This window comes from Achromobacter agilis, from assembly GCF_900496965.1.
Taxonomy (GTDB): Bacteria; Pseudomonadota; Gammaproteobacteria; order Burkholderiales; family Burkholderiaceae_B; genus Achromobacter; species Achromobacter agilis.
On sequence record NZ_UFQB01000017.1, the window covers coordinates 1 to 110,344 of the forward strand.

The following is a 110,344-nucleotide window of genomic DNA, read 5'->3' on the forward strand; positions in this document are numbered from 1 at the left end:
GGTTCGCTTGATCCTTGATTCCAATTGACTCTCCTTTTTTCTCTCAAAAAGGTGTCAACCAAATTCAGGACGGGTCAAGGTAAAGAAAAAAAGCCCCGGAACCGCTAGGTTTCGGGGCTTTTTGCCGGTCAGGAGGATCAGGCCGCGAGGAGCTGGCGCAGCACGAAGGGCAGGATGCCGCCGTGCTGGTAATAGTCGACCTCGATCGGGGTGTCGATGCGCAGCAGCACCGTCACGTCCTGCTTCGAACCGTCCTTGCGGGTGATCGTCAGCGTCACGTCCTGCATCGGCTTGATGCCGTTTTCCAGGCCGGAAATGTCGTAGGTTTCCTCGCCGGTGATGCCCAGCGACTGCACGCTGTCCGAGCCCTTGAACTGCAGGGGCAGCACGCCCATGCCGACCAGGTTGCTGCGGTGGATGCGTTCGAAGCTGCGGGTGATCACGGCCTTCACGCCCAGCAGCTGGGTGCCCTTGGCCGCCCAGTCGCGCGAGGAGCCGGTGCCGTACTCTTCGCCGCCGAACACCACGGTGGGGGTGCCCGCGCCGACGTACTTCATGGCCGCGTCATAGATGGACATCTGTTCGCCGGTGGGCTGGAACAGGGTGTCGCCGCCCTCGAAGCGGCTGCCGTCCGGCAGCGCCGGAATCATGAGGTTCTTGATGCGCACGTTGGCGAAGGTGCCGCGCATCATGATCTCGTGGTTGCCGCGGCGCGAGCCATAGCTGTTGAAGTCGGCCTTCATGACGCCGTTTTCCTTCAGCCACTTGCCCGCGGGCGAGGTTTCCTTGATGGAGCCGGCCGGCGAGATGTGGTCGGTCGTGACCGAGTCGCCGAACACGCCCAACGCACGGGCGTTCTTGACCGTCGGCATCGCGCCCGGCGTCATGCCGAAGCCGTCAAAGAAGGGCGGTTCGGCGATGTAGGTGGAATCAGGCCAGTTGTAGGTGTCGCCGGTAACGCCCTTGATGTTCTCCCAGAGCTTGCCCGGGTTGCTCTTGACCTGGCCGTAGTTGGCCTCGAACGCCTTGGGATCCAGGGCGTACTTCAGCAGCGATTCGATTTCCTCGGTGGTCGGCCAGATGTCGCCCAGCCACACGTCGCCGTTCTTGCCGCGGCCCACGGGCTCGGTCATCAGGTCGCGCGTGACCGTGCCGGCCAGGGCGTAGGCCACGACCAGCGGGGGCGAGGCCAGGAAGTTGGCCTTGATGTTCGGGTGGATGCGGGCCTCGAAGTTGCGGTTGCCCGAGAGCACGGCCGAGCAGATCAGGTCGTTGCCGATGATGGATTCGTTCAGGTCCGGAGTCAGGTCGCCGGCGTTGCCGATGCAGGTCGTGCAGCCGTAGGCGGCGACGTCGAAGCCGAGCTTTTCCAGGTACGGGAGCAGGCCCGTCTTGGTCAGGTACTCGGTAACGACGCGGGATCCGGGGGCCAGCGAGGTCTTGATGTGCTTGGGAACCGTCAGGCCTGCTTCCACGGCCTTCTTGGCCAGCAGGCCCGCCGCCAGCAGCACGCTGGGGTTGGACGTGTTGGTGCAGGACGTGATGGCCGCGATCAGGATGTCGCCGTTCTTGACCTTGGTGCCGGCGCTGGTGGTGAAAGTTTGCTCCAGCTTTTCGGCCGGCTGGTTGAAGCCGTTTTCGGCGACCGGCTTGGAATACAGGTCGATGAAGGTGTCCTTGACGTTGCCGATCTCGATACGGTCTTGCGGACGCTTCGGGCCGGCCAGCGACGGCGCGACGGTGGACAGGTCCAGCGTCAGCAGCTTGGTGAAGTTGATGTCGCGGGCCTTGGGCACGCCGAACATCTTCTGGGCCTTGAAGTAGGCTTCGAAGGCGGCGATTTCCTCTTCGGTGCGGCCGGTGCCGTGGAAGTAATCGATGGTGCGCTCGTCGACCGGGAAGAAGCCCATGGTGGCGCCGTATTCCGGCGCCATGTTGCCGATGGTGGCGCGTTCGGCCACGGACAGGCTGGCGGTGCCTTCGCCGCAGAATTCGACGAACTTGCCCACCACTTTTTCACGGCGCAGCATTTCGGTGATGGTCAGGACCAGGTCGGTGGCCGTGACGCCGCCGCGCAGCTTGCCCTTGAGTTCCACCCCGACCACGTCGGGCGTCAGGAAGTAGACCGGCTGGCCCAGCATGCCGGCTTCCGCCTCGATGCCGCCCACGCCCCAGCCCACCACGCCGATGCCATTGATCATGGTGGTGTGGCTGTCGGTGCCCACCAGCGAGTCGGGGTAGTAGACGTTGTTCTTCTTGTCCTGGTGCACGCCGCGCGCCAGGTATTCCAGGTTCACCTGGTGAACGATGCCGAAGCCCGGGGGCACCACGCCGAAGGTGTCGAACGCCTGCATGCCCCACTTCATGAACTGGTAGCGCTCTTGGTTGCGCTTGAATTCCAGCTTCATGTTCAGGTCCAGCGCGTTCTTGGTGCCGAAGTAGTCGATCATGACCGAGTGGTCCACCACCAGGTCCACCGGCACCAGCGGTTCGATGCTCTTGGGGCTCTTGCCCATCTTGTCGGCCACGGAGCGCATGGCGGCGATGTCGGCCAGCAGCGGCACGCCCGTGAAGTCCTGCAGCACCACCCGGGCCACGACGAAGGGGATCTCGTCTTCGCGCCTGGCGTTGGCTTGCCAGTTGGCGAGCTGCTTGACGTGTTCTTCGGTGACCTTCTTGCCGTCGCAGTTGCGCAGCACCGACTCCAGGACGATCCGGATCGAGACCGGGAGCCGCTGTACGTCGATGCCGAGGGACTTGCCCAGCGCCGGCAGCGAGTAGTACTGACAGGATTTATTGCCGATCTTGAAATTCTTGAGGGTGTCTAGGGTGTTGTGCGGCATGATGGACTCCGTGGTTTTGCCCGACTAAAGCCGGCATTTTCTGGCGTTTTTGCGCGTTTGTCATTGTATGTGAGACAAGACCGCGTGCGACTGTGTGTCTTATATCTTATATAAGACCTAAGTAGGCCGTCAAAGTTCCCGTGCTGCGGCTGTGGGCGGGCGCTCGTCGGCCCCAGCGGCCGTCGGTCCCAACCGCTACTCTGGCCGAGGCGCGCACGACCCGCAAGCCTCTTTTATCAAGAAAGTCCTACCCGAATGTTGCCGTCCAGGCAGAAGGGCTTCCGCCCGTTGTTTCAATGCAGGAACTCGCGCAGCAGCACAGTCAGTTCGGTGCGCAGGAAATCGACCACCGCGCGCTGCGCGGTAGAGGGGTAGGGATTGGGCGTGGTCAGGATGAATAGCTTGTCGCCCGGCCCCAAGGCCTGATAGGCCGGCAGCACCGGCGCCAGCCGTCCCGCCGCGATGTCCCGCTGCACGACGTAGGCCGGCAGCAGCGCCACCCCGGCGCCTTCGAGCGCCGCCTGCGCCAGGAAGGGGAAGTATTCGGACTGCAGCCGGGGCGCGAGCTTGGCTTCATAGAGCTGGTCCTTGCGCCGCAGGCGCAGCGTGACCAGGGGCCTGGGGTCGGGCGGGCCGAGGAAGTGCAGCCGGGCGAGATCGCGCGGGTGGGCGGGCGGACCGAGCTGTTCCAGGTAGGAGGGCGCCGCGCAGAGCACCCATTTGACGTCGCCGAGCGCGCGCGCGACGTAATCCTGCGGCGGCGATGTCACAACCCGCAGCGCGACGTCTATTTCCGAGGAAATCAGGTCGCTCACCCGGTTGGAGAACAGCACGCGCAGGGTCAGCGACGGATGCCGCAGGGCGAAGCGCACGAGCAACGGACGCAGTTGATCCAGCTCTCCCAGGCCGGTGGGGATGCTTAGCCGGACGTGTCCCGCCGGCTCCGAGCCGAGTTTCTGCAGGGCGTGGCGCGCGGATTCGACTTCGCGGGCCATGCGCGAGCCGTGTTCGTACAGGACCGTGCCCTGCTGCGTCAGTTCCAGCCGCCGGGTGCTGCGCCGGATGAGCTGGGCGCCAAAGGCGCGTTCCAGCTTCTGCAAATTGCGGCTGACATGCGAGCGCGTGACGCCGTGGCGCACCGCGGCCTCGCTGAGCGTGCCCGCGTCGACGATGGTGACGAACAGCTGTATCAGATTGAGGTCGAGCGCGGGCAGGGCGGGCATGCGCGAGCCTATTGTTGACTGCCAGGAAACATAGTTTACGCAAGAAGCGGGATTGTCGCGAAACGGTCGCGGTTGATACTCTTGTTCCGGACTGAAAGGAGACAACCCCATGCCGCAAGATCTGTCCGGCGGGCACGCCCCGCACACCATGTTCCGCGCCGACCTGTTCCGCGGCCAGCGCATCCTTGTCACCGGCGGAGGCACCGGCCTGGGTTACGCCATGGCGCAGCGGCTGGCGTCGCTGGGCGCTTCGCTGCATCTGTGGGGGCGGCGCGCGGCCGTACTGGAGGCGGCCGCCGCCAGCCTGCGCGAACGCTACGGCACGGACGTCCACGCCCAGGCGGTGGACATCCGCGACGCCGAGGCCGTGGACGCCGCAGTCGAAAGCCTCTGGACGGACCATGGCGCGCTGACCGGCCTGGTCAACAATGCCGCGGGCAACTTCATCAGCCCCACGGAGAAACTGTCGGCGCGCGGCTTCAATGCCATCGCCGACACCGTGTTTCGCGGCACCTTCTATACCACCCAGGCCGTGGGCAAGCGCTGGATCGCGCAAGGCACGGGCGGCGCGGTCCTGTCCATTGTCGTGACCTGGGTATGGACCGGCTCGCCGTTCGTGGTTCCCTCGGCCATGTCCAAGGCCGGCATAGACGCCATGACAAAGTCCCTGGCGATCGAATGGGGCCGCCACGGCATCCGCCTGAACGCCATCGCGCCGGGCGTGATCCCGACCGAAGGGGCCAGCGCGCGGCTGCGGCCCAAGGATGCTGGCGCCCAGGCGCAGGCGCAGCAGAACCCGATGCGGCGATTGGGCACCGGACACGACATCGGCGAACTGGCGGCGTTCCTGCTGAGCCCGGGCTATGACTGGATCAATGGCCAGACCATTGCCCTGGACGGCGGCGATTACCTGGCCAATGGCGCGTACTTCAAACAGTATGCCGAATGGAGTGACGCCGACTGGGCCGCCGCGCGCGAGGCGATCGAGGCGCGCACCGCGCAAGACAAGGCGCAGCGCAGCACGGGGGGCGCATGACGGACAGCACGATTTACGCCGGCGGCAAGCGCCTGCCGGGAGCCGCATTGGCGGCGCGCGGCCTGCAGGTCGCCGCCGGCCTGGCGGGGCTCGGCGTGAAGGAAGGCGATGTGATCGCCGTGCTGTTGCGCAACGGCCTGCCCTACCTGGAAATCATCCTGGCCTGCAAGCGGCTGGGCTGCTATTACTGCCCGATAAACTGGCATTTCACCGCGGCGGAAGTCGCCTTTCTTGTCGAAGACAGCGGCGCCCGGTTGCTGATCGCCGACGCCGACCTCTGGCCGCCATTGCGCGGCGCGCTGCCTGCCGGGCTGCCATTGCTGCTGACTGGCCCCGGCGCTGCGCTGGCCGGGCATGCGGATTACGACGCCTGGCGCGACAGCCAGCCTTGCTACGAAGGTCCGCAAGTCGCGCCGCGCGGCCACATGGCCTATACCTCCGGCACCACGGGCAGGCCCAAGGGGGTGGTGCGTGCGCCGTTTCCGCTGGCGCACCTGGCCTCGCATCTGGCGCGGGTCGAGGAGGTGGTGACGGCGGCGTATGGACTGCGCCCGGGGTGCCGGGCGCTGTTACCCGCGCCCATCTATCACAGCGCGCCGAGCGTGTTCGCGCAGGTGGCGTTGCGGGTTTGCGAAACCTTCGTCCTGACCGACAGGTTCGATCCGCTCGAGGTCTTGCGCCTGATCGAGGCGCATCGCATCGATACGGTCTACCTGGTGCCCATCATGTATGTGCGCCTGCTGAAGCTGGATGCGGCCGCCCGTGCCGCGTACGACCTGTCGTCGCTGCGTTTCGTGGCTTCGACAGGCGCGCCGTGCGCACCGGAAATCAAGCGCGCCATGATCGAATGGCTTGGCCCGATCATCCATGAAACCTACGCCTCCAGCGAGGCCGGCATGATCACGGTGATCGATTCGCGCGAGGCGCTTGAGCGGCCCGGCAGCGCGGGGCGGCCCATCGGCGGCGCGCAGGTCAGGATCTACGGCGAAGACGGATCGCCGTGCGCGGCGGGTGAGGTCGGGCGGATCCACGTGCGCCAACCGGCCTACGCGGATTTCACCTATCGCAACAATCCGCGGGCCCGCGCAGAGGTGGAGAAAGACGGGCTCATCGGCCTGGGCGACCTGGGCTACCTGGACGAAGACGGCTATCTCTACGTCTGCGACCGCGAATCGGACCTGGTGATTTCGGGGGGCGTAAATATCTATCCGGCCGAGATCGAACATCAGCTGATGCAGTATCCGGGCGTGGCCGATTGCGCGGTCTTCGGCATTCCCGACGCAGAGTTCGGGGAGCGGCTGATGGCGCTGATCCAGCCTGCACCGGGCGCATCGCTCCAGCCCGCAGACCTGATGCAATGGTTGGGGCAGCGGATCGCCCGCTACAAGGTGCCGCGTGAACTGCAACTGCGCGCGGCGCTGCCGCGCGACGACAACGGCAAGATTGCCAAGCGCATGCTGCGCGCCGAGTTCTGGGCGGGCCGGCAGCGCAAGGTATAGCGGGACGGCGCAGCGCCGGACCAACAAGAGCGACGAGACAGCTCGGGAGACAAGCATGGCATTCAGACTGAATTACAGGCTGCGTCGCATCGCGGCCGTGGCGATCTTCGCATTCGCGGGGCCCGCCTCCGCGTGGGCTGCATTTCCGGACAAGCCCCTCAAGCTTGCCGTGCCCTACATGCCCGGCGGTTCCGCCGACCAGCTATCGAGGGTGCTGGCCGAGGGCCTGTCGCGCGATCTCGGGCAACCCGTCGTGGTGGAGAACAAGCCGGGCGCCAATACCATGGTCGCCGCGACGCAGGTGGCAAGGTCGGCGCCCGACGGCTACACGATTTTCCTTGCCAGCAACGCCAGCATGGTGCTCAACCCCATGCTCTACCAGCGCATCGCCTACGACGCTGCGCGCGACTTCCGCGTGTTGAGCATTGCCGCCGAGCTGTTGAAATCGCGCACCGGCATGGACGTGGCGCACATTCCCTATAACGGCAGCGCACCCGCCCTGACGTCGCTGATGGCCAACGATACGCAGTTGATGGTGGACGTGATCAGCACGTCGCTGCCGCTGGTGCGGGAACGCAAGATCAAGGCGCTGGCCGTCACGACCGCCGAACGGCTCGCCGTGCTTCCAGACGTGCCGACTGTCGCGGATAGCGGGTTCCCCGGGTTCCGCGCCGCGACCTGGTTCGGCCTGGCCGTGCCGCGGGCCGTGCCGCAGGCCGAGGCGCAACGCTTGCAGGCGGATGTCGATGCCTACGTGCAGGAAGACCGCAAACGCTGGGGCGCGGTGATCGAGGCCAACCGCATCAGGCTGGATTGACGCGCGGAGGGCCGGACATGCGCGTGCGGCCCGGCTGTGTTCAAGCCGGCGCGGCCGAGCCCTTCTTGCGCCGGCCGCGGCGGGCGTTGCGGGTGGCGTTGCGCCGCGACATTTCGGAATCCAGGATCAGCCGGCCTTCGAGCTTGCCGTGCATGCGCTTGACCGAGCGCATCGCATCCTGCATGTGTTCGCTCATCAGCGCGCGCACCTGTTCGACGTCGCGCTCCCGGGCCGCCGCCAGGATCTGGCGGTGGAAGCCGGTATTGGCGCTGCCGAAACGCTGCTGTTCGGCCAGCGGCATTTCGTTGTCGAACACGGTGAGCTGCCGGATCATCTCGTTGGTCATTTCGCAGCTGAAGCGCAGGAACGGGTTGGGGCAGACCGCCGCGAAGATGTCGTGGAAGTTCATCTCCTCCTGGCGCTGGGCCAGGGGATCCTCCACGTGTTCCGCCATGGGGTCGCAGCAGGCGATGTTTTCTTCCAGCGCGGCGAAGTGCGCCTCCGTCAGGAACGGCACGGCGCTGGCCGCCAGTTCGGGCTCCAGGAGCTTGCGCACCTGGTAGATGTCCTCGATCCGCACTTCTTTGAAGAACAGGTAGTTCTGCATCAGTTGGAAGGTGCGGTCCAGCGGCACCTCGACCACTGTGGCGCCGCCGCCGGGGCCGGTGCTGACCTTCACCAGCCCCTGTACCTCCAGGGACTTGAGCGCTTCCCGCATGGTGCTCTTGCTGACTGAGAACATGCTTTGCAGCTCGCTTTCGCGCGGAAGCTTGTCGCCCGGCAACAGATTCTTGGCCGTGATCAGCCGCTTGATCTCTTCGGCGACCAGGTCACTGCGCTTGGGCGGGCTCGAGATGCCGCCGGCCGGTAGGTCCTGACTGTCGAACGCCATTGCGCTCCTCCGTTGCTGCTTGGTGTGCGGGGGGCGCGCCGCTTCGGCTCGCCGCGGCCCAGGGTTATACCTGATGCCGTGGCTATTGACAGAGCCGGACCCCCAATCTGATCATGATAATAATCCTATTTATCATGATAAATAGGATCGTAGTCGCGGTATGGGCTTGCAGTGCCGTCCCGGCAGGCAGCGCCCAGGAGCTTGGAGCAGACAGAGTCGGAAAGGGGACGCGCATGGGGCGCGCTCGACATCGTCAATATGCCGCGGCAGCGCCAGCGGCAGCCAGGGAGAATCATCTTGAATCGCCGCAACCTGCTGAAACTCGCCGCGCTGAGCGCGGTACCCGGATCGTTGTGGGCCGCCCGGTCTGCGCTGGCGCAAGCCGACGCCATCCAGTTCGGGTGTCCGGTGCCCATGTCGGGCCCCTTTGCCGCCAACGGTAAATTCGCCGACCTGGGCATGAAACTGGCGCTGGAGCAATATGGCCGCGCGCTGGGCCGCCCGCTGGGCTATACCGTGCTGGACACCGAGGGCAAGCCGGCGACGGCGGTGCGCAAGGTGCAGGAAATCTCGCAGCAGAAGGGCGTCAAGTTCTTCGCCGGCGGCATCCTGTCGTCGGAGGCGCTGGCCATGGGCAAGGAGGTCGAGCGCGCAGGCGGCGTGTTCATCACCACCGCGGGCGCCGACGAGATCACCGGCAAGGACTGCAACAAGGCAACGTTCCGCTGGTCGGTGCCGACCTTCGGCGCCATCGAGCAGACCGTGCGTCCCTTGCTGGAGAAGCTGCCCAACGCCAAGCGCTGGTACACCATCACGCCGCAATACGTGTTCGGCGACGGCCTGCTCAACGCGGCCAAGGCGATCTTCAAGGAAAAGGGCATCGAGCATGTGGGCAACAGCTACCACTCGCTGGCCGAGAAGGAGTTCAGCGGCTACCTCACCAACGCCATGGCGGCCAAGCCCGACGTGCTGCTGATCCTGAACTTCGGCTCGCAGTCGTCCGACACGCTGCGCCAGGCCGTCAGCTTCGGCATGAAGCAGAACTGCACCATCCTGGTGGCGTGGGCGTCCGGCCTGGAGCAATTCGAAAGCCTGGGCGCGGACCTGTGCGAGGGCGTGTACTTCGGCGCGCAGTACTGGCATGGCATCGATTCGCCGCTCAACAAGGAACTGGTGAAGCTGTCCCAGGAAAAGACTCGCGCCAACCCCAACTACAGCCTGGCGGGGTCCTACATCTGCACCCGCATCATGCTGGACGCCATCGTCAAGGCCGGCAGCGCCGATCCGGCCAAGGTGGTGGCCGTGATGGAAGGCCTGGCGTACCAGGGGCTGACGGGACAGGAGGAAATCCGCAAGGAAGACCACCAGGTCTTGAAGAACTACTACCTGCTCAAGGGGCGGGCCAAGAAGGATATGAAGGACAAGGACGACTATGCCGAGATCGTGCATAGCGGCCGGTCCTTCCTGCCGCCCGCGGAAACCGGCTGCAAGCTCTAGCGTGCCCTCGAGGCCGGTCCCGCGGGCGCGCCTGCCGCCCGCGCGGACCGGGCATCCCGCGGCCTTTCGTTTCCTCCACCGGGCATCCTCATGAACGTCTATCTGCTCCAGGTCATCAATGGGATCGGGGTGGGCATGCTGTACTTCCTGCTGGCAGTCGGCCTGTCCATCGTTTTCGGTCTGTTGCGCTTCGTGAACTTCGCCCATGGGGCGTTCTATCTGCTGGGCGCCTACTTCTGCTTCCAGGCCATCCAATGGGGCATGGACTTCTGGCTGGCCCTGGCCGTCGTGCCGCTGCTGGTGGGCGCGTGCGCCTGGGTGGTCGAAAAGGTCGTGCTGCGCCACGTCTATGCGCAGGCGCATGAGTTTCACATCCTGATCACCGTAGGCCTGGCGTTGGTGCTGCAGGAGCTGGTCATCGTGATCTGGGGGCCGATCGGCGACAACGTCGCTGCGCCCGCCTCGCTGCAGGGCGTGGTCATGTGGGGCAGCTTCATCTATCCCAAGTACCGCCTCTTCGTGATCGGATTCACCGCCGTTTTCTCGCTCCTGCTCTGGTACGTGCTCGAAGGCACGCGGCTGGGCAGCGCCGTGCGCGCCGGCAGCGAGTCCACCGAAATGGTGTCCATGCTGGGCATCAACGTGTTCCGCATGTTCAGTCTGGTGTTCGCGCTGGGGGCGGCCACCGCGGCGCTGGCCGGCGTGCTGGCCGCGCCGATCCGCGGCGTGGAGCCCTTCATGGGTGTCGAGGCGCTGGGCATCGCCTTCGTCATCGTGGTGGTGGGCGGCATGGGCAGCTTCTTCGGCGCGCTGGTCGGCGGCCTGCTGATCGGGGTGGTGCAGAGCGTGATGAGCACGCTGTGGCCGGAGGGCGCGCGGCTCATGATCTATGTGGCGATGGCTGCGGTGCTGCTGCTGCGTCCCCACGGCCTGATGGGGAGAGGATGATGACGCGCTTGAAATCGCACGCCCAACTGCTGCTGGCGCTGGCCGTGGTGCTGCTGTTGCCGCTATGCATGCAGTCGGGATCGCTCGCCTCGGAAGTATTGATCTACGCCCTGGCGGTGGTGGGCTGCAACCTGCTGCTGGGCTTTACCGGCCTGCTGTCGTTCGGCCAGGGCATCTTCTTCGGCCTGGGCAGCTATGCCGTCGGCCTCCTGCTGACGCGCACCGGCCTGCCGATGCCGCTGGCGCTGTTGGCCGCGATGGTGGTCGGGGCGCTGGCGGCCACGCTGGTGGGCTGGTTCGCGATCCGCCAGCGCGGCACCTATTTCGTGATGCTGACGTTGGCCTTCGCGCAGATGTTCTACTTCCTGGCCTATAGCCTGCCGGACCTGACGGGAGGCGACAACGGCCTGCTGGACGTGCCGCGGCCGCCGCTCTCGGTGGCAGGGATGGAGCTCCTGGCGCTGGACTCCCCATGGAGGTTCTATGCTTTCGTGGCCGCCTGCTTCCTCGGCGTGTTCTGGCTGCTGCTGCGCGTGACCAATTCCGTCTTCGGCCGCACGCTGCTCGCGATCCGCGACAACGAGGCGCGCGCCACGGCGGTCGGCTACAACGTGCGCCTGTTCAAGCTGGCGGCATTCGCCATTTCCGGAGCCGTCACGGCGCTGGCGGGGGCTTTCCTGGCCATGATGACGGGCATCGCGCCGCTGTCCAGCATCGAATACCACAGCAGCGAGATGATCCTGGTGATGACGGTGATCGGCGGCACGGGCAATCTGTTCGCCTCGGTGCTGGGCGCGGCGTTCTATGTGTTGTTCGCGGATTGGCTTTCCACGCTCTGGCCGCGCTGGCTGATGCTGCTGGGCTTCCTGCTGATCGCCGTCAGCCTGTTCATGCAGAAGGGACTGTGGGGCCTGGGCGAACGCATCTGGCTGGCGCTGCGGCGCCGGCCGGGCGGCACGGAATCCGCCGCCGAGGAGAAGAGCGCATGAATCAAGCCACTTCCACGCCGCTTCTGCAGGCGAGCGGCATCGTCAAGCGTTTCGGAAAATTCGTGGCCCTGCACGGGGTGGACCTGCAGGTGCGGCCGCGCACCGTGCACTCGGTCATCGGCCCGAACGGCGCCGGCAAGACCACGCTGTTCCACATTCTGACGGGCACGCTGCGCACCAGCGAAGGCAGCATCGTGTTCGACGGCCAGGACGTCACGCAGGAGGCCGATTACCAGCGCGTGCAGCGCGGCATCGCCCGTTCCTTCCAGGTGACCAGCCTGTTCGCCAACCTGTCGGTGCGCGAGAACCTGCGGCTGGCGGCGCAGGGCGCGCACCGCGCCGGCGCGTTCGATTGCTGGCATCCGCCGACGGGCGCGCGGGCGCAGCGCGAAGTCGTCGATAGCGCGCTGGAGCGCCTGGGCCTGCCGCGGCTGGCCCACGTGGCCGCGGGCGCGCTCTCGCATGGCCAGCAGCGGCGGCTGGAGGTGGGCATGGCGCTGGCCGCCCGGCCCCGCGCGATCTTCCTGGACGAGCCGACTTCCGGCATGGGGGTCGACGACCTGGAGGAAATGAAGCACCTGATCCGCAGCCTGCGCGACGATCACACCGTGGTGCTGATCGAGCACAACATGAATATCGTCATGGATATTTCCGACACCATTACGGTGATGCAGCAGGGCCGGGTGCTGGTCGAAGGCCCGCCCGACGCGATCCGCAGCGACGAACGGGTGCGTGCGGCGTACCTGGGCAACATGATTACGGGAGGCCGGGCATGAGCCTGCACGTCGACGCCATACACAGCTACTACGGCAAGAGCCATATCCTGCAAGGCGTGTCGCTGGAGCTGCAGCAGGGCTCGGTGGTGACGCTGCTCGGACGCAATGGCGCGGGCAAGTCCACCACGCTCAAGACCATTGCCGGCGTGATCGCGCCCAAGGCCGGCGCGGTGCGCTTCGGCGGCCGCGACATCGCCGGCCTGCCGGCCCACAAGATCGCCGCCATGGGGATCTGCCTGGTGCCCGAGCACCGCGGCATCTTCAAGCTGCTGACGGTCGAGGAAAACCTGAAGCTGGGCATGCGCCGCGATTCGCCATGGCAGCTGGACGACATCTACCGGATTTTCCCGCGGCTCAAGGAGCGGCGCCGCAACGGCGGAGGGCAGCTGTCGGGCGGCGAGCAGCAGATGCTTGCCATCGGGCGGGCGCTCATGAACCACCCGCGCGTGCTGATGCTGGACGAGCCCGTGGAAGGCCTGGCGCCCGTGATCGTCGAGGAGATCGTGGCGCAGATCCAGTCCATCAAGCGCGCCGGCGTCACCATCCTGCTGGTCGAGCAGAACCTCGAAGTCTGCACCCAGCTGGCCGACCACCATTTCATCATCGAGCAGGGCGCCATCGTTTACGAAGGCGCCAACGCCGCGTTCATGGCGGACGAAAACGTGAAAGACCGCTATCTGGGCGTGGGCGTCTGAGACCCAAGGAAGAACCATGGAAATGAATGCACTGGAGGCTGTCAGCGGCGTCCGTATCGACGGGAACCGCCTGTGGGCGTCCCTGATGGAACTGGCCCGCATCGGCGGCACCGACAAGGGCGGCGTGTGCAGGCTGGCGCTGACCGACCTGGACCGGCAGGGGCGCGATCTGGTCTGCGGCTGGGCCCGCGAGCTGGGCTGCAGCGTGCGCGTGGACGCCATCGGCAATATCTTCATGCGCCGGCCGGGCCTGCGCGACGATCTGCCCGCCGTCATGACCGGCAGCCATATCGATACCCAGCCCACCGGGGGCAAGTTCGACGGCAACTACGGCGTGCTCGCCGGCATCGAGGTCTTGCGCACGCTGGAGCAGCGCGGCATCGTTACCGAGGCGCCGCTGGAAGTGGTGGTGTGGACCAACGAGGAAGGCTCGCGCTTCGTGCCCGTGATGATGGGGTCGGGCGTGTACGCCGGCGCCTTCACGCTCGAGCACGCATTGGCCGCGCGCGACCGCGACGGCGTCAGTGTGGACGAAGCGCTGCGCGCCATCGGCTATGCCGGCCCCGAGCCGGCGACGCCGCGCGCCGTGGGCGCCTATTTCGAGGCGCACATCGAGCAGGGGCCCATCCTGGAGGCCCGGGGGATCACCATCGGCGCGGTGCAGGGCGCGCTCGGCCAGCGCTGGTACGACGTCGTTGTTACCGGCCAGGAGGCGCATGCCGGGCCGACCCCGATGGAGCTGCGCCGCGACGCCCTGGTGGTTGCGTCGCGCCTGGTGCTGGAGGTCAACCGCAACGCGCTGGACCATGCCCCGCACGGCCGCGCCACGGTAGGCTGCATCGACGGTTTCCCGAATTCGCGCAACGTGATTCCGGGCCGGGTGGCGCTGACCGTGGACCTGCGCGCGGCCGACGACGCCACGCTGGACAGCATGGCCGGCGCGCTGGCGAAGGCCTGCGCCGATCTGGCCGAGCCCGGCCGTATCGATATCGAGTGCAAGGAAGTGGTGTACTTCCCGCCGCAGCCGTTCGAGCCCCGGCTGGTGCAGGCGGTCCGGGACGGCGCCGGCACGCTGGGGCTGGCGTCGCTGGACGTGATCAGCGGCGCCGGCCACGACGCGGTCTACATGGCCCGGGTCGCGCCCACGGCCATGATCTTCGTGCCGTGCAAGGACGGCATCAGCCACAACGAAATCGAGGACGCGCAACCCGAACACCTCGAGGCCGGCTGCAATGTGCTGCTGCACGCCATGTTGCGTTGCTGCGGCCGGATCCAGTTCCCGGAAGGAGACCCGGCATGAAAGTGCTTATCGCCCGCATGAACCACGAGACCAACACCTTCTCGCCGGTGCCCACGCCGCTGTCCACCTTCGGGCTGGACGGTCCGGCCTACGATGCCGACGCCTATGCCGAGAACCACGGCAAGCGCACCGCGATGTCGGCGTTCATCGACCTGGCCGAGGCGCGCGGCGCGACACTGGTCACGCCGGTATCCGCCACCGCCTATCCCAGCGGCCGCGTGGCCGCCGACGCCTACGAAACCCTGTGCGAACGTATCGTCGCGGCCGCGCCGGGTTGCGGCGCGATCCTGCTGGACCTGCATGGCGCGATGGCGGTGGAAAGCACCGACGATGGGGAAGGGGACCTGCTGGAGCGCGTCCGCCGGGCCGCGCCGGGCGTTCCCATCGGGGTGGCGCTGGACCTGCACGGCAACGTCACGTCCAAGATGATCGCCAATGCCGACGTCATCATCAGTTTCAAGACCTATCCGCATATCGACATGTACGAAACCGGCGAGCACGCGGGCCGGCTGCTTTTCGACAGCATCGACGGCCGCATCGCGCCGTTCATCGCCTGGCGCCGCCTGCCGCTGGTATCGCATACGCTGCGCAGCAATACGGGCGAGGGCGCGATGCGCGAAGCCGTGGAGGCGGCGAAGCGGGCCGAGGCGGAAGGCGCCTTGGGCGTATCCGTGCTGGCGGGCTTCGGGCTGGCCGATATTCCTCATCCTTGCCTCAGCGTGGTGGCGGTGGCCGACGGCAGCCAGGAGGCGGCGGAGCGCATCGCCAGCGACATGGCCGCGGCGATCTGGGCACGCCGCGAGGGCTTTCTCTATGAGAGCGAGCCGCTCGCGCAATCGCTGGCGCGCGCCCGCCAACTGGCCGAAGGCGCCGACAAACCCGTGCTGCTGCTGGATCACGGCGACAACTGCATGAGCGGTGGCACCTGCGACACCATGGACGTGCTGATGGCGGCCGTGGAGGCAGGGCTGGAAGGCATCGTGGCCGGGCTGTACTGCGATCCCGAAGCCGTCGATAAGCTGACCCGTGCGGGCGTGGGCGCGGAAGTGGAGCTGCCCGTAGGCAACAAGCGGGCCATCGACAGCATCGGCCGCCCGGCCAGGCCGGTTACGCTGCGCGGCACAGTAAGCGCGCTCACCAACGGCGAATACATCATCACGGGGCCCACCTATACCGGCCAGCTCGCCTGCATGGGCCGCAGCGCCGTGCTCGATATCGGCGCGGCGCGGCTGGTCATCACCGAGCGCACCCACGAACCCTGGGACCTGGGCGTATTCCGCAGCCTGGGGGTGGAGCCGGCGCAGGCGCGGTACATCCTGGTCAAGTCGCGCATGTACTGCCGGCCGGTGTTCGTGCCGATTTCCTCGGCGCTGGTGGAATGCGACAGCCCCGGCGTCACCAGTTCCGACTGGTCGCTTTTCGATTTCCGCAAGCGCGCCGGCCCGCATTTCCCGCTGGAGCCGCTGGCCGCGGCCGACTACGACCCCAGCCAGCCGCCGGTGGAAAAGTAGGTAAGCGTCCGACACTAGGCGAGGCGATGCCATCTTCGATGGGTGTCTGACACCCGTGGCCACCTCTGCAAGCCGTAGCAACGTCTCGTACGGGTGTCAGGCACCTGACCTTGGTTTAGGTGTCAGGCACCTGCCTGGGGTTCAGTGTCTGACTCCCCTACGAGAAGGCCTTCAATCTGCGCTGCCGCCACCCGGGTGTCTGACACTAGCCCTTTTTTAGGGCCGTTGCCGCATGGCAACATTCACATGTTTAGTATCTGATAGAAATAATGAGAATGATTTCGTTTTTTTGTATCATGCATCGGGTGAGTTGAAGCCCGCATGGCGCCGGGAGCCGGCCGCGTCCCTTCGGGGCCGGCGGCGTCCAGCATGGCGCATCCGCCCCATCGGGATTCCACCGTTCTCCGAACTTCATCCGCGCAGACGGACATCCCGACATGAAAATCAAAACCCTAGCCTGCATGGTGGCCGCGCTCCCATGCTGCGTTCCCGCCCTCGCCCAGACCACCGTGCCGCCGGCCTCCGGCGCCGGTCAGGGCGGCGTCGTTTCCATGGATGCCATCACCGTCGAGGCCAGCGCGGATGCGTCGGCCGGCGGGCTGGCCGAGCCCTTCGCGGGCGGGCAGGTGGCGCGCGGCGGCCGCATCGGGCTGCTGGGCACGCAAGACATCATGGATACGCCGTTCAGCATCACCAGCTACACGAACGAGCTGATCCAGGACCGCCAGGCGCGCAGCGTCGGCGACGTGCTGCAGAACGATGCGGGCGTGCGCGTGGCGCGCGGCTTCGGCAACTTCCAGGAGTCGTACTTCATCCGCGGCTTCATCCTGGGCTCGGACGATGTGGCCTACAACGGCTTGTATAGCCTGCTGCCTCGCCAGTACATCGCCACCGAACTGTTCGAGCGCGTGGAAGTGCTGCGCGGAGCCTCGACCTTCCTGACCGGCGCCGCGCCGGGCGGCGGCGGCATCGGCGGCGTGATCAACCTCGTGCCCAAGCGCGCGCCGAACGAACCGCTCACCCGCGTCACCACGGGCGTGTCCAGCGGCGGCCAGTTCCAGCTATCCACCGACATCGCCCGCCGCTTCGGCCCGGGCGACAGCACGGGCATCCGGTTCAACGCCGCGCAGCGCAGCGGCGATACGGGGATCGATGACGAACATTCCCGCACCAGCCTGGTGTCGCTGGGCCTGGATTGGCGTTCGGCCGATACTCGCCTGTCTGCGGACATCGGCTGGCAGGAGAACAAGCTCAAGCGCGCGCGCCCCAACGTGACGCTGGGCCCGGGCGTCACCACCGTGCCCGACGCGCCGGACGCCAGCTCCAACTACGCGCAGCCGTGGTCGTATTCCAATGAGCGAGACCTGTTCGGCACCGTGCGCGCCGAGCACGACTTTAGCGACAAGCTGACGGCCTACGCGGCCTTCGGCATGCGCCGCAGCGACGAAGCCAATTCGCTGGGCAACGTCACGCTGACCAATGGCAGCACGGGCGCCGGCACGTTCTACCGTTTCGACAACACCCGCGAAGATAGCGTGAACACGGGCGAACTGGGCCTGCGCGGCAAGGTGCGGACCGGCCCCGTGGGCCATGAATTCGTGGTGTCGGCGTCCTTCTTCGACCTGAAGAAGAAAAATGCCTATGTGATGGACTGGCAGAACACGTTCGCCACCAACATCTACGACCCGGTTTCCTATGACAAGCCGGCGTTCAGCGCGGGCGCGCTGCGCGGCAACGATCTGGACGATCCGGCGCTGCAGGGCCGCACGCGCCTGAGCAGCTATGCCATCGGCGATACGCTGTCCTTTCTGGACGACAAGGTGCTGCTGACGGCCGGTATCCGCCACCAGCGCCTGTCTCAGCGGGACTACGCCTACAACACGGGCAAGGAAAACGGCGCCTACGACGCCAGCCATAATTCGCCCGCTGCCGGCATCGTCGTCAAGGTTGCGCCCAGCGTTTCGCTGTATGCGAACTACATCGAGGCGCTGGTCGCGGGGCCGACCGCGCCCGCGATGGCTGGCGGCAAGCCGGTGCCCAACGTCGGCCAGAGCCTGCCGCCCTTTGTCTCCAAGCAAAAGGAAGTCGGCGTCAAGTACGAGTCCGACGGGCTGGGCGCTGGCCTGGCGCTGTTCTCCACGGACAAGCCGCGGGCCATGTACAACGCCAGCAACGAGCTGACCACCTCCGGCAAGGACCGCCACCAGGGCGCCGAATTCACGCTGTATGGCGAGCCCGTGAAGAACGTGCGCCTGCTGGGCGGGCTGACCTGGCTGGACGCCGAGCAGCGCTCCACCGGCAACCCCTCCATCGACGGCAACCGCGTGATCGGCGTGCCGCGCTTCCAGGCCAACCTCGGCGTGGAATGGGACATCCCCGGCGTTCCCGGCCTGGCCGTGGACGGCCGCGTCGTCTACACCGGCTCTTCCTACGCGGACGACGCCAACACCCTCAAGGTGCCCGGCTGGACCCGTTTCGACGCGGGCTTGCGCTACATGATGGACGTGGACGGCCACGTCCTGACCCTGCGGGCGCGCGTGGACAACATCGCCAACCGCAATTACTGGTCCTCGGTGGGCGGGTATCCCGGCAACGGCTATCTGGTGCTGGGCGGGCCGCGTACGTTCTCGCTGAGCGCGAGTATGGACTTCTGAGGCCCCTCGCAGGCGTCACCAGAACCAGCCGCCCCGCGTCAGGTCCGCCTCGCATTGCTTGTACTGAGCGCTGAACTTCTCGGCGCGCGCCTGTACCTTCTGCGAGACGGTCTTCAGCCAGGCCTTGCGGTCGTAGCTGCGATTGCGGTAGCCGGTCCAGCCTTCGTGGTAATTCAGGTACTGGCCGTAGGCGTCCCATTTCGAGACGCCGTTCAGGCGCTGGGACTTGTTCATGTACCAGCCCATGAAGTCCAGCGCGTCGGCGAAGTCGTCGCGGCTGGAGCCCCAGCCGCCGGCGTCCTCCTTGTAGTCGGCCCAGGTTTCGTCCTTGGCCTGCGCATAGCCGTAGGCGGAACTGACGCGGCCCCAGGGGATGATGCCCAGGAAGTAGTAGCGGGGCGGCACAGCGTCCTGCTTGAACGAGGACTCCTGGTACATCATGGCCATGGGCACCGGCACGGGCGCGCCCCACTTTTTCTGCACTTTCAGCGCGGCGTCGTGCCAGTCCGGCTTTTCGCGGAAGATGGCGCAAATGTTCTCGGGATTGGACGGCGGCGCGGTGGCGCAGCCGGCAAGCGCCAGCAGCAGCGGCGGCAGCAAAAGCCGGGTCATTGGCGGATCTTCCTCCTGATCGCGCGGCAGGGGCTTCCCCGGCATCGCGGATGTGTGTCAATGGTTACCGTGATTGTATTGAAACGTATCGATCCTGGCAGCGGAATGCGCTGCGGGCGCGGGCGCCGGAAAAAAAACAGCCCCGGATCGCTCCGGGGCTGTCCTGCAGGCCTGTGCCTGGCGGGCGCGGGCGTGGCCCGCTGGCCGCTTAGACTTCGATGACGTCGGCCACGTCCTTGTAGTCGGCGATCTTGTCGAAGTTCAAGTACTGGTAGATCTGGTCGCCGCTCTTGTTGATGACGCCCATGTCGGCCATGTACTCGTCCTTGGTCGGGATGCGGCCCAGCTTCGAGCAGATGGCGGCCAGTTCGGCCGAGCCCAGGTACACGTTCGTGTTCTTGCCCAGGCGGTTCGGGAAGTTGCGGGTGCTGGTCGACATGACGGTCGCGCCTTCGCGGACTTGCGCCTGGTTGCCCATGCACAGCGAGCAGCCCGGCATTTCCGTGCGGGCGCCGGCCGTGCCGAACACGCCGTAATGGCCTTCCTCGGTCAGTTGCGTGGCGTCCATCTTGGTCGGCGGGGCAACCCACAGCTTGACCGGGATGTCGCGCTTGCCTTCCAGCAGCTTGGAGGCTGCGCGGAAGTGGCCGATGTTGGTCATGCAGCTGCCGATGAACACTTCGTCGATCTTGGCGCCAGCAACGTCGGTCAACGTCTTCACGTCGTCCGGGTCGTTCGGGCAGGCCACGATGGGCTCGTGCACGTCGGCCAGGTCGATCTCGATGACGGCGGCGTATTCGGCGTCGGCGTCCGGCTCCAGCAGCTTGGGATCGGCCAGCCAGGCTTCCATGGCCTTGATGCGGCGGCCCAGCGTGCGTTCGTCTTCATAGCCGTTGGCGATCATCCACTTCAACATCACGATGTTGCTGTTGATGTATTCGATGATCGGTTCCTTGTTCAGGTGCACCGAGCAGCCGGCGGCCGAACGTTCGGCGGAAGCGTCCGACAGTTCGAAGGCTTGTTCGACCTTCAGGTCGGGCAGGCCTTCGATTTCGAGGATGCGGCCGGAGAAGATGTTCTTCTTGCCTTGCTTGGCCACGGTCAGCAGGCCCTGCTTGATCGCGTACAGCGGGATGGCGTTGACCAGGTCGCGCAGGGTGACGCCGGGCTGCATCTTGCCCTTGAAGCGGACCAGCACCGATTCAGGCATGTCCAGCGGCATCACGCCGGTGGCGGCGGCGAAGGCCACCAGGCCCGAGCCGGCCGGGAACGAGATGCCGATGGGGAAGCGGGTGTGCGAGTCGCCGCCGGTGCCGACGGTGTCGGGCAGCAGCATGCGGTTCAGCCACGAGTGGATGACGCCGTCGCCGGGGCGCAGCGAGACGCCGCCGCGGGTGCTGATGAATTCCGGCAGCGTGTGGTGCGTCTTCACGTCCACGGGCTTGGGGTAGGCGGCGGTGTGGCAGAACGACTGCATCACCAGGTCGGCCGAGAAGCCCAGGCAGGCCAGGTCTTTCAGTTCGTCGCGGGTCATGGGGCCGGTGGTGTCCTGGCTGCCCACCGAGGTCATCTTCGGTTCGCAGTAGGTGCCCGGGCGCACACCCTGGCCTTCCGGCAGGCCGCAGGCGCGGCCGACCATCTTCTGGGCCAGGGTGTAGCCCTTGCCCGAATCGACCGGATCCTTGGGCAGGCGGAACAGCGTCGAGGGAGCCAGGCCCAGCGCTTCGCGCGCCTTGCCTGTCAGGCCGCGGCCGATGATCAGCGGAATGCGGCCGCCGGCGCGCACTTCGTCGAACAGCACGTCGGACTTCACTTCGAATTCGGCGATGACTTCGCCGTTCTTGAGGGCGCGGCCTTCATAGGGGCGCAGTTCGACGACGTCGCCCATTTCCATCTTGGAGACGTCCAGCTCGATGGGCAGGGCGCCCGCGTCTTCCATGGTGTTGTAGAAGATCGGCGCAATCTTGCTGCCGAGGCAGACGCCGCCGAAGCGCTTGTTCGGAACGAATGGGATGTCTTCGCCCGTGAACCACAGCACCGAGTTGGTGGCCGACTTGCGCGAGGAGCCCGTGCCGACCACGTCGCCGACGTAGGCGACCAGGTGGCCCTTTTCCTTCAGCGACTCGATGAACTTCACGGGGCCGCGCTTGCCGTCTTCCTCCGGCTGGAACGCGGCGCCTTCGCGCTTGTTCTTGAGCATCGCCAGGGCGTGCATGGGAATGTCGGGGCGGGTGGTGGCGTCCGGAGCCGGCGACAGGTCGTCGGTGTTGGTTTCGCCCGGCACCTTGAAGACGGTGATCGTCAGGCTTTCCGGCAGTTCCGGACGGCTGGTGAACCATTCGGCGTCGGCCCAGCTTTGCAGCACGGCCTTGGCGTTGGCGTTGCCCTTGTCCGCCTTTTCCTTCACGTCGTGGAAGGCGTCGAACATCAGCAGCGTCTTCTTCAGCGCATCGGCGGCGATGGTGCCGATTTCCGCATCGTCCAGCAGTTCGATCAGCGGGCCAATGTTGTAGCCGCCCAGCATCGTGCCGAGCAGTTCCGTCGCCTTGGCGCGGCTGATCAGCGCACAAGCTTCCTTGCCCAGCGCCACGGCGGCCAGGTACGAGGCCTTGACCTTGGCGGCATCGTCCACGCCGGCCGGCACGCGGTGGGTCAGCAGCTCGACCAGATTCTGCTCCTCGCCAGCGGGCGGGTTCTTCAGCAGTTCGATCAATTCAGCGGTTTGTTTGGCCGTAAGGGGCAGCGGGGGAATCCCCAGGGCCGCGCGTTCGGCAACGTGTTGGCGGTAGTTATCCAGCATGTGAGGCCTGCTCAAAGTCGGGTTGGAAGAAGGGTTGTTGGCCCGAATTGTAGAGGGAAGAGGGGGACGCAAGCAAATGTCTTATATCTTATATAAGACTTGAATGCATAGCTGTTGCTTAAGGGCGACGCCGCCGGGGCCGGCCCGCAAGGGGCCGGCGGCCCGTCCGGTGCGGTAGGCGGGCCTAGCGGCCGTCCACGTCGTAAACGATTTCCACCCGGGCGAAATTCCCGCCGTACTGTTTGACGTTCACCTGGAACGGGGCGCTCTCGCCGGGCTTGAGCTTCGGCAGCCGCAGTTCCTGGAAGGCGGCGCCGGACAGCTTGTCCTGGGCGTCGTACAGGCTGACCCACGCTTTGACGCCTTCGACTTCGGCGGCGCTGTCGTTACGCACGCGTCCATGGACGGTTACGTACTTGTAGCGGTAGCGGTAGGTGAAGTTCAGGGTGCCCGTGCCGACGTTGGCCTCGGTGTTTTCGACCGAGATAGCCAGTTTGGGGCGCGGGCCGGGCAGGGCGGCGCGCTTGGCGGGAAGCCAATCGGTCTTGACTTCGGTGTAGCGGTCGACGCGCCCGGTCAGCGCCACGGGCACCCGTTCGCCGGGGTAGAGGTGGGTGGGCAGGCGCCACTCCTGCCTCAGGTCCAGCGGGCGGGAACCGTCGAATACCGTGATCGCCGCCTTCGGCGAGACTGCGACGTACTTGTCGCTGGTGTTGACCAGTTCCGCGTACAGGACTGGGCGCTCGATCTCGTCGAGCAGCCGGCGCGGCGCCGACAGCTTGAACGCGGCCGGATCGAACAGGGCGAATTCCGGATCCAGCAGTTCTTCGGTGCTCAGGCGCACGTGGTCGATCACCCGCACATTGGCCGGGCTGACCCGCACGATGCGGCTGGGCGGGGCGTCTTCGCGCGCCGGGGCGGGCGCGGCCGCCGGCGCGGACGGGGCGGCGGAACGCGCGCTCCAGGGCAGGACGCTGGTGTACTTCCACAGAGCAAAACCGCCGGCGGCAAGCATGATCAGCGCCAGCCCGGCAGCGGCCGGCCTGGACAGGCGCCTGGAATCGTCGGAGCGGTTAGCGTTCACTTTGCACCATGTAATCGTAAGAAGCGACCGCGCCATCGGTCAGCATTTCGCATCGCACATCGAAGGCAGTCAGCGCGCCGGGCGCCAGCGGGCTGGCGGCGCCGTATCCATTGCCGATGCCGATCAGGCGGCCGTCGTCGCCGTACAGCATCACCGTGACCTGGCTGCTGTTCGCCGCCTCGGCGCCATGGTTCTTCAACAGGCCGACCAGGCGGTAAGTGCCGTCGTTGCGCACCAGCTGGACCTTGTTTGCGGCCACGTCGTTGTTCTTGCCGCGGGAGAGGGCCGGGGGAGACACCTGCAGCGCATAGCGGGTATAGGCCTTGTCCGGCGCCGAGATCGTCATGGGCGCGTACTCGCCCGGCTGCAGCGACCGTGCCGGCGCGGAGCCCGACGAAGATGACAGCGAGAGCTCTCCCTGGAAGTAGGAGGCCGTGACGCGCGGCATGTCGATCTTCTTGCCGGTCTCGTTGCGCACGATCAGGACGAGCTGGCGGCGGCCGCGCGTTTCGATTTCCTGCACGTCGGTCAGCTTGACCAGCGAGGCGTCGATGGGTGGGAGGGGCGGCGGCTGGCGCGGTACGCTGCGCGTGTTCGAACCCAGTAGCGAGATCACCAGCGGGACCGCGATGGCGGCCGCGACGGTGATGGCGATTGCCGCCAGGACGCCGGGGCCGGGGCGCGCCGGCGGCGCCGGCTGCTGGATGCCGCGCAGGATCTTTTCGAGACGCTGGGCGACGTTGTCTTCGACCAGCGTGACCGCATGGCAATGGCTGCAGCGGTATTCATTGGTATCCAGCTTGGTGAACTGGGCGCTGCCGCAGGTGGAGCAGGTCAGGGTCACCGTGTTGATCGTGGTCTGTCGGGGCGTCATTGGCGCGGGGCGGGGCGCAGCGGGTTGCAGGGCGGCAAGGATAGCGGTACCCCGCCGGGGGCGGGGTGCATGAGCGCATCCATTTGTGACAAAATATGTGCTGCCGTGCGGCACCGGCCCCCTAGGGCGGCCGGTGCTATGATCGCCGGCGAGAAAAATGTAGATCCCTAGTACGCCGTTCCCCGTCGATCCGCTCCCAAGCCGCGCCCATGCGCGGCTCCGGGCAGAGCCGAGGCTGGTCAGGCTCTTCCCTTAAGCAATGAGTATTTCCCAACACTTGCTGTTCCTCGCCTGCGTGGCGCTCGCCACCTATGCGCAGACGATGACGGGTTTTGCGTTCGGCCTGGTGCTGCTGGGGCTGTCGGGCGTTTTCCAATTGGCGTCCGTGTCCGAGGTGGCCAACGTGGTCAGCGTGCTGTCCCTGGTGAACGCCGCCGTGACGCTGGCGCGCGCCAGGCCCCAGGTCAACTGGTCGCTGATCCGGCCCGCCATGATCAGCAGCCTGGCGGGCGTGGGGGCGGGCGTTGCTGCGCTGGCCTGGATCAGCGGAGCGATGACCGTTTTGTTGCAGCTGCTGCTGGGCGTCACGATCCTGGCCTGCGCCGTCCTGCTGGTGGCGCGCGCGCAACCGCTGGCGCAGGTCTCGTCGCGCAAGTCCTTCCTGTTCTTCGGCGCCGTGTCGGGCGTGCTGGGCGGGCTCTTTTCCAGCGCCGGCCCGCCCATGGTCTATCACCTGTACCGCCAGCCCTTGCCGCTGGCGGCTATCCGCAACAGCCTGCTGATCCTTTTTTCGCTCAACGCCGTCGTGCGCCTGACCCTGGTGACCGGGCAAGGCGAATTCATGGCGTCGTCGTTCTGGTTGAGCGTGCTGGCGTTGCCGATCGTGATCGGCGTGACCTGGATGGCGCGCCGCTACTCGACGGCCGGCTCGATGAAGACCGTCAAGCGCATGGTGTTCGTGCTGCTGCTGGCCGCAGGGCTGGGGCTGATCGTGCCGGCGTTCAAGACGCTCACGGCGGGATAGCCGCGAGCCTGCCCGTTCGCCAGGCCCCGCGCGCGTCCGGCGTCAGCCGCGTTCGCCGGTGATGTAGCGTTCGAGTTCGTGGATGATGAACTTCTGTTCGCTCATGACGTCCTTGACCAGGTCGCCGATGGACAGCAGCCCGATCAGCTTGCCGTCTTCGATGACGGGCAGATGACGGAAGTGCCGTTCGGTCATCATCGCCATGCAGTGCTCGCGGGTGTCGGTGCGGCTGACGTAGTAGACCGAGTCGGTCATGATGTCGCGGACTTTCGTGGTCCGCGATGAGCGGTCCTGCAGGACGATCTTGCGGGCGTAGTCGCGCTCGGTCAGCATGCCCAGCACGGCGTCGCCCTGGACGACCACGACCGCGCCGATGCTGCGTTCCGCCATGATACTGATGGCATCGAAGACCGACGCGTCCGGTGAAACCGTCACGACGGAATGGTTGGCCTTTTCCCTGAGAAGCTCAGCAACTGTCTTCACGATGTGCTCCCGAATCGCTGGTGAAGTCGAACCTCGGTCCGGCGCCATAGCATGGGCCTTGGGGCACCGCTGCGGCGTGGCCATGCTCAATCCTAAGCCTGGCGGCCCGGTTGCTGCAAGCTGCCCGCGTTTATTTCGCGGCCTTGTCCCGGAACGCCTGGCTGGCCATTTCCCGCAGGTTGCGCGTGGCGCTGCGTTCCGTGGCGGGATTCCATGCCAATGAAATGCCGATGGAAGCGTCGGCGGGAAAGTCGGCCAGTGTCTTGTAGACAACGTTGGTGCCGGGATGGCGCCGGCCGCCGGCGGGAACCAGGGCGACGCCAAGGCCGCTTTCGACCAGGCTCAACAGCGTCTGCACCTGGACGGCCTCCTGCGTGATGCGGGGCGTGAAGCCGCGCAGTTGGCAGGCGTTGATCGCGGCCATGCGCAGGCCGGCGGCTTCGGTGGCCGTATACATGATGAAGGCTTCGTCGGCCAGGTCGGTCAGCCGGATGCGGCCGCGCCGCGCCAGCGGATGCGTCTTGGGGATGGCCAGCGCGAACTTCTCGGTCGTGAGCGGCGCCAGCCGCACGTTCGATCCCATCGCCACCGGCACGCGCACGATGCCGACTTCCAGCGTGTCTTCCTCGAGTTCCTGCATGATGCGTATCGACGTGGCTTCGCGCAGCACCACGGTGACGCCCGGATAGCGCTGGCGGAACGGCGGCAGGATGCGCGGCAGCACGCCGTGCGTCGCCGATCCCACGAAGCCGATGCGCACCGTGCCGCCTTCGCCGGCGGCGCCCGCGCGCGCCGCCTGCCGGAACTGATCGGCATGAAACAGGGCGCGCCGCGCTTCGTCCAGCGCCGCCAGGCCGGCTTCGGTCAGCCTGACGCCCTGGCGTCCGCGGATGAACAACTGCACGCCCACCATCTCTTCGAGCTTGCGTATCGAGACGGACAGGGGCGGCTGCGACATGTGCAGCTTTTCGGCCGCACGATGGAAATTCAGCGTTTCGGCCAGGACGAGAAACTGCTGCAGGTGACGGAAATCCATAGTGGCGGTCCGGATAGGGCTTGCCACAGATGATACGGGTTGCATATCGCTTCCTGCATTGGTGCTATCCCTTCGCTATCAGGCAATCGCGCCTTGCCCGCGCAGGGAAGCCAGCGCCGTTTCGTCCAGCGCCAGCGCGCGCGCCAGCACCGCGTCGGTATGCTCGCCCAGCCGCGGCGGGGCCGCGGGTTCGCGTGCCGGCGTGCCGCGCAGGTGCAAGGGGGAACGCAGCAGGCGCAGCGTGCCGTGGCGGGCATCGGCCGTGTCGGCGATCATTCCGCGCGCCGCGATTTCAGGCGCGTTCAGCGCTTCGTCCACGCGGCGCACCGCGCCCGCCGGGATGCCCGCGGCGCGCACGCGTTCCAGCCAGTGCGCGGTGTTTTCTGCGGCGAACAGGGCTTCCAGTTGTGGAATGAGGCGGGCGCGGTTCAGCACCCTGGCGCGGTTGGTTGCGTAGCCCGGGTCCGCGCTCCATTCCGGATGCCCGAGCAGGGCGCAGAGGCGGGCGAACTGCGCATCGTTGCCCACGGCCAGCGCGAACGAGCCGTCGCGCGTGCCGAATATCTGGTAGGGCACCACCGTGGGATGGCCGTTGCCCAGGCGGGCGGGCGCATGGCCCGCCGCCAGGTAGCCGGCGCCGACGTTTGCCAGCACGCTCACCGCGCCGTCCAGCAGCGCCAGGTCGATGTGCTGGCCGCGGCCGTTGCGCGCGCGGGCCAGCAGTGCGGCCAGGATCGCCTGCACGCCGTTCATGCCGGTTACCAGGTCGGTGATCGCCACGCCCAGCTTTATCGGCGCGCCTTCGGGTTCGCCGGTGATCGACATCAGGCCGCTCTCGGCCTGGATCACGAAGTCGTAGCCCGGTTCGGCGGCGCGCGGCCCGCTGCGGCCATAGCCGCTGATGGAGCAATAGATCAATCCGGGATTGATGGCGGCAAGATCCTCGTAGCCGAGTCCAAAGGCCTCCAGCGCGCCCAGCCGGTAGTTCTCGACCAGCACGTCGGCCTGCCGCGCCAGGTCGCGCACGATGCGCTGGCCCTCGGGATGCTTGAGGTTGACGGCGACCGATTCCTTGCTGCGGTTGGCACACAGGAAATAGGTGGATTCGCCGCCGATGTCGGGCGGCGACCAGCTGCGCGTATCGTCGCCCTGTCCGGGCGCTTCGATCTTCCAGACTTCGGCGCCCAGATCGGCCAGCGTCTGGGTGCACCAGGGGCCGGCCAGCACGCGGCTCAGATCTAGCACGCGGATGCCGGCCAACGGCAATTCCTTGGAAGGTTCCGCGCTCATGCCGCTTCCTTGCCGTGAAGCGCGCCGCGCACATACGACAGCGCGTCGTGCGTGCTGGACAGCGCGTGCGCGCCGATGCGTTCGTGCCAGTGGGACTCCGATCCGCCGGCCAGCCGCCATTCGCGCAGCCGCCGGGTGTAGCACTGCAGGTCGTACTCTTCGGTGATGCCGATCGCGCCATGCACGGCGTGTGCGATGTCGGCCACCAGCGGCGCGGCCTGGCTGGCGCGCGCCTTGCCGGCCGCGGCCAGCATCGGGGCGGGTTGGCCTTCGCCGCCCTGGAAGGCCAGCTGCGCCGCCATGCGGGCGGCCCACACCTGTTCGGCCATCACGCTGACCTGTTGCTGCACCGCCTGGAACCGGCCGATGGGCTTGCCGAATTGCGCACGTTGGTTCGCATAGTCCAGCGTCATGGCCAGCACCCGCTCCATGGCGCCCGCGATGAGGCCCGCGTAGGCCGTGGCGGCCAGCACGTCCAGGGGCGCTGCGCCCTCCACGCGCTCGGCGGCGTCCAGCGGCCAGGACGCTTCGGCGGCCAGGTTGCCGTGTACGCCATTGGGCCGGATGCAGGCGGCCTGCGTGGGAAGCAGCCAGGTTTGTCCGCCGGACTCGGCCAGGATGTAGTCCGCGGTCCGCACCCAGGGCACGTTCGCGCCGCGCAGGCGTCCGCCTTCGATGGCGAGGCCTTGCGGGGCCAGCGCGATGGAACCCGTCGCCTGCGGGCGCTGCGCGCGGCTCAGCCAGGCGCGCGCCAGCAGGGTGTGGGCGATGGGATAGGGGCACAGATGGCGGCCTGCCGCCAGCACGATGGGCAGCGCCTCGGCCAGGTCCAGCCCCGCGCCGCCGTCCGCCTGCGGCACCAGCGCGTCGCCGAAGCCGGCGTCTTCGCAGGCCTGCCAGGCCGCGGTGGGGCGTTGCCCCTGTTCGGCGCGGCGGATGACGTCTGGCGTGCAGGTTTCTGCGAACAGGCGTTCGGCGGCGTCGCCAAAAATGTTGTCCATGAGGTCGTCCTTATCGAAGGCCAAGGCCGCGGGCGATGATGCCGCGCAGGATTTCGCGGGTGCCGCCGCGCAGCGAGAACGTGGGCGCCACCTGCTCCAGGTAGGCAAGCGTGCGCAGTAGCGGCAGGGGAGGCGGCTGGTCCGGGCGGCGCGCGAGCGCGTCGCCGATCAGGCGTGGAATGGCCTGCTCCAGTTCGGTGCCCAGGTCTTTCACGAGCGCGGCCTCGGTGGCGGGGCTGAGCCCCGCCGCCAGTTTGCCCGCGATCGACAGGGACATGGCGCGCAGCACCGCCATCTGCGACAGGATGCTGCCGAGCACGGCGCGGGTGCCGGCGTCGTCGGCCTGGCCGCGGCAATGCGCGAGCCAGCATTCCAGCAGCGCGATGCTGGAATAAAGGCGCTCGGGGCCGCTGCGCTCGAACGCCAGTTCCGCGTTCACCTGCGCCCAGCCTGCGCCTTCCGCGCCGATCAGGGCGTCTTCGGTCAATGCCACGTTGTCGAAGAACACTTCGGAGAAATGCGCATCGCCTGCCAGGTCTTCGATGGGACGGATCGAGATGCCCGGCAGCGACAGGTCCACGATGAATTGCGACAGGCCCTGGTGGCGGTCTTCGGCGGTGCCGGACGTCCGGGCCAGCGCGATCATATAGTGCGAGCGGTGCGCGTTGGTGGTCCAGATCTTGCTGCCGTTCAGGCGCCAGCCGCCGGCCTCGGGCACGGCCCGGGTACGGATGCTGGCCAGGTCGGATCCCGATCCGGGCTCGCTCATGCCGATGCAGAAGAAGGCCTCCGCGCGGCAGATGCGGGGCAGGTAGAACGCCTGTTGCGCGGGCGTGCCGTATTTCAGGATCAGGGGCGCGCTCTGGCGGTCGGCGATCCAGTGCGCCGAAACCGGGGCGCCCGCGCCCAGCAGTTCTTCGGACAGGACGAAGCGCGCGAAGTGGCCGCGCGCCGATCCGCCATATTCGCGAGGCAGGGTCAGGCCCAGCCAGCCGCGTTCGGCCAGCTGGCGGCTGAAGCCGGCGTCAAAGCCCATCCAGGACCGGGCCCGTTCGTCGGGTTCCAGGCCGTCCAGCGTTTGCGCCAGGAAGTCCCGGACTTCGGCACGCAGGGCTTCGTCTTCGGGCGGGATGGCGGTGAGTTCTAGCGTATCTATCATTGGGCGCTCCGATGCGGACTGGGGCGCCGTGGCAAGGCGCCGAAGCTCACTATCCGTGAGCGCCCTGAAAGCTGTCCAATATTATTTTTTTGATTTTCGATACGTTATTCATATCGAAGCGGGCGAGCGGCCAATATCCGTTTCGTATCGGAAGCGCAAAAATTAATATTAGACGGCAACTGCCTGCATGCCTACGCTGAGGTTGGCTGCGCGCCCAGCGCGACAAGCGACAACAACAGGAGACAAGCATGAACAAGGCAATGCGCCTATTGGCGCTGGTTTGCGCCGCCTGGCTGGCGCAACCCGCTGCGGCGGTCCACGCCGCCTATCCCGACAAACCGATCCGGCTGATCGTGTCGTTTCCCCCGGGCAGCGGCACCGACAGCAATGCCCGCTACGTGGCCAGGAAAATGGAGGAAAGGCTGGGCGTGGCGGTCACGGTAGAGAACCGGCCGGGCGGCAACAGTTTCATCGCGGCGCAGGCGGTGGCCACGGCGGAGCCCGACGGCTATACCCTGCTGCTGGCCAGCAATTCCCCGGTGGCGACCAATGCCGCCATGTTCAAGCAACTGCCGTACGACCCAGTGAAGGACTTCGCGCCGGTGGCGCGCCTGGGCTATGGCGCGATGGCGCTGGCGGTGAAGGCCGATGCGCCGTACAAGACGGTGGCGGACCTGGTGGATGCCGCGCGCAAACGTCCGGGCGAGCTGAATTTCGGCAGCGGCAGCGCGTCTTATCAGATCGCCACCGAATTGTTCCTGTCCATGGGCGGCATCAAGGCCAATCATGTGCCGTACCGCGGCGCCGCGCCGGCGCTGACGGATCTGGCGGGCGGGCAGGTCGACTTCGTGTTCGCGGATTACGGCGCCGTGATTCCGTTCGTGCAAAGCGGCCGCATGCGCCTGCTGGCGGTCACGGGCGATACGCGCCTGAAGAGCGCGCCGGACACGCCGACCCTGCAGGAGTCTGGCTTTCCGGGCTACTACATGGTGAACTGGACGGCGGCGTTCGCGCCCGCGCGCACCCCGCCGGCCGTGATCGAAGCCCTGTCCGACACCTTGCTGTCGATCTACCGCACGCAGGATGCCGCCGACTTCCTGGCGCGCACGAACTGGGAGGTGTTTCCGGTGGGGCCGAAGGCGCTGGGCGAATTCCAGCGCGAAGAGATTCGCAAGTGGGACCAGGCCGCCCAGCGGGCTGGCATTCCCAAGCAATAAGCAAGCGGGCCGCAGGGCCCGAGTCTTCCATTGAACAGAGGAGGGATCCATGGCGGATCTGGTGCAGTACGAACAGCGTGCGGACGGGGTGGTCACCCTGACCCTGGACGATCCGAAAACCCGCAACGCCCTGACCGGCAGCACGATGGTCGACGAGCTGCTCGCGGCATTCGCCCGCATCGAACGCGACCCGACGGTGCGCGTGCTGGTCATCGCCGCGGCGGGCAAGGTGTTTTCGTCGGGCGGCAACGTGAACGACATGCAGCGGCAGATCGGCCCGGATGTGGGCGGCACCGCGCTGCGTCAAGAATACCGCCACGGCATACAGCGCCTGCCGCTGGCCCTGCATGCGCTGGAAGTGCCCACCATCGCGGCGGTCAACGGCCCGGCCATCGGCGCGGGCTGCGACCTGGCTTGCATGTGCGACGTCCGGATCGCCGCGGAAGAAGCGTCTTTCGCGGAGAGTTTCGTGAAGCTGGGCATTGTGCCGGGCGACGGCGGCGCCTGGTTCCTGCCGCGGCTGATCGGCATGGCGCGCGCGGCCGAAATGTCGTTCACCGGCGACCCCATCGACGCCCGCACGGCGGCCGAATGGGGCCTGGTCTCGCGCGTGGTGCCGGCCGCCGAATTGCTGCCTGCGGCCCATGCGCTGGCCGGCCGCATCGCCGTGAACTCCCCTGACGCGGTGCGCCTCACCAAGCGCCTGCTGCGCGAAAGCCAGCATTCGCGCCTGGATACGCTGCTGGAATTGTCGGCGGCCTATCAGTCTCTGGCGCACAAGACGCCGGCGCATGCGGAGGCGGTGCAGGATTTCGTCGCGCGGCGCGCCGCGCGCAAGGTTTGAGGGGGACGGCGGGTGCGCACCGGCGTTATGATGCAATGCACCACAAGGAGGAAACACCATGAATGAAGTCATCGTTGCGTCCGCCGTCCGCACCGCCATCGGCGATTTCGGCGGCGCGCTGAAAGACGTGCCGCCGTGCGACCTGGGCGCGACCGTCATCAAGGCCGCGCTGGAACGGGCCGCCGTCAAGGGCGACGAGGTCGGCCACGTCGCGGTCGGCCATGTGATCAATACCGAACCGCGCGACATGTACCTGTCGCGCGTGGCGGCCATGAACGCCGGCATCGCGAAGGAAACGCCGGCCTTCAACGTCAACCGTCTTTGCGGCTCGGGCCTGCAGGCCATCGTGTCGGCGGCGCAGACCATCATGCTGGGCGATACGGACATCGCGATCGGCGCCGGCGCCGAAAGCATGAGCCGCGCCCCCTACATCGCGCCGGCCCAGCGCTGGGGCGCGCGCATGGGCGACAGCGTCATGCTGGACATGATGACCGGCGCGCTGTCCGATCCTTTCGGCCGCATGCACATGGGCGTCACCGCCGAGAACGTAGCGGCCAAATTCGGCATCAGCCGCCTGGACCAGGACGCCGTGGCGGCTGAGTCGCACCGCCGCGCCGCGGCCGCCATCGATGCCGGCTACTTCCGCGACCAGATCGTGCCGGTGGTGATGAAGTCGCGCAAGGGCGAAGTCGTGTTCGACACCGACGAGCACGTGCGCCGCGATGTGTCGGCCGACAGCCTGGCGACGCTCAAGCCGGTCTTCAAGAAAGAAAACGGCACCGTCACGGCGGGCAATGCTTCGGGCTTGAACGACGGGGCGGGCGCGGTGGTGCTGATGAACGCCTCGGTGGCGGCCAAGCGCGGCGTCAAGCCGCTGGCGCGTCTGGTCGCGTACGCCCACGCGGGAGTGGACCCCGACATCATGGGCATCGGCCCGGTGCCGGCGACCCAGGCCGCGCTCAAGCGCGCGGGCCTGACCGTGGACCAGCTAGACGTGATCGAGGCCAACGAAGCCTTCGCGGCGCAGGCATGCGCCGTGACGCGCGAGCTGAAGCTGGACCCGGCCAAGGTGAACCCCAATGGCAGCGGCATCGGCCTGGGCCACCCGATCGGCGCCACCGGCGCGATCATCACCGTCAAGGCGCTGCACGAGCTGCAACGCGTGGGCGGCCGCTATGCGCTGGTGACCATGTGCATCGGCGGCGGCCAAGGCATCGCCGCGATCTTCGAGCGCATCTGACGCTCTTGGAGCCGCTCCCCCAAAGGGGGCGGTAAGCACGCCGCGCATTCCTGGCCCCGACGTCGCTCGCGGGCCAGGAATGAAACCTGGTGTCAGACACCCTGGAACACCCGCTGCAACTTGGGTGAGTGTCTCGTAGGGGTGTCAGACACTGCACGCTTGCACGCAGTTTCGTGATGCGGGCGAGCTGCGGAGCGCCGCCCGCAACCGCAGGACATGGCGTAAGCCCCAAAAGGCCGCCCGCGCGGCCGGCCTGGGGCGGGCCCTGCAAGATCTTCCGCGGCAGCACCGCTCGTCATCAGAACCCTAAGAACGCCAGTCTCCCCAGCGATCGAGGAATCTACGCCTACCGAGCCGGACGCGGCGGGGGCCTGGGGTGCGTGGGGAGTCGATAAGCCCGAGGGAATCTGAAGGAACCGCCGAAGGCGGTGACGAAGATGACAAGGGGGGGAGGCCGGAGCGAAGGCTCCGGGCCGCAATCGTTGACCCGCGCGCCCCAGGCACTCGACGTGGCTGGCGGCCCGGGAACGAAACCTGGTGTCAGACACCCAGGAGCATCGGCTTCAACTTGAGCGAGTATCTCGTAGCGGTGTCAGACACGGAGGCCTTCGCCTCTACTGACCCAAATAATCCTCCGCCCAAGCCTGGCATTCGGCGCGCAGCAGCGCGCCCATCTGCGCCCGCCGGGGCGCGTCCAGCCGGCTGCTGATCGCGCCGAAGCTGAATGCCACCCACGTCAGTTCCGACACCCGGAACGCCGCGCCCACCCCGGAGACGCCGGGCGTGATGGTGTCCACGATTTCGGAATGGCCCGCCGAGCGGGTCTGTTTTACCGCCTTCATCAGCGCGGCGCTGGACACGCCGATCTGGGCGTAGCTGGCGGCGTGCCGCGCATAGAGCGACGCGATCTCCTCGTCCGGCAGGGCGGCCATCAGCGCCAGCCCGCCCGCGCCCACGCCCAGCAGGCGCCGCTCCCCCTGGTCGATGGTGAACACCTTCACGGGGAACGAGCCGGCCTCGCGCAGCAGGCACAAGGCGTAGTCGCCCTGGCGTATCACCAGGAACACCGTATCGCCCGATAGCCGCGCCAGTTTCTGCGCGAAGGGCCGCAGCGCGTCCAGCAGCGGTGTGCGCCGCAGCGCCGCGAATCCCAATTGCATCGAATCCACGCCCAGGCGGTAGCGCCGGGTGCGTGCGTCGCGTTCCGCGAATTGCTCTTCCAGCAGGCTGCTGAGCAAGCGGTGCGCCGTGGAACGTTCCAGCCCGGTGGCGGCCATGACGCCTTGCAGATCGATGCCTTCTTCCTGGTGCTGCGCCAGCACGCGCAGCAGGGCCAGGGCGCGGCGCATGCTCTGGGTGCCGCCGGTTGAAGCTGTGTTGCTCATAATGTGGGAAATAGTTTGTGAATATTTTGTATTTTAGGATTTCGGGTGCGTTAATTCAATCCAACGGACCGCGCCGCCTTCCAGGGCGCGGCAGAACAAGGATGAGGAGACCATGGAATACGCCACCCTGGCCGTCGAGCGGCACGACTCCGTATGCCGCATCAGCCTGGCGCGGGAATCCGCGCGCAATGCCCAGAGCCAGCAGATGCTGGACGAACTGGACGACGCCCTGACCCGCGCGGAGCAGGACGACTCCGTGCGGGTCGTGGTGCTGGCGGGCCGCGGCGCCCATTTTTCCGCCGGGCACGATCTGAAGGAGGCCCAGGCCAAGCGCGCCGACTTCACGGTGGAGGAGCGCTGGGAGTACGAATCGCGCCGCTACTACGGCTACTGCCTGCGCATCTGGGACTTCCCCAAGCCCACCGTGGCCCAGGTCCAGGGCGCCTGCGTGGCGGGCGGGTTCATGATCGCCAATATGTGCGATCTGGTGGTGTGCGCCGATACCGCGTACTTCTCCGACCCGGTGGGCCATACCTTGGCGGCCGCGGCCACGGAGGTGCTGATCCACCCCTGGGTGATGGGGCTGCGCAAGGCGAAGGAAATGCTCTACACCGGCGAAAAGGTCGATGCCCAGGAGGCGCTGCGGATCGGCATGGTGAACCGCGTGGTGCCCGAGGCCGAACTGGACGCCGCGACGCTGGCGCTGGCGCAGCGCATCGCGCAGGCGCCGCCATTCGGCCTGCGCCTGATCAAGCGGTCCCTGAACCGCACGGCCGACGCGCAAGGTTTCCGCACGGCGCTGTCGGCGCATTTCGACACCCATCAGCTGTCGCACCTGAGCGAAGAATTCCAGGCCGTGCGCGGGCGCGGGCTGGCCCAGGCGATCCAGCGCAACAAGGATCTGCCATCGCGCGAAGCCGGGGCGCAGCCCGGCGGCAAGGCGAGCGAGTCCGTATGACCGCGGCATTGGAATCCCTGCTCAATCCGCGTTCCATCGCGATGATCGGCGCCAGCGCCGACGCGGGACGCATCGGCGGCATGCCCCTGGATCTGTTGACGCGCTTCGGCTACGCGGGCGGCATCTACCCCGTGAACCCGAAGTACCAGGAGGTGTTCGGCCGGCGCTGCTGGCCCGACATCGAATCCGTGCCCGAACCGGTGGACCTGGCGGTGCTGGCGATCGCCGCCGCGGACGTGACGCCCATGCTGCGCCGCTGCCACGCCCGGGGCGTGCGCGCGGCCATCGTGTATGCGGCGGGTTTCGCCGAGGCGGGCGGAGAGGGCGCGCGCCTGCAGGACGAACTGGAAGCGTTCGTGGCGGAAAGCGGCATGGCCGTGGCCGGCCCGAACTGCATGGGCTTCGCCAACCTGAACACCCAGGCCTACACCGCGTTCGCATCCGTGTTCAAGACCGCGCCGGCGCAGAGCGGGCCCGGCACCGTCAGCCTGCTGACGCAGAGCGGGAACGTATGCGCCGCCGTGTACGCCATCGCGCGCCGGCTCGGCCTGCCGTTTTCGCACTTCATCAATACCGGCAACGAAGCCTGCCTGGATTTTTCGCAGTACCTCGAATACCTGGCCGCCGATCCGCAGACGGAAATCGTGCTGGGCTATATCGAACAGCTGCGCGACGGCGAGCGCTTCATCCGCGCCTGCCGCGAGCTGGAGCGCCAGGGCAAGCTGCTGATCGCGCTGAAGGCGGGCACGACCGACAAGGGCGCGCAGGCGGTGCAGTCGCATACGTCGGCGCTGGCCGGGGACCGGCGCGTGTACGGGGCGGCCTTCCGCCAGCTGAACGTGATCGAGGCCACGGACTTCGCGCAGATGGCGTACCTGGCAAGCCTGGCGACGCTGCGCCACCGCAGCGCGGGCAAGCGCGTCGCGGTGCTGACGATGTCGGGCGCCCTGGGCGCCATCCTTGCGGACAAATTCATCGGCGCGGGACTGGAACTGCCCGACCTGCCGCCGGACCTGCAGGCCGTGCTGCGCGGGGGCATTCCCGATTACGGCATGGTGGGCAACCCGGTGGACGTGACGGGCAATGTCGTTAATGATCCGGACTTCGTGCGCACCGTGCTGCAGGCGCTGGCGACCAGCCCGGCCATCGACGCCGTGGTCGTGTATGCGCCCGGCTACATGCTCGACCGCATGGCCGGCGCGCTGGCGGACGTGTCGCGCGCGCATCCGCGCCTGTTCGTCGCCATCGATACCGGCCTGGCCCAGAGCCGCGCCGCGCTGCGCGAGGCCGGAGTGGCGGTGTTCGAGGACCTGGGCCTGGCGGTCTCGGCGCTGGCTCCCTATCTGCTGTGGTGCGAGGCGCGCGGCGCAAGGCGCATCGCCCCGGCGCCGGCGCTCGCCGCGGCGACGGCGCCGGCGCTGCCGTGCAACGAGGCGGATGCCCGCGCCTACGTGGCGGCCTTCGGCCTGCCGCAGGCGCAGGCGCGCGCCGCCCGCAGCGCGGACGAAGCGGCGGCGGACGCGCGGGCCGCCGGCTACCCTGTGGCGCTGAAGATCCTGAGCCCCGACATCGCCCACAAGACGGAGGCGGGCGGCGTGGCGCTGAACCTGGCGGACGACGAGGCCGTGCGCGGCGCGTACCGCGCAGTGACGCAGGCCGCGGCGGGGGCGCAGCCGGACGCCCGCATCGATGGCGTGATGGTGCAGAAGATGGAACGCGGCGTCGCCGAAATCATCGTCGGCGCCACTCGCGATCCGGTCTTCGGCCCCGTGCTGACCGTGGGCCTGGGCGGCGTGCTGACCGAGCTCTACCAGGACACCAGCCACCGCCTGCTGCCGGTCGACGAAGACATCGCCTTGCAGATGCTGCGCGAGCTCAAGGCGTTTGCGCTGCTGGACGGCTACCGGGGCAAGCCCCGGGCCGATGTGGCGGCGGCGTGCCGGAGCATCGTGGCCGTGGGCAACGCCTTGCTGGCGGCTCCCGCGGACGTGGCGGAAATCGAAGTCAATCCATTGCTGATCAAAGAGGCGGGACAGGGCGTCGCGGTATTGGACGCCTTGATCCTGCCCGCAACCCCGTAGCGCGCGAGCGCAATGCAATCCCAGGAGGAGACAAGCATGATGAAGAGACTATTGGCCGGCGTGGCGCTGGCGTGCATCGGCGCCGCCGGCCCGGCGCAGGCTCAGGATAACTATCCCAACCGCCCCGTGCGCATCGTGGTGCCGTTTTCGCCGGGCGGCGCGACCGACATCATGAGCCGCGTGCTGGCGGAGAAGCTCGGCGCCAGGCTGGGCCAGCCGGTGATCGTGGAGAACAAGCCGGGCGGCGGCACGATGATCGCTTCCGACTACGTGTCGCGCGCCGAGCCCGACGGCTATACCTTGCTGATGGCGGCATCGTCGCTGGGCATCGCGCCCAGCATTTATGCCAAAGTCAATTACGACCCGATCAAGGACTTCACCCCCGTCACTCAGGTGGCCTCGGTGGTGCACGTGCTGGAAGTGCATCCGTCGGTTCCCGCCAAGAACGTGGGCGAGCTGATCGCCTACCTGAAGGCGAATCCGGGCAAGGTCAGCTATGGGTCGGTGGGCACCGGCAGCTCCACCCACCTGGAGGCGGAACTGTTCAACAGCATGGCGGGCGTGCAGATGGCGCACATCCCGTACAAGGGCAGCGCGCCGGCCTTGAACGACCTGGTGGCGGGCCGCCTGCAGGTCATGTTCGACGCCTGGGCGTCGTCCGGGCCCTTCGTGAAGGACGGCAAGCTGCGCGTGCTGGCGGTGACCACGGCGCAGCCTTCGGCCTCGGTGCCGGACCTGCCGACGGTGTCGGCCTCGGGCCTGCCCGGCTACTCCGCCATGCCCTGGCTGGGCCTGGTGGCGCCCGCCGGTACGCCGAAGCCGGTGGTGGACAAGCTCTACCAGAACCTCGCGAAGATCCTGGAACAGCCCGACGTCAAGGCGCAGTTCGTGGGGTTGGGGCTGGACATCATCGGCAGCGACCCCAAGGCCTTCGGCGCGTTCATCCGCCAGGACGTCGCGACCTGGGCCAAGGTCGCGCGCGATTCGAACATCCGCCTGGAGTGACGGCATGACCCAGATGGAAACCGCCGCGGCGGACGACGAGACGTTCCGCCAGGCGCTGCGCGCCTGGCTGGAGTCGGCCTACGCACGATTCGTCCGCGGCTGGCCGGGCGGGGCCGACCCGCGCAACCTGGATTTCCGGCGCGCCTGGGAAGACACCCTGTGCGCCAACGGGTGGTCGGGGCTGGGCTGGCCCAGGGAGTACGGCGGGCGGGCCCTGCCGCTGTCGCGGCAGGCGGTTTTCCACGAAGAGCATGCGCGCTGCGGCGCACCGCTGGGCGTGAACCTGATCGGACACGGCATTCTCGCGCCGACGCTGCTGCATTTCGGCAGCGAGGCGCAGAAGCGCCGTTTCCTGCCGGGCATCCTGTCCAACCGCGAAGTGTGGTGCCAGGGCTATTCCGAACCGGGGGCGGGTTCCGACCTCGCTTCCGTGCGCACGCGGGCAGAGCCGGCGCAGGGCGGCTATCTGCTCAACGGGCACAAGATCTGGACTTCGTTCGCCGACCGGGCGCAGCGCTGCTTCGTGCTGGCGCGCACGGATCCGCAGGCTTCCCGGCACAAGGGCCTGAGCTTCCTGCTCGTCGATATGCGCAGTCCCGGCGTGCGCGTGGAACCCATCCGCCAGCTCACGGGCGAGGCCGAGTTCTGCGAAGTGTTTTTCGAAAACGTGCGCGTGCCGCGCGAAGACCTGCTGGGCGAGGAGAACCAGGGCTGGAAGATCGCCATGGCCGCGGCCAGTTTCGAGCGCGGCACCTACTTCATCCCGCGGTTGGTGCGGTTCGCGCAGGAGCTGCGGCAGGTGCGGGCGCTTGCGCTGCGCGCCGACGCCTACGGCCGCGTGCCGGCGTCCTCGGCCGCCGTGCGCCATCGCTGGGCGCGCCTGGCCGCCGACAGCCACGTGCTGGCGCTGAAATCGCAGCGCGCCCTGGCCGGCGCCATGCGCGGCGATCCGCCGGGCCCGGAGGGATCCTCTACCAAGATCCATTGGAGCGAAGCGCACCAGCGACTGCTCGAACTGTCGCTGCTGCTGCTGGGCGACGATGCCTGCCTGGCGGACGGTTCGGCGGATCCATGCGCGGCCGGCCTGGTGCACGCCTATCTGTGGTCGCGCGCGGAAACCATCCTGGCTGGCACATCGGAGATCCAGCGCAACATCATCGCCGAGCAAATGCTCGGCCTGCCCAAGGCTTGAATTCCCATGGACCTGCATCCGACCGAAGACCAGCGCATGCTGCAAGACGCGGCCCAGCGCTACCTGGCCGAACGCCATCCTCCCGCCGTGGCCCGCGCGGCGGCCGTCCGGCCCCAGGAGGCACGCCTCGCGCAATGGCGAGAAATCGCCGGGCAGGGCTGGCCGGCCCTGCTGGCGCCCGTTACGCATGACGGGCTGGGGCTGGGCATGCGCGAGGCCTGGATCGTGGCCGAGGCCGCCGGACGGCATCTCCTGAGCCTGCCGCTGGCGGCCAACATGGCGGTCCTGCCCACACTGTGCGCGGCGGGCGCGGGCGGACCCGTGGCGCAGTGGGCGGCCGCGATGATGGCGGGCGACACCTATTTCGCCGACGCCGCCTTGCGGCCCGACGGTTCGGCCTTGGTCGAAGGGGCCGGCGTGCGCGCGCTGGCGCTGCGCCGGACGGGCGCCACCGCCTTGCGGGTGGAGCTACACGCGCCCGTGGCGGGCGAGGCCGGGCTGGATCCGACCATGCCCGTGAAGCAGGTCCGTTCGCCCGAAGTGCTGGAGAGCGCCGACCTGGAGGTCGCGCCGCAGACGTGGGTGCAATTGCGCACCCGGCTGCTTCTGCTGCGGTCGGCCGAATTGCTGGGGGCGGCCTCGGCGGCCCTGGACGCGGCGGCGGCCTATGCGCGCGAACGCCGCCAGTTCGATCGCGCGATCGGCGCGAACCAGGCGGTCAAGCACCGCCTGGCCGATGACTGGATGGCCCTGGACGACGCGCGGCTGGCGGGTGTCGCGGCCGTCGGGGCGCTAGATGCCGGCGCCGGGTCCGCGGAGCGGGACAGTCTGTTCCCGCCGTTGCTGGCCGTCGAGGCCGGCCGGCGTGCCGCCCAGAACGCCGTCCAGGTCCACGGGGCGCTGGGCGTGACCTGGGAATGCGATGCGCATCTCTACCTGAAGCGCGTGTTGCGCCTGGCGGCCTGCCTGCAGGCGGAAGCGTCCTGCACGGATCTGCTGGAACGGATCTGGGAGAGCGGCGCGGACAGGCTGGCGGCCTAGTTGCGCAAAGCGCCGGTTCGTGTGCACAGGCCGCGGGGCGGGCAGGCGGACTCCGACCTACAATCCCGCCATGCATAAATCGACCTTTCCTTCCGAACTCGACCAGCCCACCCTTTCCGAGGTGGACGGCATCCGCTATCTGCACTTCAACACCGAATGGGTCCAGGGCGCGATGCGCATCAAGAACCCGTCGGAACTGGTGCTGGAATACACCAGCCAGATGATGGCCTGGCTGCTGTTCCTGGAGCCGCCCAAGGAGGAAGCCATCGGCATGCTGGGCCTGGGCGCCGGCTCGCTGGCGCGATTCTGCGTCAAGCATACCCGCGCGCCGCTGCTGGCGGTGGAATGGAACCCGCGCGTGACGGCGGCCTGCCATATGTTCTTCCGGCTGCCCGGATCCAACCGGCTCGAAGTCGAACACGCCGACGCCGGCGTCTGGGCGGCCGACCCGCTCAACGCGGGGCGTTGCCCGGTGCTGATGGTCGACCTCTACGACGCTTCGGCCGAGGGGCCGGTGCGCGACAGCGTGAAGTTTTACCGCGATTGCCGCCGGGTGCTGGGCGAGGTGGGTGTGCTGGCCGTGAACCTGTTCGGCCGCCACGAGAGCTTCGGCAGGAATATCGACAATTTGTCGAAGGCTTTCGACGACCGGGTAGTGCTGCTGCCCGAAATCGACGCGGGCAACCAGATCGTGCTGGCTTTTTCCGGCCCGCGCCTGGCCATTTCGCCGGCCCAGCTACTGGGCCGGGCCGAGATCGTCGAGGCCCGCTACGGCCTGCCGGCGCGCCGCTGGGCGCGCTCGCTGACCCGCCACGCCGTGGACGGCGTGCTGCACTTCTAGGCGAGGGCGCGCCCGTCCTGGGCGGTGCGGATCCATTAGGGTAGGTACGGAGGCGGAAGGGGCTTTACCTTTCCGCCCGTCCGGACCTATCATGGGCTTATTCATAATTATGAATTACGGCAGGCTTGTGGCAAGCTCGCCGGCCATCGCCCCATGACCCTGCCCATCGTCCGTCAAGCCCTCTACCTGGAAGTCGCCGACCGCCTGCGCGGCATGATCCACGCGCGTTCCCTGCGCAACGGCGACTGGATCGACGAACTACGCCTGGCGGGCGAGCTGGGCATTTCCCGCACGCCCCTGCGCGAGGCGCTGAAGGTGCTGGCCACCGAAGGGCTGGTGCGGCTGGAACCCCGGCGCGGCTGCTTCGTCAATGAACTGTCCTCGCAAGATCTCGAAGACATCTTCCCCCTGATGGCCATGCTGGAAGGGCGCTGCGCCTTCGAGGCCGCGCGCAAGGCCAGCGACGAACAGCTGGCCGCGCTGGAGCCGCTGCACGCCGAACTGGCCGGCCATGCCGAGGCCGGGCGCATCGATGCCTACTACAAGACCAACTATCTGATCCACGAGGCGGTGCAGGCCCTGGCCGGCAACCAGTGGCTGTCGGACATGGTCGGCAACCTGCGCAAGGTCCTGAGCCTCTCGCGCCACCGCAGCCTGTCGCAGCCCGGCCGGATCCAGGAATCCTGCGCCGAGCACCTGGCCATTTTCAAGGCGCTGAAGGCGCGCGACGGTGACGCCGCGCAAGCGCTCGCGCACAACCACCTGATGCGGCAGCTGGAAGCGCTGCGCGCATTGAGCCATGCGGACGCCGGCGATCCGGCGTCGTCAGAACCCATCGTCATCGAGGAGCCCGCCCATGTCCGGACCCGTCCATCTCGCACCCGCGCGCGGCGCGCGCACGCCTGAGCCCGAGGCCGATACCGTCGACGCTGCCGCCGAGGCGGAAAGCGCGGGCCTGATCACACGGCTTGGCCGGCTGTGGGAGCGCGGCCGCCTGCCAAGCGAATCCGAAGTCCGGCGCCTGTTCGAGGCGCGGCTGACCGACGTGGCCGCCAACAAGCTGGCGCGCCGCTGGTGCGAACAATATGCAGCGGCGGATGGCAAGGACCGGCGGCTGATGCTGGCCGCGCTGGCGCAGGCGCGCGGCTCCTTCCCCGAAGGCGGCGGCGAGGGCGTGCGCCTCTTCAAGCGCTTCAACGCCCAGCCCCAGGGGCTGCGCTTTCTGGTGGAACTGCGCGCGGACATGCTGCGCTGGCGCAAGCAGGTGGCGGGCATCCAGGTGCTGGACAAGGATCTGGAAGGCCTGCTGTCCGCGTGGTTCGACGTGGGCCTGCTGGAATTGCGCCCGCTGACCTGGGATTCGCCGGCCTCGCTGCTGGAAAAACTGATCCTCTACGAGGCCGTCCACGAGATCAAGTCCTGGGACGATCTGCGCCGCCGCGTGTCGCCGGACCGCCGCTGCTACGCCTATTTCCACCCGCAGATGCCCGGCGTGCCGCTCATCTTCGTGGAGGTGGCGTTCGCCAGCCAGATGGCCGACGACGTGCAGGTGCTGCTGGACAGCACGCTGCCGCCGCAGGACCTGGACAAGGCGCGCTGGGCCATCTTCTATTCCATCTCGAATACGCAGCCGGGCCTGAAGGGCATCAGTTTCGGCAACTTCCTGCTCAAGCGCGTGGTCGAGCAGCTGCTGGACGAACTGCCCAAGCTCAAGTCCTTCGCCACCCTGTCGCCGATCCCGGGCTTCGCGGATTGGCTGGGCAAGCTGGAGGCCGAGGCGGTCGAGGGCATCGTGCGCGAGGACAAAGTCCGCGCCAAGGCCCGCAAGCGCGAGGGCGTGCCCGACGGACGGCGCTGGGTCGAGCGCCTGGCCAAGGCGGCCCAGGGCGAAACATCGGACGTGGTCAAGCGGGCGGGTTTCCGCCTGGCGGCCACCTATCTGCAATCCATGAAGAACGGGCTGCCGGTGGATCCCGTGGCGCGGTTCCACCTGGGCAACGGCGCGCGCATCGAACGGCTCAACTGGGCGGCGGACACGTCGCCCAAGGGGCTCAAGCAGTCTTGCGCCATGATGGTCAACTATCTTTACGACCTGGATGAACTGGATGACAACCTTGCCCGCCTGGGCGAAGGCAAGCCCCAGGTCAGCCGGGGCGTGGGGCGCGTGGCCTAGAACGACAAAACAAAGAGGGCAGGGGTCATGACGGAAAATGTGGCCGGCCGCGTGCTGCTGGAGCGCGAGGGGCAACTGGCCCGGGTGACGCTATCGCACCCGGGGCGCCTGAACGCGATCACGGTGGGTATGTGGCATGAATTGCGCGAGGTGTTCGAGTGCATCGCGCAAGACGATGGCGTGCGTTGCGTGATCGTGCGCGGCGAAGGCGGCAATTTCGCCGCGGGCGCCGACATCCGCGAGTTTCCCGCCCAGCGCGCGGACCTGGCCGGGGTACAGCGCTACCACCGCGAGGTGCTGGCGCCCGCCCTGCGGGCGGTCGCTCATTGCCCGCAGCCCGTAGTGGCCCAGATCGAGGGCGTCTGCGTCGGCGGCGGGCTGGAAATCGCCAGTCAATGCGACCTGCGCATCGCCGGCCGTTCGGCGCGCTTCGGCGTACCGATCAACCGGCTGGGCTTTCCGATGGCGCCCGATGAAATGAGCGGCCTCCTGGCGCTGGCCGGGCGCGCCGCCACCCTGGCCATCCTGCTGGAGGGGCGTGTGTTCGGCGCGGAAGAAGCGCGCGAACTCGGCCTGCTGACCCGCATCGTGGCCGATGGCGAGGTGGCCGACGCCGCCGCGCAGAGCGCCCAGCGCATCGCGCGGGGGGCGCCGCTTGCCGCGCGCATCAACAAACGCCTGTCCCGCAGGCTCGCCGCAGGCGGAGCCTTGACCGAGGACGAATACCAGGATTATTTCTCTTACGCCGAAAGCCGGGACCACAAGGAGGGCGTGCGCGCTTTCCTGGCCGGTGTAGATCCTTCCTTTTCCGGAGACTAGACAAGGTGAGCAACGCTAATCTATATGCTGTCCTGCAAGGCGGCTTTCCCAAAGACCGCAGCAAAGTCGCGCTGGAAACGCCCGACCTGCAATACACCTGGGACGACATCGATCGCGCCACCGCGTGCATGGCCAACCTGCTGGCTTCGCTGGACCTGCCGGCCGGCTCGCGGGTGGCGGTGCAGGTAGAGAAGTCGCCGGAAGCGCTGCTGCTGTATCTCGCCACGCTGCGCGCGGGGCTGGTGTACCTGCCGTTGAACACGGCCTATCGCGAATCGGAAATCGAGTATTTCCTGGGCAACGCCGAGCCGGCCGTGGTCGTGTGCGCCAGCAAGAATCTGGAATGGGTGCGCCGCGCCGCCGACAAGGCGGGCTGCGCGCACGTATTTACGCTGGACGAAGACCGCAGCGGCAGCTTGCTGGACGCCGCGGGCGGCCTTTCGCAGACCTTCAAGACCGTGCCGCGCAAGCCCGACGACCTGGCGGCGATTCTGTACACGTCCGGCACCACCGGGCGCAGCAAGGGCGCCATGCTGTCGCACGGCAACCTGGCCGCCAACGCCCGCGTGCTGAACGATTACTGGGGCTGGCGCAAGGACGACGTGCTGTTGCACATGCTGCCCATCTTCCACGTGCACGGCCTGTTCGTGGCGTCCCACGGCGCGCTGCTGGCCGGCGCGAAGATGATCTGGCTGCCCAAGCTGGATGCCGACCTGGCCTTGCGCTATCTGCCGCAGAGCACGGTGATGATGGGCGTGCCGACGTACTACGTGCGCCTGCTGTCGGACCCCCGCTTCGACCGCGGCGTCTGCGCCAGGATGCGGCTGTTCATCTCGGGCTCGGCCCCCTTGCTGGCGGAAACCTTCTCCGATTTCCAGAAGCGCAGCGGCCACGCCATTCTGGAGCGCTACGGCATGAGCGAAACCGTCATGCTCACGTCCAACCCCTATGACCCGAAGCTGGGCGAGCGCCTGGCCGGCACCGTCGGCCGGGCCTTGCCGGGCGTGCAGGTGCGCGTGGTGGACGATGCCGGCATCGCGCTGGCGCCGGGCGAAATCGGCAACGTGCAGGTGCGCGGGCCCAACGTGTTTTCGGGTTACTGGCGCATGCCGGAGAAGACCCGCGAAGAATTCACCGACGACGGCTGGTTCAAGACGGGCGACGTGGGCCGCTGGGGCGGCGAATCCGCGGGGCGCGACGTGCCCGCCGATTACCTGTCCATCGTGGGCCGCAGCAAGGACCTGATCATCTCGGGCGGGTACAACGTCTATCCCAAGGAAATCGAGACGCTGATCGACGACATGCCCGGCGTGGCCGAATCCGCGGTCATCGGCGTGCCCCATGCCGACTTCGGCGAAGCCGTGGTGGCCGTGGTGGTGCCCAAGGAAGGCGCGGCGCTGGACGCGGCGGCCATGCAGGCCGAGCTGAAGGCGCGCATCGCCAACTTCAAGGTGCCCAAGCGCGTGCACATCATCGATCAGCTGCCGCGCAACACCATGGGCAAGGTCCAGAAGAACGTGCTGCGCGAAACCTACCAGGCGCTCTGAGCCTCGCCGGCGGCCGCCGCTGCCCTCGCGGGGGAGCGGCCTTCCCGCCGCGGGCCGGCAAGCGCGCAACGCCCGCGAGCAGCGGGGCAATCTTACATTTCAGGAGCCCATTCCCAGATAGAGCCACCAAACCCGAGCAGCTTCATTCAATAAAAAATTCGAGAGACGAGACGCACTAGAATCGCGCCGTCCCCATGCTGCAGCAAGAGGAGACAATATGAAATATCGCACTATCGCCGCGGCTGTGTTCGCCGTGTTTGCCGTGGGCGCAAGCGGCGCCGCCGCCGCGCAATGGCCCGAGCGCCCGATCACGCTGATCGTGCCTTTCCCCGCCGGAGGCGGCACGGACACTTTCGCCCGTCCGCTGGCCCAGCAACTGACCACGCAGCTGGGCCAGACGGTGGTCATCGACAACAAGGGCGGCGCGGGCGGGACCGTGGGCGCCGGTGTGGCGGCCAAGGCCAGGCCCGACGGCTACACCTTCTTCATGGGCGGCGCGCACCACGCGCTGGCCCCGTCGCTGTACAAGAACCTGAACTACGACATCCAGAAGGATTTCGTGCCGGTGGCGCTCGTCGCGCAGCCGCCGCAGGTGATCGTCATCAACCAGGGCAAGCTGCCGGTGAAGACCGTCCAGGAGCTCATCGCCTACGCCAAGAAGCGCCCCGGCGAAATCAACTTTGGCACGGCGGGCAAGGGCAGCACGCACCATCTGGCCGGCGAGCTGTTCGCGATGCAGACCGGCATCAAGCTGGTGGACGTCCCGTACCAGGGCGCCGGGCCGATGCTGTCGGCGCTGATCGGCGGCCAGGTAGACCTGGCGTTCGACGGACTGGGCTCGTCGGCCGGCCACATCCGCGCGGGCTCGATCAAGCCGCTGGCGGTGGCCGCTACCGAACGCTCGCCGTCGCTGCCCGACGTGCCCACCGCCGCCGAGGCGGGCGTGCCGAACTACGTGGTGTCGACCTGGTACGCGATCTGGGCGCCGGCAGGCACGCCCAAGGAGGCCGTCGACAAAATGAGCGCCGAAATCACCAAGGCCTTGAACGCGCCGAAAATCAAGGAAACCTGGGCCGGCAACGGTTCGGCGGTGCCGACGCTGACCGGCGCCGAGTTCGGCAAGTTCGTCGACAGCGAGGTCGACCGCTGGGCCAAGGTGGTGAAGGATTCCGGCGTCAAGCTGGATTGACGGGGAAAGGGCGGGCGCGCGCCAGCCGGCGCGCGCCGCGCTTCAGTGCCAGTCGCTGGCCTGGCTGAGCTTGGCCAGCTGGTCGTGCGTCAGCGTCAGGCTGGCGGCCTTGACCAGTTCGTCCAGCTGCGCCAGCGAGGTGGCGCTGACGATTGGGGAGGTGATGCCAGGCTGGGCGATCTGCCAGGCCAGCGCGGCCTGCGCGGGCGTGCAGCCGGCTTCCTCGGAGACGTCGTCCAGTGCCTTCAGGATGCGGTAGCCGCGGTCGTTCAGATAGGTTTCGACGATCTTGCGGCCGCGCGGGCTCTTGTCCGCGTCGGCGGGGCTGCGGTACTTGCCGCTGAGAAAGCCGCTGGCCAGCGCGTAATAGTTGATCGTGCCCATCTGCTGCGTCTTCACCAGGCTTTGCAGTCCGGATTCGAAGGGCTCGCGGCGGTACAGGTTGTATTCGGGCTGGATGCTCTCGTAGCGCGGCAGGCTGTGCCGTTCGCTGGTGATCAGGGCTTCGGACAGCCGCACGGCGGTGTAGTTGGAGGCGCCGATGGCGCGCACCTTGCCCGACTCCATGTGCTTGGCGTATTCGGCCAGGGTGTCGGTCAGCGGTGTGTCGGGATCGTCCTGGTGCGACTGGTACAGGTCCACGTAGTCCGTCTGCAGGCGGGCGAGCGATGCTTCCAGGGAGCGGCGGATGTAGGCCGGCGCCAGCCCCTTGGCGTCGGGCCCCATTTCCATGCCGACCTTGGTGGCGATGAGCACGCGGTCGCGCTTGCCCGAACGCTTGAGCCATTTGCCGATCAGCGTCTCGGATTCCCCGCCCTGGTTGCCTTTGACCCATCGGGAATACACATCGGCCGTGTCGATGAAATTCAGGCCCGCATCCACCATGGCGTCCAGCAGGGAGTACGTGCCGGCCTCGTCCACGGTCCAGCCGAAGACGTTGCCGCCGAAGGTGAGCGGAGGAATCTGCAGGCCGGAACGGCCCAATGCGCGTTTGATCATGGTGAGGCCTCTGGAAGCGGCGGGGGGCTGCAAGACGGGCGCCGGACGGTATGCACCATTACAGGGATTCCCCCCAAGTCATTTTGGGTGACGGCAAGTTAGACTATACGGCTTTATGGTCAGGCTGGCCGGCAAGGTGCCGGCGGCGGCCATAATCAAATGGACAAACACCAAGGGTTCAAGGAGCTTACCTATGCTGATCGGAAAAAAACATTTTCTGACGGTTGGCGCCATGGCATTGGCGATGGCTATCGCCGCGCCCGTGGCCGCGCAGCAGAAGTCGGTGGCGGTCACCGCCATCGTCGAGCATCCGGCGCTGGACGCCGTGCGTGACGGGGTGCAAGACGCCCTCAAGCAGGCCGGCTACGAGCCGGGCAAGAACCTGAAGTGGCAATACCAGAGCGCCCAGGGCAACAACGGCACCGCCGCGCAGATCGCGCGCAAGTTCGTGGGCGACAGGCCCGATGCCATCGTCGCGATCGCCACGCCGTCGGCGCAGGCCGTCGTCGCCGCCACCAAGGACGTGCCGGTGGTGTATTCCGCCGTTACCGATCCGGTCGCCGCCCAACTGGTTCCCAGCATGGACGCCTCGGGCACCAACGTGACCGGCGTGTCGGACCTGCTGGCGCTGGACAAGCAGGTCGAGCTGATCAAGAAGATCGTCCCCAACGCCAAGCGCGTGGGCATGGTCTACAACCCGGGCGAGGCCAACTCGGTCGTGGTCGTGAAGAAGCTCCAGGAAATCCTGCCCAAGGCGGGCATGAGCCTGGTCGAAGCCGCCGCGCCGCGTTCCGTGGACGTGGCCTCCGCCGCCCGCAGCCTGATCGGCAAGGTCGACGTCATCTACACCAACACGGACAACAACGTCGTGTCCGCCTATGAATCGCTGGTCAAGGTCGGCAACGACGCCAAGATCCCGCTGATCGCTTCCGACACCGACAGCGTCAAGCGCGGCGGCATCGCCGCCCTGGGCATCAACTACCGCGACCTGGGCGTGCAGACGGGCAAGATCGTGGTGCGCATCCTCAAGGGCGAGAAGCCGGGCGCCATCCCCTCGGAAACCAGCTCCAAGCTCGAGCTCTACGTGAACCCGGGCGCGGCCGCCAAGCAGGGCGTGACGCTGCCCGACGCGGTGATCAAGTCTGCCGCGGTGGTCGTGAAGTAATTCAATACCGTACCCGCCCCGCCATGCCTACCCGGCGTGCGCGGGGTTTTTCTTGAGTTTTTGCTTTACCCAAGGTCTTCAGGGCGGCAGCGTTCACGAGATGCTCGCGGCCCGGCGCGATGTGCTGGTCTTGAATGGCCCGGCGGCCCACCCACGTGGCGCGGCGCCCGGCGTTTTTGCTCCCTGAACGGTCCTGCGGACTCCCGCCGGCGGATTTTTGCCGCCCGGCGCGGGAATGCTTTGGCAGGAAACGAGAGAAAATCACGGGTTGGGAAACGTTTATTGCGAAAGCTGGGGTAAAACTGACCCCGAAACGCAAGAAATCCGACGTTTCAACTCTTTAATATGCTCGTTTCTTACCTTATCTGGATTTGACCCATGTCATTGTTTTCGTTGTTGGGCGCGCTGGAGATCGGCTTGATCTTCAGCCTGGTGGCCTTGGGCGTGTTCATCTCCTTCCGCCTGCTGCGCTTCCCGGACCTGACCGTTGATGGCAGCTTCCCGCTGGGCGGAGCCGTCTGTGCCACGCTGATCGCGTCGGGCACCGATCCGTTCCTGGCCACCGTCATCGCCACGATCGCCGGCGCCGCCGCAGGCCTGGTCACCGGCTGGCTGAACGTGAAACTGAAGATCATGGATCTGCTGGCGAGCATCCTGATGATGATCGCCCTGTATTCGGTCAACCTGCGCATCATGGGCAAGCCCAATGTGCCGCTGATCACCGAATCCACCGTCTTTACCGTCCTGCAGCCGGCCTGGCTGTCGGACTACGTCGCCCGCCCGCTGATCCTGGCCGTCATCGTGGTCCTGGCCAAGCTTGCGTTGGACTGGTTCTTCGCTACGCAGACCGGGCTGGCCGTGCGCGCCACCGGTTCCAACGGCCGCATGGCCCGCGCCCAGGGCGTGAACACCGGCCGCATGATCCTCGGCGGCATGGCGCTGTCCAACGCGCTGGTCGCGCTGGCAGGCGCGCTGTTCGCCCAGACCCAGGGCGGCTCGGATATTTCCATGGGCATCGGCACCATCGTGATCGGCCTGGCCGCGGTGATCGTGGGCGAGAGCATCCTGCCGTCGCGCAAGCTGGTGCTGGCGACGCTGGCCGTCATCATCGGCGCCATCGTCTACCGCTTCTTCATCGCCCTGGCCCTCAACAGCGATTTCATCGGCCTGAAGGCGCAGGACCTGAACCTCGTCACGGCGGTGCTGGTCACGATCGCGCTGGTGATCCCCATGCTGAAGCGCCGCCTGGTCGGCAAGCGATAACCCGTCCAAGACGCCCGCGGCGTTCCCTCTGGGGCGCCTCGGCGCGGCGGGTTGCACTGGATTCGTGCGGCGCACGTGTTGCGGCTGCACAAGGGAGTACTGAAATGTTGTCTGCAAAAGACTTGAAAATTACCTTCAACGCCGGGACGCCGATCGAGACGCGCGCCTTGCGCGGTCTGTCGCTGGAAATCCCGTCGGGCCAGTTCGTGACCGTCATCGGCTCCAACGGCGCCGGCAAGTCCACGTTCCTCAATGCGGTCTCGGGCGACCTGTCGGTCGATTCCGGGCGCATCGACATCAATGGCGTGGACGTCACGCGCCAGCCGGTCTGGGCACGCGCGGGCAGCGTGGCCCGGGTGTTCCAGGACCCGATGGCCGGCACCTGCGAAGACCTGACCATCGAAGAGAACATGGCGCTGGCGCAGATGCGCGGCGCCCGCCGCGGCTATAGTCGCGCCGTTAAGGCGTCCATGCGCGAGGGGTTCCGCGAACGCCTGGCCACGCTGGGCCTGGGCCTGGAAAACCGCCTGGCCGACCGCATCGGCCTGCTGTCGGGCGGGCAGCGGCAGGCGGTCAGCCTGCTGATGGCGGCCTTGCAGCCGTCGCGCATCCTGCTGCTGGACGAGCATACGGCGGCGCTGGATCCCCGCACGGCGGACTTCGTGCTGCAGCTGACGGCGCGCATCGTCTCGGAAAGCAAGCTCACCACGATGATGGTTACGCACAGCATGCGCCAGGCCCTGGACGTCGGCGACCGCACGGTCATGCTGCACCAGGGGCAGGTGGTGCTGGACGTCTCGGGCGACGAGCGCCGCGGCATGGACGTGCCGGACCTGCTCGCGATGTTCGAGCGCGTGCGCGGCGAGAAGATTTCCGACGACGCCTTGCTGCTGGGATAGGCGCCGATGCGTCAGTCTCTGACACCCGTACGAGACAATCTATGGGCTGCGGCGGTGCCGCCCGGGTGTCAGACACCAAGGCTTTCCGTTGGTGTCTGGCACCCGGCAACGCCTGCTTCAGCCGGACGGGTATTTCGTAGGGGTGTCAGACACTTGCGTAGTGTCTGACACCCGTACGAGACAATCTATGGCTTGTTGCGGCGCCGCCGGGGTGTCAGACACCCAGGCCTTCCGTTGGTGTCTGACACCCGGCAACGTCTGCTTCAGCCGGACGGGCATTTTGTAGATACAAGGGGTGTCAGACACTGGGGCGTCAGGCACTGGCGAGAAAACGTTCCGGCCGGAACGCGCGGTGCCGCGCCGTGGCGCCTTCCTCGCACATGAGCTCGCCCAGAATCCTGGCCGTGCCCGGCGCGGTGCTGAACCCGATGTGCTGATGCCCCAGCGCCAGCCACAGGCCCGGATGGCGCGGCGCCTGGCCGATCATCGGGCGGCTGTCGGGCAGCGTCGGACGCCGGCCCAGCCAGGCGTGCTCGTCCAGGCGCCGGTCCAGGGGAAAGGCCTCGCGGGCGCGGGCCTCCGCCAGATCGAGCTGTTCGGGGCGGGCGGGCGCCTCGCACGCGTCCAGTTCCACGCCGGTGGTCAACCGCAGGCCCCGGGCCATGGGCGACAGCACGTAGCCGCCGCCGGTGTCATGCACGGGACGCGACAGGCTCGCCCCTTCCAAGCCGCTGTAGTGCATGTGATAGCCCCGCTCGAACGCCAGGGGCAGGTCGATGCCGGCGGTCTTCAGCAAGCTTTTCGACCATGGCCCCAGGGCCACGACCAGCCGGTCCGCCGACAGCGATGCGGAATCGTGTCCGCCCTGGATCGTCCAGCGCTGGCCGTCGCGGCGGATGGCGCCGGCAGCCATTTGCGTGAAGGCGCCGCCACGGCGGCGGAACAGATCGGCATAGGCCGCGGTGACTTCGTGCGGATCATCGACCGAATACGAGCCCTGGATCCACAGCGCGCGGGGGAAGATCGGCGACAGGGCGGGTTCGACCTCGGCCACTTCGGCGGCGTTCAGTGCCTGGGCCGGCACGTCGTATTGCGCGAACGTCCGGCGCGCCAATTCGCTGCCGTTCCATGCCTGTTCCGAGCGGTACAGCAGCATCCAGCCGGTATCGCGCAGCCGGTGCAAGGCGCCGGCCTCGCCCAGCAGGCGCAGGTGCTCGGGCGCGGACACGCGGATCAGGCCGTCCAGCGCCGCCACGGTTTCCCTGAAGACCGAAGGCCGGGCGTTCAGGAGGAAGCGCGTTGCCCAGCCCAGGTTCTTCGCCAGGTAGTTCCACCGGTACCGGAACTGGACGGTGTCGTTCTTCAAGAGCCGGGGCAGCTGGGCCCACAGGCCGGGGTGGTTGAAGGGCATGAGCGAACTGCGGGCGATCACGCCGGCGTTGCCCAGCGAGGTTTCGCGCCCGGGCTCCTGCCGGTCGACCAGGGTGACCGACATGCCCCGGCGCAACAGCTCAAGCGCGCAGCACACACCCACGATGCCCGCACCGAGGACGACGACCTGCTTTCCCATACGCTTCCACCCGAGTTTCGCCAAAAGCCGCCGTGCCGCCGGCGGGGACGCCGAATTGTATTGCAGCGGGCCTTGCGGCACGCGCCGGTATCAGGCCTGCGCAGGCGCCTGCCCGAGGATCCTGCCCGCCGCCACGACGCCCCACCACGCGGCTTCTTCGAACACGGAATAGCCGGACAAATCCGCATGCGCGAACAGCACGGGGCCGTCCACGTCGCGCAGGGCGGCCAGGCCCGGGTTGGACAGATAGCCGCATAAGGGCGAGGCCATGGCGTGGCCGCGCACCGTGATCTCCAGCGCCCGCGCGCGCCGCCAGAATTCCTTGCCGTACGCGGCGACCAGGTCGGCGGCGGCTTCCGCGCGCAGCGCGTCGGGGCTGGCGGCGGCGAGCCAGTCGCGCGCGGCCCGCGGCGTCTGTCCGCTCAACGCGTGATAGGCCGTGAAGACGCTGCGCGGCGACGGGGCCACGCGCAGCAGTTGGTGCGTGGACACGACATAGCCCAGCGCCCGTCCGCCGTAGACCACGTTGTCCCAGGACAGCGGCTCGCCGGGGGCCTCGGCGGGATAGCCGTCCATGATGAAGTTCGACACCATCCAGGGCGCGTGCGAGGACGCGTGCACGGCCGGGTCGTAGCCGTAGGCGCGGATGTCGGGCAGGATGCGCTGGGCCACGAACAGCGGCATCGCGCATACCGTGCGGCGGGTCTGCACGGTGTAGGCGGCGGGCGCGGGGCCGGGCGCAAGGCAGGTGACCAGGGGGCCGGCGGCCGTGTCCTGGACCCGCAAGGCGGTGCCGGCGACCAGCCAGCCGGCATGGCCGAGCTTGCGTGTGATGGCGTCGCGCATGCGGTCGGCCAGCACGGACAGGCCGCCGGGCCAGGTCAGCACCGCGCCTTCGCCGGCGTTCGCGGCGTGCCCGTCGCGGCTGGCGAAATAGTGCAGGCCGGCCCAGGCCGACACCACGTCGTACCGCGCGCCGTAGTCGTCGCGGCAGCAATAGTCCAGGTACCAGTGCAGCGCCGCGGAAGAATAGCCTTCGCGCTCCAGCCACTGCTTGAACGTGAGGGCGTCCAGCGCGCGCCAGGCGGGATCGCGGGACGACAGCGCCAGCGGAATGCTGAAGACCTTGCGGCCGTCGCTGCCGGTCTCGGTGCGCAGGCGTTCCACCAGGGCAAGGAAACGGCGGTGCTGGGCCAGTTCCGCCTCGGGCAGGCCGGCCATGGGCAGCAGGCCGTCTTCCCAGCGGCCATCGCGCAGCAGCCGTTCCTGCGGCGAATGCGCCAGCACGGCCTCGTCGTAGTACGGACGGAGCTCGCCCGCGCCGCTTTCGATGATGCCGAAGTCGGCCAGCATCTCGCGCACGTGCGAAGACGCGAGCGACGGCAACGGCAGGTAATGGGCCCCCAGGGGATAGTCCAGGCCGTCGCGCCGGCCCGCGGCCGCGTTGCCGCCGAACTCGGGGCCCTGCACCACGATGAAGTCCGTGTAGCCTTCGCGCGCCAGCTTCCAAGCGCAGGACAGGCCGGCGACGCCGGAGCCCAGGATCGCCACGCCATGCTGGCGGCTTGCCGTGGGCGGCGGCCAGGGTGCGCCGTCGCGCAGGGCGTGGCCGGCCTGCATGCCGGGATAGCGGACGTCCGGCGTGGTTTCGACGATGCGCGATCGCCAGTAGCCGGCGGTGCCGGCGGCGGCGGCCGTGGCCGCGCCCAACAGGAAGCTGCGGCGGCGCATCAGCGGATGACCTGGCGCCAGTCCTCGTCGAAGTAACGCACGAGCGACTGCTCATTCAAGCGGTTGGGCGGCATCGCGAGCGCCGGCATGTCGGCCGGGAAATGGAACAGCTCGCGCGTCGTGACGGGATCCAGGTAGCGCGTGGCCACGGTGATGCTCTCCGGCGGCGCGTAGTCCTTGCGCTTGCCGGCCAGGATGAAGCCCCAGTCGCCGAAGGAGGGCACGTAGACGTGGTACGGCCAGGTGTTCAGGCCGGCCTCCTTCAGGGTGGCGTCCACGCTCCAGAACGAGCGCGGCGCGAAGTAGGGCGAGGTGGACTGGACCACCAGGTACCCGTTCTCGGCCAGGTGGCGCGCCATCAGGTGGTAGACGGGCACCGAGTACAGGCGGCCGAGGCCGAAATTGGACGGGTCTGGAAAGTCCACCACGATGAAGTCGTAGACTTCGGCGTGGGTTTCCAGCCAGCGGCCGGCATCGTCGTTGATGACCTTGACCCGCGGATCCTTCAGCGACCCTTCGTTCAGCCGGGTCAGCGGCTCGGAGCGCGAGAACAGCCCCGTCATGGCGGGGTCCAGGTCCACCAGCGTCACGTGCTCGACATGCTTGTACTTGAGGATCTCGCGCACGGCCAGGCCGTCGCCGCCACCCAGCACCAGCACGTTGCGCGCCCAGGGCAGGGCCTGCAGTCCGGGGTGCACCAGGGACTCGTGGTAACGGTGCTCGTCGCGCGACGAGAACTGCAGGTTGCCGTTGATGTACAGGCGCAGGTCGTCGTGCCAGCGCGTGACCACCAGGCGCTGGTAGGGCGTGGTTTCCGCATGCACGACCTCGTCGCCGTAGAGGCCTTTCTCGGCCCAGGCCGTCATGTTGCCGGAATACAGGAAGCCCAGGCCCAGGAACCCGATCACCACGCAGGCGCGGACGGCGCGTTCACCGGGCCGGCGGACCTCGGCGCGGAACAGCCAGGTGGTCCAGAGGGCCACGCTCGCGTTCAGCATGCCGAACAGAAAGCCGGTGCGCAGCAGCCCCAGCTTGGGCGCGAGCAGCAAGGGAAACACCAGCGATACGGCAAGCGCGCCCAGGTAGTCGAAGGTCAGCACGCGGCTGACGATTTCCCGGAACTCGGCCTTGCGCTGGTTGAATACGCGCATCACCAGCGGAATCTCCATGCCGACCATCAGGCCGATGATGAAGACGCCGACGTACAAGGCGGCGCGGAACGGCGCGGACAGCCACGCGAAGACGAGGAACAGCACGGCGGCCGATACGCCGCCCAGCAGCGCGACCAGCAGCTCCACGTCGATAAATCGATTCAAAACGTCTTCGTCTTTTACATATTTTGACAACCATGAGCCGATGCCCATGGCGAACAGATAGCAGCCGATGACGGAAGAGAACTGGAGGATGGAATCCCCAAGCAAATAGCTGGCGAGCGCGCTGCTGATGAGCTCATAGCCCAGGCCGCAGGAGGCGACGATCAATACCGAGAGGATGAGAACGCGGTCGCGCATGAGGTGTCCGACACGAAAAATGCGTTCGCAGTATATCGAAGCCCGCGTATATACTGCGCGCAATTGGGAGGCTGGCAATGGGAGAAGCAATGCATCCGGCGGTGACCTATCTGATTTATATGGCATCGGCGCTCGCCATGCTGGGCGTTTTCACCGGGGTCTATACGGCCGTTACGCGCTATCGGGAATTCGAACTCATCCGCGAAGGCAATATCGCCGCCGTGCTCTCTTATGGCGGCGCGCTCGTGGGCTTCAGCTTCACGCTGTGCGCCAGTATCGCCATCCATGCGAGCTTCGTCATGTTCCTGGTATGGGGCATTGCCGCCATGCTGGTCCAGATCGTCGTGTACGTGGTGGTGGCGCGGTGCATCCGCGGCATGAACGACGCCATCGAGGAAAACAATATCGCCATGGGCGGGCTGATCGGTTCGATTTCGATCGCCGCCGGCATCGTCAACGCCGCCTGCCTGACCTGATCCAGGCAGGCGCGCCGACTCCGACCCGACAGGAGGACTTTCCATGAGTCTCGGTTCATTCATCCGCAAGCAGTTCATCGACATCCTGCAATGGAACGAGGATCGCGACGGCGTGCTCGCCTGGCGCCATCCGATGCAGGATTTCGAAATCCAGTACGGCGCGAGCCTGACCGTGCGCGAATCGCAGATGGCGGTCTTCGTCAACGAAGGCAAGGTGGCCGACGTGTTTGGCCCCGGCATGTACAAGCTGACGACGCAGACCCTGCCGATCCTGACCTACCTGAAGAACTGGGACAAGCTGTTCGAATCCCCCTTCAAGTCGGACGTGATCTTCTTCAGCACCCGCCTGCAGCTGGGGCGGCGCTGGGGCACGGCGCAGCCGGTCACGCTGCGCGACAGCGAGTTCGGCATGGTGCGCCTGCGCGCGTTCGGCGTGTACTCGTACCAGATCTCCGATCCCGGCAAGTTCTACCGCGAGATCAGCGGCACGCGCGACGAATACACCGTCGACGACCTGGAAGCGCAGCTGCGCAACATGGTGGTCGCGGCCATGACCACCGCGCTGGGCAGCTCCAAGGTGCCGTTTCTGGACATCGCCGGCAACCAGGGGCTGATGTCGCAAAGCATCGGCGAGCAGCTGGCGCCGGTGTTCGACCGCTACGGCGTCAAGCTGGACAATTTCACGGTCGAGAACGTTTCGCTGCCGGAAGAGCTGCAGAAGGCGCTGGATACGCGGATTTCGATGGGCATGGCTGGCGACCTGGGCAAGTTCACCCAGTACCAGACCGCCACCTCGATCCCGCTGGCGGCGCAGAACGAAGGCGGCATCGCCGGCATCGGCGCGGGCCTGGCGGCCGGCGCGGCGCTGGGCCAGACCATGGCGCAAGGCCTGGGCGCGGCCCAGGGGCAGCCGCCGCAGCAGGCCTCGCAGCAAGCGCCGCAGCAGGCCCCGGCCGCCGCTGGCGCGGATCCGGTACAACGCCTGCAGCAGCTCAAGGACTTGCTGGACAAGGGGCTGATCACGGCCGCGGACTACGATTCGGCCAAGGCCGAAGTGCTGAAGCAGCTTACCCACTAGCGTGAACAGGTCCTAATGCAACAGGTTCTGTGCCCGCAGTGCGGCGCCCCAGTCAAGTTCACGTCCACCGCTTCGGTCATGGCGGTCTGCGGCGCCTGCCGCAGCACCTTGCTGAAGGATGCCGAGTCGGTCAAGCGCATCGGCGAAATGGCCGACGTCCTGGAGGATTACTCGCCCCTGTGCCTGGGCGCGGCCGGCAAGCATGAGGGCAAGCGCTTCGACGTGATCGGCCGCATCCAGCTGCGCTACGGGGAAGGCTTCTGGAACGAGTGGTACCTGTGGTTCGAGGACGGCTCCGACGGCTGGTTGTCGGACGCGTCGGGCCAGTATGCCGTGACCCGGCGGCGCAAGGTGAAGGCCGCGCAGGGCCTGCCGGCGTTCGAGGACATCGCGCCGGGCGACGAGCTGAAGCTGGACGGCCAGCGCTTCACGGCCGCCGACGTGCGGGCCTGCGACGCGGGCGGGGCGCAAGGCGAATTGCCGTTCGTGCCGGGCGAGGGCTGGCAGGCCAAGGTGGCGGACTTCCGCAGCCTGGACGCCTTCCTGACGCTGGACTTTTCCGACGGGCCCGAGCCCGAGCTCTATATCGGCAAGGCGTTCGAGCTGTCGGCCATGCAGGCCGGCTCGCTGCGCACCCACGAGCAAGTAGAGGAAACCGCCGGCCGTTTCCGCGGCCAGATCAAGGCGCTGGACTGCCCGAATTGCGGCGGCCCGATCAGTTTCGTGGCCGCCATGGCCACTCAGGTCGTCTGCCCGTCGTGCTCGGCGGCCGTCGATTGTTCGGGCCCCACCGCCGAAGTCATCGAAAAGGCCCGCAAGGTCAAGGCGATCAAGACCACGCTGCCGCTGGGCGCGCAGGCCACGATCGACGGCGCGTCCTATACCCTCATCGGCCTGATGAAATGCGCCGACCCGGATCCCGAAGAGCCCTCGGACTGGATCGAGTACCTGCTGTTCAATCCGGCCAAGGGCTTCATCTGGCTGGTGGAAACGGACGAGGGCTGGGAGCGCGTGCAGGTCTGCGATACCTGGCCCAGCCATAACAACGCGACCAGCGTGCGCTGGCGTTCCAAGCTGTACCACAAGCTGTACGACTACACCTCGCGGGTCGAGCTGGCGCTGGGCGCCTTCAACTGGCGGGTGAAGGTGGGCGACAGCACCAAGATCACGGACTACAAGGCCGGCAATCTGAAGCTGACCCGCGAATTGAGCGAGTCGGAACTGGGCTGGTCGGCCTCCGGCCCCGTGGCGCCGGCGCAACTGGCCGAATGGTTCGGCGATCCAGAACTGGCCAAGCAGAAGGCCATGCCCCTGGGCGGCAAGAGCGGCGGTTATCGCAAATGGGCCTGGACGGCGATGATCGCGCTGGGCTTCCTGAACCTGGGCAATATTTTCAGCGGACGCTTCTTGCCCATCCTGATCGGTCTGGCGTTTCTCTGGTTCCCCGCCACGCTGGCGGACAAACTTTCCGGCAAGGACGAATAGCGAGATGGGCAAGATCCTGTATGCCATCTATGCAGTGGTGGTCGTGCTGACCGCGACGAGCGCAAGTTCGACCGGCTACAGCAGCGGAAGCGGCGGCAGCTGGGGCGGCAGTTCCGGCAGTTCGGGCTGGTCCTCGGGCGGATCCCACAAGTGACGCTGCACGCAACACCCGGCCGCCACGTGCTGGCCGACTTCCGTGGCGTGCAGGCCAGCCGCCTGACGGATCCGCAGGCGCTGGAACGCCAGTTGATCGAGGCGGCGCAGGCTGCCGGCGCGCGCGTGCTGAGTGCCCATTTCCACCATTTCGGCGCTGGCGCCGGCGTCACCGGCGTCGTCATGCTGAGCGAATCCCACATCAGCATCCATTCCTGGCCCGAGCACCGCTTCGCGGCCCTGGATATCTTCATGTGCGGCACGGCCCGGCCGGAACTCGCGCTGGCGCATCTGCAGGCGCAATTGGCGCCGGAATCGGTGCACGTCACCACGGTGGCGCGCGGCTGAGGGCCGCCGACGCTTCTTCTTGATCTGGCGCAATCTCCCCGGCCAAACTGCATTGACGAGCGTTATATACCTGGATATATTTCGTTGCCAACACAGCGATTCCGCAGGGAGAAAAACATGTTCCGCAAACGCCAGATCGTGGCGCTTTCCATGGCTTTGGCCGCCGCCTGGGGCGCCAGCGCCCACGCCGGCGACCTGGTGGTGTCCGCCGCCGCCAGCCTGACCAACGCCTTCAAGGAAGTGGCGCAGGGCTACGAGAAAACGCACCCCGGCACCAAGGTGATCCTGAATTTCGGCGCCTCGGACGTGCTGCTGCAGCAGATCGTCAAGGGCGCGCCCGCAGACGTCTTTGCGTCGGCCGACCAGAAGGCCATGGACAAGGCCGTCGAGGAAAAGGCCGTCAAGCCCGCCTCCCGCGTGGACTTCGCCGCCAACCAGGTCGTGCTGATCGTGCCGGCGGACAGCAAGGCCGGCATCACGTCCCTGAAGGACCTGACCCGCGATGACGTCAAGCGCATCGCCTACGGCAATCCGGCCTCGGTGCCGGTGGGGCGCTACACGCAAGGCGCGCTGGAGGCCGCCGGCCTCTGGGACGCCGTGCAGGCCAAGAGCGTGCTGGCCCAGAACGTGCGCCAGAGCCTGGACTACGTGGCGCGCGGCGAGGTGGACGCGGGCTTTGTGTTCGCCACCGACGCGGCCATCATGGCCGGCAAGGTCAACGTGGCCGTGCGCGTGCCGTCGCAGACGCCGGTCACCTATCCCATCGCCGTGACCACGCGCGAGGCGGCCGCCAAGGAAGCCGAAAGTTTCGTCGCCTATGTGTTGTCGCCCGACGGTCAGGCGATACTGTCGCGGTACGGCTTCCAGAAGCCCTGAGTCCTGTTGAATCGTAGGCATTGATGAGTGATCCGGTCTGGGTCCCGCTGCTGCTTTCCCTGAAAGTGGCGGGTTGGGCGACGTTGTTGGCGACGGTGTCGGGTACGGGCGCGGCCTATGCGCTGTCGCGCTGGCGCTGGCCCGGCCGCGACCTGCTGGACGCCATCCTGACGCTGCCGCTGGTGCTGCCGCCGACCGTGCTCGGGTACTACCTGCTGGTGCTGCTGGGCCGCCGCGGCATCATCGGCGAGACGCTGGCCGGCTGGGGGATCGAACTGGTCTTCACCTGGCAGGGGGCGGTGATCGCGGCCTCCGTGGTGGCGTTTCCGCTCGTGTTCAAGTCCGCCCGCGCCGCCTTCGAGAACGTCGACGGCCAGCTGGAGAACGCGGCGCGCGTGCTGGGCGTGTGCGAGGCGGGGGTGTTCTTCCGCGTGACCCTGCCCCTGGCCGCGCGCGGCATCGCCGCCGGCGTGCTGCTCGCCTTCGCGCGGGCGCTGGGCGAATTCGGCGCCACGCTGATGATCGCCGGCAACCTGCCCGGGCGCACCCAGACCTTGTCGGTGGCCATCTACGAGGCCGTGCAGGCGGGCGACGACGCCACGGCCAACATGCTGGTGCTGGTGACGTCCGCGACCTGCGTCGTGGTCCTGCTGCTGGCCGGCAGGCTGGTGCCCATCGGCGGCCGGCGGGACGGAGGGCGGCGATGAGCGTCAGCATCCAGGTCCGCAAGCGGATGGTGTCGGGCGATCAGCGCTTCGCGCTGGATGTCGCCTTCGAATCGTCGGCCAAGCGCATCGCGCTGTTCGGGCCGTCCGGCGCGGGCAAGAGCCTGACCTTGCGCGCGGTGGCCGGGCTGCTGCGTCCGGATTCGGGCCGCATCGAGATCAATGGCCGCGTGCTGTACGACGCCGAGACGGGCGTCTGCCTGCCGGCGCAGTCGCGCCGCGTCGCCTACCTGTTCCAGGACTATGCCTTGTTCCCCCACCTGACCGTGGCGCAGAACATCGCTTTCGGCCTGCGCCGCGGCTGGCGCAATCCGCCCCGGCGCGAAGTCGGGCCCCAGGCGCAGCGCTGGGTGGACGCCTTCGAGCTGCGGTCCATCGTGGGCAGCTATCCGAGCGAGATCTCGGGCGGGCAGAAGCAGCGGGTGGCCCTGGCGCGCGCGCTCATGCTGCAGCCCGACATCCTGTTGCTGGACGAGCCGTTCTCGGCGCTGGACGCGCAGTTGCGGGGCAGGATGCGGCTGGAGCTCAATGCGCTGCAGCGGCAGCTGGACGTGCCGATGCTGCTGATCACGCACGACCCGGCCGACGTGGACGCGCTGGCCGACGAGGTGTTCGAGGTGCGCGAGGGCAGGGTGCGGCGTTACGACTCGGACGTAGGCGTTTAGCGGCTGCGGATCTTGGCCCTGTAGGGGCCGCGCTGGCGTGAACGGCTAGTCCAGCACGCCCAGGATCACGCTGGAGGCTTTGAAGATCGCCACGGCGTCGGCGCCGACGTCCAGGCCCAGGTCGTTCGCGCTGTCGTTGGTCACGATGGCCGCCAGCGTAATGCCGCCTTCCAGGCCGATCAGGATCTCGCTGTTCACGGCGCCCGGGCGCAGGGCGGTGATCTTGCCCGGCAGCTGGTTGCGCGCCGACAGGCGCAGGCCCGGCCCGGGCGCGCCGACGATGACCGACGAAGCCTTGACCAGCGCGATCGCCTCCTTGCCCACGGCCAGCCCCAGCTCCTGGGTGCTTTCGCGCGTGATGGTGGCCGTGAGGGTCTGGCCGCCCGCTATGCGCAGCACGATCTCGTCGTTGACGGCCCCTTCGCGGATGCGGATGACGGTGCCCAGGAGTTTGTTGCGTGCGCTGGTTTTGAGCATGAAGCGCTTCATCAGGTCGATATCGCCGCTGGCGTCCACGCCGGCGCGGGTCAGGTTTTCCATGAACTTGCGGTGCTCCGCTTCGAGCGCGCGGAAGGTCGCGATGAGACGGCGGGCGCGGTCGGTCAGCTGCGTGCCGCCGCCGCCCTTGCCGCCGGCCGCCCGGATCACGAGCGGCTCGCCGGCCAGGTTGTTCATGGCGTCGATGGCGTCCCAGGCTCCCTTGTAGCTCATGCCCACGGCGCGCGCGGCGTTCGTGATCGAGCCGGTGGCGTCGATCTGCGCCAGCAGGTCTATGCGGTTTCTTCCGCCCCAGTTCTGGGCGCCGGAGCGAAACCAAATCGAGCCGTCGAGTTCCAACATCGGTATTGGGCCTGTCGTCAGGGCAGGGTATGGGACACGGGGCGAGTGTACTGGAGGGACGCGGCGGCGGCGGGCCCCTATCGATGAGAATGAGATTCTGTTGATATTTCGCTGGCTTCGCGGCACTATATTCACGCCTTGGGCTCTCGGAGAAAACAACATGAAAGCGTTGAAATTGCTGGCGGCGGGATCCATGACGGGGTTGTTGGCGGCGTGCGCGTCGGGTCCCACGGTGAAGAGCGACTACGACCACCAGGCGGACTTCGCCCAGTACCGGAGCTTCGGGTTCATGTCGCCCCTGGGCACCGACAGGGCAGGCTACAGCACCCTGCTCACCGAGCGGCTGAAAACCGCCACGCGCGGCCAGATGGAGATGCGCGGCTACGTCTACAGCGCCTCCAACCCCGATCTGCTGGTCAATTTCGGCGCCAAGCTGCAGCAGAAGGTGCAGGTCACTCCCGCGGCGCCGATGGGGCCATACTACGGCTACCGCGCCGGCTTCTATGGCGGCTGGCCCGGCTACGGCTGGGGCGACGACGTCTATCAATACACCGAGGGCACCCTGAACATCGACCTCGTCGACGCGCGCCGCAAGCAGCTGGTGTGGGAAGGCGTGGCGGTGGGAGAGGTCCAGAATACGGACATCGCGGGCAGCGCGGAAAGCGCGGACAAGGTTGTCGCCCAGATCTTCGCCAAATACCCGTTCCGGGCGGGCGTCGCCGCGCCGCAATTGCCGGACAAGAGCAAACCGTAGGCCTGCCTACACCAGAAGGAACACCGCATGAGCGCTCGCCGCAAGGCTCCATCGCCACCCCGGGACACCGGCGATACGCCGCCCTACGAAGTCGTCGCCCTGGTGCTGCAGGGCGGCGGCGCTCTCGGGGCCTACCAGGCGGGGGTCTACCAGGGCCTGCACGAAGCGGGCATCCGGCCCAACTGGATTTCGGGCATTTCCATCGGGTCGATCAACGCCGCCATCATCGCGGGCTCGCCCGAGGATGAGCGCGTCGAGCGGCTGCGCGGCTTCTGGGAGAGCATCTGCCGGCCGGCGGCGTTCGCCTCCATGCCCTGGGGCGAGACCGTGGCGGACATGTTCGCGGGCCTGCCCTTCGGCTTCGGTTCGCCGGTCATGAACGGCCAGGTCTCGGCGCTGCAGGCCTTGTTTGCCGGGCAACCGGGTTTCTTCAAGCCGCGTTTTCCGCCGCCGTACCTGGTGCACGGCAGGGGGGCGGCCTCCACCAGCTTCTACGACACCACGCCCCTGATCGCGACCTTGCGGCAGTTCGTGGATTTCGACCTGCTCAACAGCGGGGCCATCCGCGCCAGTTTCGGCGTCGTGAACGTGCGCAGCGGCAACTTCGCGTATTTCGACAGCCTGAAGCACAAGCTGGAGCCCGAGCACATCATGGCCTCGGGCGCCTTGCCGCCGGGTTTTCCGTCCGTCGAGATCGGCGGCGAGCACTACTGGGACGGCGGCGTCGTGTCCAATACGCCGCTGGCGCAGGTGCTGACCACGGACAACATGCGCGATACCCTCGCGTTCCAGGTGGACCTGTGGCCCGCGCGCGGCGGCTTGCCGACCTCCCTGGAAGAGGTGGCCGAGCGGCAGAAGGACATCCAGTACTCCAGTAGGACCCGTCTGGTTACCGATCAGTTGCGGCGCGTGCTCAAATTGCGTCACGGCCTGCAGCGCCTCCTGGAGCGCCTGCCGGAAGCCGAGCGCAACGCGGCGGAGCTTGCGGACATCCGCAGGCTGTCGCACACGCCCGCCACCAACATCATCAACCTCATCTACGAGTCCAAGCACCGGGAGCGCTATTCCAAGGACTACGAGTTCGGCACCGAAGCCATGCGCGAGCACTGGGAGTCGGGGCTGGCCGACATCCGCCACACCCTCGCGAAGCCGGGCATCCTGACCCGTCCCACAGAGGACAGCTGCTTCGTGACGCACGATATCCATCGCAACGGCACGCACACCTGAGGCCCGCCGACTGTCGATTCCGTGCACAAAATCCGCCTTGGTGTGCGGTTTCGCGCCGCAAAAGTCAGTGATTTCCCCAATAACTGAGTTACATTAACGGGCTATTCACGTGCCTTGATGACGCATGCTTTTATTTTGATCGCGGGCAAAAGTCGCGGTTAAATACTGCGATTGCTTGACGCGACTACGGTTTACAACGCTACGCGGGGGTTTCAATGGGGTTTTCGCCTAAACGTGTTTCAGGGCTGGCTTTTTCCGGTGGAGTCCTCGCGCTGATATTGGCGGGTTGCGGTGAAAAGCCGCAAATGAACCCAGGCATGCCCCAGGTCAGCGTCGTCACGATCCAGCCGCAGCGCGCGCCCATCGTTTCAGAACTGCCCGGCCGCGTCGACGCCGTCCGGGATGCCCAGATCCGTTCGCGGGTCACCGGCATCGTCCAGAAGATCACCTTCGAGCAGGGCGGCGACGTCAAGGAAAACCAGCTGCTCTTCAAGATCGATCCGGCGCCCTACAAGGCCGCCTACGATCAGGCGACGGCGCAGCTCAAGCAGGCGCAGGCCAATCTGTTCAGCGCCAAGCTGCTGGCCGACCGCTATGCCCCGCTGGTCAAGGCCAACGCCGTCAGCAAGCAGGAATACGACAACGCCGTGGCCTCGTACCGCCAGGCGGATGCCGCGGTCGCCGCCGCCAAGGCCGCCCAGGACAACGCCGCGATCAACCTCGGCTACACCGACGTCACCTCGCCCATCACGGGTCGCATCGGCAAGCCGCTGGTCACCGAGGGCGCGCTGGTCGAAGCCACGTCCGCCACGCAGATGGCCATCGTGCAGCAACTGGACCCGATCTACGTGGACTTCACCCAGTCCACGGCGGAGCTGGCGTCGTTGCGCCGCGCGTTCGCCAGCGGCCAGCTGCAGCAGATCGGCAAGGATACGGCGCGTGCCACCATCGTCCTCGAAGACGGCACCGAATACGGCCAGCCCGGCAAGCTGCTGTTCACGGGCATCACCGTGGATCCGTCCACCGGCCAGGTGAACCTGCGCGCCGAAGTGCCCAACCCCGATGGCATCCTCTTGCCCGGCATGTATGTGCGGGTGCGCCTGGAGCAGGGCGTGGACGACAAGGCCCTGATGGTGCCTCAGCAGGCGCTGCAGCGCACCGCCGACGGCATGCAGAGCCTGATGCTGGTCAAGGACAACAAGATCGAACAGCTGCCCGTGACCACCGGCGGAGCCATCAAGAACGAATGGGTCGTCACCAGCGGCCTGAAGGCCGGCGATGTGGTCGTCGTGGAAGGCTTCCAGAAGATCCGCCCCGGCGCGCCGGTGCAGGTCAGCGAGTGGAACAAAGGGAACAAGGGCGGGGCGGCAGCGCCAGGCGCCCAGCCCCCGGCGCAACCGGGCGCCAAGCCGGCGGAACCCGCCCCGCAGCCCGGCGCCAAACCGGCCGAGCCTGCGCAACAAGACAAGGCCGCAGGCCAGAAATCTTAAGCGGCACGCGGCGCTTGCGCCGCGTTCCTCTTTCGTGAGCATCGCTTTCAGAGTCAGCCCACATGCCGCAATTTTTCATTGATAGACCGATTTTTGCCTGGGTAGTCGCCCTGTTCATCTTGCTGGCCGGGGTTCTGGCCATCCCGAACATGCCGATTTCGCAGTACCCGGACGTGGCGCCGCCCGCCATCACGATCACGGCCACGTATCCGGGCGCTTCGGCCAACGAAGTGGCCGAGCAGGTCACCAGTATCATCGAAGACCAGCTCAACGGCGCGAAGGGCCTGATCTACTACGAGTCGGTCAGCGATTCCTACGGCACCTCGACCATCACCGCCACGTTCGCGCCCGGCACCAATCCCGACCTGGCGCAGGTGGACGTGCAGAACCGCGTGTCCAACGTGGTCGCGCAGTTGCCCACCGCCGTGCAGCAGCAGGGCCTGCAATACGAGCAGACCAGTACCGGCTTCCTGATGGTGGCGGCGGTGTCGTCCACCGACGGTTCGCTAGACCAGACCGCGCTGGCCGACTACATCACCCGCAATATCAAGAACCCGGTGTCGCGCGTGCCCGGCGTGGGCCAGTTCCAGCTGTTCGCCGCGCCGCGCGCCATGCGCGTCTGGGTGGACCCAGCCAAGCTGGTGGGCTTCAACCTGAGTATGTCGCAGGTCAACCAGGCGATCGCCAACCAGAACGTGGTGATTTCCGGCGGCAGCATCGGCGCGCCGCCCAACCCGGATTCGCAGCGCATCACCGCCACGGTCACGGCCAACGGCCAGCTGAGCACGGTCGAGGGCTTCGGCCAGATCGTCCTGCGCGCCAATACCGACGGCTCCAAGGTGCTGCTGCGCGACGTCGCTCGCATCGAAGTCGGCGCGGACAACTACCAGTTCGGCGCCCGCCTGAACGGCAAGCCGACGGCGGCCTTCGCCATCGTGCTGTCGCCGGACGCGAACGCGCTGGCGACCGCGCAGGGCGTGCGCCAGCAGATGGAGGAGCTGTCCAAGTACTTCCCGGGCAACATCACCTACTCCATTCCGTACGACACCGCGCCCTACGTGAAGGTGTCCATCGAACAGGTGGTCCATACCCTGGTCGAGGCCATGATCCTGGTGTTCCTGGTGATGTATCTGTTCCTGCAGAACGTCCGGTACACCCTGATCCCGGCGCTGGTGGTGCCGGTGGCCATGCTGGGGGCGTTCGCGGTGATGCTGGCGCTCGGCTTCTCCATCAACGTGCTGACCATGTTCGCCATGGTGCTGGCCATCGGGATCCTGGTGGACGACGCCATCGTGGTGGTCGAGAACGTCGAGCGGATCATGGCGACCGAAGGGTTGCCGCCCAAGGAAGCCACCAAGAAGGCCATGCCGCAGATCAGCGGCGCCATCATCGGTATTACGCTGGTGCTGGTGACCGTGTTCCTGCCGCTGGCCTTCATGAGCGGTTCGGTGGGCGTGATCTACCGCCAGTTCTCCGTGGCCATGGCCGTGTCGATCTTCTTCTCGGCCCTGCTGGCGTTGACCTTCACGCCGGCGCTGTGCGCCACCATCCTCAAGCCGGTGCCCAAGGGGCATCACGACGAGAAGAAGGGCTTCTTCGGCTGGCTCAACCGCAAGTTCGACGCCACCACCCACGGTTACCAGAACTGGGTGTCGCGCATCCTGCACAAGGGCGGCCGCATGATGCTGGTGTTCCTGCTGCTGGTCCTGCTGCTGGGCTGGCTGTACCTGCGCCTGCCTTCGTCGTTCCTGCCCGAGGAAGACCAGGGCTACGTGGTCAGCAACATCGAACTGCCCACGGGCGCCACGGCGAACCGCACCGTCGACGTCATCGAACAGGTCGAGAAGTACTTCTCGGGCGTGTCGGCGGTCGAGAACGTGATTGCCGTGCAGGGCTATAGCTTCAACGGCAACGGCCTGAACGCCGCCATCGCGTTCGTCACGCTGAAGGATTTCAGCGAACGCAAGGAGCGCAAGGATTCCGCGGGGGCGATCGCGTTCAACGCCTTCGAGAAGCAGCTGATGGGCATCCACGACGCGCAGGTGTTCACCTTGGTGCCGCCCGCCATCTCCTCGCTGGGCAACGCCACCGGTTTCGACTTCCGCCTGCAGGATCGCGGGTCGGCCGGTTCCGAGGCGCTGGCGTCGGCCACCGCCGAGCTGATGGGCATGGCCATGAAGAGCCCCGTGCTGTCGCAGGTGCGGATCACCGGCCTCGGCCAGGGCGCGCAGCTCAGCCTGACCATCGATCGCGACAAGGCCGCGGCGCTGGGCGTGGACTTCAACGAGGCCGCCTCGCTGATCTCCACGGCGGTCGGCTCGGCTTACCTGAGCAAGTTCCCCAACCTGGGCCGGATGCAGAATATCTGGGTGCAGGCCGACGCGCCGTACCGCATGCAGCTCAGCGACGTGCTGCAGCTGAACGCGCGCAACGGCCAGGGCGGCATGGTGCCGCTGTCCACCTTCGTGAAGGCCGAGTGGAAGCAGGGCCCGGTGCAGGTGGTGCGCTACAACAGCTACGAGTCCATGCGCATCAGCGGCGACGCGGCGGCGGGCTACACCACCGGCGAGGCCATGGCTGAAATGGAACGTCTGGTCGGGCAGCTGCCCCAAGGCTTCGGCTACGAATGGAACGGCCTTTCCTACCAGGAACGCCAGGCCGGCAATCAGGCTCCCATCCTGATGGGCCTGTCGCTGCTGGTTGTGTTCCTGGTGCTGGCCGCCCTGTATGAAAGCTGGGCGATCCCGATCTCGGTGATGCTGGTGGTGCCGCTGGGCATGCTGGGCGCCGTGGCGCTGATCAGTGCGCTGGGCATGTCCAACGACGTGTACTTCCAGGTGGGCATGGTGACCGTGATCGGCCTGGCGGCCAAGAACGCCATCCTGATCGTGGAATTCGCCAAGGACCAGTACGCCCGCGGCATGGGCTTGTTCGAGTCCGCGGTGGAGGCCGCGAGGCTGCGGTTCCGTCCGATCCTGATGACCTCGCTGGCGTTCATCCTGGGCGTGGTCCCGCTGGCAATGGCAACCGGCGCGGGCGCCGCCAGCCAGAAGGCGGTGGGCCTGGGCGTGTTGGGCGGCATGCTGGCCGCCACGCCGTTCGCGGTGATTTTCGTGCCGACCTTCTTCGTCGTCGTGCTGGGCCTGTTCAAGACGCGGCCCCGCCTGCTGGGCGCCGAACTGCGCGCCTTCGAGGAAGAGCAGGCCGCCAAGAAGGCCGCCGGCGAAACGGCGCCGGAAGCCGCGCAGCACCCCGCACAACCCAACGGTGGCCAGGAGGGCAAGGAATGAAAGCCCTGAAGTTCAAACAGACCGCCTTGTCCGCTTTTGTGGCGGTGGCGTTGGCCGGCTGCTCGCTGGCGCCCGATTACAAGCGTCCCGACGCGCCCGTCTCGGGTGCGTGGCCCGACCAGCCCAAGGTGCAGTACGGCGGTTATGCCAAGCCGACGTCGCTGGGCACGCAGCCGTCCGCCGGCGTCATGCCGCAGGACGGCACGCCCGCGGCCGATCTGGGCTGGCGCGAGTTCTTCCGTGATCCGCGCCTGCAGAGCCTGATCGAACTGTCGCTCGTCAACAACCGCGACCTGCGCGTGGCGGTGCAGCGCGTGGAAGAGGCGCGCGCCCAGTACGGCATCCAGCGCGGCGCGCAATGGCCCAGCATCGGCGCCGGCATTCAGGGCCAGCGCCAGCACCTGCCCGCCAACATGCGGTCGCCGGGGGCGGGCTCCATCAGCAGCTCCTATCAGGCCGGCATCGGCCTGACCACCTTCGAGATCGACCTGTTCGGCCGCTTGCGCAGCCTGTCCGAGGCGGCGTACCAGCAGTACCTCTCGACGGAGCAGGCGCAGAAAAGCGTGCACATCACGCTGGTGGGCGCGGTCGCCCAGTCGTATTTCAACTTGCGCGCCGCCGAGGTCCAGCTGGACCTGACGCAGCGCACCCTGGCCTCGCGCCAAGAGTCCTATGACCTGGTCAAGCGCCGTTTCGATGGCGGCGTGGCCTCCGAACTGGACCTGAACCAGTCCAAGTCGCTGCTGGATTCGGCTTCGGCCGATCTGGCGCAACTGGCCCGCGCCCAGGCCCAGGCCATGAACGCCCTGGTGCTGCTGGTTGGCACTCCGTTGCCGCAAGACCTGCCCGCGCCAGCCACGTTCGGCCGCGACCAGCTGCTGGCCACCGTGCCGGCGGGACTGCCGTCCGACCTGCTGGAGCGCCGCCCGGACATCCTGGCCGCGGAAAACCAGCTGAAGTCCGCCAACGCCAACATCGGCGCGGCGCGCGCGGCGTTCTTCCCGACGATTTCGCTGACCGGCCTGCTGGGCGTGGCCAGCCCCTCGTTGGGCGACCTGTTCAAGGGCGGCCAGGGCTACTGGAGCTTTTCGCCCTCGATCACGACGCCGCTGTTCGCGGGCGGCAGCATCCGCGAAGGGCTGAACCTGGCGAAAGCGCGCGACAATATCGCCGTGGCGCAGTACGAGCAATCCATCCAGCAGGCGTTCCGGGAAGTGTCGGACGCGCTGGCGGGCGAAGCCACCTATGGGGCGCAACTTGACGCCCAGCGCGCGCTGCAGGATGCGTCGGCGCGCACCCTGGAGCTGTCGAATCTGCGTTATACCAATGGAATCGACAGCTACTTGCAGGTGCAGACCGCGCAGGTGGACTTTTTCAATGCCCAGCTCGCGCTGGTCCAGACGGGCCTTGCGGCGCTGATCAACCGCGTGGAACTATACAAGGCCCTGGGCGGCGGCTGGGAAGCTACAACGAAAGTGCAATGATAGAACTTGGTGTAAATATCGATCACGTTGCCACGCTGCGGCAACAACGCCACACGGCCTACCCGGACCCGGTCGCCGCCGCGCTGCGCGCGGAAGACGCCGGCGCCGACCTGATCACGCTGCATCTGCGCGAAGACCGGCGCCACATCCAGGACGCGGACGTCTACGCCATCCGCCCGCAGCTGCGCACCCGCATGAACCTCGAATGCGCGGTCACGCCGGAAATGCTGGAGATCGCCTGCGCGGTCAAGCCCAGCGACGTCTGCCTGGTGCCCGAAAAGCGCACCGAGCTCACGACCGAAGGCGGCCTCGAAGTGGCGGGCGCCATGGGCCCGGTGTCGGACGCGGTGGCCCTGCTGGCGGAAGCCGGCATCCGCGTGTCGCTCTTCATCGATCCGGACCCGGCGCAGATCGCGGCCGCGGCCAAGGCCGGCGCGCCGGTGATCGAACTGCACACGGGCGCCTATGCCGAAGCCGAAGGCGAGGCCGCCGAGGCCGAGCTGCAGCGCCTGCGCGCGGCGGTGGCCGAAGGGCTGCGCCATGGCCTGCGCGTGAATGCCGGCCACGGCCTCCATTACGGCAACGTCACGCCGGTGGCCGCGCTGGACGGCATTTCCGAACTCAATATCGGCCATGCCATCGTGGCGCAGGCGGTGTTCGACGGCTGGGAAAAGGCCGTGCGCGACATGAAGGCGCTGATGGTGCAGGCCCGCCTGCAGGCGCTGCGCGGGCTGTGACCGCCGGCTCCTTGACCCGTTACCACCGTTTGCCGAGCGCCCGCGCCCATGTCTGATACTCCCCGCGCCGCCACGCCCGCAGGGGTCATCGCCGGCATCGGCATGGACCTGCTGCGCATCGACCGGATCGAACGCGCGCTGGCGCGCCACGGTGACCGCTTCGCGGAAAAGATCCTGGGCGTGGAAGAATTGCAGAAGTTCCAGGCCCGCCGCGCCCGCGATCCGGCCCGCGGCCTGCGTTTCCTGGCCACGCGCTTCGCCGCCAAAGAGGCGTTCTCGAAGGCGATCGGGCTGGGCATGCGCATGCCCATGACATGGCGGCGCGTGCAGACGCTGAACGCGCCTGGCGGACGGCCCGTGCTGGTGATCGCGCCCGAACTGCTGGACTGGTATTCCCAGCGCTTCGGCGCGGCCCACGTTTCCATTACCGACGAATCCGACATGGCCGCCGCCTACGTGGTGGTCGAACGCAAGCCCTGAGCCGCGGGCCCTGAACCCAGTGTCCGCCGGCGGCTTGCCAGACTTAGATAGAAGGAAAGCCTGACATGGCCAAGAAGAAATCCAGGGCGGCCCTGCCGCCGGGCCCCGTGATGGTCGATGTGGCGGGATACACGCTGACTAAGGAAGAGAAAAAGCGCCTGCGCCATCCGCTCGTGGGCGGCGTGATTCTGTTCGCCCGCAACTTCGAAAGCCGCAAACAACTCACCGAGCTGACGCGCCAGATCCACAAGGCCCGCAAGGAGCCGCTGCTGATCCTGGTGGACCACGAAGGCGGCCGCGTGCAGCGCTTCCGCGAAGACGGCTTCACCCCGCTGCCCGCGATGCGCGAACTGGGTACGCTGTGGGAACGCGATCCGCTCCTGGCGATGCGCCTGGCGACCGAGGCCGGGTACGTGCTGGCGGCCGAACTGCGGGCCTGCGGCGTGGACATGAGCTTCACGCCCGTGCTGGATCTGGACTACGGCGTCAGCAAGGTCATCGGCAACCGCGCTTTCCACCGCGATCCCCGCGTGGTCGCCATGCTGTCGCGCGCGCTCATCCAGGGCCTGCAGCTCGCCGGCATGTCGGCTTGCGGCAAGCACTTCCCGGGCCACGGCTTCGTGGAGGCGGATTCGCACCACGAGATTCCCGTGGACGAGCGTCCGCTGGAACGCATTCTGGAGGAAGACGGAGCGCCGTACGCGTGGCTGGGCGACGCCGTCCTGCCGTCCGTGATGCCCGCGCACGTGATCTACCCCAAGGTCGACAAGCATCCGGCCGGCTTTTCGAAGCGCTGGGTGCGGGACATCCTGCGCCAGCGCCTGGGCTATGACGGGGTGGTGTTCTCGGACGACCTGACGATGGAAGGGGCTGCGGTGGCCGGCGATATCCTGGCCCGCGCCAAGGCCGCGTTGGGCGCCGGATGCGATATGGTGCTGGTGTGCAACCGGCCTGACCTGGCCGACGACCTGCTGTCGCGCCTGGAATTCGAGCATCCGCCCGAATCCGTGGCCCGGATCCGCCGCCTGATGCCGCGCTTCGACGCGCCGGACTGGGATACCTTGCAGGCCGAAACCCGTTATCAGAATGCCCGACGACTTCAATCTCAAATCGTTCCTGGCTGACCTGCCGCATCTGCCGGGCGTCTACCGGCACCTGGATGCGGCCGGGGAGGTCATGTATGTCGGCAAGGCGCGCGACCTGAAGAAGCGCGTCTCGTCGTATTTCCAGAAGAACCTGGCCAGCCCCCGCATCGCCCAGATGGTGGCGAAGGTGGCACGGCTGGAGGTGACGGTGACGCGCTCCGAGGCCGAAGCGCTGATCCTGGAAAACAACCTCATCAAGAGCCTGAAGCCGCGCTACAACATTCTGTTCCGCGACGACAAGTCCTATCCCTACCTGCTGATCACCGGCCATGCCTGGCCGCGCATCGCCTACTACCGCGGCGCCACCAACAAGCGCGGCCAGTATTTCGGCCCGTTCCCCAATGCCTGGGCCGTGCGCGAAACCATCCAGATCCTGCAGAAGGTGTTCCGCCTGCGTACCTGTGAAGACACGGTTTTCGCCAACCGCTCGCGGCCCTGTCTGCTGCATCAGATCGGCCGCTGCTCGGCGCCGTGCGTGGGCGCCATCGAGGCCGGGGAATACGAACGCGACGTGCAGCGCGCCGTGCGCTTCCTGAACGGGGAAGCGAAGGAAGTGATGGGCGAAATCGAGCACCGGATGCTGCAGGCCTCGAGCGAACTGCGCTTCGAGGAAGCCGCGGCGTTGCGCGACCAGATGGGATCGCTGGCGCGCGTGCTGCACCAGCAGACCATGGAGAACGTCAGCGGCGAGGACACCGACATCATCGCGGTGGCGATCGCCGGCGGGAAGGTCTGCGTGAACCTCGCGATGGTGCGGGGCGGCCGCCATCTGGGCGACAAGCCTTTCTTCCCCTCGCACGCCGAGGGCGAAGCGGCGGCGCAGGTGCTGGAGGCCTTCGTGGCCCAGCACTACACCGATAACGCCTTGCCGCCCGTGCTGGTCTGTTCGCACGCGTTGCCGGATGCCGGGCTGATCGACCTGCTGGTGGAGCAGGCCGGCGGACGGCCATCACGGGTGCTGACGCGCCCGCAAGGCACGCGCCGGGCATGGCTGGAGCAGGCAGGCAAGAACGCCGAGATGGCCCTGGCGCGCGCGCTGACCGAATCCGGGGCCCGCGCGGCCCGCACCCTGGCGCTGGCCGAAGCGCTGGAACTGGATACGGACGAAACGGCCCTGGATGCGCTGCGCATCGAGTGCTTCGACATTAGCCACACCGCCGGTGAGGCGACGCAGGCGTCCTGCGTGGTGTTCGAGCACCACGACATGCAGCCCTCGCTCTACCGCCGCTACAACATCGCCGGCATCACGCCGGGCGACGACTACGCCGCGATGCGACAGGTGCTGACCCGCCGTTTCGCGAAAGTGGCCGATGGCGAGGCGCCTATGCCCGGCCTGGTGCTGATCGACGGCGGCAAGGGCCAGGTGGAAGTGGCGCGCAAAGTGTTCGTGGAACTGGGCCTGGACGTCCAGACGCTGGTGGGCGTGGCCAAGGGGGAAGGGCGCAAGGTCGGCCTGGAGACCCTCGTCTTCGCCGACGAGCGGCCGCCCGTCGCGCTGGGCGGCGAATCCGCCGCGCTGATGCTGATCGCCCAGGTGCGCGACGAGGCGCACCGCTTCGCCATCACGGGCATGCGGGCGCGCCGCGCCAAGGCGCGCAACGTGTCGCGGCTAGAGGAAATCGAAGGCGTGGGCGCCCGCCGCCGCCAGCGCCTCTTGGCCCGCTTCGGCGGCTTCTCCGGCGTCGCCTCCGCCAGCATCGAGGACCTGGCGTCGGTCGACGGCATTTCCCAGGAGCTAGCGATCCGTATCTACGAAGCCCTGCGGTAAAGAGAATGGCGCCCATTCCTGTAAAGATCGCCCCCTAGCCTCCCTGCGACCCCTCCTACGAGGCAACCTCTACGCCCACAACCACTGTCACCAAGCCAGGCCGCGCGGATCCGGCTCCGCCGGTCCGCAGCGGCGCCCCCCTGGGGGGGAAGCGCCTCCGGCGCTTCGGGGGGGCACCCCATCTTGCTGTTAGCATACGGACACTATGCCAATTAACGTACCCATTATCCTGACATGGCTGCGCATCGCCATGATTCCGCTGGTGGTCGGGCTGTTCTACCTGCCCGATAGCTGGATGTCCGTGCCTACGCGCGACACCCTTGCTGCCTGGGCCTTCATCATTGCGGCCCTGACCGACTGGTTCGACGGTTGGCTGGCCCGCCGCTGGAACCAGACGTCCGCCTTCGGCGCCTTCCTGGACCCCGTGGCCGACAAGCTGATGGTTTGCGCCGCGCTGATCGTCCTGCTGGACCTCAGCCGCGTCGATGCCTTCATTTCGCTGATCATCATCGGCCGGGAAATCACGATTTCCGCCTTGCGCGAATGGATGGCCAAGATCGGCGCCAGCGCCAGCGTGGCGGTGCACCGCCTGGGTAAGTTCAAGACGGCCGCGCAGATGGTCGCCATTCCGTGCCTGCTGTACAACCAACCGGTCTACGGCGTCAGCACCAAGCTGCTGGGCGATGTGCTCATTATCGTCGCGGCGGTGCTGACGGTGTGGTCGATGCTGTATTACCTGCAGCGCGCCTGGCCCGCCATCCGCGAAAAGGCCCTGTAGGCCCCGGGGGCATCCCCGTTCGTACGCATTGGTTTATACGGCGGCAGCCCGGCTCGCGCAGGCGGCCGCCGTTACACTCGAAGAGCGATCCGCCGGCGTAGTCCGGCACGGCGCTCGCGCCGCAGTCGCCAGAAATCCAACGCCCGGCTCCGCCGGACGTTGCCGGAGACAACCCCGCGCGTCGCCGCCCGCCGGCGCCGCGCACTTTGCCGCTGCCCGCGGCCTTTAGCAATGAACACCGCTGCGAATACCCTGGCCATGGACGCCGCCGTCCGCCGGCGCGACTGGAAAATCATCCTGCTGATCGGGGTAGCGCATGCTTCCTCGCACTTTTTTCAGCTGGTCCTGCCCTCGCTCTATGTCTCGCTGGGCAACGAGTTCGGCCTGGATTTTGCCCGCCTGGGGTTGCTGGTCTCCACGTTCTACGTGGTGTCCGGCATCGGGCAGGCCTCTTCGGGATTCATCGTCGACCGGATCGGCGCGCGGCCCGTGCTGTGGTTCGGGCTGACCTGCTTCGTGCTCTCGGGGCTGCTGATCGGGTCGGCCACGGGCTACGTCATGCTGATCGCGGCGGCGGTCGTGGGCGGCATCGGCAATTCCGTCTTTCATCCGGCCGATTACTCCATCATCAATCACCGCATTACCGCGCCGCGCCTGGGGCATGCGTTTTCCACCCATGGGCTGACGGGCAACCTGGGCTGGGCGCTCACGCCCGTGTTCATGACGACCATCACGCTGCTGGCCGACTGGCGGGTGGCGGCATACAGCGCGGCCGGGCTGGTCGCGCTGGTGCTGTTGCTGACCGTGCTGGGGCGCGATTTGCTCGGCGGCCCGGTGCCGCAGGAAGGCCTGGCCGCTTCCGAGGTCGGCAAGACCGCCGCCAAGCCGGCCGCCAAGCGGCAGGAAGGGGTGCTGACCACCCTGGCGACGCTGCTGTCCAAGCCGGCTCTATGGGGCGCTTTCCTGTTCTTCGCCTGCACGTCCATCGCCCTGTCGTCGGTGCAGAACTACACCATCCCGCTCCTCGGCCAGTTGTACGACTTGTCCAAGGTCGCCGCCAGCTCGGCGCTGTCGGGCTATATGGTGGCCTCCGCCGTCGGCATGGCCGCGGGCGGCTTCCTGGTGTCGGCCAATCCGCGCACGGAACGCACCGTGATGGTGGCGCTGATCCTGGCGGGCCTGACCCTGGTGGTCCTGGCGCTGGGCCTCGTGCCGGCCGTGCTGGCCGCGCCGGTGGTCGCCCTGGCCGGCTTCTGCTCAGGCGTGGCGGCGCCGTCCCGCGACATGCTGATCCGCCGCGTCACGCCCAAGGGCGCTACCGGATCCGTCTATGGCCTGGTCTATTCCGGCATGGACGTGGGCTCGGCCCTGGGGCCGCTGGCTTTCGGCCTGCTGCTGGACGCCGGCCTGCGCCAGGGGCCCTGGGTGGGCGCCGGCGTGGCGTTCGCGGCAGCGGCCTTCCTGGCGCAATGGATCGCGGTACAGGCGCGGCGGGCGGAACCCGCCGCGGCAAGCGGCGTGGCGGCGCGCCCCTGAACACGCCGCCGGCGGCCGGGCCGGCCGTTTGATGCGACGCAAGGCCTGATGGCTTTCAGCCTGATGTAATAACCATGGAAATAAAAAGGTTATTACCCAGGAGAAGCAAATGAGTAAGGCAAGTGCGTTGCTGGCGGCGGGAATCGCCTTGGGCTGTTGGAGCAATCTGGCCTCGGCCGCCTCGCAGGAACCGATACAGCCGGTGGAGCCGGCCGTCATCAAGGAGCCGGCCAAGGTCGAACTCGGCAAAAAGCTGTTCTTCGATCCGCGCCTGTCGCGCTCCGGGGCGATTTCCTGCAATTCCTGCCATAACCTGGGCATGGGCGGCTCGGACAACCTCAAGGCGTCCATCGGCCACCAGTGGCAGCAGGGCTCGATCAACTCGCCCACGGTGCTCAATTCCAGCCTGAACATCGCCCAGTTCTGGGACGGCCGCGCCAAGGATCTGCGCGAGCAGGCCGGCGGCCCGATCGCCAACCCCATGGAAATGGCGTCCTCGCACGAGCTGGCCATCCAGGTCCTGAATTCCATTCCCGGCTACCGGGCGGAGTTCAAGCAGGTTTTCGGCCAGGACCGGATCACGATCGAGGAGGTGACGGGCGCGCTGGCCGCATTCGAGGAAACGCTGGTGACGCCCAATGCGCGGTTCGACCAGTGGCTGCGCGGCGACAAGCAGGCGTTGACGCTGCGGGAGCTGGCCGGCTACGAACTGTTCAAGAACAGCGGCTGCGTCGCGTGCCACAACGGCGTGGCCGTGGGCGGCAACTCGTTCCAGAAGATGGGCCTGGTCATGCCGTACCAGACGGACAACAAGGCCGAAGGGCGGGCGGCGGTGACGGGCAAGGATGCGGACCGCTTCAACTTCAAGGTGCCCACCCTGCGTAACGTGGCGCTGACCTATCCGTACTTCCATGACGGCGAGGCCGCCACGCTGACGCAGGCGGTGGATGTGATGGGCCGGCTGCAGCTGGGCCGGACCTTCACGCCGGACGAAAATGCGCAGATCGTGGCCTTCCTGAAGACGCTCACGGGCGACCAGCCGGCGATCCAGTATCCGGTGCTGCCTCCCTCGGAGGACGATACGCCGCGGCCCGAACCCTTCGTGAAGTAGGGGCCGCGGGGCGCGCCTACTGGCGGACGGTGCGCACGTCCGCCGGGGGCGCCGCCTCGAAGTTGCTGCGCCAGGGGTTGATATCCAGGCCGCCGCGGCGGGTATATCGCGCGTAGACCGTCAACAGCTCGGGCCGGCAGGCCTGCATGATGTCGGTGAAGATGCGTTCGACGCAATGCTCGTGGAACTCCGCATGCTGGCGGAACGACACGATGTAGCGCAGCAGCGATTCGCGGTCTATCGGCGCGCCGCGGTAGCGGATCTGCACGCTGGCCCAGTCGGGCTGGCCCGTCACGGGGCAGTTCGATTTCAGCAGGCGCGAGGCCAGCGTTTCCTCGACGGTGCCGCCTGCGCGGGTGCGCAGTAAATCGGGCGCCGGTTCGTAGGTATCGATCTCGATATCCAGCTTATCGATATAGATGCCGTCCAGTTCGCCCATCTGCAATTCGGAGAAGCGCTGGGGCAGGAAGAAATCCAGCCCGACGGGAGCGCCGGCCGCGGCGCTCAGGTCGCGCTCCAGCCGGCCGCGCAACGCGGCCGAATTGACCAGCCGGGTCTGGTTGAACGAATTCAGATAGAGCTTGAACGACTTGGATTCGATGATGTTGGGGCTGTCCGCGGGCACCGAGAACGTGGCCATGGCGATGCGGGGCTTGCCCTTGGCGTCCAGCCACGACAGCTCATAGGCATTCCACAGGTCCACGCCCGTGAACGGCAGCTGGCCGGCGGCGAGATTCAAGGCGGCCCGGTTGTGCGAGCGCGCGATGGGGAAGAGCAGCGTCGGGTCGTATTGCGAGACGTAGGACACGCTCTGGCCGAGCGGACCGTGGGACAAGGTCATGGCGGAATCACAGGAACAGGGGGAATGGACGCATTGTAGGCGGTCGATGATGCGTTGTTTTCCGCATCGTGAAATGTAACCTTCGCCATATGAAAGCGCCTGCTGCGTAGCAACGTCAGGCCATTTCACAGATGACAATTGCGTTTCGTGATACGAAATGAATTTTATAAGCTATTGATTTTAATGAATAATATTTTTCGTCTTCTATAAGACATAAGCTCACCTTGCCCTGCAGCAGAGGCATAGACTTTCTCCAACGATTCACGCAATGCAAGACGCGAATCTTTTGAAGTCTTCCCATCACTGACCAGGAGCATCACCATGAGCAACCGCGAAACCGAAATCCGCAATCTGCAGAAGGACTGGGCCGAGAACGCCCGCTGGCAAGGCATCAAGCGCGACTACAGCGCCGAGGACGTCATCCGCCTGCGCGGCTCCATCGGCGTGGAACACACGCTGGCCCGCCGCGGCGCCACCCGCCTGTGGGAGCTTCTGCATAGCGAGCCGTTCGTGAATTCGCTGGGCGCCCTGACCGGCAACCAGGCCATGCAGCAGGTCAAGGCCGGCCTGAAGGCTATCTACCTGTCCGGCTGGCAGGTCGCCGGCGACGCCAACCTGGCCGGTGAGATGTATCCCGACCAGTCGCTGTACCCCGCCAATTCGGTGCCGCAGGTGGTCCGCCGCATCAATAATTCGCTGTCCCGCTGCGACCAGATCCAGTGGATGGAGGGCAAGAACCCCGGCGACGACGGCTACATCGATTTCTTCGCGCCCATCGTCGCCGACGCCGAAGCCGGTTTCGGCGGCGTGCTGAACGCGTTCGAACTGATGAAGGCGATGATCGAGGCGGGCGCCGCTGGCGTGCACTTCGAAGATCAGCTGGCTTCCGTGAAGAAGTGCGGCCACATGGGCGGCAAGGTGCTGGTGCCTACCCGCGAAGCCGTGTCCAAGCTGGTGTCCGCCCGCCTCGCAGCCGATACGATGGGCACGCCTACCGTGCTGCTGGCGCGCACCGACGCCGACGCGGCGGATCTGGTGACCAGCGACGTGGACGAGAACGACCGCCCCTTCATCACGGGCGAGCGCACCGTGGAAGGCTTCTTCCGCACCCGCGCCGGTATCGACCAGGCGATCTCGCGCGGCCTGGCCTACGCGCCCTATGCCGACCTGATCTGGTGCGAAACCTCCACGCCCAACCTGGAATACGCCCGCAAGTTCGCCGAGGCCGTCCATCGCCAGTTCCCGGGCAAGCTGCTTGCGTATAACTGCTCGCCGTCGTTCAACTGGAAGAAGAACCTGGATGACGGCACGATCGCCAAGTTCCAGCGCGAGCTGGGCGCCATGGGCTACAAGTTCCAGTTCATCACGCTGGCCGGCTTCCACGCGCTGAACTACGGCATGTTCGAACTGGCCCACGGCTATGCCCGCCGCCAGATGAGCGCCTTCGTCGAACTGCAGCAAAAGGAATTCGCCGCCGCCGAACTGGGCTTCACCGCGGTGAAGCACCAGCGCGAAGTCGGCACGGGCTACTTCGATGCCGTCACGCAGACGATCGAAGGCGGCCAGTCTTCGACCACCGCGCTGACGGGCTCCACCGAGGAAGCCCAGTTCGAGCACGGCAAGGCCCAGAAGGCCGCGTAATTGATGCTCGCAGGAGAGTGATGCAGTTGTAGTTGCTGTTGTAGGGTGGATTTGGGTGCCTCCGGGCACCCTTTTTTTTGCCTGGATTTGCTCAAAGCCCGAAAAACGCCGTGTACACCAGGCGTTCCTCCCACGGGGCGCCGTCGCCCGCCGGCCGGGAAACTACTCCGCGACCGCGGGAGCTCCGCCCAGCGCGGCCAGGCAGTCGTCCAACGGAGGGATGCCTTGCGCCAGCGCCTCGACCGTTGCGGCGTCGACCTTGGCCAGAGGGGGAATCTCGGCCAGTACGCGCACGCCGCCGAAGCGTTCGATGGCTTCCTTGTTGCCCGCCGAGAGCGGCCCGCTCATGATGACGCCCAACACGGGAATGCCGCGGCGCTTGAGGGCCTCCAGGCTGAGCAGGGTGTGGTTGATGGTGCCCAGCCCGCTGCGCGCCGCCAGCACCACGGGCATGTCCAGCCGCGCGATCAGGTCGATCATCATGTGCGTGTCGTCGATGGGCACGTAAAGCCCGCCGGCCCCTTCCACGACCAGCGGCGCCTGCGTGGCGGGCGGGACGATGCTGGTGGCGTCGACGATGGCGTCTTCCAGCGTGGCCGCGGCCCAGGGCGACAGCGGCGCCTGCAGCACGTAAGCCGGCAGGTGCAGGCGCTCGGGCGGGAGCCCGGCCAATTGCGCGACGGTTTCCGTGTCGCCCGGCTCTTCCGACATGCCGGTCTGCACCGGCTTCCAGTAGTCGGCGTTCCAGGCGCGCGCCAGGATGGCGGAGACGAGCGTCTTGCCGATGCCGGTATCGGTGCCGGTCACGAACACCCCCGAGGGGCTCAGGTCAGATTTTTTCCACATGCCATAGGCCAGGTGATACGTCACCGTGGCTCCTTGTTCGCCAAACGCCGCCAGCACACGGCGCAATCCGGCGGCGCTCAAGGGTTTGCTTCCGGGCGCCGGGGTGGTGGCGCCGATGCCTTTCAGGCCCTTCAGGAAATGCAGGCCGTCAGGATGATTATGTATCAGCCGTTCAGCGCGGACGCCACCCGTCAGATTGCTCATGGCCGGCTGGATGGCGGCGGCGCGGGGGTAGGGCGGGGTGGCCGCGCCGAGGCCGGCCGCGAGATGGGCCGCCCGCCATTCGTGGAACGTGCCCGCGGCCAGGGTCGCTACCGCCAGGCGGCCGCCGGGGGCCAGCATCGCGGCCAGCCGGCCCAGGCCCGCATTCAGGTCGGAAAACCATTGCACGGCGAGGCTGGAGCAGATCAGATCGTAGCCGCCCGGCAGCCCCTCCGGATGTTCGCCGTCCAGCAGCTGGTAGCGGACGGTTCCGGGCAAGGGCGGATGGCGCTGTGCGGCGGCCAGCATGCCGGGAGAAATGTCCGTCACCGTCCAGTCGGCGGGGCCGAGGCGGCGCGCCAGCGCCCGGGTCAGCAGGCCGGTGCCGCAGCCGATTTCCAGGATGCGGGGAAACCGGGGCAGCGGCAGCAGGGCGATATCGCTGGCCAGGCGTTCGGCCGTGATGCGCTGGACGGGGGCATGCTCGTCGTAGCGGCGGGCGGCCGCGCCGAAGCGCGCGCCGACCTGGGCGTTGCGCGGCGCTTGCGTCATGCCTCGGGCGCCACGCGCGCGAGGAAGGCGCGAATGTGCGCGGCGCACCACGGCGCGTCGGCGACGGGCAGCAGGTGCCCGCCGCACTCGCGCCAGTGCAGGTCGCCGGGCGGGCAGGCGGCGAAGGCCGCCCGTGTCATCGGGGCGGGCACGATGGGATCCTCCCCGCCGGCCAGGACCAGCAACGGTACGCGCAGCGCGGCCAGGGCGGCGCGCTGGTCCTCGTCGCGCAGGGCCAACAGGTCGCGGCCGAGCATCTCGGTCCGGGGGGCGCCGAAGGGCGCCGTGGTGCCGCAGCGTTGGCGGAAGTCCTGCAGCACGGCCGCGGGGTCTGAGGCCAGGCGCCGGGCCATGCGGTCCAGCATGCGGGCCGGCACGCCGGCATCGAAACCGGGGCCGGCGGCAAAGCGCGGGAAGCCGTTGAGCGATACCAGCCCCAGGCAGTCTTGCGGCAGGCCGCGCAACAGGCGCAGCATGCCCAGCGAGTGGCCGATGGCGACTGCCGGGCCGGCGATGTCCGGTTCCCGGGCCGGGCCGAAGTAGCCGGCGTCGAAGACGGCTTGCGGCCAGCCGTCCAGCTCGGCGCGCAGCGGCGCCCACACCGAGGCGTCGAAGGCCCAGCCGTGGACGAACAGCAGGGTGGGGCGTGGCGCTGCCGCAGGCATTAGGGAACCGGGCATCAGGCGAGCACGGCGGCGAAGCCGTCGATCAACCGCGAGACGTCGGCGTCCCGGTGCGCGGCGCTCAGCGTGACGCGCAGGCGGCTGGTGCCGGCGGGGACGGTCGGCGGGCGGATCGCCACGGCCAGCAGGCCGCGTTGCTCCAGCGCGGACGCCATTTCCAGCGCGCGGGCCGCATCGCCGACGAGGGCCGGCACGATCTGGGTGGACGAGGCGCCGGTGTCGAGCCCCATCGTCCGCAGGGCTGCGCGCAGGCGGTCGCCGGCGGCCGCCAGCCGGGCGCGCTCGGCGTCCATCGCGGGCACCAGGTCCAGCGCCGCGTCCATGGCGCCCAGCACGGCGGGCGGCAGCGCGGTCGTGTAGATGAAGCCGGAGCATGCATTGATCAGGTAGTCGCACAAGGCGCGCGAGCCGGCAACGTAGGCGCCGAAGCCGCCCAGCGCCTTGCTGAAGGTGCCCATGGCCAGGTCGATCCGCCCCGGCGCCAGGCCGGCCAGGCCCATCCCGCCGGGGCCCAGCACGCCGGTGGCATGCGCCTCGTCCAGGTAGACGAACGCCTGGTGGCGGTCGGCCAGGCCGGCCAGGCGTGCCACGTCGGTCCGGTCCCCGTCCATGCTGAACACGCTTTCCGTGACGATGAAGCGGGAGACGGGCTTGCCCGCCGCCGCTTCCGCCCGCGCCGCCAGCAGGGCTTCCAGGTGGTCCAGGTCGTTGTGGCGGAACCGGATCTGCCGGACGCCGGCGGCCTGGCAGCCGTGGTGCAGGCTGGCGTGGTTGAGCTTGTCGGCATAGAGCTCGACCTCGCCCTGGCTGGCCGCCGCGCGCAGCAGGGCGGGCAGCACGGCGGCGTTGGCCTGCCAGCCGGAGGCCAGCAGCAGCGCGGCTTCGGTCCCTTTGAGACGGGCGAGCTTGGCTTCCACCTGCTCGTGCAGGTCCAGGTTGCCGCAGACCAGGCGCGAGGCCTGGGCGCCGGCCCCGTGGCGGGCCGTCCATTCGCGGGCGCGTTCGACCAGCAGGGGATGCCGGGCCAGGCCGAGATAGTCGTTGCTGGAGAAGTTCAGGATTGGCGCGCCGCCCAGCACGATGCGGCCGGGCGCGGCGGCGGTGGCCGTGCGCAGGCGGCGGCGCACGCGGCGCGCTTGCGCCTGCGCCAGCTCGGAGGAAAACAGTGAATCCAGCTTTGACATCGACTTATCCAGCAGCGGCCGGGCGGGGCGGCATATCCGCGCCAGGCCGTAGAATGCGGGCCATTGTAGTGGAGGCGGGCGCCGCCCTTCCCGGACGCGCGCCGGGCGGGCGCGGCGGGCCGCCGGTTTTCAGGAGAGGATCCATGCACATGCCCGACTGGATGGCCCAGGGCCAGCCCCATATCTGGCTTCCCTACGCCCAGATGAAGACGGCGACGCCGCCGCTGCCCGTGGTGCGAAGCCACGGCAGCCGGCTCGAACTGGCCGACGGCCGCAGCCTGATCGACGGGGTGGCCTCCTGGTGGACCGCATGCCACGGCTACAACCATCCGCATATCGCGCAGGCCGTGCGCGCGCAGCTGGACGCCATGCCGCACGTGATGTTCGGCGGGCTGACCCACGAACCGGCGCTGACCCTGGCGCGCCGGCTGGCCGCCCTGCTCGGGCCGGGCCTGGATCGCGTCTTCTATACGGACTCGGGCTCGGTGGCGGTGGAGGTCGCCATGAAGATGGCCTTGCAGTTCTGGCTGAACCAGGGCGAACGCGGCCGCGACCGCTTCCTGTCGTTCCGGGGCGGCTACCACGGCGATACCTTCGGCACCATGGCCGTGTGCGACCCGGAAGAGGGCATGCACAGCCTGTTCCGGGGCATGCTGATCGAACATGACATCGCCAGCCTGCCCCGCAGCGAGGCGGAGCTGGCCGCGCTCGAGGCCCACCTGGAGATCCACGGCCAGCGGCTGGCCGGCATCCTGGTCGAGCCGCTGGTGCAGGGGGCGGGCGGCATGCTGCTGCACGATCCGGAGGTATTGCGGCGGCTGCGCCGTCTGGCCGACCGGCATGGCCTGTTGCTGATCTTCGACGAGATCTTCACCGGTTTCGGGCGCACGGGCACGATGTTCGCGTTCGAGCAGGCCGGCATCCGGCCGGACATCCTGACCCTGTCCAAGGCCTTGACGGGCGGCACCCTGCCGCTGGCCGCCACGGTGGCCAGCAACCGGGTGTTCGACGCCTTCTGGTCCGACGACCCGTCCCACGCGCTGATGCACGGCCCCACCTTCATGGGCAACGCGCTGGCCTGCGCGGCGGCCAACGCCTCGCTGGACTTGTTCGAAACCGAGCCCCGCCTGGCGCAGGCCCGGGCCGTCTCCGCAGCCCTGGAAGCGGGGCTGGCGCCATGCCGCGGCCTGGACTGGGTGCGCGACGTGCGGGTGCTCGGCGCCATCGGGATCGTGGAACTGGACGGCATCGCCGACCGCGAAGCCCTGAAACGGCGGCTGATCGAGGCGGGCGTCTGGGTGCGGCCGTTCGGCAATGTGGTCTACATGACGCCGGCGCTGACCATCGGCGAGGACGATCTGGCGAGCCTGACGCGGGCGGTGGCCGACGTCCTGGGGCGGCAGCGTCCCTGACGCCGGCCTGCCGCGCGGGACGGTGGCGGGGCAAGCCGGGCAGGGCGCCTTGATCCAGATCAACGCGCGGGCACGGCGCGCTGGTTACCATCGGCGCATGCGAGCAAAATCGATCTTCGCCGTCCCGGCGGGCCTGTCCCATGCCGAACGCCAGCAGCGCCGCCATGCGCTCGTGCGCCTGTCGCTGGCGTGGCTGGCAATGATGCAGGTCATGATGTTCGCCTGGCCCGGCTACTTGCGGCACGACGGCATACCGACGGACGCGCTGGAAACGCTGGACTGGGCCATCGTGCTGATGAACTGGGCCAGTCTTGCGCTGACCGTCCCCGTGGTGCTGTATTCGGCCTGGCCCATCTGGCGGCACGCCGGCGGCAACCTGCGGCACGGCCGCGCCGGCATGGACGTGCCCGTGGCGCTGGGCATTGTCGCCGCTTTCATTCCCAGCGTCCACGCCACTTATACCGGCCGGGGCGAGGTCTATTTCGATTCGGTCACGATGTTCGTGGCGTTCCTGTTGACCGCGCGCTACCTGGAACTGTGCGCCCGCCAGTCTTTCGGCGGCGCGGCCGGCGGCGCGCGCCACGAGCGCGTCGAGGCGCAGCGCCTCGAACTCGGCGCCCGGGCCGACCGCCTGGCCTCGCGTTTCGTGATGGTCCAGGTCGCGCTGGCGCTCGCGGCCGCGGCCGCGTGGGCCTACATCGATCCGGCGCACAGCATCCCCGTGATGGTGGCGCTGCTGGTGATGAGCTGCCCTTGCGCGATGTCGATGGCGGTGCCCACGGCCATGGCCTCCGCGCATTCGGCGCTGGCCGCCCACCCCAATATGCCCGACGCCGCGCTGGACGCGCTGCTCGCCGAGGCGCGGCGCAAGGCCCGCCAGAATCTCAACGGCTCGGTGGTGTGGCACTTGCTCATGACGCCCCTGGCGCTGGTCGGCTGGGTCACGCCCTGGCTGGCCGCGATCACCATGCTGCTGTCGTCGCTGGCGGTCGCCTACAACTCCTGGCGCCTGTGCCGCCGCGACTGGTCCGGCGGCCTGCCTCCCCGCGCCGCGCTGGAAGCGGCGCCATGACCATCCTCTATCTGCTGCTGCCCCTGTCCCTGCTCTTCGTGCTGGCCATCGGCGTGTCGCTCTGGTGGGCCGTTTTCAACGGCCAGTACGACGATACGGACGATGCCGGCACGGCCATCCTGCGCGACGACGACAGCGGGCCCGCCGCCCGCGGCTGACGTTTCCGCGTTCGCGCCGGAGCCATTGATCTGTTGCGCCAACCGCGCGTTCCCCTGCACGGCCTGTAGGGTTTGATCCATATCAACATCCGTTTATCCGCCAGCCCCCATCATTGCAACCTGGATCTATTTGTTTCTCTAGGGGAAGGTGATGAACGATTGCGCAGCAATCGCAAGCAAGGCCGATACCTTCAACTACAAGGTCGTGAGGCAATTCGCCCTCATGACGGTAGTTTGGGGCATCGTCGGCATGGCTGTCGGCGTTTTTCTCGCCGCGCAGCTGATCTGGCCGCAGCTGAACTTTGACACTGCATGGCTCTCGTACGGCCGCCTGCGTCCGCTGCATACCAACGCGGTCATTTTCGCGTTCGGCGGCAGCGCGCTGTTCACGACCTCGTACTACGTGGTCCAGCGCACCTGTCAGGCGCGCCTGTTCTGCGGCCCGCTGGCCGCGTTCACGTTCTGGGGCTGGCAGGTCGTCATCATTGCCGCCGCCATCACCTTGCCCATGGGCTTCACCAGCAGCAAGGAATACGCCGAACTGGAATGGCCCATCGACATCCTGATCACCCTGGTCTGGGTGGCCTACGCCATCGTGTTCTTCGGCACGATCGTCAAGCGCCGTTCCAAGCACATCTACGTGGCCAACTGGTTCTTCGGCTCGTACATCCTGACCATCGCCATCCTGCACATCTTCAATAACATCGAGATGCCGGTCTCGCTGTGGAAGTCCTACTCCGCCTACTCGGGCGTGCAGGACGCCATGGTGCAATGGTGGTACGGCCATAACGCCGTCGGCTTCTTCCTGACCACCAGCTTCCTGGGCATGATGTACTACTTCGTGCCGAAGCAGGCGGGCCGCCCCATCTATTCCTACCGCCTGTCCATCGTCCACTTCTGGGCGCTGGCCTTCACGTACATGTGGGCGGGTCCGCACCACCTGCTGTACACCTCGCTGCCCGACTGGACCCAGTCGCTGGGCATGACCTTCTCGCTGATCCTGCTGGCGCCGTCGTGGGGCGGCATGATCAACGGCATCATGACGCTGCAGGGCGCCTGGTACAAGCTGCGCACCGATCCGATCCTGAAGTTCATGGTGACGGCGCTGTCGTTCTACGGCATGTCGACCTTCGAAGGCTCGATGATGTCGATCCGCACGGTCAACGCGCTGTCGCACTACACGGACTGGACCATCGGCCACGTGCACTCGGGCGCGCTGGGCTGGGTCGCCATGATCTCCTTCGGCTCGCTCTACTACCTGATCCCGCGCCTCTACGGCCGTGAAAAGATGTACAGCGTGAAGGCCATCGAACTGCATTTCTGGATCGCGACCATCGGCGTGGTGCTCTACATCGCCGCCATGTGGATCGCCGGCGTGCAGCAGGGCCTGATGTGGCGCGACACCGCGGCCGACGGCACCCTGGTGTACAGCTTCGTCGAAGAACTGAAGACGCGGGTTCCGTATTACCTGATCCGCCTGCTGGGTGGCACGCTGTTCCTGTCGGGTGTGTTCGTCATGGCCTGGAACGTGTGGATGACGGTGCGCGGCGCGCGCCCGGTCAACCCCGCCATTCCCCAAGACGATCCCCATGCCGCGCGTCCGTCGGTCCCCGCGACCGCCGTGCCGGCCACTGTTTGACGAGGACATCATGGCCAAAAAGCAACATGGCTTCTTTTCTCACCAGACGCTCGAGAAGAACATCGGCTGGATGATCATCGCCAGCATCCTGGTGGTGTCCTTCGCGGGCCTGGTCCAGATCGTTCCGCTGTTCTTCCAGCACAGCACGACCCAGGCCGTCGCCGGCGTCGAACCCTACAGCCCCCTGCGGCTGATGGGCCGCGACGTCTACATCCGCGAAGGCTGCGTCGGCTGCCACTCGCAGCAGGTGCGCGTGCTGGCCGCCGAGGTGCAGCGCTACGGCCCGTACTCGGTCGCGTCGGAATCGGTCTTCGACCATCCGTTCCTGTGGGGCTCCAAGCGTACTGGGCCCGACCTGGCGCGCGTGGGCGAACGCTACTCCGACGACTGGCACCGCATCCACCTGCGCGATCCGCGCAAGGTGGTGCCGGAATCCAACATGCCCGCCTATCCCTGGCTGGAAAAGACGGTCATCACCGGCCAGAACGTGGACGAGCGCATGCGCGCCCTGCGCAAGCTGGGCGTGCCCTACACGGACGACGACATCGCCGCGGCGCCCAAGGCCATCGAAGGCAAGACCGAAGAAGACGCGCTGGTCGCCTACCTGCAGGGCCTGGGCGTCGGCGTGCGCAAGGCGAAGCAGGCCGAGCAGGCTGAAGCGGCCAAAAAGGCGGCGCAATCCGCCGCGCAGCCGGCCGCCACGGGAGGCTGAGCATGCTGGGCTACCTGAGCGCAGTCGTCACCGCCATCTCGATGGCAACCTTTTTCGGCATTGTCTGGTGGGCCTGCTCGCGCGGCCGCCAGAGCGCCAATCGCGAATCGGCCCTGCTGCCGTTCGCACTGCCCGATGAATTCGGGCCGGCACAACAAGATGGAGCGAATCGGTCATGAGCGATTTCGTTAGTGGCTTTTGGGGGTATTTCATCTCGATCATCGCCGTGGGCGGCGTGCTCTGGTGCGTCTGGCTGCTGTACACGCAGCGCCGCTGGCTCAGCGCCAAGCCCGCCAACGGCCAGGTCGAGGACACGGGCCATGTCTGGGACGGCGACCTGACCGAGCTGAACAACCCGGTTCCCGGCTGGTGGACCTGGATGTACCTGCTGGCTTGCGCCTTCGCGCTGGGCTACCTGTTCTTCATGCCGGGGCTGGGCGAGTACAAGGGCCAGCTCGGCTACAGCAGCACGCAGGAAGTGGCGCAGCAGCAGGCCAAGATGGCCGAGGCCGTGCGCCCGATCTATGCGCGTTTCGAGACCATGGACATTGCGCAGATCTCCCAGGATCCGGGCGCCCGCGAAATCGGCCAGCGCCTGTTCCTGAACACCTGCGCGCAATGCCACGGTTCCGATGCCAAGGGCGGCCCCAGCTTCCCCAATCTGGCGGACGGCGACTGGCTGCATGGCGGTTCTCCGGAAGCCATCACGCAGACGATCACCAACGGCCGTGTCGGTGTGATGCCGCCCTGGAAGTCGGCGGTCGATGCCAAGACGGCCGGCGACATCGCGCAATACGTGCGTTCGCTGTCGGGTCTGACGGCCGATCCGGTCCGCGTGTTCCGCGGCCAGCGCGAGTTCGCCAATTTCTGCGTCGCCTGTCACGGCGTCGACGGCAAAGGCAACCAGGCGCTGGGCGCGCCGAACCTCACGGACGACGTCTGGCTTTACGGCAGTTCGGAAGCGACCATCGTGAAAACGATCCTGGACGGCCGCGATAACCGCATGCCGGCGCACCAGGACATCCTGTCGCCCGAGCAGATCAAGATCCTGACGGCGTGGGTCTGGGGCCTGTCGAACAAGCCCGGCGCCGCGCCTGCGGCAACGGCCGAGGCCGCGAAGCCGTAAAGGACGCCGCGGCGCGTAGATGGGGGCGCAACGACGCTCCCATATCAATTGGACTTAAAGCAGGGAGCAGCAAATGGAAGATGGGTCAACCGCAAGCGTCGGCAATTCGCCTGGCGGTGACCCGCCGCCCTGGCGGCCGCATACGCGGCCGCCGCGCCCCGGGCAAGAGACCCTGGAACAGACGCTGGCGGGCGTGCGCAGCAAGATCTATCCGCGATCCGTCAGCGGCATCTTCGCCCGCTGGCGCATCGCGTTTGTCTTCATTACGCAGCTGATTTTCTACGGCCTGCCGTGGATCGAGTGGAACGGGCGCCAGGCGGTGCTGTTCGACCTGGGCGCGCGCAAGTTCTATCTCTTCGGCCTGGTGCTGTGGCCGCAGGACGTGGTCTACTTGGCCGTGCTGCTGGTCATTTCGGCCCTGGCGCTGTTCCTGTTCACCGCGGTGGCGGGGCGCCTGTTCTGCGGTTATGCCTGTCCGCAGACCGTCTACACGGAAATCTTCATGTGGATCGAGCGCAAGGTCGAAGGCGACCGCGTCGCGCGCATCCGCCTGGACGAATCGCCCTGGACCTGGCGCAAGGCCCGCCTGAAGCTGACCAAGCATTTCCTGTGGATCGCGCTGGCATGGTGGACCGGATCCACCTTCATCGGCTATTTCGCGCCCATCCGCGAACTGGGCCACGAACTCTTCGCCTTGCAGCTGGGCCCGTGGCAGTGGTTCTGGATGCTGTTCTACGGCTTCGCTACGTGGGGCAACGCCGGCTTCATGCGCGAATCGGTCTGCAAATACATGTGCCCCTACGCCCGCTTCCAGAGCGTGATGGTGGACCCGGACACTTTCGTGGTCACCTACGACAAGCGCCGCGGCGATCCGCGCGGCGGGCGTTCGCGCAAGATCGACCACAAAGCGGCCGGGATGGGCGACTGCGTCGATTGCAGCCTGTGCGTGCAGGTCTGCCCGACGGGCATCGACATCCGCGACGGCCTGCAGTACATGTGCATCGGCTGCGGCGCCTGTATCGACGCCTGCGAACAGGTCATGGACAAGATGCAGTACGAGCCGGGGCTGATCCGCTATACCTCGGAGCGCGCGATGCTGGACGGCCTGTCGGCCAAGCGCGCGCGGTCCTACCTGCTGCGTCCGCGCGTGCTGGTCTATGGCACGCTGATCTTGGGGCTGGCCGTCGCGTTCGTGGTGTCGCTGGCCATGCGCAACCCCTTGCGGGTCGACATCATCCGCGACCGCGGCGCGCTGGGCCGCGAAGTGGCCGGCGGCCTCATCGAAAACGTCTACCGCCTCCAGATCATCAACACGTCCGACCAACCGATGCACTTGCAGCTGTCTGCCGAGGGCATGCCGGGCCTGATCGTGATGGCCGGCCAGCAGGGCGCCAACACCGTCGACGTGGAGGCCGCGGCCAACAAACTGGTGCCGATGGTCATCCGCGCGCCGGCCGGCGCGCAACCCGGCGCCCACGCCATCACGCTGCGCGCGCGCGGCCAGGACGGCGAGGAACGCCAGATCGAAACCGACGAAGCCGCCAGCTTCTACGTCCCCGAGTAAGCACTGAAAGGATATGCCCATGCACGCCGCCCAAGCCGCGCAGCCCGCCAAGCCCTGGTACCGCGAACCCTGGCCCTGGATCCTGATGGCCGGCCCGTTCGCGGCCATGATAGGCTGCTTCATCACGATCTACTTCGCTTTCTCGAACTTCAGCAATCAGCCGATCCAGGAGGGCGTGGTCAAGCGCGGCCTGGTCATCGAGCAGGTAGCGCCCAGCGCCAATCCGTAACCCGGGAGAACAACAGATGGGCTTGCGATCATTGATGTGGATCCTGTGGCCGTCCTTCATGGCCGCCGCGGCGGGGAGCGCGCTGATCTTCGCCCTGATCGATCCCCTGGACGTGGCGATCTTCGGCCACGTCCCGACGGGACGCACGGGGTTCTACACCGTGTCTTTCTTCGTGCTGTGGGTGATGGCGGGACTGTCCAGCACGCTGACCGCGTACCTGATGCCCAAGCCGGAAGAAAACGAGGATTTGTAGGCGAAGCGAGGCGGCGCCGCGCCCCGGGGGCCTTGCTGGGAGGCCGCCTACACCTTCTTCACGAATTCCGACTTCAAGCTCATCGGCCCGAAGCCGTCGATCTTGCAGTCGATGTCGTGGTCGCTGTCGACCAGGCGGATGCCCTTGACCTTGGTACCCATCTTGATCACGCCGCCCGACCCCTTGAGCTTCAGGTCCTTGATGACGGTGACGGTATCGCCGTCCTGCAGCACGTTGCCGGCTGAATCGCGATAGACCTTGGCCGCCTCATCGGAGGATGCGGCGGCCTGCGGCGACCATTCATGCGCGCATTCAGGGCAGACGTAGAGGGCGCCGTCTTCATAGGTGTATTCGGACTGGCACTTGGGACAGGCGGGCAATGCGCTCACGTGTGGACCTCGATGTAAAAAACGCGCAATGCGCAACACGCGATTGTACTGCGCCACACCTGTTTTTCCCCGTGTCGCCGGCCGTTTTCCCCCTTGCCTTGCGCGGCCTCAAGCCAGTTCGTCGCCATGCAGCAAGCCCACGAAATCACGCGCCGCCGCGCTCAGCGGCCGGTCCCGGGGCACGATGCTGCCAAAGGCCGTGAGGCTCTGCCGGATCTGGTAGGGCAATATCGCCAGCAGCCCATGCGCCGCGTAGCGGCTCGCCACCGATTCCGGTATCACGCCCAGCATTGTTGATTTCATCGCCAGGTTGGTGGTGGTCAGGATGGAGGCCGACTCGATCAGTCCCTTGGGGGTGGAGGCGTTGTGCGAACGGAACTCCTGTTCGATCACGTCGCGCATCGGGCTGCCGTGCGGCTGCAAGACCCAGGGATAGGCCAGCATGGCCTCGAAGCCCACGCGCTTGCGGCCGGCCAGCGGATGGTCCACCGCCGCGATCACCGACAGCGCTTCGTCGCCGATCGGGCGAAAAATGTACTGACTGTCCGACAGAGTCACCATGCGGCCGATCACCACGTCCAGCCTGCCTTCGTTCATGCGGCCGATCAGCAGATCGCTGGTGCCGGTGGAGATTTCCACCGCCAGCAGCGGATAGGTTTGCTTCAGGCGCAGCAGGGCGTCGGTCAGGTGGCCGGGCGAGGCCGCCATGATGCTGCCGATGAACAGCTTGCCCGCGCTGCCCAGGCGCAGTTCCTCCAGTTCGCGGGCCAGGGACGAGACCGTCCCGCGCATGCCCCGGAAATATCCCATCACGCATTCGCCGGCCGCGGTCAGCGCCAGGCCGCGGCCGATCCTTCCGTACAGCGGCTGGCCGATGGCCAGCTCCAGTTCGTGCAGCATCTTGCTGGCGGCGGACTGGGTCATGTTGAGCTGGCTGGCGGCCGCGCGCAGCGTACCGCGCTCTTCGATCGCCAGCAGCAGGACGATCTGCCGCATGCGCAGCCGGGCCAGCAGGGCGGGGACGTGGATGGCGCGTTCCATGATTGATCGCCTCAGGTGAACGGTTGGTGCAAAAGTTTCATTTTACGGAAACGGAGCTTCTTTCTAAGATGGACCTACAAAAGATTGCCCGTCCCAGGGCAAAAAAACACCAACCAAGGAGACAACCATGAAGACTCGGCTATTGGCCGCGATGGCGGCCGGCGCCCTGTGCCTGTCGGCCCTGGCGCCCGCCCAGGCGCAAAGCGCCGACTGGCCCAACAAGCCCCTGCGCCTGCTGGTGGGATCGGCCCCGGGCGGCGGCACCGACGCCATGGCGCGCGCGGTGGCCGACAAGCTGGGCCCTCTGCTCAAGCAGACCGTGGTGGTGGAGAACAAGCCCGGCGCATCCAATACGCTGGCCGCCGACCTGGCGGCCAAGTCGTCGGACGGACACACCATGGTGATGGGGGTATCCACCGCCCACGCCATCGCGCCGCACCTGCTGAAGCTGGGCTACGACAACGATCGCGATCTGACGCCGGTGGTGTTCGTGGGCGCCGTGCCCAACATCCTGGTGGTCAACAATGATGTTCCGGCCAAGTCGGTGCAGGAGCTGATCGCGCTGCTCAAGAGCAAGCCCGGCACCTACAACTTCGCCAGCAGCGGCTCGGGCAGCACCCAGCACATCGCCGCCGAGCTGTTCAAGGACGCGACGGGCGTGGAGATGATCCACATTCCCTACCGCGGCAGCGGCCCCGCGCTGGTGGACCTGATGGGCGGCCAGGTGCAGATCGCGTTCGAGACCGCGTCCTCCGTGATTCCCCACATCAAGAGCGGCAAGGTGCGCGCGCTGGCCGTGCTGAGCGCCAAGCGCAACGCCCAGTTGTCCGACGTGCCGACCATGGCCGAAGCCGGCGTGCCCGGCGTGGAAATGAGCGCCTGGTACGGCATCTACATGCCCAGCGCCATGCCCGCCGCCAACCAGAAGCGCATCCATGACGCCGTCAACGGCATCCTGGCGCTGCCCGACACGCAGGCCCGCCTGCAGGCGATCGGCGCCGATATCAATCCGATGAGCCAGGAGCAGTTCGCGCAGTTCCACAAAGCCGAGAACCTGCGCTACGCCGGCATCATCAAGAAGAACAACATTTCCGTGGAATGACCCAGACATGAGCACGCAGCAGAAACCCGTCATCGCCCTGACCCTGGGCGATCCCGCCGGCATCGGCGCTGAACTGATCGCCCGGCTGCTGGCCCGGCCCGAAGCCACGCAACGCGCCAACATCGTGCTGGTGGGCGACGAGTGGCTCTGGCGCGAAGGCCAGCGGGTGGCGGGCGTGCAGGTCGCCACCCAGCCCGTGGCCAGCATCGAGGCGGTGCGCGGCCGGCCGGACAGCGGCGCGCCCGCCTGGCTGGCAATGGACACCATCCAACCCGGCCAGGTGCACCTCGGCCAGGCCGAGGCGGCGGGCGGCGCATCGGTGCTGCGGGTGCTCAACGCCTGCATGGACGCGGCGCGCGACGGCCACGTCGACGCCATCTGTTTCGCGCCCTTGAACAAGTACGCCATGAAGCTGGGCGGCCTGGGCCACGACGACGAACTGCACCACTTCGCGCAGTACCTGGGCGTGACCGGCTACTTCTGCGAATTCAACACCCTGGGAGACCTGTGGACCTCGCGCGTGTCCTCGCACATCCCGTTGAAGGACGCAGCGGCGGCGCTCAGCATCGACGGCATCAAGGCCGCGACCCGGCTGATCTACCGTTCGCTGCAGGCCAACGGCATGGCCGAGCCGCGCGTGGCGGTGGCCGCCTTCAATCCGCATGGCGGCGACGGCGGCACCTGCGGCCGCGAAGAGGTGGACATCATCGCGCCGGCCGTGCGGCAGTTGAACGAGGAGGGCCTGCCGGTGCAGGGGCCGTTCCCCGCCGACACCATCTTCCTGAAGGCGCAGGCCGGCGAGTTCCAGGCCATCGTCACCATGTACCACGACCAGGGCCAGATCGCGATCAAGCTGCTGGGCTTCTCGCGCGGCGTGACGGTGCAGGGCGGCTTGCCCATTCCCATCACCACGCCGGCCCATGGCACCGCCTACGACATCGCCGGCCAGGGGCGCGCCAACCTGGACGCGACCTGGCAGGCCTTTCTCATCGCCTGCCGCATGGGCCTGTCGCATCGCGCCTCGCGCGCGCTGGCGGGCTGATCCGACGCAGTCATTCCCTACCTAGAATCCCAAGCAGGAAATCCTCATGAAGATCAAATCCGTCCGCGCCCGCGTCTACGAATGGACCGGCAAGACCGTGCCGCCGCAGGGCAACTTCTGCTCCAACGCCATGGACCTGCTGTATTCCAAGCAGGAAACCATGAGCACCTTCCGCTTCCACGGCTGGACCGTGGTCGAGGTGGAGACGGACGACGGTATCGTCGGCCTGGGCAACGTGGCGCTGGCGCCGCGCGTGGCCAAGGCCATCATCGACCAGTACCTGGCCCCGCTGGTGATCGGGCAGGATCCCTGGGACTACGAATACCTGTGGCAGCGCATGTACCGCTCCACCCACGCCTGGGGCCGCAAGGGCGTGACCATGGCCGCGATCTCGGCCATCGACCTGGCGATCTGGGACATCCTGGGCAAATCGGTGAACAAGCCCGTCTTCAAGCTGCTGGGCGGCCGCACCAAGGAGAAGATCCCGGTCTATTACTCCAAGCTGTACCGCACCGACCTGAAGGCCATGCAGGAGGAAGCCCGGACCTATCTGGACCAGGGTTTCACCGCCTTCAAGATGCGTTTCGGCTACGGCCCCGCGCATCTGCAAAAGGGCGTGTCGGAGAACCTGAAGTCGGTGGAGGCGGTACGCGAGGTGATCGGCTACGACACCGATCTGATGCTGGAGTGCTACATGGGCTGGAGCCTGGAATACGCCAAGCGCATCCTGCCCAAGCTGGAGAAATTCGAGCCGCGCTGGCTGGAGGAACCCGTCATCGCTGACGACATCGACGGCTATGCGGAGCTGAACCAGCTGACCTCGATCCCCATCTCTGGCGGCGAGCACGAATTTTCGCTGTACGGTTTCAAGCAGCTGCTGGACCGCAAGGCGGTGTCGGTGGTGCAGTACGACACCAACCGCGTTGGCGGCATCACGGCGGCGCACAAGATCAACGCGCTGTGCGAGGCCTATAGCGTGCCGGTGGTGCCGCATGCCGGCCAGATGCACAACTACCACCTGACGATGAGCACGCTGGCCTCGCCCATGAGCGAATACTTCCCTATGTTCGACGTGGAAGTCGGCAACGAGCTGTTCTATTACATCTTCGACGGCGAGCCTGTGGCCAAGGAAGGCTTCATCGACCTGGACGACGACAAGCCCGGACTGGGCCTGACGCTGAAGACCGAATACCTCAAGCACTTCAACATCATCGAATAACCATGGCTACCTACCAGAACCCGCGCTATCGCGGCATATTCCCGGTCGTCCCCACCACCTTTTCCGAGTCCGGCGAGCTGGACCTGCCCAGCCAGAAGCGGGCGGTGGATTTCATGATCGACTCCGGCGTCGACGGCCTCTGCATCCTGGCCAATTTTTCCGAGCAGTTCGTGCTGTCGGACGACGAGCGCGAAATCCTGACGCGGACCATCCTGGAGTACGTCGCTGGCCGCGTGCCGGTCATCGTGACCACCACGCACTTCAGCACCCAGGTCTGCGCCGCGCGCAGCCGCCGCGCGCAAGAGCAGGGCGCCGCCATGCTGATGATCATGCCGCCGTACCACGGCGCCACGATCCGCGTGTCCGAGGAACAAGTGACGGGGTTCTTCCAGCGCGTGTCCGATGCGGTGGACATCCCCATCATGATCCAGGACGCGCCGGTCGCCGGCACGCCGCTGTCGGCCGCGGCGCTGGCGCGGATGGCGCGCGAGATCGAACACGTTGCCTACTTCAAGATCGAGACGGCGGGCGCGGCCTCCAAGCTGCGCGACCTGATCGCCCTGGGCGGCGCGGCGGTGGAAGGTCCGTGGGACGGCGAGGAAGCCATTACCCTGCTGCCCGACCTGGACGCGGGCGCGACCGGCTCCATGACCGGCGGCGGCTTCGCCGACGGTCTGCGCCCCATCATCGAGGCCCACCGCGCCGGCAACCGGGACGAGGCCTACCGCCTGTACGAGCGCTGGCTGCCTCTGATCAATTACGAGAACCGCCAGGGCGGCATCCTCAGCGCCAAGGCCTTGATGAAGGCGGGCGGCGTGATCGCCTGCGAGGCGCCGCGGCACCCGCTGCCGGCCATGCGCGAGGAGGTCCGCCAGGGCCTGCTGGAGACCGCCCGCCGCCTGGACCCGCTGGTGCTGCGCTGGGGGCGTTGAGCAAGGACTGCGCAGTCCGCCAAACACACTGTTCCGTCACGCTGAACAAGCTTGTCAGGCGTGACGGTTAAAATCCCTGGCTATCCATCTCGTCGGGGGCTCGTGTGCAGCCGGTCATTTCAGTCCAGGATCTCTCCAAACGATACGCATCGGGGTTCCAGGCGCTCAAGAACGTGAACCTGGATATCCAGCGCGGCGAAATCTTCGCCCTGCTCGGACCGAACGGCGCGGGCAAGACGACGCTGATCAGCATCATCTGCGGCATCGTCAATCCTTCCGGGGGCAGGGTGCTGGCCGGCGGCCATGACATCGTGTCCGAGTTTCGCGCGGCGCGCGGCAAGATCGGGCTGGTGCCCCAGGAAATCTCCACCGACGCCTTCGAAAGCGTCTGGAATACCGTCAACTTCAGCCGCGGCCTGTTCGGCAAGCCGACCAACCATGCCTACGTCGAAAAGGTGCTGCGCGACCTGTCCCTCTGGGACAAGAAGGACAGTCGCATCATGGCGCTGTCGGGCGGGATGAAGCGGCGGGTCATGATCGCCAAGGCGTTGTCGCACGAGCCCGAAATCCTGTTCCTGGACGAACCCACGGCCGGGGTGGACGTCGAACTGCGGCGCGGCATGTGGGAAATGGTGCGGCGCCTGCGCGAAAGCGGCGTCACCATCATCCTGACCACGCACTATATCGAGGAAGCCCAGGAAATGGCCGACCGCGTCGGCGTGATCCGCCAGGGCGAGATCATCCTGGTCGAGGAAAAGCACGCGCTGATGACAAAGCTGGGAAAGCGCCAGCTGGCCCTGACGCTGAAGGCGCCGCTGCCGGGCATTCCCACTGCGCTCGACGGCTTCCTGCTGGACCTGTCGGCCGACGGCTACACGCTGGTCTATACCTACGACAACCAGGGCGGCGGCGAAATCTCGCGGCTGCTGCACGAACTGGGCAGGCTGGAGATCGAGTTCACGGACCTGAACTCTTCGGAAAGCTCGCTCGAGGATATTTTTGTCAGCCTGGTGCACGGTCAATCATGAATTTCTACGCCATCCGCGCTATCTACCTGTTTGAAATGGCCCGCGCGTGGCGCACGCTGATGCAGAGCGTGCTGTCGCCCGTGATTTCCACGTCGCTGTATTTCGTGGTGTTCGGTTCCGCCATCGGCTCGCACATGGTCGAGATCGACGGTGTGAGCTACGGGGCCTTCATCGTGCCCGGCATGATCATGCTGTCGCTCTTGACGCAAAGCATCGCCAACGCGTCCTTCGGCATCTACATGCCGCGGTTTTCCGGGACCATCTACGAAATCCACTCGGCGCCCATCTCCTATGTGGAGATCGTCATGGGCTATGTCGGGGCCGCAGCCAGCAAATCGATCATCCTGGGGCTGATCATGCTGGCCACGGCCCGGCTGTTCGTGGCCTTCGACGTGGCGCATCCGGTCTGGATGCTGGCCTTCCTGGTGCTCACGTCCGTGACCTTCAGCCTGTTCGGCTTCATCATCGGGATCTGGGCCGACGGTTTCGAGAAGCTGCAGATCATCCCGCTGATGATCATTACGCCGCTGACCTTCCTGGGCGGCACCTTCTATTCCATCAAGATGCTGCCGCCGTTCTGGCAGGCCGCCACCCTGTTCAACCCGGTCGTGTACCTCGTCAGCGGCTTCCGCTGGGCGTTCTACGGGGTGGCCGACGTCAGCGTGGAAATCAGCGTCGGCATGACGCTGGGTTTCCTGCTGGCCTGCGTGCTGGGCGTGCGCTGGATCTTCAAGACGGGTTACCGGCTGAAGACCTAAGGTCTGTGCAACGCGCCTGTCAGCGTGAACAGACCCTAGGCGCGCGCGGGGGCCGCATCGGGCCAGGCTCCCGGCGCCAACTACGTGGCGGGCAAGCTTTCAGTCGTCGGAGCGGCGCGCGCCATGCCGCCGAAGGCGTCCAGCAGCCGCTCGCGCCAGGCGTGCACGGGGTCGTCGCCGGCCAGCAGTTCGAGGGGACTGGTGCAGCGGGCCCACATGAACATGCCGAATACGGCGTAGTCCGCATACGCGGGCTGTTCGCCCGCCAGCCACGGTTGACGGCTCAGCGTTTGCCGCAGGGGCAGCAGCGATGCGCGCAGCGCCGCGATTTGTTCGCCATAGCCGGCGGGCAGGTCTTCAAGCTTTCCGAAGCGCTTTTCACGCGTTGCGCGGAAGTAGTCCTTGTCCTTGTCGTGGATCAGTCCATGGATGCTCGGCAGCAGCAGGCGCGCCAGCGTGGGCACCAGCGTGGCGTCCGTCCAGGCGTTCGCGAACAGGCTCAGCGCGCGGCCGGCTTCGCCGCCGAACAGCGACGGGCGCTCGGGGAAGGCCTCTTCGAGATAGCAGGCGATTTGCCACGAGTCGCTGACCACGTGCGTGCCGTTCACCAGCACCGGCACCAGCTTCTGGCCGGAGAAGTCGATGGCTTCCTTCTCGGTGAAGCGCCAGGGCACGGTCTTGGCGGACAGGCCCTTGTGGGCCAGCGCCATGCGCGTTTTCCAGCAATGCGGGCTGAACCGCAGCGACGGGTCGGCGCCCGCCAGGTCATAGAGGGTGAGATCCGGCATCAAGATTCCGCGCTCCTTCGTGAGAACTGGGGGAGAAACGGAAACAGGATAACTGCAGAACGAAAAAACGCCACCCGCCCTCCCGGGCGCGTGGCGTTTGCCGCGGCGGGGGGCGGCGGCGTTACTTGGCGGCGGGGCCGCCCTTGCTCATGCCCATCACGCGCTGCTTGAGCTGGGGATCCTGCTGCACGGCCTGGCCGATGCCGTTGAATTCCTCAACGGTCAGGCCGTCCGCGCGGACCAGTTGCACCATCTTGGCGTCCGCTTCCTCGACGACCTTCTGCTTGGCTTCGTCCGTCTTGGCGGCGTCGACCTTGGGCCGGTATTCGTCCACGACGCCGGAAATCTTCTGCGATGCCGACGCGAAACGCTGCAGTTGCTGGTCGGTCGGTTGAATCGCGGGCGGGGGCGCCATTTGCTGCTGCGCCTGGGCCTGGCCTTGCGCCTGGCCGGCTGGTTGGGCAAAGGCGGGGGCACCGGACAGCGCCGTCGTCAGCAGGGCGGCGGATAGGAATGCGTAAGTGGAACGCTGCATGAAACCTCCATGTTCCGGTTGAATGTCTGGCCATGATGACCATCGGGCCGGCCCAGGGGCAAGTTTCTCGATGTGTTTTCCTGTGTCGGCAGGCCACGGGATGCGCGAGCGGCGCGGGAGGGGGCTCCCCGCGGCGCGCTGGAAACGTTTTGCGCGCTTTCGTAGTCGCTGCTGGCCGCGATGTTTCCTTAGGTGTTCGGCGTCCGGGCCCTAGACCGCTAGCATGCTCAGCATGACCAGCGCCAGCAGCAGCACGTAGACGCGGGCATGCAGGCGGTCGGGGATGCGGGGAATCAGGGGCGCCGCCAGGCGGATGCCCGCCAGCGAGCCCAGCGCCAGGGCGGCGAAGGCCAGCAGGTCCACGTAGCCCACGATCCACGGTGCCAGGGCATCGGGCAGGCCGCGGGCCGCCGCCATGTAGGCCAGTGTGCCGACGATGGCAACGGGCAGCGTCAGCGGGTTGGCCATCGCCGCCGCCTTGGACATGGGCAGGCCCCGGCGCCGCAGCAGCGGCACCGTCATGACGCTGCCGCCGACCCCCAGAAAGGCCGCGATCACGCCGATGGCCACCCCGCCGCCCACCATGACGCCTTGGCCCAGCGGACGCGGGCGGGTGTCGCCTTGCGCCATGAAGCCCTGGCGCAGCAGGCAATCCAGGATGGTCACGCCCAGGTAGGCGATGAAGGCGTACCGCACGAGTCCGCCGCTGGCCTGGGTGGCGGCCAGCGCACCGAGCAGGGAACCCGCCGCGATGAAGGCCGCCAGCGGCCAGACATAGGCGCGCACGATGTTGCCGGCGCGCTGGTGCTTGCGCGTGGCCGCGACCGAGTTGACGATCATGACGCAGGTGGACGTGGCCACCGCGATGTGCATGGCCGACTGCCCGATGGCGTCCTGCGTGCCGTGGGTGGCGGTCAGCACGCCGTACAGCACGGGCACCACGACAAAGCCGCCGCCAAAGCCGAACAGCACGGTCGTCACGCCGCTGAGGCAACCGAAAAACGCCAGAACCAGATAAACCATGCTGCCCGTCCTTCCAGGGGAAAACCGTCACGATACGGCCGCGAGGTTTGGCCCGCTTTCGAGGATTGGACAATAATGTTCGTATTTCGGCCATCCGATACGCCGCCAGGCAGGCGGACCCAGCCATGCGCAACGCCCATATCGACCGTTACGACCATCTGGACCGGCCCGTCGTGGCCATCGGCAACGACTACGGCCCCGGCCAGCTGCTGCCGGCGCACGCGCACCGCCGAGCCCAGTTGCTGTATGGCGCGACCGGGGTGATGCAGGTCGCCACCCGCGATGGCAACTGGGTCGTGCCGCCGCAGCGCGCCGTCTGGATCCCCGCGGGCGTGACGCACGAGGTCCGCATGCTGGGCGTCAGCACGCGCAGCGCTTACATAGCGCCGGGGGCGGCGCGCGCCCAGGGCCTGGCCTGCGAGGTAGTCGAGGTGTCGCCGCTGCTGCGGCAGTTGCTGATGGACGCCGTGGACATGCCCGTCGACTACGACCAGGCCGGGCGTGACGGCGCGCTGGCGGCCTTGCTGCTGCATGAGGTGGAGCGCGCGCCGGTGCTGCCCCTGCATATCCCGCTGCCGGCCGATGAGCGCCTGGCGGCCCTGTGCCGGGCGTTCATCGCCGCGCCCGACGTGCGCGCCGCGCCGCAAGCCTGGGCCCGCCGCCTGCACATGAGCCCGCGCACTTTCAGCCGCCATTTCCGCGAACAGACGGGTATGGCGTTCTCGGAATGGCGCCAGCGGGCCTGCGTGGTGCTGGCGCTGTCGCGGCTGGCCTCGGGCGCGCCGGTCACCATCATCGCGCTGGATTTCGGCTACCAGAGCCCGGCCGCGTTTTCCACGATGTTCCGGCGCATGCTGGGGCACCCGCCCACGGCGTACCTGCGCCAGGGCTAGGGCCTGTTGGTACTATGCCGGCACTCATGACGCAACCGACCCCTTCCACGCATCCCCCCCTATCCATCGGCATCGCAGGCGCAGGCAGCGCCGGTCTGGCCACCGCCCTGGCGCTGGCGCGGGACGGCCACCAGGTGCGGGTGTTCGAGAAACACCACGGTTTCACCACCATGGGGGCGGGCCTGTTGCTGCAGCCGCCCGGTGTGCGCGCGCTGCGTACGCTGGGCGTGGACGTGGAGGCGTTGAACGTGGGCGCGCCCATCGACCGCCTGCTGGGCCTCTCGCACCGCGGTTGGCCGGTAGTGGATATCGACTACAAGGGCGACGGCGCGCGGGCCGTTACCCGGGCGGCATTGGGCGAAGTGCTGTTCGATGCCGCGCGGCGCGCAGGGGTCGCATTTTCGTTCGGCTGCCCGGTCGGCGTGCTCGACGTCCGGGAGGGAAAGGCGCTGGTGACGCACGGCGAGGGAGATAGCCAGGCCCAGTCCTGTTTCGATCTGTTCGTGGCGGCCGATGGCGCGGCCTCGGCGCTGCGCGAGCAGGCCGGGCTGGCCGCCAGTTCGCGCGCTTATGCCTGGGGCGCCTTGTGGGGCCAGTTCTGGGTTCCCGGCTGGGCGGGCGCGACGCAACTGCTGCAGCGGTTCCGCGGCACCCGCGAAATGATGGGCCTCCTGCCGACCGAAATCGGGCCGCAAGGCGTGCGCCTGTCGCTGTTCTGGAGCATCCGGCACGACGCCTTGCCGGCCTGGAGGGCCGCGCCGATCGGCGAATGGAAGGCGCGCCTGTTGTCCTTGTGGCCGGAGGCCGCGCCGGTGGTCGACCAGATTTCAAGGCACGAGGACCTGGCGGTCGCTACCTACCGCCACACCTGGCCGCGAGGATTGGCCAAGGGGCCGTACTGCGCGGTGGGAGACGCAGGCCACGCGATGAGTCCGCAACTGGGCCTGGGCACGACGCTTGCTGCGTTGGACGCCTTGGCGCTGGCGCGGGCGCTGGGCCGGCATGGCGTGGCGCGCGGGCCCGCGAAATACGCCCGCAGCCGGCTCATGCCGTCGCGGCTGTACCAGACGTTGAGCCGCGCGCTGACGCCTTGCTTTCAGGCATCGGGGCCGGGGCTGTGGCGCGACGTGTTGTTCGGCGGGGCCTTGCTGGTGCCCGGCATGCGCGGGCTGATGAAGCGCGGCCTGCTGGCCATGCCGCAACCGGCCGCGCCCCGCCGCCGTTGAGCCGGCCGCGCCGTCAGGCCGCGTACCAGAGCACCGCGAAGAAATGGCAGACGGTGCCGCCAAGCACGAACAGGTGCCAGACGAAGTGGCTGTAGCGCCAGCGGTTGTCGAGCACGAAGAACACCACGCCGCCCGTGTAGGCCAGCCCGCCCGCCACCAGCCACCATAGGCCGCCCGTGGGCACGCGTTCGATCAGGGGCTTCACCGCGATGAGCACCAGCCAGCCCATGGCCAGGTACAGCCCGGTGGAGAGGGCGGGGCGGTTGAGCCGTTTACTGGCCTTCAGCCCCACGCCGAGCAGGGCCATGCCCCACACCAGGCCGAACAGGGTCCAGCCCCAGGGCCCGCGCAGCGCGCCCAGCGCGAACGGCGTATAGGTGCCCGCGATCAGCAGGTAGATGGCAGAATGGTCCAGCACGTTGAAGAACTGCTTGGCGCGGCTGCGGGGCAAGGCGTGATAAATCGTGGAGGCCAGGTACAGCAGGCACATCGACGCGGCGAAGACCGCGGCCCCCGCGATGAACGCGGCGTCGCCCTGGCGCACCGCGGCGACGATCAGGATGGGCGCGGACGCCACGGCACCGGCGGCGCCGACGCCATGGCTGATGGTGTTGGCGATTTCCTCGCCGAGGGTCTGGGGTCTGTCGTCGGGAAACATGAATGCGTCTTGGTTGGCGGGAAGCTTCCACCATAGGCGTTTTGCTGCGCCGCCTCAAGGCCGCCGCCGCACTTTGCGCGCGCGATGCAAAGGCGGTTTGATCTTGTGCAAACCGGGGGCTGCCTCAGGCGGCGGTATACCCCTGGCGCGAAGTTACGGTGTGATACATTCCATGCCGGTGTCAAGCTCAACGGGTTTACTGGCCGAGGCCTAGAATGGCGCGCAGTTTTACCAGTCTGTTTTTCAAAACCGCGAAGAAACTCGGCAGGCTGCAACGCGCGGCGCTGCGCGCGGCGGCTCCCCAGGCCGCCCAGCGGCGCAGCGCTACCCGGCGCAAGGCGGCCGTCGCCGCCAGGCTGGCCGCCAAGTCCGTGGCGCCCGCGACGCCGTCTCTCGGCGGCGGCCGCTGGGAGGCCGGCCGGCAATTCTCCGACGGCCGGGGCCAGCGCCTCGGCTTCTCCCGCTATACGCCTGCTTGCGCCCCGCCGTCCGGCATGCCGCTCGTGGTCATGCTGCATGGCTGCAGGCAGACATCCCTGGCGTTCGCCCGCGGTTCCCGCATGAACCAATGGGCCGACGCGGGCGGCTTCATGGTGCTGTATCCGCAGCAGTCCCTCGCGCGCCAGGTGCAGCGCTGCTGGCGCTGGTTCCAGCCGGACGAAGCGCACGGCGGCGCGGAGGCCGACCTGATTGCCGCGCTGATCCGGTCGGAATCGGCAAAGTTCGATCTGGATCCCGGGCGCATCTACGTCGCCGGCTTGTCCGCCGGCGCCGGCATGGCCGCGCTGGTGGCCCTGCGGCATCCCCGCCTGATCGCCGCCGTCGCCATGCATTCGGGGCCCGTGGTGGGGGACGCCCACGGCGCGGCCAGCGGTATCGCCACCATGCGGCGCGGCACGCTCAAGCCGCTGCTGCCTCTGCTGGAGCGCGTGGCGGATCCCGCCGTCTTCCAGATGGGCATGCCGGCTATGATCCTGCACGGGCAGCTGGATCCGGCGGTGGCGCCGCGCAACGCGCGCCAGTTGTTCGAACAGTTCAGGGCGGTCAACGGCCTGTCGCCCGACAGCACGCCGATCGAGCACGTGCTGGGCCTGGGCACCGAAAAAGCCTATCGCCGGGTGGATATGCTGCGCGGTCAGAACACGGTGCTGCGCCTGTGCGAGATCACGCGGCTGGAGCACGCCTGGAGCGGCGGCGACCCGTCCATCCGGTATCACGGGAGCAGCGGACCGGACGCCTCGTCGCTGATCTGGCGCTTTTTCCAGGCGCAGCGGCGGACAGGGAACTGACCGGCCGGCGGGCATCAGGAACGGGGTATGCTCGACAGACCGGCGCATTGTGCGCCGGCCGCCAAGTTTTTTTGGGAACCAACGCCATGTCCCTGTCCCTGTACCAGGCTTGCGTGCCTGTCTTCATTCGCGGCCTGACCGTCCTGGCCGCCTTGCTGGAAAAGGGCGCTGCCCACGCCGCCGCGACGGGCGCCGATCCGGCCGAGCTCATCAATGCCCGTCTCGCGCCCGACATGTATCCGCTGTCCGGCCAGGTGCAGCGCGCCAGCGATGCCTCGAAATTCGCGGTGCAGCGCCTGTCGCGGGTGGAGGCGCCCAAGTTCCCCGACGAAGAAACCACGTTCGAGCAGCTGCAAGCACGCATCGCCGCGACGATCGCCTACCTGCAGAGCGTGACGGCGGACAAGCTGGATGGCGCCGAAAGCCGCAAGATCACGCTGGCTTTCGGCGACTTCAAGCAGGAGTTCCGGGGCGACGACTATCTGCTGACGTTCGCGCTGCCCAATTTCTATTTCCACGTTACGACGGCGTACGGCCTCCTGCGGCAGGCGGGCGTGAAGATCGGCAAGCTCGACTTCCTGGGGCCCTACCCGCAGGCCTGACGTGCGGCGGCCTTAGCCCGGCTGCTTCTTGGACGGGTCGCCGCAACCTTCCATCTCACCCATGTTGGCCATGTTCTGCTGGATCTCCTCCGGCGTCAGGTCGACCTTGTGCGTGGCGATGGACCAGCGGTGCCCGAACGGATCCACGACCTGGCCGTAGCGGTCGCCCCAGAACATGTCTGCCACAGGCATCGTCACCTGGGCGCCGGCGGCCACGGCCTGCTTCATGGCGGCGTCCACGTCGTCCACGTACAGATGCAGGGTGACCGGCGTCCCCTTCAGCGCCTTGGCTCCCAGGCTGCCCCATTCGGGGAAATCGTCCATCAGCATCAGGACGGAATCGCCGATGCGCACGGCCGCGTGCATGATCTTGCCGTTGGGGCCCGGGAGCCGCGCAAGCTCCTCGGCGTTGAAGGCTTTCTTGAAGAAGGCAATGGCGTCCGACGCGCCCTCGCACACGATGTGCGGGGTCAGCGTATGCATGCCTTCGGGAATGCTTCGGGTTGCAGGGGTGCCCATATCTCGTCTCCGGGATGTCCAATTGAAAAGAGGCGGGGACGGAATGTCCGGCCGCCCCGGTTGTCCTAGTTGCCCACCAGCGTGTTGAATCCCCCCCAGCACATCCGCTTGAAATCGAATACGCCTTCGCAACTCATGCCGTTCAGGCGCGGATCCGACATGACCTTGGCATTGATCTCGTCGCGCGCCGCCTTGCTGGCATAAAGGATCCACGCGAATACAACGGTCTCTCCCTCGCGCGCGCCGGCCGCGGCGCTGAACGGGGCGGAACCTTCCTTGTCGATGTCGTCCGCCACGCATTCGCGGTAGTCGAGCGCGCCATGTTCGAGCCAGACCGCCTGGGCCTGCTGCGCCATTTTTTTGTAGGCGTCCAGGTTGGCCTCGGGAACGCTCAACAGGTAACCGTCTATGTACTTTTCCATCATCGACTCCTTTGGTCCACGTTGTTCTATCGCGCTTCGGAACGCCCGCTAGCCGTCCGCCTCGCAACCCGGATCTGGCTCCGGTGAGTATCACTGTATCGGGATCGCGGGCGCTTTCCGATAGGCGATTGCGACAATCTTGAGGGTAGATTGCGACAGCCTGCAGGCGTATGCTTTGCAGATGAAAAACATCGCGTTCCTGCTGCCCCAAGGGGCCAATATCGCGTCCCTCGAAACCGCCCGGCATGGTTTTCTCGTCGCCAATGAATACCTGGCGGCACACGGGCGCGAGCCCCGGTTCAAGGTGCGCACCCTGGCGCTGACGCGCGAGGTCAGGCTGGACGACGGCCGCATCACCGTGCAGGCCGACCTGGTGCTGGCCGACGCGCAGGGTATCGATATCTGCATCGCGCCGCCGCTGCTGGGTTCGGTGTCCGACGCCGTGTTGTCCAACCGCGAACTCATCGATTGGCTGTCGCGGCACCACCGCGAAGGCGGGGAGGTCGCCAGCCTGTGCATGGGCGCCGCGCTCCTGGCGGCGGGCGGCATCCTGGACGGGCAGCAGGCCGTCGTGCACTGGGTCGCGCAGAACCTGTACGCGAGCCTCTTTCCCCGCGTGCAGTGGGTCAGCGACCGTGTCGTCATGGCCGACAACGGCATCTACACAAGCGGCGGCGCGTTTTCCGCCGCGCACCTGGTGCTGCACCTGATCGAGAAGTACACCGACCGCGACACCGCCATCTGGTGCGCCAAGTATTTCCAGCTTGACTGGAGCCGCCAGAGCCAGTTGCCGTTCTCGGTGTTCATGGGGCAGAAGGCGCACGCCGACGAGGTCGTGCGCGCCGTGCAGGATTACATCGAAGGCCGTTACACGGAAAAGATCACGGTCGAGGGGCTGGCCGGCCGCCACGCCATGGGCCGGCGCACCCTGGAGCGGCGTTTTCGCCAGGCTACGGGCAACAGCATCGTTGAATACGTGCAGCGCGTGCGCGTGGAAGCCGCCAAGAAGCGCCTGGAAACCTCGCGCAAGAGCGTGGCGGAAGTCATGTACGAGGTTGGCTACAACGACACCAAGGCGTTCCGCGATATTTTCAACAAGTACTGCGGCATGTCGCCGGTGGGATATCGCGAGCGCTACCACTTCCAGTAGCGGGGCGCGGCTTCAGCCCTGGTGGCGATACACGCGGGTGTCGCGCATGATGAAGCCCGCCGATTCATACAGGTGATGGGCCGACAGCCGGCCGGGATTGGACGTCACGTCCAGCGTCTTCGCGTTCAGTTCGCGGCTCTTGGCGATGGCCGCGTGCGTCAGCGCCATGCCGACCTTCAACCCGCGCGCCTGTTCGTCCACCACCACGTCCTCGATCCAGGCCCGCACGCCCGTGGGGATGCGGAAATGCACCAGCGTCAGCGTGCCGACGATGCGCCGGTCTTCGCCCATGGTGGCGATGAACACATGGTTGGAGGGCGAGCGGATGATTTCGTCCAGTGTCTCGCGCGACAACGGCGGAGCGGTCCGGGACAGCTGGGGCAGCAGGCGCGCAAACGCCGCGACCAGCGCGCCATCGGCCTGTGTGGCCAGCGCGACTTCGACGTGATTTCCCAA

102 protein-coding genes (1 of these 102 cut by a window edge) are annotated in these 110,344 nt (G+C 67.3%); 71 read left to right on the forward strand and 31 right to left on the reverse strand.

Features of this window, described 5'->3' with window-relative positions; all coding sequences use genetic code 11:
• Window positions 1-137 precede the first annotated feature (137 nt).
• A complete protein-coding gene (gene acnA / locus AGI3411_RS19070; protein ID WP_129528907.1) occupies window positions 138-2,843 on the reverse strand; it encodes an aconitate hydratase AcnA in 2,706 nt (901 codons plus the stop codon).
• A 293-nt stretch (window positions 2,844-3,136) separates the two neighbouring features.
• Window positions 3,137-4,066 carry a LysR family transcriptional regulator gene (locus AGI3411_RS19075; protein ID WP_129528908.1) on the reverse strand — a complete coding sequence of 310 codons (930 nt, stop codon included), beginning with the start codon at window positions 4,064-4,066 and terminating at the stop codon, window positions 3,137-3,139.
• 148 nt (window positions 4,067-4,214) lie between these two features.
• Here AGI3411_RS19075 and AGI3411_RS19080 point away from each other — a divergent pair, with 148 nt between their 5' ends.
• Genes AGI3411_RS19080 through AGI3411_RS19090 form a run of 3 tightly spaced genes read left to right on the forward strand, consistent with a single transcriptional unit; the run spans window position 4,215 to window position 7,418 of the window.
• Entirely contained in the window at window positions 4,215-5,102 is an 888-nt protein-coding gene (locus AGI3411_RS19080) for an SDR family oxidoreductase (RefSeq protein ID WP_129529035.1), read from the forward strand.
• Window positions 5,099-6,601: an AMP-binding protein gene (locus AGI3411_RS19085; protein ID WP_129528909.1), complete on the forward strand. Its 1,503-nt coding sequence runs from the start codon at window positions 5,099-5,101 to the stop codon at window positions 6,599-6,601. The genes AGI3411_RS19080 and AGI3411_RS19085 overlap by 4 nt, the downstream gene beginning before the upstream one ends.
• 55 nt (window positions 6,602-6,656) lie before the next feature.
• Window positions 6,657-7,418: a Bug family tripartite tricarboxylate transporter substrate binding protein gene (locus tag AGI3411_RS19090; protein ID WP_129528910.1), complete on the forward strand. Its 762-nt coding sequence runs from the start codon at window positions 6,657-6,659 to the stop codon at window positions 7,416-7,418.
• A gap of 40 nt (window positions 7,419-7,458) precedes the next feature.
• On the opposite strand, the gene AGI3411_RS19095 is transcribed toward AGI3411_RS19090, so the two are convergent.
• Window positions 7,459-8,310, reverse strand: coding sequence for a FadR/GntR family transcriptional regulator (locus AGI3411_RS19095; protein ID WP_129528911.1), 852 nt, complete (start codon window positions 8,308-8,310; stop codon window positions 7,459-7,461).
• A 297-nt stretch (window positions 8,311-8,607) separates the two neighbouring features.
• Here AGI3411_RS19095 and AGI3411_RS19100 point away from each other — a divergent pair, with 297 nt between their 5' ends.
• From AGI3411_RS19100 to AGI3411_RS19135, 8 genes are all read left to right on the forward strand, one after another.
• The gene (locus AGI3411_RS19100; RefSeq protein ID WP_129528912.1) at window positions 8,608-9,807 is read left to right on the forward strand and encodes an ABC transporter substrate-binding protein; all 1,200 of its coding nucleotides are present in this window, start codon (window positions 8,608-8,610) and stop codon (window positions 9,805-9,807) included.
• 90 nt (window positions 9,808-9,897) lie between these two features.
• Entirely contained in the window at window positions 9,898-10,755 is an 858-nt protein-coding gene (locus tag AGI3411_RS19105) for a branched-chain amino acid ABC transporter permease (RefSeq protein WP_129528913.1), read from the forward strand.
• On the forward strand, window positions 10,755-11,744 hold the full coding sequence (locus AGI3411_RS19110; protein ID WP_129528914.1) for a branched-chain amino acid ABC transporter permease: 990 nt from the start codon (window positions 10,755-10,757) through the stop codon (window positions 11,742-11,744). The genes AGI3411_RS19105 and AGI3411_RS19110 overlap by 1 nt, the downstream gene beginning before the upstream one ends.
• Complete coding sequence (locus AGI3411_RS19115; protein WP_129528915.1) at window positions 11,741-12,520, forward strand: ABC transporter ATP-binding protein; 780 nt, start codon at window positions 11,741-11,743, stop codon at window positions 12,518-12,520. Before AGI3411_RS19110 ends, AGI3411_RS19115 begins: the two co-directional genes overlap by 4 nt.
• Entirely contained in the window at window positions 12,517-13,215 is a 699-nt protein-coding gene (locus tag AGI3411_RS19120) for an ABC transporter ATP-binding protein (protein ID WP_129528916.1), read from the forward strand. Before AGI3411_RS19115 ends, AGI3411_RS19120 begins: the two co-directional genes overlap by 4 nt.
• 16 nt (window positions 13,216-13,231) lie before the next feature.
• A complete protein-coding gene (locus AGI3411_RS19125; protein WP_129528917.1) occupies window positions 13,232-14,515 on the forward strand; it encodes a Zn-dependent hydrolase in 1,284 nt (427 codons plus the stop codon).
• Window positions 14,512-16,026: a M81 family metallopeptidase gene (locus AGI3411_RS19130; RefSeq protein WP_129528918.1), complete on the forward strand. Its 1,515-nt coding sequence runs from the start codon at window positions 14,512-14,514 to the stop codon at window positions 16,024-16,026. The genes AGI3411_RS19125 and AGI3411_RS19130 overlap by 4 nt, the downstream gene beginning before the upstream one ends.
• 437 nt (window positions 16,027-16,463) lie before the next feature.
• Window positions 16,464-18,680: a TonB-dependent receptor gene (locus tag AGI3411_RS19135; RefSeq protein ID WP_129528919.1), complete on the forward strand. Its 2,217-nt coding sequence runs from the start codon at window positions 16,464-16,466 to the stop codon at window positions 18,678-18,680.
• A 15-nt stretch (window positions 18,681-18,695) separates the two neighbouring features.
• Here the strand turns inward: AGI3411_RS19135 and AGI3411_RS19140 are convergent, their stop codons facing one another.
• The 4 genes from AGI3411_RS19140 to AGI3411_RS19155 form a co-directional block, all read right to left on the reverse strand.
• Window positions 18,696-19,292 carry a transglycosylase SLT domain-containing protein gene (locus AGI3411_RS19140; protein ID WP_129528920.1) on the reverse strand — a complete coding sequence of 199 codons (597 nt, stop codon included), beginning with the start codon at window positions 19,290-19,292 and terminating at the stop codon, window positions 18,696-18,698.
• Between the two features lie 208 nt (window positions 19,293-19,500).
• A complete protein-coding gene (gene acnB, locus AGI3411_RS19145) occupies window positions 19,501-22,092 on the reverse strand; it encodes a bifunctional aconitate hydratase 2/2-methylisocitrate dehydratase (protein ID WP_129528921.1) in 2,592 nt (863 codons plus the stop codon).
• 184 nt (window positions 22,093-22,276) lie between these two features.
• Window positions 22,277-23,176 (reverse strand): FxLYD domain-containing protein, encoded by a 900-nt coding sequence (locus AGI3411_RS19150; RefSeq protein ID WP_129528922.1) that lies wholly within the window; start codon window positions 23,174-23,176, stop codon window positions 22,277-22,279.
• Window positions 23,166-24,050, reverse strand: a complete 885-nt coding sequence (locus AGI3411_RS19155; protein WP_129528923.1) for an FxLYD domain-containing protein — start codon at window positions 24,048-24,050, stop codon at window positions 23,166-23,168. Before AGI3411_RS19155 ends, AGI3411_RS19150 begins: the two co-directional genes overlap by 11 nt.
• 259 nt (window positions 24,051-24,309) lie before the next feature.
• On the opposite strand from AGI3411_RS19155, the gene AGI3411_RS19160 reads away from it, so the two are divergent.
• Window positions 24,310-25,074, forward strand: a complete 765-nt coding sequence (locus tag AGI3411_RS19160; protein WP_129528924.1) for a TSUP family transporter — start codon at window positions 24,310-24,312, stop codon at window positions 25,072-25,074.
• 42 nt (window positions 25,075-25,116) lie between these two features.
• Here the strand turns inward: AGI3411_RS19160 and AGI3411_RS19165 are convergent, their stop codons facing one another.
• The 5 genes from AGI3411_RS19165 to AGI3411_RS19185 all read right to left on the reverse strand — a co-directional run bounded on the left by AGI3411_RS19165 (window position 25,117) and on the right by AGI3411_RS19185 (window position 30,043).
• Window positions 25,117-25,557 (reverse strand): CBS domain-containing protein, encoded by a 441-nt coding sequence (locus tag AGI3411_RS19165; protein WP_129528925.1) that lies wholly within the window; start codon window positions 25,555-25,557, stop codon window positions 25,117-25,119.
• A 130-nt stretch (window positions 25,558-25,687) separates the two neighbouring features.
• Entirely contained in the window at window positions 25,688-26,593 is a 906-nt protein-coding gene (locus AGI3411_RS19170; RefSeq protein ID WP_129528926.1) for a LysR family transcriptional regulator, read from the reverse strand.
• 78 nt (window positions 26,594-26,671) lie between these two features.
• On the reverse strand, window positions 26,672-27,883 hold the full coding sequence (locus AGI3411_RS19175) for a CaiB/BaiF CoA transferase family protein (protein WP_129528927.1): 1,212 nt from the start codon (window positions 27,881-27,883) through the stop codon (window positions 26,672-26,674).
• A complete protein-coding gene (locus AGI3411_RS19180) occupies window positions 27,880-28,884 on the reverse strand; it encodes an acyl-CoA dehydrogenase family protein (RefSeq protein WP_129528928.1) in 1,005 nt (334 codons plus the stop codon). Before AGI3411_RS19180 ends, AGI3411_RS19175 begins: the two co-directional genes overlap by 4 nt.
• Window positions 28,885-28,894: 10 nt before the next feature.
• Entirely contained in the window at window positions 28,895-30,043 is a 1,149-nt protein-coding gene (locus AGI3411_RS19185; protein ID WP_129528929.1) for an acyl-CoA dehydrogenase family protein, read from the reverse strand.
• Between the two features lie 248 nt (window positions 30,044-30,291).
• Here AGI3411_RS19185 and AGI3411_RS19190 point away from each other — a divergent pair, with 248 nt between their 5' ends.
• The 3 genes from AGI3411_RS19190 to bktB are packed head-to-tail and all read left to right on the forward strand — an operon-like array spanning window position 30,292 to window position 33,344.
• A complete protein-coding gene (locus AGI3411_RS19190; RefSeq protein WP_129528930.1) occupies window positions 30,292-31,260 on the forward strand; it encodes a Bug family tripartite tricarboxylate transporter substrate binding protein in 969 nt (322 codons plus the stop codon).
• Window positions 31,261-31,309: 49 nt separating this feature from the next.
• Window positions 31,310-32,104, forward strand: a complete 795-nt coding sequence (locus tag AGI3411_RS19195) for a crotonase/enoyl-CoA hydratase family protein (RefSeq protein WP_129528931.1) — start codon at window positions 31,310-31,312, stop codon at window positions 32,102-32,104.
• A gap of 58 nt (window positions 32,105-32,162) precedes the next feature.
• Window positions 32,163-33,344: a beta-ketothiolase BktB gene (gene bktB, locus AGI3411_RS19200; RefSeq protein WP_129528932.1), complete on the forward strand. Its 1,182-nt coding sequence runs from the start codon at window positions 32,163-32,165 to the stop codon at window positions 33,342-33,344.
• Window positions 33,345-33,958: 614 nt separating this feature from the next.
• Here the strand turns inward: bktB and AGI3411_RS19205 are convergent.
• On the reverse strand, window positions 33,959-34,729 hold the full coding sequence (locus AGI3411_RS19205; RefSeq protein WP_129528933.1) for an IclR family transcriptional regulator: 771 nt from the start codon (window positions 34,727-34,729) through the stop codon (window positions 33,959-33,961).
• 112 nt (window positions 34,730-34,841) lie between these two features.
• On the opposite strand from AGI3411_RS19205, the gene AGI3411_RS19210 reads away from it, so the two are divergent.
• The 11 genes from AGI3411_RS19210 (at window position 34,842) to AGI3411_RS19260 (ending at window position 47,575) form a co-directional block, all read left to right on the forward strand.
• Window positions 34,842-35,687: an enoyl-CoA hydratase gene (locus AGI3411_RS19210; protein ID WP_129528934.1), complete on the forward strand. Its 846-nt coding sequence runs from the start codon at window positions 34,842-34,844 to the stop codon at window positions 35,685-35,687.
• On the forward strand, window positions 35,684-37,768 hold the full coding sequence (locus tag AGI3411_RS19215; RefSeq protein WP_129528935.1) for an acetate--CoA ligase family protein: 2,085 nt from the start codon (window positions 35,684-35,686) through the stop codon (window positions 37,766-37,768). The genes AGI3411_RS19210 and AGI3411_RS19215 overlap by 4 nt, the downstream gene beginning before the upstream one ends.
• Window positions 37,769-37,804: 36 nt before the next feature.
• Window positions 37,805-38,773: a Bug family tripartite tricarboxylate transporter substrate binding protein gene (locus AGI3411_RS19220; protein WP_129528936.1), complete on the forward strand. Its 969-nt coding sequence runs from the start codon at window positions 37,805-37,807 to the stop codon at window positions 38,771-38,773.
• A gap of 4 nt (window positions 38,774-38,777) precedes the next feature.
• The gene (locus tag AGI3411_RS19225) at window positions 38,778-39,965 is read left to right on the forward strand and encodes an acyl-CoA dehydrogenase family protein (protein ID WP_208748137.1); all 1,188 of its coding nucleotides are present in this window, start codon (window positions 38,778-38,780) and stop codon (window positions 39,963-39,965) included.
• A 6-nt stretch (window positions 39,966-39,971) separates the two neighbouring features.
• On the forward strand, window positions 39,972-41,006 hold the full coding sequence (locus AGI3411_RS19230; RefSeq protein WP_129528937.1) for an acyl-CoA dehydrogenase family protein: 1,035 nt from the start codon (window positions 39,972-39,974) through the stop codon (window positions 41,004-41,006).
• A gap of 70 nt (window positions 41,007-41,076) precedes the next feature.
• The gene (locus tag AGI3411_RS19235) at window positions 41,077-41,847 is read left to right on the forward strand and encodes a class I SAM-dependent methyltransferase (RefSeq protein ID WP_129528938.1); all 771 of its coding nucleotides are present in this window, start codon (window positions 41,077-41,079) and stop codon (window positions 41,845-41,847) included.
• Window positions 41,848-42,000: 153 nt separating this feature from the next.
• A complete protein-coding gene (locus AGI3411_RS19240; protein ID WP_129528939.1) occupies window positions 42,001-42,753 on the forward strand; it encodes a GntR family transcriptional regulator in 753 nt (250 codons plus the stop codon).
• Window positions 42,704-44,020, forward strand: coding sequence for a malonyl-CoA decarboxylase domain-containing protein (locus AGI3411_RS19245; RefSeq protein ID WP_165359215.1), 1,317 nt, complete (start codon window positions 42,704-42,706; stop codon window positions 44,018-44,020). The genes AGI3411_RS19240 and AGI3411_RS19245 overlap by 50 nt, the downstream gene beginning before the upstream one ends.
• A 27-nt stretch (window positions 44,021-44,047) precedes the next feature.
• Window positions 44,048-44,839 (forward strand): enoyl-CoA hydratase/isomerase family protein, encoded by a 792-nt coding sequence (locus AGI3411_RS19250; RefSeq protein WP_129528940.1) that lies wholly within the window; start codon window positions 44,048-44,050, stop codon window positions 44,837-44,839.
• 5 nt (window positions 44,840-44,844) lie between these two features.
• Window positions 44,845-46,386, forward strand: a complete 1,542-nt coding sequence (locus AGI3411_RS19255; RefSeq protein ID WP_129528941.1) for a malonate--CoA ligase — start codon at window positions 44,845-44,847, stop codon at window positions 46,384-46,386.
• Window positions 46,387-46,603: 217 nt separating this feature from the next.
• A complete protein-coding gene (locus AGI3411_RS19260) occupies window positions 46,604-47,575 on the forward strand; it encodes a Bug family tripartite tricarboxylate transporter substrate binding protein (RefSeq protein ID WP_129528942.1) in 972 nt (323 codons plus the stop codon).
• 42 nt (window positions 47,576-47,617) lie between these two features.
• Here AGI3411_RS19260 and AGI3411_RS19265 read toward each other — a convergent pair whose 3' ends face one another.
• Window positions 47,618-48,574 (reverse strand): aldo/keto reductase, encoded by a 957-nt coding sequence (locus tag AGI3411_RS19265; RefSeq protein WP_129528943.1) that lies wholly within the window; start codon window positions 48,572-48,574, stop codon window positions 47,618-47,620.
• A 193-nt stretch (window positions 48,575-48,767) separates the two neighbouring features.
• Here AGI3411_RS19265 and AGI3411_RS19270 point away from each other — a divergent pair, with 193 nt between their 5' ends.
• The 3 genes from AGI3411_RS19270 (at window position 48,768) to AGI3411_RS19280 (ending at window position 51,901) form a co-directional block, all read left to right on the forward strand.
• Complete coding sequence (locus AGI3411_RS19270; protein ID WP_129528944.1) at window positions 48,768-49,739, forward strand: ABC transporter substrate-binding protein; 972 nt, start codon at window positions 48,768-48,770, stop codon at window positions 49,737-49,739.
• A gap of 378 nt (window positions 49,740-50,117) precedes the next feature.
• Window positions 50,118-51,002, forward strand: coding sequence for an ABC transporter permease (locus AGI3411_RS19275; RefSeq protein ID WP_129528945.1), 885 nt, complete (start codon window positions 50,118-50,120; stop codon window positions 51,000-51,002).
• A 104-nt stretch (window positions 51,003-51,106) separates the two neighbouring features.
• Window positions 51,107-51,901, forward strand: a complete 795-nt coding sequence (locus AGI3411_RS19280; RefSeq protein ID WP_129528946.1) for an ABC transporter ATP-binding protein — start codon at window positions 51,107-51,109, stop codon at window positions 51,899-51,901.
• Between the two features lie 313 nt (window positions 51,902-52,214).
• On the opposite strand, the gene AGI3411_RS19285 is transcribed toward AGI3411_RS19280, so the two are convergent.
• From AGI3411_RS19285 to AGI3411_RS19295, 3 genes are all read right to left on the reverse strand, one after another.
• Complete coding sequence (locus AGI3411_RS19285; protein ID WP_129528947.1) at window positions 52,215-53,471, reverse strand: NAD(P)/FAD-dependent oxidoreductase; 1,257 nt, start codon at window positions 53,469-53,471, stop codon at window positions 52,215-52,217.
• 90 nt (window positions 53,472-53,561) lie between these two features.
• Window positions 53,562-55,202 carry an NAD(P)-binding protein gene (locus tag AGI3411_RS19290; RefSeq protein ID WP_129528948.1) on the reverse strand — a complete coding sequence of 547 codons (1,641 nt, stop codon included), beginning with the start codon at window positions 55,200-55,202 and terminating at the stop codon, window positions 53,562-53,564.
• Window positions 55,202-56,713, reverse strand: a complete 1,512-nt coding sequence (locus AGI3411_RS19295) for a polyamine aminopropyltransferase (protein WP_129528949.1) — start codon at window positions 56,711-56,713, stop codon at window positions 55,202-55,204. The genes AGI3411_RS19290 and AGI3411_RS19295 overlap by 1 nt, the downstream gene beginning before the upstream one ends.
• 89 nt (window positions 56,714-56,802) lie before the next feature.
• On the opposite strand from AGI3411_RS19295, the gene AGI3411_RS19300 reads away from it, so the two are divergent.
• The 8 genes from AGI3411_RS19300 to AGI3411_RS19330 all read left to right on the forward strand — a co-directional run bounded on the left by AGI3411_RS19300 (window position 56,803) and on the right by AGI3411_RS19330 (window position 62,519).
• Entirely contained in the window at window positions 56,803-57,189 is a 387-nt protein-coding gene (locus AGI3411_RS19300) for a DUF350 domain-containing protein (protein ID WP_129529038.1), read from the forward strand.
• A gap of 43 nt (window positions 57,190-57,232) precedes the next feature.
• The gene (locus tag AGI3411_RS19305; protein ID WP_129528950.1) at window positions 57,233-58,267 is read left to right on the forward strand and encodes an SPFH domain-containing protein; all 1,035 of its coding nucleotides are present in this window, start codon (window positions 57,233-57,235) and stop codon (window positions 58,265-58,267) included.
• A gap of 15 nt (window positions 58,268-58,282) precedes the next feature.
• On the forward strand, window positions 58,283-59,752 hold the full coding sequence (locus AGI3411_RS19310) for a DUF4178 domain-containing protein (RefSeq protein ID WP_129528951.1): 1,470 nt from the start codon (window positions 58,283-58,285) through the stop codon (window positions 59,750-59,752).
• A 4-nt stretch (window positions 59,753-59,756) separates the two neighbouring features.
• Window positions 59,757-59,906 carry a hypothetical protein gene (locus AGI3411_RS30160; RefSeq protein WP_165359216.1) on the forward strand — a complete coding sequence of 50 codons (150 nt, stop codon included), beginning with the start codon at window positions 59,757-59,759 and terminating at the stop codon, window positions 59,904-59,906.
• Window positions 59,903-60,253, forward strand: coding sequence for an adenosylmethionine decarboxylase (gene speD / locus AGI3411_RS19315; RefSeq protein WP_129528952.1), 351 nt, complete (start codon window positions 59,903-59,905; stop codon window positions 60,251-60,253). The genes AGI3411_RS30160 and speD overlap by 4 nt, the downstream gene beginning before the upstream one ends.
• Before the next feature lie 117 nt (window positions 60,254-60,370).
• The gene (gene modA / locus AGI3411_RS19320) at window positions 60,371-61,129 is read left to right on the forward strand and encodes a molybdate ABC transporter substrate-binding protein (protein ID WP_129528953.1); all 759 of its coding nucleotides are present in this window, start codon (window positions 60,371-60,373) and stop codon (window positions 61,127-61,129) included.
• A 23-nt stretch (window positions 61,130-61,152) separates the two neighbouring features.
• Window positions 61,153-61,836 (forward strand): molybdate ABC transporter permease subunit, encoded by a 684-nt coding sequence (gene modB, locus AGI3411_RS19325; RefSeq protein ID WP_129528954.1) that lies wholly within the window; start codon window positions 61,153-61,155, stop codon window positions 61,834-61,836.
• Entirely contained in the window at window positions 61,833-62,519 is a 687-nt protein-coding gene (locus tag AGI3411_RS19330) for an ATP-binding cassette domain-containing protein (RefSeq protein WP_129528955.1), read from the forward strand. The genes modB and AGI3411_RS19330 overlap by 4 nt, the downstream gene beginning before the upstream one ends.
• 45 nt (window positions 62,520-62,564) lie before the next feature.
• Here AGI3411_RS19330 and AGI3411_RS19335 read toward each other — a convergent pair whose 3' ends face one another.
• Window positions 62,565-63,359 (reverse strand): TOBE domain-containing protein, encoded by a 795-nt coding sequence (locus tag AGI3411_RS19335; RefSeq protein ID WP_129528956.1) that lies wholly within the window; start codon window positions 63,357-63,359, stop codon window positions 62,565-62,567.
• Window positions 63,360-63,519: 160 nt separating this feature from the next.
• On the opposite strand from AGI3411_RS19335, the gene AGI3411_RS19340 reads away from it, so the two are divergent.
• From AGI3411_RS19340 to AGI3411_RS19395, 12 genes are all read left to right on the forward strand, one after another.
• Window positions 63,520-64,113 carry a DUF4136 domain-containing protein gene (locus AGI3411_RS19340; RefSeq protein ID WP_129528957.1) on the forward strand — a complete coding sequence of 198 codons (594 nt, stop codon included), beginning with the start codon at window positions 63,520-63,522 and terminating at the stop codon, window positions 64,111-64,113.
• Window positions 64,114-64,140: 27 nt separating this feature from the next.
• A complete protein-coding gene (locus AGI3411_RS19345; RefSeq protein ID WP_129528958.1) occupies window positions 64,141-65,340 on the forward strand; it encodes a DUF3734 domain-containing protein in 1,200 nt (399 codons plus the stop codon).
• A gap of 215 nt (window positions 65,341-65,555) precedes the next feature.
• Window positions 65,556-66,830, forward strand: a complete 1,275-nt coding sequence (locus tag AGI3411_RS19350; RefSeq protein ID WP_129528959.1) for an efflux RND transporter periplasmic adaptor subunit — start codon at window positions 65,556-65,558, stop codon at window positions 66,828-66,830.
• A 62-nt stretch (window positions 66,831-66,892) separates the two neighbouring features.
• The gene (locus AGI3411_RS19355; RefSeq protein ID WP_129528960.1) at window positions 66,893-70,120 is read left to right on the forward strand and encodes an efflux RND transporter permease subunit; all 3,228 of its coding nucleotides are present in this window, start codon (window positions 66,893-66,895) and stop codon (window positions 70,118-70,120) included.
• Window positions 70,117-71,604, forward strand: coding sequence for an efflux transporter outer membrane subunit (locus AGI3411_RS19360; protein WP_129528961.1), 1,488 nt, complete (start codon window positions 70,117-70,119; stop codon window positions 71,602-71,604). Before AGI3411_RS19355 ends, AGI3411_RS19360 begins: the two co-directional genes overlap by 4 nt.
• Window positions 71,601-72,341, forward strand: a complete 741-nt coding sequence (gene pdxJ, locus AGI3411_RS19365; protein WP_129528962.1) for a pyridoxine 5'-phosphate synthase — start codon at window positions 71,601-71,603, stop codon at window positions 72,339-72,341. Before AGI3411_RS19360 ends, pdxJ begins: the two co-directional genes overlap by 4 nt.
• Before the next feature lie 48 nt (window positions 72,342-72,389).
• Window positions 72,390-72,821, forward strand: a complete 432-nt coding sequence (gene acpS, locus AGI3411_RS19370) for a holo-ACP synthase (RefSeq protein ID WP_129528963.1) — start codon at window positions 72,390-72,392, stop codon at window positions 72,819-72,821.
• Window positions 72,822-72,886: 65 nt separating this feature from the next.
• Window positions 72,887-73,945, forward strand: coding sequence for a beta-N-acetylhexosaminidase (gene nagZ / locus AGI3411_RS19375; protein WP_129528964.1), 1,059 nt, complete (start codon window positions 72,887-72,889; stop codon window positions 73,943-73,945).
• Window positions 73,908-75,734: an excinuclease ABC subunit UvrC gene (uvrC, locus tag AGI3411_RS19380; protein WP_129528965.1), complete on the forward strand. Its 1,827-nt coding sequence runs from the start codon at window positions 73,908-73,910 to the stop codon at window positions 75,732-75,734. The genes nagZ and uvrC overlap by 38 nt, the downstream gene beginning before the upstream one ends.
• Before the next feature lie 205 nt (window positions 75,735-75,939).
• On the forward strand, window positions 75,940-76,512 hold the full coding sequence (pgsA, locus tag AGI3411_RS19385) for a CDP-diacylglycerol--glycerol-3-phosphate 3-phosphatidyltransferase (RefSeq protein ID WP_129528966.1): 573 nt from the start codon (window positions 75,940-75,942) through the stop codon (window positions 76,510-76,512).
• A 231-nt stretch (window positions 76,513-76,743) separates the two neighbouring features.
• The gene (locus AGI3411_RS19390) at window positions 76,744-78,048 is read left to right on the forward strand and encodes an MFS transporter (protein ID WP_129528967.1); all 1,305 of its coding nucleotides are present in this window, start codon (window positions 76,744-76,746) and stop codon (window positions 78,046-78,048) included.
• Between the two features lie 109 nt (window positions 78,049-78,157).
• Window positions 78,158-79,159, forward strand: a complete 1,002-nt coding sequence (locus AGI3411_RS19395) for a cytochrome-c peroxidase (RefSeq protein ID WP_129528968.1) — start codon at window positions 78,158-78,160, stop codon at window positions 79,157-79,159.
• A gap of 16 nt (window positions 79,160-79,175) precedes the next feature.
• On the opposite strand, the gene queF is transcribed toward AGI3411_RS19395, so the two are convergent.
• Entirely contained in the window at window positions 79,176-80,000 is an 825-nt protein-coding gene (queF, locus tag AGI3411_RS19400) for an NADPH-dependent 7-cyano-7-deazaguanine reductase QueF (RefSeq protein ID WP_129528969.1), read from the reverse strand.
• A gap of 321 nt (window positions 80,001-80,321) precedes the next feature.
• Between queF and aceA the strand changes: the two genes are divergently transcribed.
• A complete protein-coding gene (gene aceA, locus AGI3411_RS19405; RefSeq protein ID WP_129528970.1) occupies window positions 80,322-81,641 on the forward strand; it encodes an isocitrate lyase in 1,320 nt (439 codons plus the stop codon).
• A 162-nt stretch (window positions 81,642-81,803) separates the two neighbouring features.
• On the opposite strand, the gene bioD is transcribed toward aceA, so the two are convergent.
• The 3 genes from bioD to AGI3411_RS19420 are packed head-to-tail and all read right to left on the reverse strand — an operon-like array spanning window position 81,804 to window position 85,107.
• Window positions 81,804-83,240 carry a dethiobiotin synthase gene (gene bioD, locus AGI3411_RS19410; RefSeq protein WP_129528971.1) on the reverse strand — a complete coding sequence of 479 codons (1,437 nt, stop codon included), beginning with the start codon at window positions 83,238-83,240 and terminating at the stop codon, window positions 81,804-81,806.
• On the reverse strand, window positions 83,237-83,920 hold the full coding sequence (locus tag AGI3411_RS19415) for an alpha/beta fold hydrolase (RefSeq protein WP_244240395.1): 684 nt from the start codon (window positions 83,918-83,920) through the stop codon (window positions 83,237-83,239). Before AGI3411_RS19415 ends, bioD begins: the two co-directional genes overlap by 4 nt.
• On the reverse strand, window positions 83,920-85,107 hold the full coding sequence (locus tag AGI3411_RS19420; RefSeq protein ID WP_129528972.1) for an aminotransferase class I/II-fold pyridoxal phosphate-dependent enzyme: 1,188 nt from the start codon (window positions 85,105-85,107) through the stop codon (window positions 83,920-83,922). The genes AGI3411_RS19415 and AGI3411_RS19420 overlap by 1 nt, the downstream gene beginning before the upstream one ends.
• Window positions 85,108-85,250: 143 nt before the next feature.
• On the opposite strand from AGI3411_RS19420, the gene AGI3411_RS19425 reads away from it, so the two are divergent.
• From AGI3411_RS19425 to AGI3411_RS19470, 10 genes are all read left to right on the forward strand, one after another.
• Window positions 85,251-86,519, forward strand: a complete 1,269-nt coding sequence (locus AGI3411_RS19425; RefSeq protein ID WP_129528973.1) for an adenosylmethionine--8-amino-7-oxononanoate transaminase — start codon at window positions 85,251-85,253, stop codon at window positions 86,517-86,519.
• 97 nt (window positions 86,520-86,616) lie between these two features.
• Window positions 86,617-87,591 (forward strand): P-type ATPase actuator domain-containing protein, encoded by a 975-nt coding sequence (locus AGI3411_RS19430; RefSeq protein ID WP_129528974.1) that lies wholly within the window; start codon window positions 86,617-86,619, stop codon window positions 87,589-87,591.
• A complete protein-coding gene (gene ccoS, locus AGI3411_RS19435) occupies window positions 87,588-87,749 on the forward strand; it encodes a cbb3-type cytochrome oxidase assembly protein CcoS (RefSeq protein ID WP_129528975.1) in 162 nt (53 codons plus the stop codon). Before AGI3411_RS19430 ends, ccoS begins: the two co-directional genes overlap by 4 nt.
• 151 nt (window positions 87,750-87,900) lie before the next feature.
• Complete coding sequence (ccoN, locus tag AGI3411_RS19440; protein ID WP_129528976.1) at window positions 87,901-89,388, forward strand: cytochrome-c oxidase, cbb3-type subunit I; 1,488 nt, start codon at window positions 87,901-87,903, stop codon at window positions 89,386-89,388.
• 10 nt (window positions 89,389-89,398) lie between these two features.
• Window positions 89,399-90,100 (forward strand): cytochrome-c oxidase, cbb3-type subunit II, encoded by a 702-nt coding sequence (gene ccoO / locus AGI3411_RS19445; protein ID WP_129528977.1) that lies wholly within the window; start codon window positions 89,399-89,401, stop codon window positions 90,098-90,100.
• A gap of 2 nt (window positions 90,101-90,102) precedes the next feature.
• Window positions 90,103-90,279, forward strand: coding sequence for a cbb3-type cytochrome oxidase subunit 3 (locus tag AGI3411_RS19450; RefSeq protein ID WP_129528978.1), 177 nt, complete (start codon window positions 90,103-90,105; stop codon window positions 90,277-90,279).
• Complete coding sequence (gene ccoP / locus AGI3411_RS19455; protein WP_129528979.1) at window positions 90,276-91,226, forward strand: cytochrome-c oxidase, cbb3-type subunit III; 951 nt, start codon at window positions 90,276-90,278, stop codon at window positions 91,224-91,226. The genes AGI3411_RS19450 and ccoP overlap by 4 nt, the downstream gene beginning before the upstream one ends.
• A gap of 73 nt (window positions 91,227-91,299) precedes the next feature.
• Window positions 91,300-92,790 carry a cytochrome c oxidase accessory protein CcoG gene (ccoG, locus tag AGI3411_RS19460; RefSeq protein ID WP_129528980.1) on the forward strand — a complete coding sequence of 497 codons (1,491 nt, stop codon included), beginning with the start codon at window positions 91,300-91,302 and terminating at the stop codon, window positions 92,788-92,790.
• 19 nt (window positions 92,791-92,809) lie between these two features.
• Window positions 92,810-93,019: a FixH family protein gene (locus AGI3411_RS19465; RefSeq protein ID WP_129528981.1), complete on the forward strand. Its 210-nt coding sequence runs from the start codon at window positions 92,810-92,812 to the stop codon at window positions 93,017-93,019.
• Window positions 93,020-93,035: 16 nt separating this feature from the next.
• On the forward strand, window positions 93,036-93,272 hold the full coding sequence (locus AGI3411_RS19470; protein ID WP_129528982.1) for a hypothetical protein: 237 nt from the start codon (window positions 93,036-93,038) through the stop codon (window positions 93,270-93,272).
• A gap of 47 nt (window positions 93,273-93,319) precedes the next feature.
• Here AGI3411_RS19470 and AGI3411_RS19475 read toward each other — a convergent pair whose 3' ends face one another.
• Window positions 93,320-93,661 (reverse strand): zinc ribbon domain-containing protein YjdM, encoded by a 342-nt coding sequence (locus AGI3411_RS19475; RefSeq protein ID WP_129528983.1) that lies wholly within the window; start codon window positions 93,659-93,661, stop codon window positions 93,320-93,322.
• A 108-nt stretch (window positions 93,662-93,769) separates the two neighbouring features.
• Complete coding sequence (locus tag AGI3411_RS19480) at window positions 93,770-94,702, reverse strand: LysR family transcriptional regulator (RefSeq protein ID WP_129528984.1); 933 nt, start codon at window positions 94,700-94,702, stop codon at window positions 93,770-93,772.
• A 127-nt stretch (window positions 94,703-94,829) separates the two neighbouring features.
• On the opposite strand from AGI3411_RS19480, the gene AGI3411_RS19485 reads away from it, so the two are divergent.
• From AGI3411_RS19485 to AGI3411_RS19510, 6 genes are all read left to right on the forward strand, one after another.
• Window positions 94,830-95,804 carry a Bug family tripartite tricarboxylate transporter substrate binding protein gene (locus tag AGI3411_RS19485; protein ID WP_129528985.1) on the forward strand — a complete coding sequence of 325 codons (975 nt, stop codon included), beginning with the start codon at window positions 94,830-94,832 and terminating at the stop codon, window positions 95,802-95,804.
• Between the two features lie 7 nt (window positions 95,805-95,811).
• Entirely contained in the window at window positions 95,812-96,846 is a 1,035-nt protein-coding gene (locus AGI3411_RS19490; RefSeq protein ID WP_129528986.1) for a 4-hydroxythreonine-4-phosphate dehydrogenase PdxA, read from the forward strand.
• Window positions 96,847-96,892: 46 nt separating this feature from the next.
• A complete protein-coding gene (locus AGI3411_RS19495) occupies window positions 96,893-98,065 on the forward strand; it encodes an L-rhamnonate dehydratase (protein WP_129528987.1) in 1,173 nt (390 codons plus the stop codon).
• 2 nt (window positions 98,066-98,067) lie between these two features.
• Window positions 98,068-98,997, forward strand: a complete 930-nt coding sequence (locus AGI3411_RS19500; RefSeq protein WP_129528988.1) for a dihydrodipicolinate synthase family protein — start codon at window positions 98,068-98,070, stop codon at window positions 98,995-98,997.
• A 104-nt stretch (window positions 98,998-99,101) separates the two neighbouring features.
• Entirely contained in the window at window positions 99,102-100,025 is a 924-nt protein-coding gene (locus AGI3411_RS19505; protein ID WP_129528989.1) for an ABC transporter ATP-binding protein, read from the forward strand.
• A complete protein-coding gene (locus AGI3411_RS19510; RefSeq protein ID WP_129528990.1) occupies window positions 100,022-100,783 on the forward strand; it encodes an ABC transporter permease in 762 nt (253 codons plus the stop codon). The genes AGI3411_RS19505 and AGI3411_RS19510 overlap by 4 nt, the downstream gene beginning before the upstream one ends.
• A gap of 80 nt (window positions 100,784-100,863) precedes the next feature.
• On the opposite strand, the gene AGI3411_RS19515 is transcribed toward AGI3411_RS19510, so the two are convergent.
• The 3 genes from AGI3411_RS19515 to AGI3411_RS19525 all read right to left on the reverse strand — a co-directional run bounded on the left by AGI3411_RS19515 (window position 100,864) and on the right by AGI3411_RS19525 (window position 103,129).
• Window positions 100,864-101,574 (reverse strand): glutathione S-transferase family protein, encoded by a 711-nt coding sequence (locus tag AGI3411_RS19515; protein WP_129528991.1) that lies wholly within the window; start codon window positions 101,572-101,574, stop codon window positions 100,864-100,866.
• Window positions 101,575-101,692: 118 nt separating this feature from the next.
• Window positions 101,693-102,106 carry a DUF4168 domain-containing protein gene (locus AGI3411_RS19520; RefSeq protein WP_129528992.1) on the reverse strand — a complete coding sequence of 138 codons (414 nt, stop codon included), beginning with the start codon at window positions 102,104-102,106 and terminating at the stop codon, window positions 101,693-101,695.
• 210 nt (window positions 102,107-102,316) lie between these two features.
• On the reverse strand, window positions 102,317-103,129 hold the full coding sequence (locus AGI3411_RS19525) for a sulfite exporter TauE/SafE family protein (protein WP_129528993.1): 813 nt from the start codon (window positions 103,127-103,129) through the stop codon (window positions 102,317-102,319).
• Window positions 103,130-103,254: 125 nt separating this feature from the next.
• Here AGI3411_RS19525 and AGI3411_RS19530 point away from each other — a divergent pair, with 125 nt between their 5' ends.
• On the forward strand, window positions 103,255-104,022 hold the full coding sequence (locus tag AGI3411_RS19530; RefSeq protein WP_129528994.1) for an AraC family transcriptional regulator: 768 nt from the start codon (window positions 103,255-103,257) through the stop codon (window positions 104,020-104,022).
• A gap of 26 nt (window positions 104,023-104,048) precedes the next feature.
• Window positions 104,049-105,248: an FAD-dependent oxidoreductase gene (locus AGI3411_RS19535; RefSeq protein ID WP_129528995.1), complete on the forward strand. Its 1,200-nt coding sequence runs from the start codon at window positions 104,049-104,051 to the stop codon at window positions 105,246-105,248.
• 13 nt (window positions 105,249-105,261) lie between these two features.
• Here AGI3411_RS19535 and trhA read toward each other — a convergent pair whose 3' ends face one another.
• Window positions 105,262-105,906, reverse strand: coding sequence for a PAQR family membrane homeostasis protein TrhA (gene trhA / locus AGI3411_RS19540; RefSeq protein ID WP_129528996.1), 645 nt, complete (start codon window positions 105,904-105,906; stop codon window positions 105,262-105,264).
• Between the two features lie 215 nt (window positions 105,907-106,121).
• Here trhA and AGI3411_RS19545 point away from each other — a divergent pair, with 215 nt between their 5' ends.
• On the forward strand, window positions 106,122-107,195 hold the full coding sequence (locus AGI3411_RS19545; RefSeq protein WP_129528997.1) for an extracellular catalytic domain type 1 short-chain-length polyhydroxyalkanoate depolymerase: 1,074 nt from the start codon (window positions 106,122-106,124) through the stop codon (window positions 107,193-107,195).
• Window positions 107,196-107,281: 86 nt separating this feature from the next.
• The gene (locus AGI3411_RS19550) at window positions 107,282-107,797 is read left to right on the forward strand and encodes a DUF1993 domain-containing protein (RefSeq protein WP_129528998.1); all 516 of its coding nucleotides are present in this window, start codon (window positions 107,282-107,284) and stop codon (window positions 107,795-107,797) included.
• A gap of 12 nt (window positions 107,798-107,809) precedes the next feature.
• Here AGI3411_RS19550 and AGI3411_RS19555 read toward each other — a convergent pair whose 3' ends face one another.
• Both AGI3411_RS19555 and AGI3411_RS19560 read right to left on the reverse strand, forming a co-directional pair.
• Window positions 107,810-108,316: a VOC family protein gene (locus AGI3411_RS19555; protein ID WP_129528999.1), complete on the reverse strand. Its 507-nt coding sequence runs from the start codon at window positions 108,314-108,316 to the stop codon at window positions 107,810-107,812.
• A 65-nt stretch (window positions 108,317-108,381) separates the two neighbouring features.
• Window positions 108,382-108,738 carry a DUF1428 domain-containing protein gene (locus tag AGI3411_RS19560; RefSeq protein ID WP_129529000.1) on the reverse strand — a complete coding sequence of 119 codons (357 nt, stop codon included), beginning with the start codon at window positions 108,736-108,738 and terminating at the stop codon, window positions 108,382-108,384.
• Window positions 108,739-108,919: 181 nt separating this feature from the next.
• Between AGI3411_RS19560 and AGI3411_RS19565 the strand changes: the two genes are divergently transcribed.
• Window positions 108,920-109,888 carry a GlxA family transcriptional regulator gene (locus tag AGI3411_RS19565; protein WP_129529001.1) on the forward strand — a complete coding sequence of 323 codons (969 nt, stop codon included), beginning with the start codon at window positions 108,920-108,922 and terminating at the stop codon, window positions 109,886-109,888.
• 12 nt (window positions 109,889-109,900) lie between these two features.
• On the opposite strand, the gene AGI3411_RS19570 is transcribed toward AGI3411_RS19565, so the two are convergent.
• Window positions 109,901-110,344, reverse strand: the 3' portion of a protein-coding gene (locus tag AGI3411_RS19570; protein WP_129529002.1) for a GNAT family N-acetyltransferase. It continues 9 nt past the right edge of the window; 444 of the gene's 453 nt are visible here — the last part of the coding sequence; its start codon lies beyond the right edge, outside the window — the gene reads right to left on this strand; it ends in the stop codon at window positions 109,901-109,903.

What these genes read in the sequence shown, in the direction of transcription:
- acnA (WP_129528907.1), bottom strand. Translation starts at nt 2,843, where the DNA reads ATGCCGCACAACACCCTAGACACCCTCAAGAATTTCAAGATCGGCAAT.
- AGI3411_RS19075 (WP_129528908.1), bottom strand. Translation starts at nt 4,066, where the DNA reads ATGCCCGCCCTGCCCGCGCTCGACCTCAATCTGATACAGCTGTTCGTC.
- AGI3411_RS19080 (WP_129529035.1), top strand. Translation starts at nt 4,215, where the DNA reads ATGTTCCGCGCCGACCTGTTCCGCGGCCAGCGCATCCTTGTCACCGGC.
- AGI3411_RS19085 (WP_129528909.1), top strand. Translation starts at nt 5,099, where the DNA reads ATGACGGACAGCACGATTTACGCCGGCGGCAAGCGCCTGCCGGGAGCC.
- AGI3411_RS19090 (WP_129528910.1), top strand. Translation starts at nt 6,657, where the DNA reads ATGGCATTCAGACTGAATTACAGGCTGCGTCGCATCGCGGCCGTGGCG.
- AGI3411_RS19095 (WP_129528911.1), bottom strand. Translation starts at nt 8,310, where the DNA reads ATGGCGTTCGACAGTCAGGACCTACCGGCCGGCGGCATCTCGAGCCCG.
- AGI3411_RS19105 (WP_129528913.1), top strand. Translation starts at nt 9,898, where the DNA reads ATGAACGTCTATCTGCTCCAGGTCATCAATGGGATCGGGGTGGGCATG.
- AGI3411_RS19110 (WP_129528914.1), top strand. Translation starts at nt 10,755, where the DNA reads ATGACGCGCTTGAAATCGCACGCCCAACTGCTGCTGGCGCTGGCCGTG.
- AGI3411_RS19115 (WP_129528915.1), top strand. Translation starts at nt 11,741, where the DNA reads ATGAATCAAGCCACTTCCACGCCGCTTCTGCAGGCGAGCGGCATCGTC.
- AGI3411_RS19120 (WP_129528916.1), top strand. Translation starts at nt 12,517, where the DNA reads ATGAGCCTGCACGTCGACGCCATACACAGCTACTACGGCAAGAGCCAT.
- AGI3411_RS19125 (WP_129528917.1), top strand. Translation starts at nt 13,232, where the DNA reads ATGGAAATGAATGCACTGGAGGCTGTCAGCGGCGTCCGTATCGACGGG.
- AGI3411_RS19130 (WP_129528918.1), top strand. Translation starts at nt 14,512, where the DNA reads ATGAAAGTGCTTATCGCCCGCATGAACCACGAGACCAACACCTTCTCG.
- AGI3411_RS19135 (WP_129528919.1), top strand. Translation starts at nt 16,464, where the DNA reads ATGAAAATCAAAACCCTAGCCTGCATGGTGGCCGCGCTCCCATGCTGC.
- AGI3411_RS19140 (WP_129528920.1), bottom strand. Translation starts at nt 19,292, where the DNA reads ATGACCCGGCTTTTGCTGCCGCCGCTGCTGCTGGCGCTTGCCGGCTGC.
- acnB (WP_129528921.1), bottom strand. Translation starts at nt 22,092, where the DNA reads ATGCTGGATAACTACCGCCAACACGTTGCCGAACGCGCGGCCCTGGGG.
- AGI3411_RS19155 (WP_129528923.1), bottom strand. Translation starts at nt 24,050, where the DNA reads ATGACGCCCCGACAGACCACGATCAACACGGTGACCCTGACCTGCTCC.
- AGI3411_RS19160 (WP_129528924.1), top strand. Translation starts at nt 24,310, where the DNA reads ATGAGTATTTCCCAACACTTGCTGTTCCTCGCCTGCGTGGCGCTCGCC.
- AGI3411_RS19170 (WP_129528926.1), bottom strand. Translation starts at nt 26,593, where the DNA reads ATGGATTTCCGTCACCTGCAGCAGTTTCTCGTCCTGGCCGAAACGCTG.
- AGI3411_RS19175 (WP_129528927.1), bottom strand. Translation starts at nt 27,883, where the DNA reads ATGAGCGCGGAACCTTCCAAGGAATTGCCGTTGGCCGGCATCCGCGTG.
- AGI3411_RS19180 (WP_129528928.1), bottom strand. Translation starts at nt 28,884, where the DNA reads ATGGACAACATTTTTGGCGACGCCGCCGAACGCCTGTTCGCAGAAACC.
- AGI3411_RS19185 (WP_129528929.1), bottom strand. Translation starts at nt 30,043, where the DNA reads ATGATAGATACGCTAGAACTCACCGCCATCCCGCCCGAAGACGAAGCC.
- AGI3411_RS19190 (WP_129528930.1), top strand. Translation starts at nt 30,292, where the DNA reads ATGAACAAGGCAATGCGCCTATTGGCGCTGGTTTGCGCCGCCTGGCTG.
- AGI3411_RS19195 (WP_129528931.1), top strand. Translation starts at nt 31,310, where the DNA reads ATGGCGGATCTGGTGCAGTACGAACAGCGTGCGGACGGGGTGGTCACC.
- bktB (WP_129528932.1), top strand. Translation starts at nt 32,163, where the DNA reads ATGAATGAAGTCATCGTTGCGTCCGCCGTCCGCACCGCCATCGGCGAT.
- AGI3411_RS19205 (WP_129528933.1), bottom strand. Translation starts at nt 34,729, where the DNA reads ATGAGCAACACAGCTTCAACCGGCGGCACCCAGAGCATGCGCCGCGCC.
- AGI3411_RS19210 (WP_129528934.1), top strand. Translation starts at nt 34,842, where the DNA reads ATGGAATACGCCACCCTGGCCGTCGAGCGGCACGACTCCGTATGCCGC.
- AGI3411_RS19215 (WP_129528935.1), top strand. Translation starts at nt 35,684, where the DNA reads ATGACCGCGGCATTGGAATCCCTGCTCAATCCGCGTTCCATCGCGATG.
- AGI3411_RS19220 (WP_129528936.1), top strand. Translation starts at nt 37,805, where the DNA reads ATGATGAAGAGACTATTGGCCGGCGTGGCGCTGGCGTGCATCGGCGCC.
- AGI3411_RS19225 (WP_208748137.1), top strand. Translation starts at nt 38,778, where the DNA reads ATGACCCAGATGGAAACCGCCGCGGCGGACGACGAGACGTTCCGCCAG.
- AGI3411_RS19230 (WP_129528937.1), top strand. Translation starts at nt 39,972, where the DNA reads ATGGACCTGCATCCGACCGAAGACCAGCGCATGCTGCAAGACGCGGCC.
- AGI3411_RS19235 (WP_129528938.1), top strand. Translation starts at nt 41,077, where the DNA reads ATGCATAAATCGACCTTTCCTTCCGAACTCGACCAGCCCACCCTTTCC.
- AGI3411_RS19240 (WP_129528939.1), top strand. Translation starts at nt 42,001, where the DNA reads ATGACCCTGCCCATCGTCCGTCAAGCCCTCTACCTGGAAGTCGCCGAC.
- AGI3411_RS19245 (WP_165359215.1), top strand. Translation starts at nt 42,704, where the DNA reads ATGTCCGGACCCGTCCATCTCGCACCCGCGCGCGGCGCGCGCACGCCT.
- AGI3411_RS19250 (WP_129528940.1), top strand. Translation starts at nt 44,048, where the DNA reads ATGACGGAAAATGTGGCCGGCCGCGTGCTGCTGGAGCGCGAGGGGCAA.
- AGI3411_RS19260 (WP_129528942.1), top strand. Translation starts at nt 46,604, where the DNA reads ATGAAATATCGCACTATCGCCGCGGCTGTGTTCGCCGTGTTTGCCGTG.
- AGI3411_RS19265 (WP_129528943.1), bottom strand. Translation starts at nt 48,574, where the DNA reads ATGATCAAACGCGCATTGGGCCGTTCCGGCCTGCAGATTCCTCCGCTC.
- AGI3411_RS19270 (WP_129528944.1), top strand. Translation starts at nt 48,768, where the DNA reads ATGCTGATCGGAAAAAAACATTTTCTGACGGTTGGCGCCATGGCATTG.
- AGI3411_RS19275 (WP_129528945.1), top strand. Translation starts at nt 50,118, where the DNA reads ATGTCATTGTTTTCGTTGTTGGGCGCGCTGGAGATCGGCTTGATCTTC.
- AGI3411_RS19280 (WP_129528946.1), top strand. Translation starts at nt 51,107, where the DNA reads ATGTTGTCTGCAAAAGACTTGAAAATTACCTTCAACGCCGGGACGCCG.
- AGI3411_RS19285 (WP_129528947.1), bottom strand. Translation starts at nt 53,471, where the DNA reads ATGGGAAAGCAGGTCGTCGTCCTCGGTGCGGGCATCGTGGGTGTGTGC.
- AGI3411_RS19290 (WP_129528948.1), bottom strand. Translation starts at nt 55,202, where the DNA reads ATGCGCCGCCGCAGCTTCCTGTTGGGCGCGGCCACGGCCGCCGCCGCC.
- AGI3411_RS19295 (WP_129528949.1), bottom strand. Translation starts at nt 56,713, where the DNA reads ATGCGCGACCGCGTTCTCATCCTCTCGGTATTGATCGTCGCCTCCTGC.
- AGI3411_RS19300 (WP_129529038.1), top strand. Translation starts at nt 56,803, where the DNA reads ATGCATCCGGCGGTGACCTATCTGATTTATATGGCATCGGCGCTCGCC.
- AGI3411_RS19305 (WP_129528950.1), top strand. Translation starts at nt 57,233, where the DNA reads ATGAGTCTCGGTTCATTCATCCGCAAGCAGTTCATCGACATCCTGCAA.
- AGI3411_RS19310 (WP_129528951.1), top strand. Translation starts at nt 58,283, where the DNA reads ATGCAACAGGTTCTGTGCCCGCAGTGCGGCGCCCCAGTCAAGTTCACG.
- AGI3411_RS30160 (WP_165359216.1), top strand. Translation starts at nt 59,757, where the DNA reads ATGGGCAAGATCCTGTATGCCATCTATGCAGTGGTGGTCGTGCTGACC.
- modA (WP_129528953.1), top strand. Translation starts at nt 60,371, where the DNA reads ATGTTCCGCAAACGCCAGATCGTGGCGCTTTCCATGGCTTTGGCCGCC.
- modB (WP_129528954.1), top strand. Translation starts at nt 61,153, where the DNA reads ATGAGTGATCCGGTCTGGGTCCCGCTGCTGCTTTCCCTGAAAGTGGCG.
- AGI3411_RS19330 (WP_129528955.1), top strand. Translation starts at nt 61,833, where the DNA reads ATGAGCGTCAGCATCCAGGTCCGCAAGCGGATGGTGTCGGGCGATCAG.
- AGI3411_RS19335 (WP_129528956.1), bottom strand. Translation starts at nt 63,359, where the DNA reads ATGTTGGAACTCGACGGCTCGATTTGGTTTCGCTCCGGCGCCCAGAAC.
- AGI3411_RS19340 (WP_129528957.1), top strand. Translation starts at nt 63,520, where the DNA reads ATGAAAGCGTTGAAATTGCTGGCGGCGGGATCCATGACGGGGTTGTTG.
- AGI3411_RS19345 (WP_129528958.1), top strand. Translation starts at nt 64,141, where the DNA reads ATGAGCGCTCGCCGCAAGGCTCCATCGCCACCCCGGGACACCGGCGAT.
- AGI3411_RS19350 (WP_129528959.1), top strand. Translation starts at nt 65,556, where the DNA reads ATGGGGTTTTCGCCTAAACGTGTTTCAGGGCTGGCTTTTTCCGGTGGA.
- AGI3411_RS19355 (WP_129528960.1), top strand. Translation starts at nt 66,893, where the DNA reads ATGCCGCAATTTTTCATTGATAGACCGATTTTTGCCTGGGTAGTCGCC.
- AGI3411_RS19360 (WP_129528961.1), top strand. Translation starts at nt 70,117, where the DNA reads ATGAAAGCCCTGAAGTTCAAACAGACCGCCTTGTCCGCTTTTGTGGCG.
- pdxJ (WP_129528962.1), top strand. Translation starts at nt 71,601, where the DNA reads ATGATAGAACTTGGTGTAAATATCGATCACGTTGCCACGCTGCGGCAA.
- acpS (WP_129528963.1), top strand. Translation starts at nt 72,390, where the DNA reads ATGTCTGATACTCCCCGCGCCGCCACGCCCGCAGGGGTCATCGCCGGC.
- nagZ (WP_129528964.1), top strand. Translation starts at nt 72,887, where the DNA reads ATGGCCAAGAAGAAATCCAGGGCGGCCCTGCCGCCGGGCCCCGTGATG.
- uvrC (WP_129528965.1), top strand. Translation starts at nt 73,908, where the DNA reads ATGCCCGACGACTTCAATCTCAAATCGTTCCTGGCTGACCTGCCGCAT.
- pgsA (WP_129528966.1), top strand. Translation starts at nt 75,940, where the DNA reads ATGCCAATTAACGTACCCATTATCCTGACATGGCTGCGCATCGCCATG.
- AGI3411_RS19390 (WP_129528967.1), top strand. Translation starts at nt 76,744, where the DNA reads ATGAACACCGCTGCGAATACCCTGGCCATGGACGCCGCCGTCCGCCGG.
- AGI3411_RS19395 (WP_129528968.1), top strand. Translation starts at nt 78,158, where the DNA reads ATGAGTAAGGCAAGTGCGTTGCTGGCGGCGGGAATCGCCTTGGGCTGT.
- queF (WP_129528969.1), bottom strand. Translation starts at nt 80,000, where the DNA reads ATGACCTTGTCCCACGGTCCGCTCGGCCAGAGCGTGTCCTACGTCTCG.
- aceA (WP_129528970.1), top strand. Translation starts at nt 80,322, where the DNA reads ATGAGCAACCGCGAAACCGAAATCCGCAATCTGCAGAAGGACTGGGCC.
- bioD (WP_129528971.1), bottom strand. Translation starts at nt 83,240, where the DNA reads ATGACGCAAGCGCCGCGCAACGCCCAGGTCGGCGCGCGCTTCGGCGCG.
- AGI3411_RS19415 (WP_244240395.1), bottom strand. Translation starts at nt 83,920, where the DNA reads ATGCCCGGTTCCCTAATGCCTGCGGCAGCGCCACGCCCCACCCTGCTG.
- AGI3411_RS19420 (WP_129528972.1), bottom strand. Translation starts at nt 85,107, where the DNA reads ATGTCAAAGCTGGATTCACTGTTTTCCTCCGAGCTGGCGCAGGCGCAA.
- AGI3411_RS19425 (WP_129528973.1), top strand. Translation starts at nt 85,251, where the DNA reads ATGCACATGCCCGACTGGATGGCCCAGGGCCAGCCCCATATCTGGCTT.
- AGI3411_RS19430 (WP_129528974.1), top strand. Translation starts at nt 86,617, where the DNA reads ATGCGAGCAAAATCGATCTTCGCCGTCCCGGCGGGCCTGTCCCATGCC.
- ccoS (WP_129528975.1), top strand. Translation starts at nt 87,588, where the DNA reads ATGACCATCCTCTATCTGCTGCTGCCCCTGTCCCTGCTCTTCGTGCTG.
- ccoN (WP_129528976.1), top strand. Translation starts at nt 87,901, where the DNA reads ATGAACGATTGCGCAGCAATCGCAAGCAAGGCCGATACCTTCAACTAC.
- ccoO (WP_129528977.1), top strand. Translation starts at nt 89,399, where the DNA reads ATGGCCAAAAAGCAACATGGCTTCTTTTCTCACCAGACGCTCGAGAAG.
- AGI3411_RS19450 (WP_129528978.1), top strand. Translation starts at nt 90,103, where the DNA reads ATGCTGGGCTACCTGAGCGCAGTCGTCACCGCCATCTCGATGGCAACC.
- ccoP (WP_129528979.1), top strand. Translation starts at nt 90,276, where the DNA reads ATGAGCGATTTCGTTAGTGGCTTTTGGGGGTATTTCATCTCGATCATC.
- ccoG (WP_129528980.1), top strand. Translation starts at nt 91,300, where the DNA reads ATGGAAGATGGGTCAACCGCAAGCGTCGGCAATTCGCCTGGCGGTGAC.
- AGI3411_RS19465 (WP_129528981.1), top strand. Translation starts at nt 92,810, where the DNA reads ATGCACGCCGCCCAAGCCGCGCAGCCCGCCAAGCCCTGGTACCGCGAA.
- AGI3411_RS19470 (WP_129528982.1), top strand. Translation starts at nt 93,036, where the DNA reads ATGGGCTTGCGATCATTGATGTGGATCCTGTGGCCGTCCTTCATGGCC.
- AGI3411_RS19480 (WP_129528984.1), bottom strand. Translation starts at nt 94,702, where the DNA reads ATGGAACGCGCCATCCACGTCCCCGCCCTGCTGGCCCGGCTGCGCATG.
- AGI3411_RS19485 (WP_129528985.1), top strand. Translation starts at nt 94,830, where the DNA reads ATGAAGACTCGGCTATTGGCCGCGATGGCGGCCGGCGCCCTGTGCCTG.
- AGI3411_RS19490 (WP_129528986.1), top strand. Translation starts at nt 95,812, where the DNA reads ATGAGCACGCAGCAGAAACCCGTCATCGCCCTGACCCTGGGCGATCCC.
- AGI3411_RS19495 (WP_129528987.1), top strand. Translation starts at nt 96,893, where the DNA reads ATGAAGATCAAATCCGTCCGCGCCCGCGTCTACGAATGGACCGGCAAG.
- AGI3411_RS19500 (WP_129528988.1), top strand. Translation starts at nt 98,068, where the DNA reads ATGGCTACCTACCAGAACCCGCGCTATCGCGGCATATTCCCGGTCGTC.
- AGI3411_RS19510 (WP_129528990.1), top strand. Translation starts at nt 100,022, where the DNA reads ATGAATTTCTACGCCATCCGCGCTATCTACCTGTTTGAAATGGCCCGC.
- AGI3411_RS19520 (WP_129528992.1), bottom strand. Translation starts at nt 102,106, where the DNA reads ATGCAGCGTTCCACTTACGCATTCCTATCCGCCGCCCTGCTGACGACG.
- AGI3411_RS19525 (WP_129528993.1), bottom strand. Translation starts at nt 103,129, where the DNA reads ATGGTTTATCTGGTTCTGGCGTTTTTCGGTTGCCTCAGCGGCGTGACG.
- AGI3411_RS19530 (WP_129528994.1), top strand. Translation starts at nt 103,255, where the DNA reads ATGCGCAACGCCCATATCGACCGTTACGACCATCTGGACCGGCCCGTC.
- AGI3411_RS19535 (WP_129528995.1), top strand. Translation starts at nt 104,049, where the DNA reads ATGACGCAACCGACCCCTTCCACGCATCCCCCCCTATCCATCGGCATC.
- trhA (WP_129528996.1), bottom strand. Translation starts at nt 105,906, where the DNA reads ATGTTTCCCGACGACAGACCCCAGACCCTCGGCGAGGAAATCGCCAAC.
- AGI3411_RS19545 (WP_129528997.1), top strand. Translation starts at nt 106,122, where the DNA reads ATGGCGCGCAGTTTTACCAGTCTGTTTTTCAAAACCGCGAAGAAACTC.
- AGI3411_RS19550 (WP_129528998.1), top strand. Translation starts at nt 107,282, where the DNA reads ATGTCCCTGTCCCTGTACCAGGCTTGCGTGCCTGTCTTCATTCGCGGC.
- AGI3411_RS19555 (WP_129528999.1), bottom strand. Translation starts at nt 108,316, where the DNA reads ATGGGCACCCCTGCAACCCGAAGCATTCCCGAAGGCATGCATACGCTG.
- AGI3411_RS19560 (WP_129529000.1), bottom strand. Translation starts at nt 108,738, where the DNA reads ATGGAAAAGTACATAGACGGTTACCTGTTGAGCGTTCCCGAGGCCAAC.
- AGI3411_RS19565 (WP_129529001.1), top strand. Translation starts at nt 108,920, where the DNA reads ATGAAAAACATCGCGTTCCTGCTGCCCCAAGGGGCCAATATCGCGTCC.